Genomic DNA, 100,583 nt, shown 5'->3' on the forward strand with positions numbered 1-100,583 from the left:
TCGATGCGCGAACAACCTTACTCGAAACGGAGGGCGAGCTCGACGACGTGCCCGATGCCATTTCGCGCGAAGCAAAGCAGTGGAAAGCGGACGTGATCGTGATGGGGCTGCGCAGCCGGCATGCGCTTTCCGAAACGTTGCCGGGACGTGTGGCTTCCCGCGCGCTACGCGATCCTCCCTGCGCGGTGGTCGTCTATCCGCCGGCATGGGTCGCGGAAAAGCTCGCACGGCGTATCGGCGGCCCCATGGTGGCCACCGGCATGGAGCCGCCGCCAATCATTCTTTAGACGCATTGTCCGATTTCATCAGCGTTCACTGGAGGTCATCATGTATCAGAAGATCCTGGTTGCCGTAGACGGCAGCGACACGTCGAAGCAGGCATTGAACGAGGCGGTGCGTGTCGCGGCCATGACGCACGGCAAGGTGCATGCGGTTTATGTCGTCGACCAGGCCGCGCTCTTTCCCTACGCGGGCTACTACGATCCGGTGGCGATGATCGATGCGTTTCGCCGCGACGGACGCATTGCGCTCGATGATGCGTCGGCCCGCTTTGCCGCCGCGGGCGTCACCGGCGAAGCGGAGCTCGTCGAAACCGAATCGGTCGGCGAGGACGTCGCGCATTGTCTGCACCGGTGCGCGCAGCGGTTCGGCGCCGAGCTCGCGGTGATGGGCACGCATGGCCGGCGCGGCATGCAGCGGGCGATTCTCGGCAGCGTCGCCGAGCGCTTCGTGCGCCTCTCCGACTGCCCGGTGCTGCTCGTGCGCATGGACGACACCGATGCGAACGCGGCGGCGCAGGAGTGACATACGCAGCCATGCGGAGAGCCGACATGAAATTCCTTCATCAGTGGCGCATCTCGCTAGCGATGAGCGCCGTACTGGCCTCGATGATGGGGCTTGCCGCCGCGTTGCAGGGCATGGTGACCAGCGACGAGATGGTGTTCTATGCGGGCAGCGTCGCATTATGCGGCGGACTCGTCGTCGCTACGGTGCTGCTCGAGAGAATACGCAACCGTCGAGGCTGACGGCGAGGTGACTCGCGGTCATGACCCACAGCCTGTCGGCACCGCCTGGATCAAAACAACATGAAAGGCATCCTCAGACTCGCGTTCAAGCTGCTCGTGAACGACAACGCGACTCGACGATGCGAGTCTGTGGCTCGACGTCGTCGGCTTGAAGAATCGCGAGCGCGACTATCTCTTCGGTCGCGGCGATTCCGTCGCGATACGCAGCGCGCGCGATCATCGCGTTTCCATCCGAATGGCACGCCTCCGGTATCGCTAGCCTATATCGCAGTGACGGCCGATTTGCCGCAAACGCTGCCGTCGACGCTCGTGCGCCGGTGTCCCGACATCCTGCAGGCGGAGGCTGCATTGCATGTCGCGAGCGCCCATGCCGGCGTCGCGACGGCCGCGCTGTTCCCGAACATCACGCTGTCGGCGAGCGGCGCGGCGGCGCCCGGCTCGGACTTGAGGCGCGTTCCAATCTGACGAACCGGGGTTTCCATTCGTGAAACGGGATCGATATTCGATTCGTTAGCCACACTCTTGTGACGCAATGTCCACATTCGCGGGAAGTCATATACAAGAGATATGGCCTGCACACGTTCAAGCGAAACTATTTAACTTTTTTTGAAGCAGGGCTGAACGTCCGCGCGAAGTCTGGCAATGAGCGGGAATGTACGTCGTTATCGAATGCCATTTTAACGGTTACAGTGCGGTTGCCGAACCGGATATGGAATAGATCGGGTGGACCGCTGTTCTACCGATGGACCTCGATAATTCCTGGGCAGCCTACCTGTGACGCAATCTCATAGCATTCTCTTTCCCGCGCTGGTGCTGGCAACGTGGACCTGTATCTGGCTATGGGGCATCGGTCTCGCTGAATTCCTGTTTGCGATCGTAATCGGCATTCCGATCAGGAGAACTGCTTGCTGGACGCGAACCCGGGTAATGGTATTCGACGCGCACAAGGATGGCACGTGGATCGGACCCGACCGGTCGGGGTTGCTGCATGCCCCGATAATTTTTTATGTTTTTTCATTGGCGCTCACCATAACGCAGAGCGGAAACAGGTTTGATTATTTTATAGCCTGGTGCTATACGTTACTACGCATCGCCTGCAGCTTAAGCGAAGTGCTTTCGAATGGGCTTACAAAAAAGCAGATCTTGCTCTATTCGTCGAATGCGGCGCTGATAATTCTGTCGGCGCATGTTACTTTTTACATATCCGGCAACTAGCCGGTAATCGCCACCTCCGAGTCGCCTCGATGATCGGAAAGGGCTTTTGCGACAGTTTTCCAGGTAGCTTCGCCCATGCATAGAGAGACAGGCCACGTCTTGCCGTGGCGTATCGAAGATATCGACCTTGCCGGTATCGACCGCGAGCGCGCCACCGCGAACGAAGAGCTGTTGCTGCTGCTATGCGCGTCCTCGTTTATGGAGAGCGGTACGCATCTGTATGCCAGCGACCTGAGCGCCTACTTCGACGGCGATACGGAAGTGGTTGCGTGGCTCAACGACGAATGGAAGCCAGAGGAATTGCAGCATGGCCGGGCGTTGAAAATGTATATCGCGCACGTTTGGCCCGATTTCGACTGGGACAAGGCATTCGCAAATTTCTTCGACGAGTATTCGACGTTATGCAATGCAGAAGCGTTTGAGAAAACCCGCGCGCTCGAGATGGTCGCGCGTTGTGTGATCGAGACCAGCACCGCATCGCTGTATCGTGCGATCGGTAAATGGTCGAACGAAGCCGTGTTGAAGCAGATCGCGGGCAACATCAGTGCGGACGAGGTGCGGCATTACAAGCACTTTTTGTCGTACTTCCGGAAGTACAACGCGATCGAACGCAACGGACGGCTTGCCGTACTCGTGGCACTCGTGCGCCGCCTCGTCGAGATCAAGGGCGAAGACTCGGATGTCGCGCTGCGCCATGTGTTTGCGATGCGTTATCCGGAGCGCGGCGGCGATTCGGCACACAACAGGAAGATTGCTGTGCGCATCAACGGGCAGGTGCGCCGGAACCTGTCGGCCGAGATGTGCGTGAAAATGCTACTGAAGCCGCTTGGTTTGCCTGCCCGCATCGTGCCCGGCGTTCAGTATCCACTCGAGAAGCTGTTTCAGCATGTATTTTTCCGCGAGTATCGCTGAACTGTCGCTGAACTGTCGCGGCGGTCCCGCGCGGCGCTCCGGCGAGGCGTCATTGCGCGGCGGCGAACCGCAAGCACCGCGACACGCGAACAGATCGCGCAGCGCGTGCGGGTCACGCTATGCAGCCAGTCGAAGCCGCTCGCAGCTCAAATTGAATTGCCGGGCAATCGAGACGAGCCGGGCTTCCCATTCGGCCACGGCAAAGACGTCGTGCACATTCTGCAGACAACTGAGCAGCGCGACGGTCCGTTCGTCGAAGACGTTGATCTTCGCGCGGATCAGCGCGCGCCGCAGCGCCGCAACGCCGGCGTCCATATAGGCGGGCCGCGAAAGCGGATCCGCCGTCAGGAAGCGCACCGGTACGCCTTCGATCGTCGAGGTGTAATCGGAAGGGCGGATAAAGCTGCCGATCGGGCAGCCGCCGCAACCGCTGCGGTACGCGGCGCCGCCTCGTGGCAACAGACCGGCGCGACGCTGGCCGAGAAGATGATCGACGGCGCGATCGAAGATCGCCTGGGCGGTCAGAAACTGAATGGGTCGCATGATGTGTCTCCCGGTTTCTTCTACGCGGGCGGGTAACGTAAGTGTGGCCCGCGATTCAAGTATTGGCGAGCGCGCCGCTTGCACCAATCAGGCGATGCGGATGTCGCGGTAGGTATCGCGGAGCCGTTGTCGGGATTCGCTGACGCGCGACGACGATCGGTCGAGGCAGTCCACGCCGGGAAATCGCTCCGATCGATGCCGTGCATTGCGGTCATGCTTTCGCTTGATCTCGATCAAGGCCGGCGCGGCCGGTACGGCAAACCATTCTCCCTATGGCCGGTTCGGAAAAGCATGAGCGCCGCTCGTGCGGAGTGGAACCGGACGAACCTGTTCGAGGAGAAAACCCATGCGTGCAATCGACGTGATGACCACTTCGGTCATCTACGCAACCCCTGAGATGAACATACGCGAAGCCGCCGGCCTGCTCGCCGAACATTCGATCAGCGCGGCGCCCGTCGTCGATGTCGACGGCAATCTGGTCGGTATCGTCAGTGAGGGCGACCTGCTGCATCGTAGCGAAATCGGCACCGGCGCGCGCCGGCGCTCATGGTGGCTGCAGTTCCTTTCGTCGACTCGCGAACTGGCGCGCGAGTACGTGAAGGAGCACGCGCAGACCGTCAAGGACGTGATGACGACCGACGTGATGACGGTCTACGAGGACACGCCGTTAGGCGAGGTCGCCGAACTGCTCGAGCGGCACCGGATCAAGCGTGTCCCGGTGCTGAAAAACGGCAAGGTGACGGGCATCGTGAGCCGTGCGAATCTCGTGCGCGCGTTGGCGAGCATCGAGCCCGCCGCGGCGCCGCTCGTCACCCCGGACGATGCGAAACTGCGCGAAGCGGTGCTTGCCGCGATGGCAGGCGAGCGCTGGGGACTGGCGCGGGAAAACGTCATCGTTGCGGACGGTGTGGTGCACCTGTGGGGCTCGATCACGAGCGACGAGGAGAGCAAGGCGCTATGCATTGCCGCGCAAAGCGTACCGGGTGTGAAGGAGGTGGTCAGCCATCTCGCCTACCCGGCCCCGTTTCCCGCAATGTAACGCACGGTTTTCCGCGTGCATTGCCCATGGCATGGAGGCCGGCTTTGAACGGCGTTCACGACAACAAGCCAACATCCGCCGCGCCGCGCCGCGACAAACAACCTCAGCCGCATACCGGCGACAGCTACCGGGCGCCGCTGCGCGTGCAAAGCGGCACGGGCTGCCGCGAATGCGGCGCCGTTTACGACAACGGCCGCTGGATGTGGTGCGCCACGACGCGACGCACCAGTCAGCTCGTATGCCCGGCGTGCCGGCGGATTCTCGAGCATGCTCCCGCGGCCGAACTGTGGCTGCAGGGCGGCGGCTATCTGGATGCGCACCGCGACGAGGTTCTTGCGCTGTTGCATCATCAGGAGCAGGGCGAGCGGGAGCGTCACGCGCTCGAGCGCCTGATGCGCATCGACGAGCAGGCCGGCGGAATGAGGGTGACCACGACCGGCACGCATCTGCTGCGCCGGATCGGCGCTGCACTGCTACGCACGCACCACGGCCGGCTTTCGATCGAGTATCGCGACGGCGATGGCCTGCTGCGTGCGCGCTGGAGCCATGCGGACAGCGACGTGTGAGCACGCTCCCGCAGGCGGGCCAAGCGCGGCCTCGCCTCGTGCGGCGGCTACTTTGCTACTTCGCATCCGCAATCGATTCAGGCGGCAAGCTCGGCAAGCAACCCCAGCCGAGCGGCACGAAAACTTCGCCGCCCGCCAATTCGACCTGTTCGACGAAAGCGGCCAGGGTGGCGCCGGCCATGATGTGCAGCGGCTCGCCATCGAGGAAACTCTCGGTGCGCAGCCATGGCGCGGCGCCCTCATTGAGTTCGTACGCGCTGCGCGCATGGCCGTTGCGGCCCGATTCGGGAGGGAACAGCGGCCCGTCGAACGCGACCTTCAGTATCTGATCGGGGCTGTCCGAAAAGGGCAGTCCCGCGTGCAGATGGTACGGCACGCGGTCCCAGCGGTCGCCGCATTGCCGCTCGAGCGGCAGACGTGTGAAGAATGCCCACGGCATGCGTACGAAGCAGAGCGTGTAGACGTCGCGCACGCCCGTAAGGTCGACTTGAAGGCCCATGGTCTCCTCGCTTGCGTCGTTGGTGCGTCCGGTGTGGTGCCCGCGCTGGTGCCCGCGCTGGTGCCCGTGCTGGTGCCGTCTGGCGTCCTCAAAGACGCGCTCGAACCTCGCCTGACACGCAACGGTCAGTGTCGGCGAAGCCATTGCGCAGCCGGTTGACGCAGGTCAAGCGCGCGGCATGGCGTCGCGCTGCACGCCGGCGTTTGACTTGCATCAACGCGGGCTGCGCGCAGGTCCGTAGGCTGTGTGTGAGTTCCGATCCGCCACGCGCGATCATGTTTCGCACAGGTGTCCGCCATGCATATTTCCTTTCCACACGATGCGCCGGAGTATCGCGGGCGCGACCTCGTGGTCGCGTTTGCGGCACTCGTCGACGGCAAAGCGGTTCGGTGCGCGATCACCGCGGAGGCGCTCGAGGACCATTTCGGCGCGGCATCGCTGCGCGAACCGGATCTGATCGAAGCCTTCATCGCGCATCGCTTCGAAATCGAACAGGCCGCGGACAGAATGCTCAACGAAGTGGGGGGCAACCCGGTACTGCTGCACAGCGGATACTTCCGCTTCTACCCGCACGCGCAAAACGGCTCGCGCGACTGCGTCGACAAGGAGAGGTCGAGATGAACAGCGATACGTCGCCGTCGGCATGGGATCTGGACGAACATCGGTTCGACGCATCCGCGCCCTTGGAACAGCAAGTGCGCTTTGCGCTGCAATACGCGGTGCTCGCCCCGTCGAATCACAACGCGCAGCCGTGGCGATTCATCGTCGATGCAGACACCGTCGAACTGTGCGCCGACCGCACGCGCGCATTGCCGGTGGTCGATCCGTTCGACCGGGAACTGTTGATCGGTTGCGGCGCGGCACTGCTCAATCTGCGCGTCGCATTGAGTCATTTCGGGCTCTCCTACGCGATCACGGTGTTTCCGTCCGAACTCGATCCGGACATCGTCGCGCAGATCAAGGTGTCGCACGACGGCTATCGCGATGCGAGGCTCGCCGCGCTCTTCAGCGCCATCACGGAACGGGTGACGACACGCACGCCATTCTCGGGCGAAAACGTGGCAACCGCACTGCAGGCGAAATTGCTCGATGCGTGCGATGCGGAGGGCGCGATCGCGTGCTGCATCGATGCCCGGGCGTCGCGCCAGGCGATCGCCGAGTTGATCGAAGAGGCCGACCACATCCAGTTCGCGGATCCGCGCTTTCGGCGCGAGCTGGCCAGCTGGATCCATCCGTCGCGCACGGCGGACGGCATGCCCGCGTACGGAGCGTCGGTGGGGCGCATGCTCGATGTCGCTGCGCCGTTCGTCGCGTCCGCCTTGCGGGTATTCGACATGGGCGCGGGAGCCCCGGCGACGGACCGGCGTTTTATCGAGGGCTCGCCGCTGCTGGTCGGCATCGCCACGCGGCAGGACAATCGCGCGGAGTGGGTCGCCGCAGGTCAGGCGCTCGAGCGCATGTTGCTCGTTGCGGCATCCGAAGGGCTCACGGCGTCTTACCTCAATCAGCCGATCGAAGTCACCACGCTGCGGGAACCGCTGCGGGCGCTGCTGAAGGTCGACGCGATTCCGCAGTTGCTGCTTCGTGTCGGGCGCGGTCCGCAGGTTGGTCACTCGCCAAGGCGGCCGATGCCGGACGTCGTCGACTGAGCGGCGCGGCGGCGCGGCGCGCCGGATCCGTCGCGCTGCGGCGCCTCGTTCGAAGCGGTGCCGTTGCACGTCCATTGCCAGACCTGGGCCGCCGCGCGCTCGGCTTTTCCGGCTTGTGCGTTCAGCGCGGCAAGCGTTTGTGCGTCGCGCGCAATCGGCGAATCGAGCAGGCGCAGGCCGAGCTTCGTTTGCCGGGATGCTGCACGATGAACACCGGCGCCCGAAAATTGGCCGCTAGCTGCGCGACCAACTGCGACAGTCGCCTCGATGCCACCATGCGACGCACCGGTGAAAAAAATTCTGTCCTTCATGAATGGCGTCGCAATTGGGGTTTGTTTCCATGATGCTGGCGCGTTCGCGCATCGGGTTGACGTTGGTCAATCGTCAGAATGGATTCCCAGTACTCGGCCGCTTCGATACGCGACAGCGGAACTTCGGTGTCGAACGTCACGGCGAGCGTTCTTTCGTCCGCCGTCAGCGGTTCCGCGCTGGTACGCTGCATCTCCAGCACCGCCACGTCGGCATCGGACAGATCGTTGCGGGCCCGCGCACGGGCGCTCACGCGCGCCGCCATACACGCGTCGCTCGCGTGAAAATCGAGCAGCACGGCGCGCACGCCGAGCGCATGCGCGAGCTCCAGGAATGCAGCGCGGTGTTTCCGCTGAAGAAACGTGGCGTCGACAATGACGCTGTAGCCATTGCGCAGGATTTGCTCCGCTGTCTCGAGCAATGCGCCGTAGACGCGGTCGATTTTGTCCGACGTGTACGAGTCGGCGCGCAATGCCGCCCGCTCGGGCGGAGTGTGCGTGCCGATCCGCTTGCGCTGCGCATCGCTCGAAAGACGTATCGCGGGGTAAAGATCGGCTAGCGCGCGGCTCGCCACCGATTTCCCCGACCCTGAAAAACCATGGCATAGCAGCAGACACTGGCGCCGACCGGTCGCGGTTTCGTTGACGGCAGCGACAGCCGTGTCGAGATAGCGCTCGCTTGCGGCGAGCGACGCCGGCTCCTGCGGACCGAGCCGCGCGACGTACGCACGCACGAGCGCGCGGTACACGATGTAGAAGCGCAGCGGGACGAGCGCGCCATAGTCGCCGCTCGTTTCGAGCCAGCGATTGAGCATGCGGGCCGCGAGATCGGCCCGACCCGATGCGCGCAGATCCATCAGCACAAAGGCGAGGTCGTTGGCGATGTCGATCCAGCGCAACGCATCGTCGAATTCAATGCAATCGAACATCAGCACGGTGTCGCGCCACCGCACGATGTTGTTCAGATGCAGGTCGCCGTGGCAACTGCGCACGAAGCCCGTTGCACGGCGCGCGTCGAGCGTATCGGCTATGCACGCCAATTCGGCGGCGCACCAGCGGCGCAGCGGCTCGATGCGAGCCGCGCCGATATGCGTGGCGCAGCCGTCGAGCACGGCGTTGCATTGCGCGCGCAGCAGCGCGGCGCTGCCGAGCGCGGGCCGCGGCACGTTGCGCGACGCGTGAAGGTGGCACAGCGCGAGCCGTGCCGCCGCGCGGTCGATATCCGTGCGCTGCAGGTCGCGTTGCGCGAGCAGCCGCGAAAACAGCATGCGCTCGTCGAAGCGTCGCATTCTGACTGCGTATTCGGCGCCGACGGCACGGCTTGCGGCAGCCTGCCTCGTGCGGCGCTCGGGCGCGATACGCACGAGGCCCAGATAAAGCGGCCCCGCGAGGGTCCGGTTCAGGCGCACTTCGGCTTCGCAGCTACGCCGTCGGGCGTCCGCGTCGGTGAAATCGACAAAGCCGAATGCGACGGGTTTCTTGATCTTGTACGCAAATCGCCCGGCGAGATAGACAACCGACAGATGCGTTTCGCGGCGCTCGATGCGTCCCGCGGGGTGCAGGTAGAAGTCCGGCCGGCGCAGCATGCGGTCGAGCGCGCGCCATGCGCGCCGCGCGGCTCGCTGGCGGTTCGCCGCGTGCAGCGTGGGTGTGCCTTTGACGTTCGATCGGATCATGGCGTGGTCGCATCGACGGTTGGTTTCGCGGCGCTCGGTATTTCGCCCGTACGCGTGTCGCGATATATCAGGTAGCGCTCGCGCAGCGGCATGAATGCAGCGCGCTCGCGAGCAGCGAGATGCGCGGCGTCGATGACGACGCCGCGCGTCTGCACGGAGGCCGTCTCAGGGGCCGTCTGCGTGCCGGCCGCCGCTGTGCTGCACGAGGCTGCGGCGAGCGCCAGAGCTGCGCAAGCGGTTCCGACGGCCGCTCGCCAGCGCGCGCTCATCGTTGCGCTCCGGGGCCTGGCGGCCAACCAGTCTTCGTTTCGCCGAGCAGGCGGACGAGCAGCTGCGGCGTGCAGCCGTCGACCATCAGGAAGCGCGGCAGCGCGAGCGGCGCATCGGAGCGCCGCACGCGGCGCGCTTCGATGGTCAGGCCGGCGACGTAGCCGCCCGAGCGGGCAAGTTCGACGAGATCGTCGTCGTAAATGCCGAACGGCCACGCGATCATATCGACATGTCCGCCGACCTCGCGCTCGATCGCTTCGCGCGAGTGCGCGAACTGCCGGCTCGCGAACCGGCGGAATTCGTCCGGTGACAGGCGGCGCCGCTCGACATGAAAATCCGGATGCCACCAGCTATGCGATTGCACATCGAAGAAGCCGGTCGCCTTGAGCGTGCGCAACTGGTCCCAGGTCAGCGCGTACGGTGCGTTCGAGATCGCCGATGGATAGACGAACAGCGTGACGGGAAACCGCTCGCGCAGCACGATCGGCATCATCGCGTCGTACACCGAACGATGACCGTCGTCGACCGTCACCGCGACCGCCTTCGGCGGCAGCGTCGCCGCTCGGTCGCGTACCCATGCGACGATGTCGGCGAGCGGCACGATCCTGTAGCCGTGCTCGCGCAGGAACGCGAGATGGGCCTCGAAGGTCGCGATGCGCACGGTCATCGAATCGTCGGCCGACTGCGCAAAACGGTGGTAGACGAGGATCGCGACCACCGGCACGGCGGCGTTGCCGGCGACGGCGCCGTCCGGCAGCGCCGCGAATGCGGCCGGTGCGGCGGGCGCCAGTAACAGACAGAGCGCGCATGCGATCGCGACGACGACGCGCAGCGCAAGCTCGTACCGGACCAACGGCGAGGTGCCGCGATGGACAGCCGGGCGGCAGGCCATCAGAACGCCCGCGCGAAAGCGTCGTTGCCGTCGCTGCCCGCTTGCCGCATGGGCAGGCGCGCGATCATGCAATCGGTCGTCAGCAGCAGCGATGCGACCGAGATCGCATTTTGCAGCGCAGTGCGCGACACCTTGACGGGATCGACGATCCCGGCTTCGAACATATCGCCATAGCTGCCGTGCGCGGCGTCGTAGCCCCACGCGCCGTCCGCGGCGCCGTCCGCCTGCGCGACGAGCGTGCCGATGCTCGTGTCGCCGCTCGCCGAGATCGTGGCGATCTGCCGCATTTCCGCGGCGCTCGTGCAGGGTTTCGCCATGCGGCGCAGTTCGTCGACGACGCGTTTGCCGGCTGCTTCGAGCGCGCGCTTGAGGGCCATCGGATCGTGCCCGGCCACCACACAGCGGTTGCCTTCGATCATGATCGCCTGCGCGAGCGTGGTCGCCGTCGTGGTCCCGTCGCCCGCGACTTCGCTGGTGCGCGTCGCGACTTCGCGCAGCAGGCGCGCGCCCATCTCCGCGAGCGGGTCGGCGAGGTCGACCGCGCCCGCGACGACGACGCCCGAGTTGGCGACGAGCGGCGCCGCATCGGGCTTTTCGACGATCACGTTGCGCCCGCCCGGCCCGAGCGTGACCTTGACGGCTTCAGCGAGCGCATTGACGCCATTCAGCAGCAGCTGGCGCGCGTCCTGATGAAAGACAAGGTTTCTGGCTGACACGATGGGCTCCGTGGATGGATTCGTCGCTGACGGGCACGGCCGCGCTGCATGCCGTTATGTTTCGACCATTGAACCGGCACCGCGCGCGCACGCAGTTGATCTGCATCAACGGACCGGCCGCTCGATTCGCCCCACGCGCCCATCCGGGGGCCGCGCGCCGCTCGACGCGCGCGGGCGTTGATCGATGTCAAATCGCGCACCTCGTGTTGCGCGATGCTTCAGGGGGAGCGCGGACCGTCGCGGCATCGGCATGCGGCGCGCGGACAGTGCGGCCGCCGCGCGCCGCGCACGGGAGGGCACTGGATCATGAGTGAACTGGCAACGGCAACCGCTGCCGATTCCGTACGAGCGATTACGCGCGTCACGATGGCCGTCGATGCTTCGCCGGCATCGCAGCGGCTTGCCGCGTATGTGCGCGATCTGGTGCGTCCCGGCATGCATGTGTCGGTGGTCGGCATCGCGGAGAATCCGCGCGTGCTTACGCCGCAGCTCGCCTTCGACGACGCGATGCTCGCGACGGCACGGCAGGGCATGCGCCGCGCCGTGCGCGATGCGTTGGGACGCGCGAGCGGCATCATCAGCGCAAGCGGTGCGGACGTCGACGCGCGTCTCATCGATCAATCGCACAAGGACGGCGCCGTCGCCGATGCACTGGTTGCCGACGCACGCATGTTCCATGCGGATCTGCTCGCGGTCGGAGCCCGCCAGCATCGAGGCATGCTGCGCTGGACCGACGCCAGCGTCTCGAGACCGGTTACGCGCGACGCGCATTGCTCGATGCTGATCGTGCCCGAGCGCTTCGAGCGCAAGCACACCGTGCCGCTCGAGCGCATCGTGTTCGCGATCGACGGCAGCGCCGCATCGCTGCATGCGATGCGTTACGCGCTGCAACTGGCGCCGGCGCAAAGCCGGTTGCTCGCAGTCTATGTCGTCGATCGCGCACTGCGGTTCCCATCGATGCCGGCACTGCTGCTCGAGGATGCGTATATCGCCGAGGGCGAGCGGGCGCTCGGTCACGCGGCAACGATCTTTGCGCGTTGCCCGAACCCGTCGAAAACCGCGCTGCTGTCGACGCGAACCGTGGGCGACGACATCGCTCATGCGCTCGTGCGTGAAGCGATCCGCTTGCAGGCGGACCTGCTCGTGGTCGGCACGCACGGCCGGCGCGGACTGTCGGGCTGGGTGCTCGGCAGCGTGGCGCGGCGTGTCGCGCGCCTCTCCGACGTGCCCGTGCTGCTCGTGCGTCTCATGCCGCCGTGACACGACGCTACTGTGTCACGCGGCGGGGCGGCAGCCTTATTTCGAGGAAAAGCGCCGCGCTTGACGCAAGGGAATCCGCATCGCACGAGGGCTGTGCCGGCGCTGCCGGCACGCCCTGATCAGGCCGCCTCGCACGCGCGCAGACGGTCGCTCAACACGGTGGCGAAACGCTGCAGCGATGCAAGCGAGCCGACCACGCTTTGATATTTTTCGCGGCCGATCTGTGCATCGAGAAGCACGAGCATGTCGGCGTCGCGTGCGAGTGCGAGCAGTGCATCGGGTTCGTCGAAGACGGGCGGTTCGCCGCATGCAAGGACTGTCGGCACGGACGCAGCCGCGACGGCGAGGCCAGGAACGGCGCAAGCGCAGATGACGTTGGACATGGCGAGTCTCCTTCTGTCAGGCGTTCGATGCCGCTTTTCCTGCGCGGCACCGATGGCATCCGACATAAGCCGGATCGGTAACCAAAGTATCGTGCGCGCTCTTTCGCGATCCAATCAGGCGCCTCTGAAGTCGGTGTCATCCGCGACTGTCGACCTGCCGCGTATTCCTACAGACAGTCGGCCGCCGCACCGCCGAACACGTTTCACCACTGCGCCATCCATTGACCTGCGATCTTCACGTAGGAACGCTTGACTGCCGCCCATGCCACGCGGTGCGCGATTGCTTCGCGCCGCACGAAGACGTCTTCGCTTGATGCGAGTCAAATCGGGCACGCGCATGCGCACTACGCTAGTACACGAGAACCGGGCGGCGACGCGATCTTGCGGGCATCGCCCTTCCTTATTCCGGTAATGGCGAGGACACGCGTATGAATCCCATCAAGCCCGACAGTCAGATCAGACAGGAAGTCGAAGACGAACTGGCCGCCAACGCGGCCGTCGATGCAACCCATATCGGCGTATCCGCCTCGAATGCCATCGTCACGCTATCGGGCGAGGTCGCGAGCTACGCCGAAAAACTGGCCGCGGAAAAATCGGCGATGAGCATCTCCGGTGTCGACGCGGTCGTCGTCAAGCTCGATGTGAAGGTGCCGCAAAGCGACCGGCGAACCGACGAGGACATCGCGATCGGCGTACGCGGCGTACTCGACTGGATCGCGGGCCTCGACGAATACAGCGTCAAGGTCAAGGTGGAGAGAGGATGCGTGACGCTGGTCGGCGAACTGCAGGATGCGTATCGCAGCCGCATTGCCGAACAGCACATCTCCCATATGCGGGGCGTGGTCGGCGTGTCGAATCAGATCCGTATTCGCGGCACGGCGTCGTCGGTCGATATCGAGCAGAACATCCGCAAGGCGATCCAGCGGCACACCGAACGCGAGTTGAAGCACATCGGCATCGAGATCGAGGACGGCAAGGTGGCGGTGTCCGGGCGCGTCAGTTCGCTGGCGGAACGCGCGCTCGTGTGCGGCGCGGCACGCGGAACACGCGGCGTGACGGCAGTCGAAGACCGGCTCACGCTCGTATGAGGCAAGGCCGGCAAGCGCCGGCGCATCGCATGTATTGGAACAGCAGGAGAACACAGTGAAGACGCATGGAAGCGTAAAGCGCGACGTCGAGCAGGAGTTGCTCTGGGACAGGGGCGTCGACGCGCGGGCGATCAAGGTCAAGCTGGTCGGGGGAGCGGTCGCGCTCAATGGAACCGTCCTGAACAACGCACAAAGAAACGAGGCGCTGCGGGCTGCCCAGCGGGCCGCGCCCGACGTGGTGATTCATGACAATCTGATCGTGAAGTGTCCTGATAACGGCCAGTGTGCGGACTCGACGCTTGCCGACGAGATCCGCGCGACGCTCGAGCACTGCGAAAGGCTGCGTCATGCGGCGATCGACGTCGCCGTGGCGGACGGTCGTGTGACGCTCACGGGGCTCGTCGACTCGCCGGCGCAGCGCGATGAGGCCGCCGTGCTGCTGAGGGATATTCCGGGCATTGCCGACATCGAAAACCGGATCGCGACACGCCTGGGCGAAACGGAACGCACCGTCGCCGACAGCATCGCGACCGCGCTGCAAGGGTCCGGGTTGCACGCGGCCGAATCGATCGTCGTCGATGTGCGCGATGGCATCGTGCGCCTGACGGGCACCTGCAGTTCGACGAAGCAGAAGGAAGTCGCCTGCGAAGCCGCGTGGAAGGCAAAGGGCGTGCGCTGGGTCGTGGACCAGTTGCATATCGGCTGAAGGAAGGAGACGCATATGAACTGGCTACTGGAGTATTTCGCGCAAGCAACCCCCACGCTGAACCTGACGCTCTGGGCACTTCAGCCCGCGGTGCTCGGGCCCGATGGTCCCATCGTCAAGCCCGTGATTTCGCTGCCGTATCCGGGCATCGAACTGGCCTACCGCGCCGCCGACGAGGTCCGGCGCGGCGAGCGTATCTACGAATGGCCGGCGCGATACGAAAGCGCCGTTGCGGCCGGCGCTGCCGCGCAAGCGGGAGCGATCGCGGACCCATCCGGCTTCTTTCACGAAGTTTCGATCTACGCACCATCGGCGATCAACCGCGAACCGGTGGTCGTAATCAACCGGAATTTCTCGTTTGCCCCTGTATTCGCAGCCGACGGAACACCGGGCTTCGTCGGCGAGAGCATGCCGAGCGAGGACGCGAGGCAGCCGGCGAACCAGATGAAGCTGCCGTGGTTCTTCGCCGGCTACGTCAGCATCTGACCGGTTCGCAGGCCGCCGGTCAACGCAAGGAGCGACATATGAGCGATCAGGACGGACTCGTCGTCTGGTTCGAGGACCTGCGCCGCAACGACGTGCCGCGCGTCGGCGGCAAAAACGCTTCGCTAGGCGAAATGGTGAGCAATCTTGCCGCGTCCGGCATACGCGTTCCACCGGGCTTCGCGACGACGGCACGCGCGTACTGGGACTTCATCGACGCGAATGGTCTGCGGGACACGATCGCCGGCGTGCTCGGCGAGTTTGCCGGGAACCGGCGCTCGCTGGCGGAGACCGGCGAAGCGATCCGGCACGCGATTCTGCGCGCGCAGTGGCCGGCCGCCACCGCAGAGGCCATTTGCCGAAGCTATGAGGAACTGGCCTTGCGCGCCGGCGGAGATGACCCCGACGTCGCCGTGCGTTCGAGCGCGACCGCCGAAGACCTGCCCGACGCGAGCTTTGCCGGCCAACAGGAAACGTCGCTGGCGATCCGTGGCACGCAAGCGCTGCTCGACGCGTGCCGGCGGTGTTACGCATCGCTGTTTACCGATCGCGCGATCAGCTATCGCGAAGCGAAAGGATTCGATCACCTGAAAGTCGCACTCTCGATCGGCGTGCAGAAAATGGTGAGATCGGATCTCGGCGCATCGGGCGTCGCCTTTTCGATCGACACCGAGACGGGTTTCGACCGGATCGTGTTGATCAACGCCGCGTGGGGGCTCGGCGAAAACGTCGTGCAGGGCACGGTCGATCCCGACGAATACGAGGTGTTCAAGCCGCTGCTCGACGATCCCGCATGCGCGCCGATCATCGGCAAGAAGCGCGGCGGCAAGCTCAAAAAGATGGTGTACGCGAGCCGCGGCCCGCATCCGACGAAGAACGTGCCGACTTCGAAGGCGGAGCGCGCGGCATTCGTGCTCGCGGACGCCGACGTGCTGCTGCTGTCGCGTTGGGTCTGCGCGATCGAGCGCCACTATGGCCGGCCAATGGACATCGAGTGGGCGAAGGACGGTGTGAGCGGCCAGCTGTTCATCGTGCAGGCGCGGCCCGAAACGGTTCAGTCGCGGCGCGAGGCGACTGCGATCAGAACCTTCCGCATGCGATCCGCGGGTCGCGAACTGCTCGCGGGCGTGAGCGTGGGGCAGGCGATCGCGGTGGGACCGGTCTGCGTGATCGAAAGCCCGCGCGACATGGCGCGTTTCGTCGACGGCTCCGTGCTCGTGACCGCTGCGACCGATCCCGACTGGGTGCCGGTCATGCGGCGCGCGTCGGCGATCGTGACCGATCATGGCGGCCGGACCTCGCATGCGGCGATCGTGAGCCGCGAGCTCGGGCTTCCCGCGATCGTGGGCACCGCGCACGCGACGCGCGTGCTGCACGACGAGCAGGATGTCACCGTGTCCTGCGCGCAAGGCGAGGTCGGGCACGTATTCGAGGGAACCGCGGACTATCAGGTCGAAGAGATCGACTTCTCCGCGATTCCTCGCACGGACACCCGCATCATGCTGAACCTCGCCAACCCCGACGCAGCCTTGCGCTGGTGGCGCATGCCGGCCGACGGCGTCGGACTTGCGCGCATGGAGTTCGTCGTCAGCAACCACATCCGGATTCACCCGATGGCGCTCGCGCACTTCGACGATCTGAAAGATGCCGAGGCCGCCCGCACGATCGCGGAGATGACCGAGGGCTACCGCGACAGAACCGACTATTTCGTCGACCGTCTGTCATGCGGGCTCGGCCGCATCGCCGCCGTGTGTCATCCGCGGCCGGTGATCGTGCGCCTGAGCGACTTCAAGACCAACGAGTACGCCCATCTGATCGGCGGCGCCGCGTTCGAGCCCACGGAGGAAAATCCGATGCTCGGTTTCCGCGGCGCGTCGCGCTACTACTCGCCGCGCTACCGCGACGGATTCGCGCTCGAATGCCGCGCGCTGCGGCGGCTGCGCATCGAGATGGGCATGACCAACGTCATCGTCATGGTGCCGTTCTGCCGCACGCCCGAGGAAGCCGACCGCGTGCTCGAAGCGATGGCGGAGCATGACCTCAAACGCGGCGAGGCCGGCTTGCAGATCTATGTGATGTGCGAAATTCCTTCGAACGTCATTCTCGCCGACGAATTTGCACGGCGTTTCGATGGATTTTCGATCGGCAGCAACGACCTCACGCAACTGACCCTCGGCGTCGACCGTGACTCGGCGGAACTCGCTGCGCTGTTCGACGAGCGCAACGACGCGGTCAGGTGGATGATCCGCGAAGTCATCGAGCGTGCCCATCGCGCCGGTGCGAAAGTTGGCCTGTGCGGCGAGGCGCCGAGCGCGCACCCCGAGTACGCGCGGTTCCTCGTCGAGTGCGGCATCGACTCGATTTCGGTCAGCCCCGACAGCTTTATCGCAGTCAAACGGCACGTGGCGCAGGCGGAAGCGTCGCTGCGCAAGCCGGATGCGCCTCGCGAGGCGGTCGAGGCTGCGCTTCTTTCGGGCGAACGTCGATGAACATGCTGACCGTCACGCTGAACCCGGCCGTCGACATTTCGACGTCTGTCGAGCGGATCGCCGACACGCACAAGCTGCGCTGCGCCGCCGCGCGCCGCGACCCGGGCGGTGGCGGCATCAATGTCGCGCGTGTGCTGCACCGTCTCGGCGCCGACTGCACCGCGTTTCTGCTCGCGGGTGGAGGCAGCGGCCACACCTTGCTCGCGATGCTTGCCGACGAAGGACTGCACACGCAAGCGCTCGAGATCGCCGGCGAGACGCGCGAAAACTTCTCGGTGTTCGAGACCGCGACCGGCCGTGAATATCGCTTCGTCCTGCCCGGCCCGGCCGTTGCACCGGACGAGTGGACCACCTGCCGGCGCCGCGTGCAAGCGGGTGCCGCCGCGGCGCGCTTCATGGTGTTGAGCGGCAGTCTGCCGCCGGGATTGTCGCGCGATGCGTACGCGCAACTCGCACGCGACGCATGCGAGGTTCGTCCGGACATCCGCATTGCGGTCGATGCGTCGGGGCCGGCACTTGCCGCCGCGCTCGACAGCGGGCTCGTCGACATCGTGAAGCCAAGCCTCGCCGAATTGTGCGAGCTGACCGGAAAAGCGCTGTCCGACGCGCACGCGCAAGCGGACGCGGGCCGCGCGTTGATCGAAGCGGGCAAGGCGCGCATCGTGGCGATCACGCTCGGCAGCCAGGGTGCGCTGCTGGTCACGTCGAGGCAGACCTGCTTCATGGCCGCCGTGCCGACCGAAGTGCGCAGCGCGATCGGCGCCGGCGACAGCTTTCTGGCAGGCCTGCTTTGGGCGCTCGACCAAGGCGCGTCGGATGGCGAGGCGTTGCATTATGCCGCCGCAGCCGCGGCCGCGACGCTGCGCCAGCCGGGTACGCGGCTGTGCGATGCGCGCGACGTCGTTCGTGCGTACGCGAAGGGCGAAAGACCGCTCGTCGTGAACGGCGCGCCGGCCGGTATCGCCGACCTTTGCGCAAAGCGTTGACGTACCGCGAGCCGGGCCCGCGCGAGGTCCGTTATCGCTGCGTCGATTGCAATCGAAAGCGCCGTGTTCAGCGGTGCGAGCAGGCCCTGCCGGAAAGCCACGTCGACGACCGCGCCGCGCACCGCTGCGACCGTTCCAGCGAGCGCTTCGGGAGGCGACGGGACTTGCATAAGCTTGGGCTCGGCGAGGGCAGGTGGGCGGGCGCGACGCGCGCGAGCATGGCGCGCAGTGCCGGGTCGGGCTGCATTGCGGCGGCGGATCTCGCCGCATTGGCTTCTTCGGAAGCGATCCCTTAACAGCTTTATCGCGCTCCGCCCCGGCTCTGTTGATCACGATCAAGCGAGTACGCCGACCGGCGGGGCGCGCGTGCGCAAACCGGCTTGCGTGAAAGCCGCAAAAGCCGTGAAACAGCGCGGCGATTGCTTCAGATCAAGGCTCGACGCGGACCCGTGCATAGACTGGGTTCGAACATCCACTATGCGGGAGCATCGATCGTGAAACTTCCATGGCCAGCACTCGTGTGCGGCGGTCTCGCAGCCGCTCTAGCCGTCGGCGTCGCCACCCCGGCGAGTGCCGGATCGGGACCGGCGAGCGAAGCCGGCGCGGCGCCGATCTTTTCGGGCAAGAGCCTGACGCGCGCGAACGCGATCGTGCTCGGCGTAGACCCTGGGCAAAACAGCATCACGCTCTGGGAAGACACGGGCGAGCCGGTCGTGGTGATGGTGGACAAGTCGCTCGGCGAAGTGAAAAAGCTGCGGCTGGGCGACAAGGTCGAGATCACCTATAGCCGCGCGCTGTTGCTGCGCGCCGACAAGTCCGGCGCGGATGCGATCCGCAAGCGTGTCGATTCCGACGTGACGAGCGCCGCGTCGGCGGGCTCGTCGATGTCCATGCATCGGGTCGAAGCGGTCGCCACCATCGCGAACATCGATCGCGACAGGCGGCTTATCACGTTGCGCGGACCGAGCCGCACCGTCACGCTGCAGGCCTCGTCGGCGCGCCTGCTCGAGCGGCTCAAGGTCGGCGATAGCGTGCATGTCGATTACGTCGAAGCGACAGCGATTCATATCACGCGCGACGGCCTGCCGTTGCGATGAAGCGCGTTCGCGCGCCAACCGCAGATACAGGGATCGGCAATGCAATCCGATGCGACTACCGATCGCGAGCCCGCAGCACGGCGCGCGCGCTTTCCATACCGGCGCGTCATGATCGCGGCGTGGGATGGCCGTCTGCCTGCACGGCTCATCGACTACGCCACGGCCTGCTTCGATGCGGACGCGATCTTCCATGTCGTGGCCGTCGCGCCGCCCGACGACGACCCCGTGATGAACGCGCGCTCGCGATGCGAGGCGTCGAACATGGTGCAGGCCGCATGCGGTCTGCTGACCGCGCGCGGGCGCTGCGCGGGCGGTCAGCTGTTGACGCTCTCGCGTGCGTGGACAGGCAGCGCATGGCTGCTTGCCGATGCCGCGTCGCATTGGGGCGCGGACCTCGTGCTCACGTCGTGCGCGGGCCCGGCCCATCTCGCGCGCGCCGCGCATTGCCCGGTGCTGGTGCTGCCCGATGCGGCATCGGGCCACCATGACGCGCCTCCACACCGCTTCTTCGTTGCAAGCGACGACAGCGATGCGTCGCGCGTGTCCGTCGACGAAGTGACGCGCCTCATGCAAGCGGGCGACGCACTGCGCGTCGCGCGCGTCGTGCTCGACCCCGTCGGTGCGCCGCCCGTGGACACGCTCGACTCCGTCGTGTTGCAGGCAGCCGGGCACGGCAATCTCGCGCATTCGATCGTGGGCGCCGCGCTCGAGTGGCGCGCGGATCTGCTCGTGCTGGGCACGCATGCGGGCGAGCCGTCCGGAAAGTGGCGCTTCGCGAGCATCGCCGAGCAGGTCGCGCAACTCGGTGCTTTACCGTTGCTGATGGTGCCGGCCGGTGCGCGCCGCCAAGCGCGCAGAAGCGCCGTTGACGAGCCGCTTTGGAACCGCTGGGGAGCTGATACGCGATGAAACGCCTGATGAAAGACCGCCGCAAGGAACCGGACAAAAGCCCACTGTCTTACGGCGTCGATATGGTCACGGTGGTAGCCATACTGCTCGTGGTGTTGCTGCTCACGGTCCAGCTGAACGGGTTGAGGAAAGCGGTCCATCCGGTGGCCTATAGCGACCTCATACGACTGATCGATGCGAAGCAGGTGGACGACCTCGAAATCGGTTCGTCGCGCATTACCGGCAAGCTGAAGCTGCCGGGCGCGGCGGCGCTGCTGCCCGCATCCGACGCGGCCACGCTCGATGTGCACGGCAATGAATCGGGCTTCGAAACCGAGCGCGTGGCCGACGACCGGCTCGCGGCCCGGCTCGATGCCGCGGGCATCCGCTATAACGGCGTCCCCGACAGTACCTGGCTCGGCGCGTTGCTCTCGTGGGCCGCGCCGCTGATCGTGCTGTTCGCGTTATGGAGCTGGATTGCAAGACGCTCGTCCGGTCTGCGCGACTACTCGGGCATCGGCAAGAGCAAGCCGCGCCTCTATGTGCAGAGCGAGACGGACACCACCTTCGACGACATCGCGGGCATCGACGAAGCCAAGGCCGAACTGAGGCAGATCGTCTCCTTCCTGTGCGACCCGCAACGGTACCGGCGACTGGGCGGCAGGATTCCCAAAGGCGTGCTGATCGTCGGTGCGCCGGGCACGGGCAAGACGCTGCTCGCGAAGGCCGTGGCCGGCGAGGCGGGCGTGCCGTTTTTCTCGATCAGCGGCTCGGCGTTCGTCGAGATGTTCGTCGGCGTCGGCGCGGCGCGCGTGCGCGACCTGTTCGAGCAGGCCGAGCAGAAGGCGCCCTGCATCGTGTTTATCGACGAACTCGACGCGCTCGGCAAGGTGCGAGGCGCGGGGGCACTGGCGGGCAACGAGGAGCGCGAACAGACGCTGAACCAGTTGCTCGTCGAAATGGACGGCTTCCAGCCCAATTCCGGCGTGATCATCATGGCGGCGACGAATCGGCCCGAGATTCTCGACCCCGCACTGCTGCGTCCGGGGCGTTTCGACCGGCATATCGCGATCGACCGGCCGGACCCGACCGGCCGCAAGCAGATTCTCGCGGTCCATACGCGTCGCGTGCTGCTTGCGCCCGATGTCGAGCTTGCGGAGGTGGCGGCGCGCACGCCCGGCTTCGTCGGCGCGGATCTCGCGAACATCGTCAACGAGGCGGCCTTGCACGCCGCCGAGGAAGAAAAGCCGGCGGTCGAGATGAGCGACTTCGACGAGGCGATCGACCGCGCGATGACGGGCATGGAACGCAAAAGCCGCGTGATGAACGCGCAGGAGAAGCTGACAATCGCCTATCACGAAGCGGGCCACGCACTCGTCGCGCAAAGCCGCAAGCATTGCGATCCGGTGAAGAAAGTGTCGATCGTTCCGCGCGGCGTCGCGGCGCTCGGCTATACGCAACAGGTACCGACCGAAGACCGCTATGTCTTGCGCCGTAGCGAACTGCTCGACCGCCTCGATGCGCTGCTTGGCGGCCGGGCCGCCGAGGAAATCGCGTTCGGCGATGTTTCGACCGGCGCGAAGAACGATCTCGAACAGGCGACCATGATCGCGCGGCACATGGTGGCGCGCTATGGGATGAGCGCGCGCGCCGGGCTCGCCACGCTCGGCGATATCGACGGCGACGATCTGCAGCCGGTATTCGCGCGAGCCGGCGGCGCGCATTGCAGCGAACATACCGCGCAACTGATCGACGACGAAGTGCGCGAGCTGCTCGAAGCGGCTCACGCACGCGTCATGCAAACGCTCGTCGAACAGCGGGCGCTGCTCGAACGCATCGCGCGGCGTCTGCTCGAGCGCGAGGTGATCGACCGCAAGGAGTTGCTCGCGCTCGTCAACGGTGCTGCGCCGGTCGCGGACGAAACACGCGACGCATCGTTGGCTTCGTCGGCATCGTTGGCTTCGTCGGCTCAGCCCGGTTCCGCGCTCGTCAAGTAGCGCTCCGGCACGCGGATATGCACGCGGAAGCCGGCGCCGGGCGCGCTATGAAACTCGATGGTTCCATGCAATTGCCTGACACGCTCGCGCATCCCGAGCAGGCCGAACGATTTGCGCGCGGCCGGGGCAGCGGTGACAGCGGGCGCACCGGCTCCGTCGTCGACGATCTCGAGCTCGCATATGCGGTTCGCCCGCGTCAGGCGAACCGACACGGTTTTCGCCTGCGCATGTCGGGCCACGTTCGTCAGGGCTTCCTGAACGATACGGAAGATCGTCAGCGCGGCGAACTCGCCTATGCCGCTATCGTCCGAAACGTCGGCGCCGGCCTCGACCCCGTAACGCTTCGAGAAGTCGTCGGTGAGCCAGTCGAGCGCCGCGGACAAGCCGAGATCGTCGAGTAGCGGCGGACGCAGATTTGCCGAGATCCGCCTGAGCGCGGTGGCCATCGCATCGACCTGCGCCTGCAGTTCGCCCGTCTGCGGTAGCAGTTCGCTCGAACCGTCGACCGTCTGCAGCCGCGCTTCGAGCAACGCCACGCTCATTTTCAACGCGGTCAGCTGCTGGCCGAGATCGTCGTGCAATTCGCGCGCGATGCGCTTCTGTTCGTTTTCGCGTGCGATCTGCATCTGCGTCGACACTTCGCTTGCATGCTCGAGCGCCGCGAGGCGCATGCGCTCGGTCATGTCGCGCGTGACTTTCGCAAAGCCGAGCAAGCTGCCCGACGAATCGCGCACCGCGGTAATGACGACGTTGGCCCAGAAGCGCGAACCGTCGCGGCGCACGCGCCATCCTTCGTCTTCGATGCGACCGGTTGCGGCTGCGGTGTGCAGCTCGCGGGCGGGCTTGCCCGCGGCGATATCGTCGGAAGTATAGAAAACGGCGAAGTGCTTGCCGATGATTTCTTCGGGCGAATAGCCTTTGATTCGCTGCGCGCCAGAATTCCAGCTCGCCACCAGCCCGTTGGTGTCGAGCATGAAGATCGCATAGTCGCGCACTGCTTCGATGAGCAGCTGATAGCGGTCTTCGATTGCGATATCCGGCAGCGATGGGTTTGCGCCGGAAGGTGAATCGTGAGGGGCCATAGCCAGGCATCTCCACGCTGATTGAAGCCGCAACTCAAGGAAGGCGGCACATCAAGTGCACGGCATCGACAAAAGACTGATCTGCGTCAGGCGAATTCAGGTCGTGCCGACCGAATATCGCATACAGGCATTACGCGCAGTGCATTCGCGTTGTTTTCGGAGGAGACAGAAATGGAACTGGACTTTCGCGCTCTCGAAAGAGCCGCATTTTCGGTAGTGGTTGCATTCGCCGTCATTCTGCTCGCAATTGTCATTCAAGGAAAGTATCCCGGGCTCAGTAGTCGGTTCGATGACGGTATGGTGCCGCATACAGGCAACCTGCCGATGTGCGTCTTTTCCGCGGAGACGTTTGCGCGCGATACCTCGTTCGCGTGCACGGCCTTCGACTAGCAGAAGCGTTCGGCGGCACGCGCGTTTGGCGCGATCGGAGGCCGCTTGACTTACGTCAATGGCAACAGGTCGGGCGCCGTTACGCTTGCCTGAGCGGTGCAGTATCCGATCCGCGCCGGACCGGCGCGTTTCCCGCCCAACCCCATCGTATCGATGGATATTCAAGGAGAGCAAGCGATGAGCAACGTGACGCGATATGACCCATTCTCGATCGACCCGGTGTCCGACCTGTTCCAGGGTCTGTTCCGGCCGATGCGCGGCATTTTGAATCAGGAGGAAAGCGATCTCGCGTCGATGAAAATCGACGTGACGGAGAACGACGGCGGCTACCTCGTCAAAGCGGAATTGCCTGGCGTCGATAAAAAAGATATCGACGTGCAGATCGACGGCAATCGCGTGTCGATCAATGCGAAAGTCGAGCGTAACCAGGAACAGAAGGAAGGCGAGCGCGTGATCCGCCGCGAGCGCTATTCGGGCTCGTTCAGCCGGGCATTCTCGCTCGCGAACGAAGTGGACGAAAATACGGCGAGCGCCGAATACAAGGACGGCGTGCTGTCGCTGTCGCTGCCGAAGAAAGCCCCAGCCGACCGCAAGCGTCTGTCGATCAGCTAAAGCACGAAGAAAATCAGAAATTCTGTGCGCGCCGCCGGATCGCATGACTGCAGCGATCCGCGGCGCGCTTCTGTTTGCCGGCCCGCGGCGGCCAGCGTCCAACGTCCGGCGTCCAACGTCAATCGGCAAGCGAACTCAATGTGGTTGCGCGTTTGCCTACGGTCTGGGCGAGAATCGGCAGCTCGTCTTCGTTCAGACTCAGCGCGCCGGCGAGCAGCGCGTGATTGATCCAGCCTCGCACGACGGTGGCGAGTCCGGCCGACGCACAGTAGAGCGAGACATTCTGCGCGATCGCGCCTGCCGCGACGGCCGAAAAAATATCGCGCTGCTGCGGTGCCATCGCGAGCAGCTTCGACATGCAGACGACATAGACGAGATCGAGCGGCGCGTTGCCGACAAAGTCCTGATAGCCGGTCATATTGCGCGCGTCGACCGCGTGCTTGAGCACGAGCCGGTGCGCAGGGGCGTCGTACCGGTAGACGCCGTCTTCGAGCACGGCATAGACGTCGATTTCATTGAACGCATGCGCCGAAGGAGCAGTGCGTCCGCCCGTGGCCGGCCGGTTCACGCCGTTTGCGGCCCACAGCAGCGCGCCGAGCGTGGCCGGCAGCAGCGCCTCGTCCGAGAACTCGCGCGTGCTTGACCGCATCGACAGTGCGCTCATTAACGGCAGCCCGGCGCCGAGGTCCGGCTCGGGCAATTCGATGAAAGCCGGTGCATGGCTTCGCGGGACCACGGGGCGAGCAGCGGGCGAAGGCTCGTAAGTCAGCAGTTGCATATCTGTCATTTCAGGCTCCGGAGGATGGAGGCCAGCGCGCGATTCGGCGCGGTGCCGCTTTCCACGATAAACATCGCCGCGGCGCGCGGTTTGACTTCAGTCAAACTGGTCGCGCGGTGCGCGGCGCGACCAGTGCACGATCAGCGCGAGCGCGCCGGCCATGCCGCCCAGATGCGCGAAATGGGCGATGCCCGGCGCGCGGCCCGATAGTCCGAGGACGAGTTCGAGGACCGCGTAGCCGGTTGCGAACATCCAGGCGGGCATCGGGATCGGCGGAAACAGCAACACGACGCGCTGCTTCGGAAATAGCAGCGCGTACGCGAGCAGCACACCGAATACGCCGGCCGATGCACCGACCGTCGGGTAGGCGCGCGCCGGCGCGAGCCATGCGAGCGCCGTTTGCGTGAGGCCGCCCGCGAGCACACTGGCGCCATATAGCGCGCCGGTTTTTGCCGCGCCCAAGGTCTGCTCGATCGGGCGTCCGAACATATAGAGCCCCCACATGTTGAAGACGAGATGCGTGAGATTGGCGTGCAGCGTGCTGTACGTGACGAGCTGCCAGACATGAAATGCGGCGCCGCCGTCGGCACGCGGCGGCCACAGTGCGAACTGCTCGACGAGCCGGGAATCGCTTGCCGCTTCGAGCAGGAATACGAACGCGTTCAACGCGATCAGGGTCAAGGTCATGATGAAAGAGCGGCAGCACGCGCGAGGCGCGCGATTCCTTAAGGTACCGTCACGTTCGCGCCCGGCTTTGACCTGCGTCAGATGACGGCGCGCGGCCTGTGCAATGCTCGTCTTCATCGGAACTCCCGATCTGGAACAAGGAGCGTGCAATGAAATCGGACAGGCAACTGAAACAGGAAGTGGAAGACGAACTCGAGTGGGACCCGGCCGTCACGGCGACCGACATCGGCGTCGAAGTGAGCGGCCGCGTGGTCACCTTGTCGGGGCATCCGCTCAGTTATGCGGAAAAGCTCGCAGCGGAAAAGGCCGCGCATCGCGTCGCGGGCGTCAAGGGCGTGGTCGTGGAAATGCAGGTGCGCCTGCCGCAAAGCGACACGCGCAGCGATGCCGATATCGCGGAAGCGGTCCGCTCGATTCTGCACTGGACCGTCTGCGTGCCCGACGATGCCGTCAAGGTGCAGGTCGAACGCGGGTGGGTCACCTTGAGCGGCACGGTGGACTGGGCCTATCAGAGCCATGTGGCGCTGCGCTCGATCTCGCATATGCGCGGCGTTCTCGGCGTATCGAACCAGATCGAGGTGCGTGGCGACGTCGACGGCGGCGACGTCGCGTCGAAGATTCGCGAAGCGATGCAGCGGCACGCGCAGCGCGAAGCGAACCACATCGATATCGCGGTGCACGACGGCACCGTGACGCTTACCGGCAAGGTCGACTCGTACGCGGAACGGGCGGTCGTGCGCGGCGCCGCGTGGAGCGCGCGGGGCGTACGCGCCGTGGTCGACGAATTGCGGATCGAATGAGCTCAACGCTCGAGGAGAGTTCAGATGACTTTGACTGGCAATGCACACGAGGCCGAATGGTCGGTGGACGTCGTGACGTCCCCCGCCGAGGCCGGCGGATACCGGTGCGATATCCATGTTTCACACGAATCGGCGCATGGCGCATTCGCGCACGACTTCCAGCATAGTTCCGTCTTCGTGACCGAACGCGAGGCCCTGCTCGAGGGCCTGCGCGAAGGTATGACGTGGATCGAACTGAAGACGTCGGGCGCGCTGCACGTCTGACGTGCGCTTTTGAGGATGGTTGAGGGTACGCCGTTCCGGTTTCTCCGAACGGCGTCAGCCTGAGTTTGAGCGAAGACGGTGCCTCCCGATGCACCGTCTTCATTCGCAGCATTGCGGATCGCAACTTCCGTTCGCTAATTCCGTTCGCTAATTCCTAAAGCCCCAGATCGCCGGTCGCCAGCAGCGCGGCCGCGCAGACGGCGAGTGCAATCAGCACAGCGAGTATCGCGATTTCGTAAGGCCGGAAGAGCCGCGCATGCTGTTCGCGGCGCGCCCAGCCATAGACGATCGCACCCGGCGCGTACAGCAGCGCGCTCAGCAGCAGATACTTGAGCCCGGCCGCATACAGCAGCCAGCAGCAGTACAAAGCCGCACCCGCGGCAATCAGCGTGTCGCGGTGCCGGGCCGATGCGTCTGCCGCGCCATAGCCTTCGCCACGCCATGCGATCACGCATGCGTAGACCGCCGAAAACAGATATGGCACGAGGATCATCGACGTCGCGAGCGAGATCAGCGCGAGATACGTCGCATTCGAAAGCAGGGCGACGATGAGAAACAGCTGCACCAGCCCGTTCGTGACCCACAGCGCGCTGGCAGGCACGCCACGCGCGTTTTCGCGAGCGAGACGCTTGGGCATCACGCCTTCCAAGGCGGGCGTGAACAGCGTTTCCGCCGCGAGCAATGTCCACGCGAGCAGCGCACCGCCTACCGACACGAGCAGACCGAGATTGATCAGCACAGCGCCCCACGTGCCGACTACCTTGGCAAGGACGCCCGCCATCGACGGATTTTTCATCGCGGCGAGTTCGGGCTGCCCGACTACGCCGAGCGACAGCAGCGAGACGCCCATCAGCAGCGCCAGCACGACGACGAAGCCGAGTACGGTTGCGCGGCCGATGTCCTCGCGCGTTTTAGCGCGCGCGGAAAGCACGCTGGCGCCTTCGATGCCGATAAAAACCCAGACGGTGACGAGCATCGTGCTTTTCACCTGCTCGAGCACGCCAGGCAGTTTGGTGCTGCCCCAGAAGTCGGTGCGAAACTGCAAGCCGTGGAATGCGGCGGCGACCAGCACGATAAAGAGCAGCAGCGGGACGATCTTGGCAGCCGTCGCGAGTCCGTTCAGGATCGCCGCGCTGCGGATGCCGCGCAGGATCATCGCGTGCATGATCCATAACGCGATCGACGCACCGGCGATCGCCGCCGGCGTGTTGCCCTCGCCGAAGATCGGGAAGAAATAGCCGAGCGTGCCGAATACGATCACGAGATAGCCGACGTTGCCGATCCACGCGCTGACCCAGTAACCCCACGCGGAGTTGAAGCCGACGAATTCGCCGGCGCTTGCGCGTGCATAGGCATAAATGCCGTTGTCGAGCTGCGGCGCGCGCGTCGCGAGCCGCTGATAGCAGAGCGCGAGTAACAGCATGCCGGCGCCGGTGATGAGCCAGCCGATCAGCACCGCGCCGGCGCCCGCGCCGGCCGCCATGTTCTGCGGCAACGAGAAAATGCCGCTGCCGATCATCGATCCGATGACGACAGCGCTCAGCAGCGAAAGAGGCAGTTTGTGCGGCGGGGCTGCGCTGCCCGCCGCTTGCGCCGGCGCGCTCGATGGCGGCTGGCCGAGATGCCCTGCGGGATTGCTCATGATGAAGCTCCCAGGTTGATGGAGTCTTCATTAGGTCATGCGATCTGGCCAGCGGTCTTGATGCAGGTCATTGTCCGGGGTTGCGGCCCTCTGGCATGCATTCGAAGATGCACGAGCCTGTGCCGCGTTTTGAGGCCGCATCGCTTTCAAGCGGCGTGGCGTTCACGCGCACGATGCGGCGCGGTCCTACAGACCGTCGGTCATGACCGAACCGGGGATACGCGAAGCGGTCGGCGCACTGAGGCGCCCGGCCATATCGGGCTCGCCGCAGTGCGAGAGGATCGACGCGCGCGCGCGTTCGCGCAGACGCGCGGTCGAGGCGAAATCGGTGCCTTCGGGAGCGATCGGCGGCAGCACGGTAACGGCTATCGCGCCTCGACGCGGAATCCACTCGCCGTCGCGCATCGCGAGGCGCAAACCGCGCAAGGCAATCGGCACGACCGGGTATCCGGTCACGCATGCGCACCGGAATGCGCCGAGATGAAACGCGCGCAAGCCTGCTTCATGTGTAAACGTCCCTTCAGGAAAGAACAGCAGACGTGCGCCGGCCTTTGCGTATTCGATCAGCTGTGTTTCGTCGGCGAGGCTGCCGGCGTAGACGCCGCGCTCGACGAAACGCGCGCCGATCGCACGCAGCAGCGGACCGGCGAACGGATTGCGCGACAGTTCTCGTTTGGTCACGAAGCCGACCGGCGACGGCAATGTCGCCGCCAGCGCGACGACGTCGAGATAACTCGTATGGTTCGATACGATCACTACCTGCGAGGCACGCAGCGCGTCGGAATCGCCTTCGACCGTGACGCGCAAGCCTGCTGCGCGCAGAAACAGGCGGCACCCGCGCGCGAGGATGCGCCAGTTGCGCGCTTCGTCGCGGCGAAACGCAATGTTGGCGAACACGCCCGTCGCAATCGCCGCGCAGGCGCTCCAGCAGACGATCCCGCGTGCGACGTGCCGCACCTGGTCAATCGCGCGATGCGTCAGTGCCGCACAACCGGGGCGTATCGCGTCGGCGAACTGCCGCCAGAACGCACGCGGCGCCAGCGCGTGCGCACCGCTTTCGAAACGCTCGAGTGTCGCCGCGTGCCGGATCTTGCCGCCCGGCGTGCGCAAGATGCTGCGCGGCCGTACCAGCGCCACCTGTTCCGCCGGCGCGCCGAACAGCGTGATAGCCGCCGCATTGATGCGCGCTTTCAGATGACTGCGCGCATCGGTGTCGATGGCGGGCAGCGTCGTTTCCGCGATGATGACGACGCGCTCGGTGCCGTTGCGTTTGTCGACGCCTGCGCAGACGGCGACGCCGCCATGCACGACGCCCGGTATGCGGCCGATCGTGTCTTCGAGTTCGTAGGGAAAGTAATGGCGCCCGCTGCGAATGATCATGTCCTTCACGCGTCCCGTCACGAACAGCTCGCCGTCGGCGACGTAACCGAGGTCGCCCGTATCGAGCCATCCGTCATCGAAAAGCGCCTCGGTCTGCGGCGCATTGCGCCAGTAACCGCGCGTGGCCGACGTGCCGCGGAATTCGATCCTGCCGACGTGCCGTTGCGCAAGCTCCTTGCCATCGCTGCCGACGATGCGCAGTTCGGTTCCGTCGAGCGGAAATCCGCACCCGACCGTTTCGACGAAGTCGTCGCCATTCAATGCCGCTAACGCGAGCCCCAATTCGTGAAGCGCCGTGCGCACGATGCGGTCTACGCGCAGGCCGCGCGAGGGCGGCGGAAATGCGAGGCCAAGCGTATTTTCCGCAAGTCCGTAGACGGGCGTGATTGCATTCGGCGCGAGGCCATAGGCGGCGAATTGCGCGGCGAACGCGCGCATCGTTTGCGGATTGACGGGTTCGGCGCCGCAAAAGGCAAAGCGCAGCGACGAGAGATCGAGGCCGTACAGGTCGCGTTCGGCGAGGCGATGGGCGCAACGCTCATACGCGAAGTTCGGCGCCGCCGTGATGGTGCCGCGATGGCGGCCGATGGCGCGCAACCAGTCGGCTGGCCGCGCGAGAAAGGCGAGCGGCGACATCACGACGAGCGGGAATCCGTAATAAAGCGGCGCGAGCCACGCGCCGATCAGTCCCATGTCGTGGTACAGCGGCAGCCAGCTGACGAGCACGTCCTGTTCAGTGACGTGCATCCGCTCGCCCATCGCGCGAATGTTCGCGAGCAGGTTCCGGTGGCTCAGTATCACGCCTTTCGGTGCGCCGGTGCTGCCCGACGTGTACTGGAACAACGCAATGTCGTCGGCGTGCGCCGCAAGCGGCGCCGGCATCGGCTGTGGTGCGATCTTTTGCGGCGTCAACACGTGATGCAGCGTCGGCACCTGAATCGCGAGCAGCCGGGCGATCAGGCTGACTTCGCCCGCGGCGATCAGCGCCTTTGCGCGCGCATTCGCGAGGATCGCGATATTGCGGCGCATATGATCTTCGAGTTCGCTGCGATGGGCAGGCGGATAGAGCGGCACGGGAATCGCGTTGCAGAAGAGCAGGGCGGTAAAGCAGACAAAGTAGTCGAGCCCCGTCGGCAGCATCAGCGCCACGCTGTCGCCGGCCTCGATACCGAGCGAGCGCAAGCCGCCTGCGGCAAGCAAGGCCTGCCGGTACAGCGCGCCGATGCTGACCGGCGTTTCGCGGCCGGCTTCGTCGACGATCACGAGATGCGTACGGTCCGGATGACGCATGGCGTGCCATCGAATCACGTCGGACAACGTGGCGGCCGCGTGCGGCGTATCGAGCCGTTCGTCCGCGAGCCTTGCAGGCGACGTATGCACCGGCGTGCCTGTCGAGGGCGGCGACACCTCGGACGCGTCGGCGAGCGCGCCAAGCACATCGGCCGGCGTTCTCGCCGAAGCAAATGCGTCGACCGGCAGATGCGTGCCGAAAGCCGCTTCGATCCGGGTCAGCAGTTCCGCACGGACGAGGCTGTCGAACCCGAGATCCCGTTCGAACTGCGTATCGAGCGTCACCTGAACGGGGGAGCCGTGCCGCGCTGCCGCATCGCCATTGGCCTCGGCTGCGCGCGATTCGTCGGCGAGTGTGCGGACGATGTCGAGCAACTTTGTCCGTGCGTCCGCGGCCCGGGTCGAATGGGGCTCGTCGAGCGTGGTCATAGGTTCCTCCACCATGGCTTGCCGGCAATGGATCGGACGCGGCCATGCGATGGCTTCTGTCCACGTGGCTCGCCTGCGCCGATGCACCTATTCGACACGGTCTCCACCGGCGGCCCTTGACGTACGTCAAGCGCGCCCGGATGAGTCAGCGCGTCGTCGGCCGATTGACACACGTCAAGACCCGCGCAAAGGATCGGACCATGATGGAACGCAGCAGATGCCCGCCAGGACGCCAGAACGGCGCCGATTGCGTGAATGGCAATGTGCTACGTTGGGAGGAGCATCATGGGCATCGGCATGCAGATCGTGTATCTCGGCTTTGCCGGCTCGCGTGAACTCGAAGGTGAAGCGGGAGCGCAGCTCGTGCGCCTCGAACGCTATAGCAATCTGCTGTCGGGCTGCCATCTTGCGATCGAGGCATTGCGTCCGCGCAGCAGCCACCCGGTCTACGACGTGCGCCTCGATCTGCTGCTGCAAACATCGGGCTTCAAGCCGCTCGAGCACTGTTCCGATGAAGTTCCGCGCCTCGCGCTGCAGCGTGCGTTCGATCTGGCCGAGCGCGAACTCGCCACGCTCGCGGGGCGGGCGACAGCGCGCGCGCATTAGCAGGCGATTACATCTGGTCGTCCGCGAATACGCCGTGCTCGGGCGCCGAACCCGTGCTGTCGAGGCATTGCACATGCCACCGTCCGACGATCGGCGCGTGATGGGCGCGGCGGTACCACAGCGCGCGGCCGCTTTCTCCTTCGAATGGTCCTTGAGCGTGTGAAAGATCGAGCTTTTCGAGCACGCATAGCGCGTGTCCCGTATGTTGCCCGTCGATGCGCGTATCGGGACCCGAGATTTCGAACTCGCCCCATTCCGGCAGATCGATGACCGCGTGGCCTTCGCGCGACCATTTGCGCGCCGCCAGGTCGAGCCACAGAATGGCGTAGACCGAAGGGTCCGCGCAGTCGAAGGTGTCGAGATGTACGGTGATTCGCATGGCTCTTCCGGTGTGGAGTGTCGTCGCGCAGCGGCAACGGAGATTCAGGCGCGGCCGGCGAGTCACTGACTCATGACCCACTCGATGAGCGTATGCGCGTCTTGGGCGGACAGCGGCGGCCCGCCGCGCTCGGCGGAAACCGGCATCGGCATGTCGCCCCAATGCGCGCGGCCGCCGGCACGCAGCTTCTGTTCGAGCATACGGATCGCGTCAGGATTGTCGCGATATCGCTCGGCGATCTGATGAAACGCCGGTGCGAGAAAAGGGGCGTCCGACGTGTGGCAAAACATGCAGTGTTGCTGATCGACGAGCTCCGTGGGCTCGACGCGCTGCGCGTGCGCCGCGCCGACTGCGGCGAAGCCCGACACGGCGAGGCAGGCTGCGATCAGGCGCAAATGTATTGCTGGCATAGACGTGGGCTCCTTTTCGCCACCACTTTAAAGAAAGCCGCCATAGCGCCATTGACGCACATCAAGTGCCGATTGCAGGAGCGCGGCGTCGGCGAGCCCGCTTGCGCAGGCATGTGCTCAAACGCGCGACAGTCCTTCCAGATCGACGATGCGGATCTGCCTGCCGCGCGTATCGACGAGCCGTTCGCGCTGGAACTTCGAGAACATGCGGCTGACGGTTTCGAGTTTCATGCCGAGGTAACAGCCGATCTCTTCGCGTGTCATGCGCAGATTGAACTCGGACTGCGAATAACCGAGCGCCTTGAAACGCTTCGACAGATTCAGCAGGAATGCTGCCACGCGCTGTTCCGCGGTCATCGTGCCGAGCAGCATCATCAGCGACGATTCACGCACGATCTCGCCGCTCATCATCCGGTGCACGTGATGCTGCATGGCGCGTATTTCGCGGCAGACCGCTTCGAGCTGCATGAACGGAATCACGCAGACGACGCTGTCCTCGAGCGCGATCGCATCGCAATTGTGGCGGCTCGTGCATACGCCATCGAGACCGAGCGCTTCGCCCGCGATCTGAAAGCCCGTGACCTGTTCGCGGCCGTCGCGATGCATGACGATGGTCTTGAACGAGCCGACGCGCACCGCGTAGATGCTCTGGAACGCATCGCCGGCGCGGTATAGCGCCTCGCCGCGATGCACGGGGCGCGTCGTGCAGATCACCGCATCGAGCTGTGCGAGCTCCGCGGCGGAGAGGCCAGCAGGCATGCAGACCGAGCGCATCGAGCAGCCCGAGCAACGCACGGCGGTCCGCTTGCCGGATTCGGCGCCCGGCGACGGATCGACCTGATGAATCTGATGGAAGGCGTGGGCCGGCGCGGCATATGGCGCGGCCTGTTCGGCGAGTGCGAATGACATGATCGGCTCCTCGTTAATCAATGGCGCGCCGCCGGCGCGCTAACGAAAGGTCTCGGATGGTGTTGCACGCTGCGTCGAACTCGGCAGTCTTGTCGAAAAAGTAATGCGCACCGGCTTTGCTGCACGCGGCGCGGAACGCCGCTCCCGAATGATTCGTCAGCGCGATCGTCACAATGTCGGGCAGACTTTTCGCGAGCGCCGAAATCAGTTCGATGCCGCTGCCGGCCGAAAGCCGCAGGTCGATGACCGCGACATCGGGACGGCACGCGCGAATCGCGTCGAGCGCCGTTTCGCTGTCTTCGGCTTCGCCGACAATCTGCACGCCGGCCAGCAGTTCGAGCAGTTGCGCGATATTGCGTCGGACGCTCGCCGCATCTTCGACGAGAAACACTTTGAGGGGGGCGCGGTGCACATCGGTATCCATGCACCGCAGTATCGTCGCTGCTATCTCAAAAAAGAATCGGCGACGGTGGAAGTTCGAGTAGGGCGCTGCGGTTTTTTGTAGGCGGTTTCCTACACGGGGAGAGCGGGAACGGAACGGCCGCGTCCCGGGCGGGTCTCGCGCGTCAGGCTTCGTCCTGATCGTCGAACAGCTGATGGCGCATGGCGTAACGCACGAGCGCGGCTTCGTGCGGCATCTGCATCTTTTCGAGGATGCGCATTTTGTATGTACTGATGGTCTTCGAACTCACGCACAGCGCCTGGGCGATTTCGGTAATTGTCTGACCAGCGGCGATGCGGCGGAACACGTCGAATTCGCGATCGGACAGCCTTTGATGCGGCAATGTGTCCGCCGGCTCGTTCAGGCTTTGCGCGAACCGCTCGGCCATCGCAAGGCTCACATAGACGCCGCCCGACGCGATCTTCGTCAAGGCGCCGACGAGTTCGGCGCTGGCGCTTTCCTTTGTCAGGTAGCCGGACGCACCGGCCTTGAACGCGCGCACCGCATACTGCTGTTCCGCATGCATCGTCAGCACGAGGATGCGCAGCTCCGGTTTTTCTTCCCTGATCTGCTTGATGAGCTCGAGGCCGTTGCGGCCGGGCATCGAGAGGTCGAGCACGAGAATCTGCGCCGGCGTCTTGCGGATCAAGGCGATGGTCGTGATGCTGTCGCATGCTTCGCCGGCGACCTCGAAGCCGCTTGCGCTCTGCAGGATGTGGCGCAATCCGTCGCGCACCATCGCGTGATCGTCGGCAATCAAAACCCGGGTCATAGGAGCGTCTCTTCCTGTTGTACCGCGCGTAACGGAAAGGAAACGGTAAGGATAAAGCCCTTGTCCTTCGCTGTCTCGATAGTAACCGTTCCGTCAAGCATGCGTGCGCGCTCGCGCACGCCGATGAGGCCGAAAGTCCTGCCCAGCTCCGCTTGGTGCTGCGTGCCGGGCCAGCGGGGCGGCTCGTCCGCGCCCCGCCCGTCGTCGACGACCTGCAGCGTGCAGAGGCCCTCGTCGGTCGCGAGCCGCAAGCGGACGTTCGTCGCGTCGGCGTGACGCGCGACGTTGTTCAGTGCCTCCTGAACGATGCGGAAAATCGCGGTGGCCGCCTCGCGCGTGAAATTCGTCTGCTCTGCGTGGATATGCTGCTCGACCGGAATGCCGTACCGCTGATTGAAGTCGCGCGCGAGCCAGTCGATCGCCGGCAGCAGGCCGAGGTCGTCGAGCATGACCGGGCGCAGGTCCGCGGCGATGCGGCGCAGCGATGCGACCGTGGAATCGATGAGCTTGCGCATGCCGGCCAGCATCCGCAGCGCTTCGCCGGCCGCGGCCTGCGCGCCGGCCGGCTGGCCCGTTTGCGCGGGCGCGAGCGCCTGCTCGGCCGACGACAGATCCATTTTCAGCGCGGTCAGCTGTTGGCCGAGGTCGTCGTGGAGCTCGCGCGCTATGCGCATCTTTTCTTCCTCGCGCACCTGTTGCAGATTGGCGGACAGGTCGCGCAACTCCTCGCGCGACTGCTTGAGCGCGTTTTCGGCGTGCACGCGTTCCGTGACGTCGCGCAACACGACCGTGTAGAGCTTGCCCATGCGGTCCCGGACCTGCGAGATCGACGCCTCGAGCGGGAATTCTTCGCCGTTTGCGCGGATACCGCTGAGCACGCGCTGCCGGCCCATTTGCCGCGTCGATACGCCGGTTACGCCGAACTGCTCGACATGGCCCGCGTGCGCCGCGCGGTAGCGCGCCGGAATGAAGCGATCGAGCGTCGTGCCAATCGCTTCCATGGCCGAGACGCCGAACACGCGCTCCGCCATCGGGTTGAAGATGACGATGCGCTGCGTGTCGTCGATCGTGATGATCGCATCGGACGATGCCTGCACGATGTTCATCATGCGAGCCTCGTTGAGCACGGCGTCGCCCACGCGCGCGGGACTGCTCGCATGCAACGAAACCCAGTAGCATGCGAGCGCCGCGAGCACGGTGGCGGTAAGTCCCGCGACAAGCACGATCGCGACCGGGCCGGCCTCGCCCGCATTGGCCGTGCCCGCGTCGGCGGAAAAAGCGAGCGTCAGCATTGCGCCGCCGAATGAAACCATTCTCGTCGCTGCCAATGCGCGGCGCGTGCCCGGCGCGTCATTGTCGCCGCGCGCCGCGGCGTACACCGTCTGCGGCGGCGAGCCGATGGCAAGCGACATGTCGAGGCCGCGTTCGGAAATGCCGGCGGGCTCGAAAAGCCGGCCGGGATCGACCGATGCGATCAGGAAGCCTGAGACAGCCGCTGCGGACGCTGCGGCCGGGTCGCCGGCATGCTGCGTGCGAACGGGCAGCGCGAGTAACAGCGCGTTGCCGCGCTCGCCTTGGGCAGCGCCGGCATATGGCGCGGCGGGCGCGGCAAGCACAACCTGTCCCGATTGCGCCGCGTCGCGCAGCGCGGCATGTACGGCGGGGTCCGCATAGGGGTTGCCTGCCGGCGGGCCGTCGGCGGGCGCGGACGATGCGGGGTCGCGCGGCGCCTGCGCGTCGGCGATCGTGTCGGCGGCCACATATTCGAATGCGCGCACCGGCGTCGCCGCGCGGCCGGGATCGAGCGTGTCGGCGAATTCGCGCGACGCCTGCCGCGGGGCGCGCGGCGACGCTTCGACGACTTCGCGCGCCGTTGCGAGCCAGAGCGCGCTGGTCTGCAGTTCGTTGCGCACGGTCGTCGTGATGCGCTCGATGCGCCGCTCGAAGCGGGCCTGGGCCGACTGACGCAGTTCGTGCATCACGGCGTGCGCCACCGCGAAGGTTGCCGTCACACCGATCACGACGACGAGCGCGCAGACAATGGCCGGCTTCGCCAGGCGCCGTTCGCGTCTGACCCAGCGGCGCATTTTCATGGGCGAATTTTCCTGATTGTCCGTTGCCATCGACAACGCCTCCAATAGATGTGCCGACTCGATGGGCCAACCCGTGGGCCAACCCGTGAGTCAACCCGTGGGCCAACCCGACTGGCCCGGTCGACGCGCCGGCTCGCCGCGTCCATTGCGCACGGCAACGCGCGCGCCCGTGTATCGCGCTGCGCGGCATTGGCGCGCAGCGACGCGAAGGCAAGCGCGGCGACTGCTACGCGTGATTGTGCACGCTTGTTCGCGACGCGCCAATCGTACCGTCCCCGAGCCGGCCCGCATCCATGGCATCGCGTATTGCCCGTTTTTGCTGCCGGCCAGCCAACACGGCAAGCGTTGATCGGCATCAAGGGCGCACGCCGCGGCGCCGTCAAACTGGCCACACGGCATCGCGAGGACGAGGCCGCGACGGACAGCGGGCTCATGCCCGACGGAGGAGCCATGTACAAGAGGATATTGCTTGCGCTCGACGCCAGCCGGTGTTCGCGGCGCGCGCTCGACGAAGCCATTTCGCTCGCGCGCGTTTCGGGCGCGGTGGTCGAAGCGGTGAGCGTGGTGTCGCATGGGATGAAACTCGTCGACGTCGACTCGGGTTTCGTCGACGAGTACCAGACGGAGACCGCTTCATACAAGCAGGCGTCCGTCGCGCTCGAGGAGGCGGCAGCGCGGTTTAACCGCGAGGGCGTGACAGGAACGGTGCGCATGATCGATTCGTGCGGCGTGGAAGTCTCGAGCCTGATCGCGCTCGCGGCCGACGAGGCCGAGGCCGAGCTCATCGTGATGGGCACGCATGGCAGGCGCGGCGTGAAACGCCTGCTGCTCGGCAGTGTGGCCGAGGCCGTCGTGCGGACTGCGAACCAGCCCGTATTGCTCGTGCGCGCGCCCGCTGCGGCGACCTGACTTCAATGCGACATCAGCACCGGCACCGTCATCGATTCGAGCACAGTCCGCGTCGAGCCGCCGAGCACGCGCTCCTGCGCGCGCGAGTGGCCGTACGCGCCCATTACGAGCAGGTCCGCGTGCAGGTCGGCGACGCGATTCAACAGCGTCGCGCCGGCGCTGATGGCCGCGATGTGCGGCGTCGTCGAGAACGATGCCTGTATCTGGTGGCGTTCGAGAAAAGCGGCCACGTCGATGGGGGGGAGTCTGCCGTCGTCGCGCTGGCGGCCGACCGTTTCGATCGTTACGAAACGCGCGCGCCGGATCAGCGGCAGCGCATCCGTCAGCGCGCGGGCCGCTTCGCGGCTTCCGTCCCATGCGATCACGACGTTTTCGCCGAGCGTCTTCACCTGCCCCGCGTACGGCAGGATCAGCGCGGGCCGTCCTGACGTCATCAGCACGTCTTCGATGAAATGGCGCGCGATATAGTTCGACGGCTCATGCGGGTCCAACTGGCCGAGCACGACCAGATCGGCGTGGCGCGCACTGAGCACGGCTGCCGCGACTGCCGGGCCGGGCGGTGCGCGCCATTCGAAGCTGCACGCCGCGCGTTGCGCGGCGTCGATGAAGGCCACCTGCGCCTGCTCGCGGCGCTCGGCATATTGCGTATCGAGCGTCTCGAGCCGCACGCTGTCGCTCGGGCGGCACAGCGGCTGGAAGATCTCCCGGCATACGGTATAAAGCCCGATCAGGTGCGCGTTGTACCGGCGGGCGAGATCGAGCGCGACCGCGGTGCGTGCCGTGCAGTGCGGGCTGTCGTCGAGGTGTACGAGCAAGGTCTTGTAGCTCATGACAGTTCCTTTTCGGCGCCGTGCCGCGCCGCTTCGTTCGCGTCCGGCACGCTCGCCTGCGCTGGAATCAGCAGGACCGGGCAGGTCGCGTTGCGCAGCACGCGCTCGGCCACGCTGCCCAGCACGAGCCGCCGGAAACCGCGCCTGCCGTGCGTGCCCATCACGATCAGATCGGCGCCGCACTCGATGGCGGTGCGCTGGATGCGGTACGCGACGTCTTCGGCCGGCGCGGTCGCTTCCACGACACGCGCACGGCCCTTGACGCCGGCTTTCTCCATCCGGCCGCGCGCCACGTCGATCACGCGCTTGCCTTCCTCGCAGTACGCATCGCGCACGACGACGGGGTCGAAGCCGGGCGTATCGAATGCGATCAGCGGCACATCGATCACGTAGACGGGGTGCAGCAATGCGTGGCTTTCCTGCGCAAGCCGCAACGCGAAGCCGAGCGCGCGCATCGACGTCTCGCTGCCGTCGAGCGCAACCAGGATATTCGAATACATGAGGCTTCCTCCTCTGTGGAACGCGCGGCGCCGGCCTGGCGCGCCGCTTTTTATGTCGACATCAGCACCGGCATCGTCATCGATCGGAGGACGGTGCGCGTGACGCCGCCCATCACGGCCTCCTGCCAGCGCGCGTGTCCGTACGCGCCCATCACGAGCAGATCGCAGCCGCGATCGTGTGCGCAGGACAGCAGCGCGTCGCCGGCGCGCGCGCCGGTCGGCGCCTCGAGTTCGAGCACGTCGACCACCGCGTCATGACGCGCGAGCGTGAGCGCGATATCGGCGCCCGGGATGCGATCGCCCGGCAATTCGTCGGCCGCGCCGTGCACGGTGACCACGGTGTTCTGCTTCGCATGGGTGAGAAACGGCACGGCGTCGAAGGCGGCGCGAGCCGCTTCGCGACCGCCGTTCCAGGCGATCAGAATCCGGCTGCCGATGCTCGGGAATACGCCCGCGTACGGCACGAGCAATACAGGCCGCCCCGCGGTCATCACGAGGTGTTCGGCGAAGTGATCGTCGATGTACGACTCCGGATCGTTCGGGTCGCTCTGCCCGGCGATCGCGAGATCGGCCAGACGTGCGTACTGCGCGACCGCCCGGTTGCCGTGTTCGCTGGCGGTGAGGAAATGGCCGGTGACTTTCGCGCGCAGGCATTCCGCATAAAAAAGCCGTTGCACGGCGTCGCGCCGCTCTTCGCGCGCGCGCAGATGTTCGGAGTAGTACTCTGCCGTGCCCGCCATCACGAAGAATGCACGCGGGTCGGGCGTGAAGATCGCGTGCAACCCTGTGATCTGTGCACCGAATTGCTTCGCGATGCGCAGCGCCACGTCGAGCCGTGGCGCACTGTGTTCGCCGTTGTCCAGATGGACGAGGATGCTTCGATAGCTCATCGCGTGTGCTCCGTTGCATGGGCGCGAGGCCCGGGACCGGACTTCAGTCTAAGTGGCCCTGCAACTGTCGCGTTGACGCAGATCAACCTGAAACCCGGCATGCGAGACGCGGCGGCACCGGCTTTGATTGACCCATGTCAACGGCCCGCGCGATACGCGGATTAGAGTCGATGCACAGCGATGCGTGCACGGGGCTGCTACGTGCCCCGTCGGCGCACGCGCCCGGTTTTCGGGTGCTCACTACGGAATGGAGGCACGATGATCGACGTCTCGAAAGCGTGGTTCGACGAATGCCGTACCGGAATGGCGACGGTGTTCGAACTGGCGGCGCTCGCACAAGGCTGGCGCAACGATCTGCATGAGCTCGAAGGCAAACGGATCGCGCGCGACCGCGCGGCTGCGCGGCGCATGCAGGAAGCGTCGCGCGCCGTCGACTGGCACGGGTTTTCCGCCGACGCGCAATCCGCGTTGCGCGACTATCTGAGCGCCACTGCGCAGATCTGGCAGGACGGTATCCGGATCGCGGGCGGCAACCAGGGGGCGCTCGCGAGCGCGCTCGAACGCGCGAGCGGCAATGGCTTCGCGGCGTGGACGGGATGGTGGCGCGGCCTGCCCGCGTTCGACGCTTCCGCTCAGCCCGCGCGCGAATGGATGTCGATTTTCGAGCGGATGATGGCCAGCACGGGGGCACCCGCGGGATTCGCCGCCAACCTCGCCGAGGCAGCGCCCGACGCGCGTCAGAGGCGCGCTGCACGAGGAGAACAGCATGTCGGATAAGCGAGTGGCTTTCGTGACGGGAGGCATGGGCGGCCTTGGCTCGGCAATCAGCCAAGTCGGAGGCCAAGCGGTCTTAGGAAGACAAAACATTCTACCAACTCCTTGGCTCACAAGTCGGAGGCCAAGCGGTCTTAGGAAGACAAAACATTCTACCAACTCCTTGGCTCACAGAACGACATGGCTACGATCCGACTTGCGCGCCGGGTGATCGACGAATTGGAACATGTCGATATCCTCATCAATAACGCCGGCGTGACGCGCGATGCGACATTCGCAAAGATGTCGAAGCCCGATTGGGACCGCGTCATGCGCACCGATCTCGACGGCATCTTCAACATGACGAAGCCGTTCCTCGCGGGGATGCTCGCGCGCGGCTTCGGCCGCATCGTCAATATCGGCTCGGTGAACGGCGTTCGCGGCGCCTACGGACAGGCAAACTATTCGGCGGCCAAGGCCGGCGTTCACGGCTTTACCAAGGCGCTTGCGCTCGAAGTCGCGAAGCATGGCGTCACGGTCAATACGGTGGCGCCCGGTTATCTGGCTACGGCGATGGTCGAAGCCGTGCCGCGCGAGGTGATGGAAACCCGCATCCTGCCGCAGATTCCGGTCGGTAGGCTGGGGCGGCCCGATGAAATCGCGGCGCTGATTGCGTTTCTGTGTTCGGACGAGGCGGCATTCATCACCGGCGCCGAAATCGACATCAACGGCGGCATGCATATGCGATGAGCGAAATCACTCGAACGCAGGCAGAAGAGGTGGGCGCCGCGCCGCAATCGGAATCGCAACCGCAACCGGAACCGCAACCGCCATCGCCATCGCCATCGCCATCGCCATCGCTGCGTGGCGCGCCCGGCGCGGCGGCGCTCGATGCGCGAGGCGCCCGTGACGGCCTGCGCGAGCACCACCGGCAGCCGAAACCGTCAATGGCGAAACAGCACGACTGTGCAACCGTGCTGTCCGCGCATGGCGATCCGCTCGATCAGGCGGCGCAGGCCGCGCTTGCCGTGCTGACGGGCGGCCTTTCGCCGGCCTCGATGACGCTCGCCTTTCTCGACTGGGCCATGCACAGCGCGATTGCGCCTGGCAAATGGCTCGACCTGTCGCTGCAGTTATCCGATGCGTGGTCCGCGGCCGTGCCTGGCCACGCGCATCACGCCGCCGATGTCACCGACCCGCGATTCTCGAACGCGGGCTGGGCACACTGGCCGTATTGCCTGTTTCGCGACGGCTTCCTGCGCGCGCAGCGCTGGTGGCATGAAGCGACGACCGGCGTGCCCGGCGTCAGCCGGCATCACGAAGACATCGCGAATTTCAGCGCGCGTCAATGGCTCGACGCCTGTTCGCCGAGCAATATCGCGATGCTGAATCCGGCCGTGCTCGAAACGGCGGTACGTACCGGCGGCAGCAATTTTGCGGCCGGCGCGCGCAACTGGATCGAAGATTTCGCGGATATCGCGCGCGCCTTGCGCGGCGAGCGGGCCCCGCGCCAGTCCGCCTACCGCCCGGGCCATGAGCTCGCGATCACGCCGGGCAAGGTCGTCTGGCGCAACGCGCTTTGCGAACTGCTGCAGTACACGCCGACGTCGAAGCGCGTTGCCCGCGAGCCGATCTTCATCGTGCCGTCGTGGATCATGAAGTACTACATTCTCGATCTGCAGCCGCACAATTCGCTGATCCGTTTTCTGGTCGATGCGGGCTTTACGGTATTCACGGTGTCGTGGCGCAATCCGGATGCGCCCGACCGCGACCTCGCGCTCGACGACTATCTGACGCTCGGCATACTCGAACCGCTCGCGCAGGTGCGCGCTCGTTGCGAAGGCGAGCCCGTGCACGCGGTCGGTTATTGCCTTGGCGGCACGCTGCTCGCGATCGCCGCCGCAGCGCTCGCGCGCGATGGCGCAAGCGCTGCACTGCGGTCGATCACGTTGCTTGCCGCGCAAACCGACTTCAGCGCGCCGGGCGAACTGGGACTGTTCATCGACGCCAGCGAGCTCGCCGCGCTCGATGCGTTGATGTGGCGGCAGGGCTATCTCGACGGCTCGCAAATGGCTGCGGCGTTCCAGTTGCTCAATGCGCGCGATCTGATCTGGTCGCGCATGATGAGCGAGTATCTGCTCGGCCGCCGCTCGAAGCCAAACGACCTGATGGCGTGGAACGCCGACGCGACGCGCATGCCGTACCGGATGCACATCGAGTATCTGAACGGGCTGCTGCTCAACAACGATCTCGCGGAAGGGCGCTATTGCGTCGACGGCCGGCCGGTCGCGCTGTCCGATATCGAGACGCCGGCATTTATCGTCGGCACCGAACGCGACCACGTTTCGCCGTGGCGCTCGGTGTACAAGCTGCACCTGCTTACGCATAACGAAATGACTTTCCTGCTGACGGCCGGCGGCCATAACGCGGGCATTGTTTCGGAGCCCGGCCACGCGGGCCGCTACTACCGCTGCGCGATTCGCGAGCCGGGCGCGCCGTATCGCAGCCGGCACGACTTCTTCGAAGACACGCCGCCGGTCGACGGTTCGTGGTGGCCGCGCTGGGCCGCGTGGCTGCAGGCGCATTCGAGCGGCGCGGTCGACGCGCGCCAGATCGACGGCGCACTGGCCGATGCGCCCGGTTCCTATGTGCTGGAGCCGTGATTCGCGCCGCGCGCCGTGGCGTCTGTCGTGGCGTCTGTCGTGTCGTGATTTCCCCGCGCGGTTCGCCATGCACTTGATCGACGTCAAGTGCTCGCCTGCTGCTGCCTCGTAGATTAACGACATACGTTTATGCGACGTGCAGCAGGCAATCGATACGCCATCCACGGAGGACAAATCCATGAAAGCAGTCGTTTATCACGGGCCGGGCAAGAAGTCGCTCGACGAACGGCCGATGCCCGAGCTCGCCGGTGCGACCGACGCGATCGTCAAGGTAACGCGCACGACGATCTGCGGCACCGACCTGCATATCCTGAAGGGCGACGTGCCGAGCTGCGAGCCGGGGCGCATTCTCGGCCACGAGGGCGTCGGCATCGTGCACAGCGTCGGCCAGGCGGTATCGGGGCTCGCCGTCGGCGACCACGTGCTGATCTCGTGCATCTCGTCATGCGGCCAGTGCGAGTACTGCCGGCGCGGCATGTATTCGCATTGCACGACCGGCGGGTGGATTCTCGGCAACCGGATCGACGGCACGCAAGCCGAATACGTGCGCATTCCGCATGCGCAAACGAGCCTGTACCGCATTCCAGCCGGGCTCGACGAGGAGGCGCTCGTCATGCTGTCCGACATTTTGCCGACTGGCTTCGAGTGCGGCGTGCTCAACGGCAAGGTCGAACCCGGCAGCACCGTCGCGATCGTCGGCGCGGGCCCGATCGGACTCGCGGCGCTGCTGACCGCGCAGTTCTATTCGCCCGCGCAGATCGTCATGATCGACCAGGACCCGAACCGCCTCGAGATCGCGCAGCAATTCGGCGCGACCGCATGCGTCGATGCGCGCGGCGGCGACGCCGTCGCACAGGTCATGAAGCTGACCGGTTCGGTCGGTGTCGATTGCGCGATCGAGGCGGTCGGTGTGCCGGCGACGTTCGAACTCTGCGAAGCGCTGGTCGCGCCGGGCGGCGTAATCGCGAACATCGGCGTGCACGGCGTGAAGGCCGATCTGCATCTCGAGAAACTGTGGGACCGGAATATTTCGATCACGACGCGCCTCGTCGATACGGTCAGTACGCCGATGCTGCTGAAGACGGTGCGTGCAGGGCGGCTCGATCCACGCAAGCTGATTACGCACCGGTTCGCATTGAGCCGGGCGATGGATGCGTACGACACCTTCAGCCATGCGGCCGACTCGCACGCACTGAAGGTGCTCATCGAAGTGGACTAGGTGCGCATGCGGCCGCTCGCCGTGCAGCAAGGAGCGGCCGCATGGCGGCTACGATTGGAAGGAGAACTGGCCATGCAGGATCGTCCTCGAATACTGGTCGTCTGCTTTTCCCGAAGCGGCACGACACAGCGCCTCGCCGATATGCTCGCGGCGATATTGCCGGCCGATTGCGAGACCTTGCACGAACGCGAAGGCCCGCGCTGGCGAAGCGGCACGCGCGGCTATGCGCGCTCGATCGTCGATGTCATTGCGCACCGTCGCGCCAATCTGCGACCGACGATGCACGACCCCTCGCACTACGACATCGTCGTGGTCGGCACGCCGGTCTGGGCCAGTTGCGCATCGACGCCGGTCGCGACGTGGCTGGCCGCGCACCACAGGCAATTCCGGCACGTGGCATTTTTTTGCAGCCTCGGCGGCCGCGGCAGCGAAAAGGCATTCGAACAGATGCATGCGAGCGTCGGCTTGTCGCCGCTCGCGACTTGCGCGGTGTCCGGCGCCGATTTGCGCGCAGGTCGCGAGCATGTGCTTGTCAATGAATTCGCGCACAAGATCCGTCACCGTCTCGCGACGCTGGAGACGATTGAATGGACGATGTAGGCGGGCGGATCGTGCGCGCGGGCCTCGCGATCGCGTGCGTCGCTGCGGCGGCCGGTTGCGCGATCACCGGCTGGCAGGATCCATATGGGCACGGTCACGACGATCGCGGCTCGGCGTTCGAGAAAAGCGAAGCCGGACTTGCGATGGCGCGCGAACGCGCGTCCATCACATGTCGGGCGCCGGACGTGTGCGACGGGATCTGGCAGCGCACGCGAGCCTTTGTCGCCGAGCATTCGCCGACACGCATCCGCCGCGCCGATGCGGGCGTGATTGAAACCGAGCGGCCGCACGAGTTCGGCGTCGCCTATTTCTGGGCCGAACGCATCGCCTGCGAGGATGGGTCGACGCGTATCCGGCTCAAGGGTTTGTGCCGCGGCATGTACGACAGCGTAGGCGGCCCAGGCTGGACCTATAAGCAATGCGCGCCGCAGATCGAGGCAACCGAGACCGCGTTTGCGCAGGCCGTCGCGCCGCCGGGATAAAGCGCGTTGCGCGGCCCGGGGCCGGGGAGGCATTCGGGCTCGATGCGCAATAAACCGGCAGCCGGAACTCTGGCGCAACGTCAGCGCCCCTTTTGATCCATGTCATGGCGTCGGCGATCGAGGCTGGGAAACTGCAGCACATGATCGCGGCATTCGTGCTTCGCACGGTGTTTTCGACGCCCCGATCGAAACCTAGGAGAAATGCGATGAATACGGAAGTCGGCAAGCTCGGCGCGTGGTCCGAGGTAGGCAAGCTGCGCAAGGTCATGGTTTCTTCGCCGGGGCTGGCGCATCAGCGCCTGACGCCCGGCAACTGCGACGAACTGTTGTTCGACGACGTCATGTGGGTCAGCCAGGCCAAGCGCGATCATTTCGATTTCGTCACGAAGATGCGCGAGCGCGGCGTCGAAGTGCTCGATGTGCACAATCTGCTGACGCAGACGCTCGGCAATCCCGAAGCGCGCAACTGGATACTCGACCGCAAGATCAGCGACAACAGCGTCGGCGTCGGCCTGAGTAACGAAGTGCGTGCATGGATGAACGAACTGGAGCCGCGCCGGCTTGCCGAGTTTCTGATCGGCGGCGTATCGATCGACGACATCCCGGGCAGCGATGCGCCGGTTCTGAAGCTTTATCGCGAATATGTCGGTTACTCGAGCTTTCTGCTGTCGCCGTTGCCGAACATGATGTTTACGCGCGACACGACGTGCTGGATCTACGGCGGCGTCACGCTCAATCCGATGTATTGGCCGGCGCGCAGACAGGAGACGCTGCTCGCCGCGGCCATCTACAAATTTCATCCGGACTTCGCAGGCGCCGACTTCGATGTCTGGTGGGGCGATCCCGATATCGATCATGGCGCGGCGACGCTCGAAGGCGGCGACGTCATGCCGATCGGCAAAGGCATCGTGCTGATCGGCATGGGCGAGCGCACCTCGCGTCAGGCGATCGGACAGGTCGCGCGAGCATTGTTTGCCAAAGGGGCCGCGCAGCAGGTGCTGGTGGCCGGGCTGCCGAAATCGCGCGCGGCGATGCACCTCGACACGGTGTTCAGCTTCTGCGACCGCGATCTCGTCACGATCTTCCCCGAGGTGGTCAGGCAAATCGTCACCTTTTCGGTCAGACCCGACGAGAAAAGCGCATACGGCATAAGCGTTCACCGCGAAGACAAGCCGTTCGTGCAGGCGGTGGGCGATGCGCTCGGCCTGAAGGAACTGCGCGTCGTCGAAACGGGCGGTAACCGGTTTGCCGCGGAGCGGGAACAGTGGGACGACGGCAACAACATGGTTTGCGTCGAACCGGGCGTCGTGATCGGCTATGACCGCAATACCTTCACCAACACGTTGTTGCGCAAGGCCGGCATCGAAGTGATCACGATCACGGCCAGCGAACTGGGCCGCGGACGCGGCGGTGGCCACTGCATGACCTGCCCGGTGATGCGCGACGCGGTCGACTATTGAGCGACTGCGAAACATGGGAAACAACGGAGACGAATGATGGCTTTCAATCTGCGAAATCGAAGCCTGTTGAGCCTGATGCACCATAGCACTCGCGATCTGCGCTATCTGCTCGACCTGTCGCGCGATCTGAAGCGCGCGAAGTATGCGGGTACCGAGCAGCAACACCTGCTGCGCAAGGACATTGCGCTGATTTTCGAAAAGACGTCGACGCGCACGCGTTGTGCGTTCGAAGTGGCGGCGCACGACCAGGGCGCGCACGTTACCTATATCGATCCGGCCTCATCGCAGATCGGTCATAAGGAAAGCATGAAGGACACGGCGCGCGTACTCGGCCGCATGTACGACGCGATCGAGTATCGCGGCTTCAGTCAGGACGTCGTGGAAGAGCTGGCGCGCTATGCAGGCGTGCCCGTCTTCAACGGCCTGACCGACGAATACCATCCGACCCAGATGCTCGCCGATGTATTGACCATGAGCGAACACTCGGATAAGCCGCTTCATGACATCAGCTATGCGTATCTTGGCGATGCGCGCAACAACATGGGCAACTCGCTGCTGCTGATCGGCGCGAAGCTCGGAATGGACGTGCGCATCGGAGCGCCGCGCTCGCTCTGGCCCAACGCCGCCCATATCGAGGCTTGCGAACGCTTCGCCAGGGAAAGCGGCGCGCGCATGAAGCTGACCGAAGATCCGAAAGAAGCGGTGAGCCAGGTGGACTTCATTCATACCGATGTCTGGGTATCGATGGGCGAGCCCGTCGAAACGTGGGACGAACGCATCAAGGAACTGCTGCCGTATCAGGTGAACCGTCAACTGATCGAGGCGACCGGCAACCCGAGAACGAAGTTCATGCACTGTCTGCCCGCGTTTCACAACTGCGAAACGAAGGTCGGCCGGCAGATCGCGGAACGCTATCCGCATCTGGCCAACGGTATCGAAGTGACCGAGGACGTGTTCGAGTCCGACTTCAATATCGCGTTCGAGCAGGCGGAAAACCGGATGCATACGATCAAGGCGATTCTCGTCGCGACGCTGGCCGATCTCTGATCGACCGGACGCAACTGTTTTCGCACGAGCCGCGCCGCTGCGCGCGGCTCGCGGCTCGCGCAGTGAAAGGAGAATATCGTGCGCATTGTCATTGCTTTGGGCGGAAACGCGCTTCTGCAACGCGGTCAGCCAATGACCGAGAACCAGCAACGCGAAAACGTCAGGACGGCCGCCGCGCAGATCGCTCAGGTGGCTAAAGGAAACGAGCTTGTCATTGCGCACGGCAACGGGCCGCAGGTCGGTCTGCTGGCGCTGCAAAGCGCGGCTTACAAGGACGTCGCGCCGTATCCGCTCGACGTGCTCGGCGCGCAGACCGAGGGCATGATCGGCTATCTGATCGAGCAGGAACTCGGCAACCTGCTGCCCTTCGAGGTGCCGTTTGCGACGATTCTGACGCAGGTCGAAGTCGATCCGGCGGACCCGGCATTCAGCCATCCGACCAAGCCGATCGGGCCGGTCTATACGAAGGACGAAGCACAGAAGCTCGCTCGTGAGAAGGGCTGGAGCATCGCGCCGGACGGCGACAAATATCGCCGTGTGGTGGCCAGCCCGAAGCCGCAGCGAATCTTCGAGATAAGGCCCGTCAAATGGCTGCTCGAAAAAGGCACGATCGTGATCTGCGCCGGCGGCGGCGGCATCCCGACCTGCTACGGAGAAGACCACAAGCTGCGGGGCGTCGAGGCCGTGATCGACAAGGACTTGTGCTCCGCATTGCTTGCGCGGGAGCTCGACGCGGATCTGCTCGTCATTGCGACCGACGTCGACGCCGCCTATGTCGAGTGGGGCACGCCGTCACAAAGGGCGATTTCTTACGCACATCCCGACGAACTCGAAAAGCTAGGCTTCGCAGCGGGATCGATGGGACCGAAAATCGCGGCGGCAATCGAGTTCGCCCGCAAGACCGGAAAAGACGCGGTGATCGGCGCGTTGCCCGACATCGTCGCGATTGTCGGGCGCACGGCCGGGACGCGCATCGGCGTGCGCGAGCACGGAATACGGTTCTATGCGCCGGCGTAGCGCGTGCCGAGACCCGTACAGTACGGGGGACGTCATCCAGACCGATGGCTGACTCATGGCGATCACCTCGCACAAACGCGTACCGATACCAATAGGGAATCGTCGCATACGCACGTCAAAGAATAGGGTTTACAGCAAGCACCTCGTTGACATACGTCAATCGCTTCCGGTGAGCAACTGCCGACGGTCGTCACATCATTGGTTGAACCACAGATACTGAAGCGTCAGCGAAACAGCCTTGTAGTTGCCTCCGGCCCTCACCATGAACCCGTTCGATACGGCGAGCTTGGCCGACCAGTTGCGCGTGACCGGCACCGAAAGCGTGAGGCCATAGCGTGCGTTGTTTTGCCTGTCGTCGTTGCCGATGCCATTGACCGTAGTCGCGCCGCCGGCATAGAAGCCGACGTCGGTGGCGATCCACAACCCCGGACGGAACGTGTAGCCGCCATGAAGCTGCAGCACGGCAAGAGGCGCCTGGCTGCGTCGTCTGTCGCCGAGAAATGCGTCGTTGTCGGTGAATAGCCATACGCCCACCGATGCTTCGGCGAACCAGTTTCCGAATGGCTGCGAGACGGCGGCCTCCGGTTTGAATGCCCACCGGTTGCTGCCGACATTGATGAGGCGCCGGGGCTCGTACTGTCCCGTCGGCGCCACGACCGCGAGGCTCATGCCGAAGATCGTGTCTTGCCGGCGGCGAGCGAATTCCTCAGGTGTAAGCGCGGGGCCGCCCGACAGATCGATCGCGAGCCTGAAGCGCAGATCTCCCACGCCCGCACGATGCACCTGATTGGGCGCATCGAACACCTTCCCCGACACATCGCCACTGACGAACGGCGCAACGAGTCCGATCGATGCGGCGCGTCCGGCAAGGTCGAATACATGCACGTAGCCCGCAGAGAGCGAGTTGATGTTTGCCTTGATGTCGGTAACCGGTAACGAAGGATCCGTGAGGACCTGGCCGCTGAGCCGCGTGTAGGTAAGTCCGATGAAATTGGTCCCTATCGGCGCGGGCGAGTAGGCGCGCGGCTCCAGTTCCTGCGCCGCTGCATGCAGCGCGGCGAGCAGCAGCGATGCGCCCGCCAATGCGTTGCCGCCTCTGCGGATGCGAAGCGCTTGCAGCAGACGGCGCGATGGTCGCGCATCGAACCGCATGGAAAGAAGACGTGCAGCCCGCATGGTGAGCCCAGTGAAACGCGTTTGACTGGCCGTGATCTGTTTGCCGTCACGCTAGCGGTGAACGGCGCAGCCGGCTTGATATGCGTCAGGTTTGACGCCCGGCAAAGGTCCGTCAATCGCTTTTCTCGCGTATTTGTGTGGTGCGGCCGCGCCGGTCGTGCGCTCTGTACGGCGTCGTTAAATGATTCGCGGCAAACCGGCTCGAGCCGTCCATGATGTACCGGCTTGACATGAATCAATCGACATCGGCCCGATTAGCGATGTGATGTACGCATGTCCCCTGCAGCCCCGGGAGATGACCGATGATCATCATCGCTGCATTCATCCTGTCCGTCTTTCTGTACAGCCTGATTTCCAAGCGGCTGGAGCAGACGGTCTTCACGGCGCCCATCCTGTTCACCGCGGTCGGCGTGCTCATGTCTTTCTCGCATGAAGCGTTGCGCGAACTCGCGCTGGACCGCAAAGGTCTGCTGATGCTCGCGGAACTGGGGCTCGTGATGACGCTCTTCACCGATGCTTCGCGAGTCCGTTTGTCGATGCTGAGGGGCGAAACGAATTTGCCGGTGCGTCTGCTGAGCACGGGCATGCTGCTCACCATCGTGCTCGGCCTGCTCTGTGCGATGGGCGTGTTCAGGACCATGACCTTCTGGGAGGCCGGCATCGTTGCCGCGATCCTCGCGCCGACCGACGCCGGCCTTGGGCAGGTCATCGTCAATAGTTCGCGCGTGCCGCGACGGATTCGTCAGGCCTTGAATGTCGAAGCCGGCCTGAACGACGGTCTCGCAGTGCCTTTTCTGATGTTTTTCATTGCGCTGGCCGAGGCGCGCGAAGCAGGCAACGGCGGCTCGGTGCTGACGCGCTTCGTGATCGAACAGCTTGGTTACGGAACGCTGGTGGGGCTCGGCATCGGCCTCGCAGGCGGCTATCTGCTGGGCCTTGCGCGGCGCAAGCAGTGGATGGCCGAGCCCGTCGCCCAGCTCGGCGTCGTGGCGCTTCCGCTTGCTTGCGTGGTCGCTTCGGAGGCCACGGGCGCAAGCATGTTCATCGCGGCATTCGTCGCCGGACTCACGACGCAGATCGGCTTTAGCGAAGTCGGAAAGCATAGCGTCGAGTTCACGGAAGATTGGGGCCAACTGTTCAACTATTTCGTCTTCTTCCTGTTCGGCCTGCTTGTCACGCAAGTCTGGGCTCAATTCACTTTCGCGATCGTGCTGTATGCCGTGCTGAGTCTGACACTGGTGCGCATGCTGCCGGTGGCGGTAGCGTTGCGTGGTACGCATCTGAGCCGCTCCACGGTGTTTTTCATGGGGTGGTTCGGCCCGAGGGGGCTCGCCTCCATTGTTCTCGGGCTTGTCTATCTCGAAGGCAATACCGGTCTGCCCGGAGAACCGGTCATCAAGCTTGCCGTCATGGCGACCGTCCTGCTCAGCATTTTTGCGCACGGCCTGACGGCGCTTCCGGCGATCGGCTGGTATGCGAAGTCGACCGCATCTCTGGGAAACAACGCGCCGGAACTCGATCAGGATACGTCCGGCGCGGACCGGGCAGCCGCCGAAGGCACCTGATACCGGCTACGCGTCATGGAGGAACCGATGCTCACCACACCGCGAACGCAGCAGGCGCTATCCCGGCAAATGCTCGACGTACTGATTCGCGCCGGCCTGATTGCCGTGCTCGCTATCTTTTGTTTTCGAATCTTCGTCCCATTTCTGAACCTGATGGCGTGGGCGCTGATTCTCGCCATTACGCTCTATCCGCTGCAGGTGCGCTTGCGCAAGCGTCTGCCGAACCGGGAAGGGCTTATCGCCACGCTGATCGTCGCCGTCGCATTCTGCGTGATTCTCGTGCCGACCTTCATGCTCGGCGTCGCCGTGGCCGAATCGATCCAGCATGTCATGGCCGCGTTCAGGAGCGGTGGCATACAGATACCGCCGCCCGACGAGTCGGTCGCGCAATGGCCGCTGGTGGGCGAGCGCGTGTACGCGTTCTGGCAACAGGGTTCGACCGATCTCATGGGGCTCGCGCACAGATTCGCGCCTCAACTGAAGGAAGCCGGTCTTGTCGTGCTCGGCACGGTCACGGGGCTTGGAGCCGGGCTCGTGATTTTCTTCGTCGCGCTCGTGATCGCGGGTCTGTTCATGGCGCATGGCGAACAGTGTCACGTCAACGCCGTGCAGATCGCGTCGCGCATTTCAGGCCCGCAAAACGGCGAGAAAATCGCCGATCTATGCACGGCTACGATTCGCGCCGTGGCCCAGGGGGTGGTTGGCATCGCCTTCATCCAGATGCTGCTGATCGGTACCGGCTTCGTGGCAATGGGCATTCCCGGTGCGGGATTGCTCGCGCTCGCGGTATTGCTGATCGGCATCATGCAATTGCCCGCTACGTTGATCACGGTCCCGGTGATCGTCTTTGTGATGGTCACCGAAGGCATCAGCGTGGCGACGATCGTGTTCGCCGTTTATGTGTTCGTGGCCGGGCTCGCCGACAACGTGCTCAAGCCTTTGCTGCTCGGACGAGGCGTCGCCGTTCCAATGCCGGTCGTGCTGATCGGCGCGCTTGGGGGCATGGTGTCGGGCGGCGTGATCGGCCTGTTCATCGGTCCCGTGATGCTGGCGGTCGGGTATCAGCTGTTCTGGCGGTGGGTCAGGGACCAGTCTGCCGCTGTCTTGCCGGAGCAGAGCGTCGATGCCGTGGAAAGTCATGGCGCGGCTCGACAAGTCGAAGCGAAGTGACGCGGAGGACGTCATGGACAAAGCCGTTTCACGCAAACACGCGGGCAATGCACGCGAGAAGACTGCGCCGTACCGCACGCCTGACGAAAGGGCGGCGCAAGGCCGCGTCATTCGCGACCTCGTGCCTCGTTCATCGCAGGCCGGATGGACCGCACCGGCGGAACGCCGCGATATCGTCGACCTGCTCGACGACTCGAACGAGGGCCGTTTGCCGCAACTGGTCCCGATTCGCTTCGGGCGCATGGCAGCGAGTCCGTTCGCCTTCTATCGCGGCTCGGCTGCGATCATGGCCGCCGACCTCGCCACGACGCCGACGAGCGGAATCCGCGTGCAGGCATGCGGCGACGCTCACCTGATGAACTTCGGCGGCTTTGCGACGCCCGAGCGCAATGTGATTTTCGACATCAACGATCTCGACGAGACGCTGCCTGCGCCGTTCGAATGGGACCTGAAGCGGCTCGCCGCGAGCGCGGCGATTGCCGCGCAGCATCTGGAGTTTTCGTACGGCGATATGGTTCGCATCGTCGCGGATCTCGTGCGGCAATACCGCGAACGCATGCATGACTACGCGTCGATGCGCGCGCTCGATGTCTGGTACGACCGCATCGACATGCAGAAGTACGAGGACCGGTCGGGCGATCCGGCGCTCGTCGCAGCCGCGCGCAAGCGTTTTGCCGAGCGCATCGAAATCGAGCGCCGCAAGACCGTGCCCGACTATCTGTATCCGAAGCTCGTCACGGAAGAAGGCGGGGAACCGCATATCAAGGACGAGCTGCCGCTGATCTTCCATCCCAGCGCGGAGCTCGCGCCCGGTATCGACTCCGGTTACGCCGAAGCGATCGCTCTTTACCGCCAAAGCCTCGCCGAACATGTGCGCGTGCTGTTCGACAGGTTCCATTTCGCCGATCTCGCGATCAAGGTGGTCGGCGTCGGCAGCGTCGGAACGATGTGCGCGGTGGGGCTGTTCATGGCATCGGACAACGATCCGCTGTTTCTGCAGGTCAAGGAGGCGAGGGCGTCGGTGCTCGAGCCGTATGCGGGCGCGAGCGTCCACCCGAATCACGGTCAGCGCGTGATTGCGGGCCAGCGCATCATTCAGTCGGCCAGCGATGTGTTTCTCGGCTGGAGCCGGGCGAAGAACGGGCGTGACTTTTATGTGCGCCAGCTTCGCGACATGAAAATGTCGGTCGTCATCGAATCGCTCGATACGGGCCTGCTGCGGCAATACGCGCGCATGTGCGCGCATGCGCTCGCGCGGGCTCACGCGCGTTCGGGCGATGCGGCAACGATCGCCGGTTACATGGGCTCCGGCCAGACATTCGACGACGCGATCACCGAGTTTGCAGCCGAATACAGCACACAGAACCGGCGCGACTACCGCGAGTTCATTCAGGCGATCCGGCGCGGCCGGATCGAGGCGACGGCGGACGCATAGCGGTTACGGTGCCGCGACCATGTTGCGCAGGAGGGGACGATGGCTCAAGAGCAGATTTCCGTGGCTGACGTTGCCGATACGGCGCCTGCAAAAAACTGGCGCGCGATCGTCGCGCCGATGCAATGGCTGCCGCATTACAGATTGCAGTGGCTAACGTCCGATATCGTGGCGGGCCTGACGCTCGCGGCGTATGGCGTGCCCGTGTCGCTCGCCTATGCAACGCTGGCCGGCTTGCCGCCGCAATACGGCATTTACTGCTATCTGGCGGGCGGGCTCTGTTATGCGCTGTTCGGCTCGTCGCGCCAACTGGCGATCGGGCCGACTTCGGCGATTTCGATGCTGGTCGGCGCCACGGTCGTAGAGGTGGCCGGCGGCGATCCCGCGCGCTTCGCCTCGATTGCCGCAATGACCGCGATTCTGGTTGCGCTCATGTGTGGGCTCGCCTGGATCTTGCGGCTAAGCTCGCTCGTCAACTTCATCAGCGAAACGATACTGCTGGGCTTCAAGGCGGGCGCGGCGTTCACCATCGCACTGACCCAACTGCCGAAGCTGTTCGGCGTCAAGGGCGGCGGCGAGCAGTTCTTCGAACGCGTTGCGATTCTGGCCGGCCAGCTTCCCGATACGCATCTGATCGTGCTTGCATTCGGTCTCGGTGCGTTGGTGCTGCTGATACTCGGTGAAAAATATCTGCCGGGCCGCCCCGTTGCATTGTTTGTCGTGGCGCTGTCCATCGTGCTTCTTTCTGTGACGCCGCTTGCCGGAATGGGGTTCAAGGTGGTCGGCGCATTGCCGCCCGGTTTGCCCGATTTTCATTTTCCGGCGCTGCGCGTGCGCGACGTCGACGGCATCGTTCCGCTTGCGTTCGCGTGTTTGCTGCTGTCCTACGTGGAGAGCGTGTCGGCCGCCCGTGCCATTGCGCAAAAGAACGGCTACGAAGTGGACCCTCGCCAGGAACTGCTCGGGCTCGGCGCCGCCAATCTGGGCGTGGGCCTGTTTCAAGGCTACCCGGTGGCGGGCGGCCTGTCGCAGTCCTCGGTCAACGACAAGGCAGGCGCGAAGACACCGCTTGCACTCGTGTTCGCTTCTATAGCGATGGGCCTCTGCCTGATCTTTCTTTCGAACCTGCTCGCCAATCTGCCGAGCGTCGTGCTCGCGGCGATCGTGCTCGTGGCCGTCAAGGGGCTCGTCGATATCCGCGAGCTGCGCCACGTCTGGCGCGTGAGCCGCTACGAGTTCCTCGTATCGATCATCGCGTTTGCGGCGGTATTGATGCTCGGCATCCTCAAAGGCGTGATATTCGCGGTGCTGGTGTCGATGCTGATGCTGATCAGACGGGCCGCGCGTCCGCACGTCGCGATCCTCGGACGCATTCCGGGCACGCACCAGTACTCGGACCTCGACCGCCATCCGGAAAACGAGGAAATTCCCGGCGTGCTGATCTTCCGCGCCGAAGCGGCGCTGCTTTACTTCAACGCCGAACATGTGCGCGCGACGGTCTGGAAAAGGATCCGTTCGAGCGCGAGTCCGGTGAAGCTCGTGATTTGCGACCTGTCCAGTTGTCCGACCGTGGATATCGCAGGTGCGCGCATGCTCGCGACGCTGCGCGCCGGCCTTGCCGACGCCGGCATCGCTCTGCGCATCGTCTCGGCACATGCCTACGCGCGGGACATTCTGCGCGCCGAGGGACTCGAGCAGCAGGCCGGAGAGTTCGCGCGAAGAGCGTCCGTTGACGACGAAATCGAAACATTCGCGCGCGACATCGACGCGCAGTCCGCGATGCCGGCGGACGCGGAGCCGGGAACGTTGCCCGGCGGGGGCAAGCTGGCCTGACGCCGCCTGCTCCGATGAAGGGAGAGCTAACATGGCTGACCAACCGAAGAAGATGAACGTCGTACAGCTGACGTTCATCGTCACCGTCAACATGATGGGATCGGGCATCATCATGCTGCCCGCCAACATGGCGAAAGTGGGGGCGATCTCGCTGCTCTCATGGCTCGTCACCGCGATCGGGTCGCTCGCGATCGCATATGGCTTTGCGGAGGCGGGGCTCTTCAATCAGCGCACGGGCGGCATGGCCGCCTATGCGGAGGATGCCTACGGGCGTGACGGCTATTTCCAGGTTTTTCTGCTGTATTTCCTGTCGATCGCGATTGCGAACGTGGCCGTCGCAAGTTCGGCACTCGGCTATCTGGCCGCATTTTTCCCGATATTGACGTCGTCCCCCGCGCTCACCTGCGCCGGCGTGATCGGATTGCTGTGGTTGACCACAGTAGCCAATTTCGGAGGACCGAAGATAACGGGACGCATCGGTTCCGTGACGGTATGGGGCGTGATCCTGCCGGTCGGCTTCATCTCGGTGGCCGGCTGGTTCTGGTTTCGCGGCGACACGTTCGCGGCTGCGTGGAATCCGAATGGGCTGCGGATCTTCGATGGCATGAGTTCGAGCATCTCGCTCACGTTGTGGGCGTTCCTCGGCATGGAGTCGGCGGCGCAGAATTCGTCGGCTGTCGCCAATCCGAAACGCGACGTTCCGCTCGCATGCATGTTCGGCACGCTCGGCGCGGCCGTTGTTTATATCCTGTCCACGGCCGTGATCCAGGGCATCGTACCGAATGCCGATCTCGCCAGATCGACCGGGCCGTTCGGTCTCGCATTTGCGCACATGTTCAGCCCGGCGGTGGGCTCCATCGTCATGGCGCTGGCCGCGATGGCGTGCGTCGGTTCGCTGCTCGGATGGCAGTTCACGCTGGCGCAGACGGCCAAAGACGCGGCCGACACGCGCATGTTCCCCGCGATCTTCGGCAAGGCAAACGCGCTGGGCGCGCCGATCGCGGGCATGGTGATCATGGGCGTCGTGCAATCGCTGATGGCGTTGTCGACGATTTCCCCGAGCCTCACCGAACAGTTCGAGGCACTCGTCAATCTCGCCGTCGTGACCAACGTGCTGCCTTACATCATTTCGCTGTCGGCGCTGTTCGTCATGATGCGCAACGCCGGTGTGGGAGAGGCGAAGTACCGGCTCAACGCGGCGGTGACCGTCGTGGCGCTTGCGTATTCCATCTACGCGGTCTATGCCTCGGGCAAGGATGCGGTGCTCGGCGGCATGCTGGTCATGGCGATCGGCTATGCGGTCTACGGCTTCGTCGCCTCGCGCCTGAACGTGTCGGGTTCGAGAGCGGGCGCGATAGCCGGACCCGCGGCCGCGGCGTTGGCGATTGCGCTGTTCGTGCTGTCCGCGTTGGTGCCGCAACCTGCGCATGCGCAGGACGGCGCGTCGGGCGGCGCGTCGGGCGAGACGCTTCAGCGCATCCGGCAATCGGGCAGCATCCGCATCGGTTATCTGCGCGACGCGCGTCCGTTTGCCTACATCGACGATGCGGGGCAGGTGGCCGGCTATACGGCCGCGCTGTGCAGGCGGATTGCCGAACAGATCGGGAGCGGACCCGGAACCGCTCCAATCAAGGTGCGGTGGGTCGAGCTTGCGCCGGGCGACGAGACGCGCGCCGTGCGCGACAATGAAGTCGATCTGCTGTGCGGTGCCGCCGACACACTTGCGAACCGGAACAGCATGTCGTTTTCGATCCCGGTCTACTCGGGCGGTATCAGCGCGTTGATGCGCCGCGATGCGCCCACCGGCCTCCGCGAGGTCCTGACCGGCTCGGGCCCGTCGCATCCGACCTGGCGCGCGTCGCCCGCGCAACTGCTGTCGCGGCAGACCGTTTCGGTGGTGGCGGATTCCCCGGCCCAACGCTGGCTCGCGGGGAAACTCGGCGAACTCGAGATCTCATCGACCGTCGTCACGGTCCCCTCGATCCAGGCGGGCGTGCAGAAGGTGATCGACCGCAAGGCGAACGTGTTCTTCGCGGAGCGCTCGCTGCTGCTCGCTGCCGTCAGCAGAAGTCCGGCTGCGCGCGATCTGACTATACTGGACCGACGCTTCACGACGTTGCCGGTCGCAATCGCAATGGCGCGCTCGGCCGACGACTTGCGTCTGCAGGCAGACCAAACCCTTAGCCGTCTGTTCAGAGCGCCCGAATTTCCCGGCCTGTACGGAAGATGGTTCGGAGAGCCTGACACCGAGACGCGTAACTTCTTCCGTTTGGTGGCGCTTCCGGAATGATATGCGCGGCGGGGCGCGCGTGAGACAGACGCGCGCGCACCGATCGGTGGAGCCGGGCCTCGCTGGCCGCGACCACCCGTGCGTGACGTTTCGGCTATCATCGCGGTCGCGTTGCGAACCGCGCCTGTGTCCCGCGCCCTTCAGCTGGGGCGCGAGTCGTCGGATCGCCTGAAGCGCGAACGGGGACATCCGATATTCCCGGCATAAGCCACCGTCCCGTTCTGTTCCGATCGGGCCTGTCTTCCATTGCGTCGCCACGCTCGTTTTCTCGTACGGAAAGGTGAAATGGACAACGAAGCAGTCTGGCCGTTCAGAACCGAGGCCACGCGATACGTCGCGGCGACCTGTTTCGTGGCCGTCTCCTTCGCGTGCGCGTACTGGCTGTCGCAGCACTTCGTGTCCGCTGCCGCCACGATGTCGTTGTGCGCGATCGTCCTCAGTGCGTGGCTAGGCGGCATCGGTCCGGGTGCATGGGCGGTGGTGGTGTCGCTCGTCGCATTCGACTACGGGTTCGTGCAGCCGCTGCACTCGCTGCATGTCGATCCTACCGATTTGCCGCGCATGATGATGTTTTCGTTCACGGCGACGTTTATCGGCTGCCTCGGCGCGTTGCAGCACCGCACCGCGCGCTCGCTTCGCGAAGCACACCGGCGGCTCGCGCGGACAGTCTCGATGCTGACCTCGACGAACGCAGCACTGCAAAGGGAAAACGCCGAATATCTGCGCGTTGCCGAGCAGCTGCGGCTAAGCAGCGCGTTTCTCGCCGAAGGCCAGAAAATCAGCCGGACCGGCAGCTGGCGCTGGAATATCCGGTCCGCTACGCTCGTGTGGTCGGAGGAGCACTACCGGATTCTGGGCTACACGCCCGCCGCCACGCCACCCGACTTCGACATGATCCGGCGGCGCATTCACCCGTCGGACCGCGAGATGGTGCGCGACATCGTGCGACGGGCGGTCGAAGCGAACAGCGCGTTCGAATGCGAATACCGGATCGTGCTTCCGGACGGAACGATCCGTCACATGTTCGGCACCGGGCGCCCGCTGTCTTACGAGGACGGGCGCATCGTCGAATACATCGGCACGACGGTCGACGTCAGCGCGCGCAAGCGGACCGAAGACCTGCTGCGCAAAAGCGAAAAAGCATTCCGCACGCTCGCCGAAAATCTGCCCGACAGCGTGGTTCGCTATAACCGGTATTGCGAACGCATCTACGTGAACCCTGCCTTCGAGCGCAAGCTCCATCTGTCGGCCCGCCAGGTGCTGAATGCTCCGCTGAGGGAAACCTGGATGTGCGACATCGCTGTCGAAGATTACGAAGCGATTGTTCGCCGCGTGCTGACCTCGGGCGAACCGGACGAAGTATCGGGCATCTGGACGGTGGCGGGCGGCTCGCGCACCTACAACTCGGTGCGCATTGCGGCCGAACGCGATGCCGATGGCGAGATCGTGAGCGCGATTGCGATCAGCCGCGACGTAACCGAAGCGAAACTGGCCGAAATGCGCGTCGAGGAATCGCGGCACCTGATCCGGCAACTCGCGGGCCGCAGCGAAGCGGCGCGCGAGGAAGAACGCAAGCACCTCGCACGCGAACTGCATGACGGCCTCGCGCAGTCGCTGCTTGCGGTGCGGATGCAACTGAGTGTGCTGAGCCTCGAATTCGGCGCGGACATGCCGGCGCTGACGAAGCGCGTCAATTCGATCGTCGGCCACGTCGACGGCGCGATCAAGGTGGTGCGCAACGCGGTGACGAGCTTGCGTCCGGTTGCGCTCGACCTGGGCATACTGCCCGCACTGGAATGGCTCGTGCAGGAATTTACCGCCGAGTCGGGAATTCCGTGCAAATTCAATACCGATCTGTCCACCGTCGCGCTGCGCGAATGCGAGACGACCGCGTTGTTCCGGATCGCGCAGGAAGCGTTGCGCAACATCATGCGGCACGCGCGTGCCACGCGTGCATGCCTGCTTTTCAAGCGCGAAGCGGAAGGCTTGCTGCTCGAAATCCGCGACGACGGCATCGGTTTCGATGCGACGAAAAAGAAGCCGACCTCGTTCGGGCTGGTGGGCATCCGGGAGCGGGTCCTGATGTTTGCCGGCACTTTCGATTTGCTTACGTCGCCTGGCACGGGCACGACGTTGCGCATTCGCATTCCTGCCACTGGATCGTCAGAGGCTTCATGATCCGCATTCTGATCGCGGACGACCACGCCATCATGCGTGAAGGGATCAAACAGCTGTTCGCGCTGGAGCGGGACTTCGAAGTGGTCGGGGAAGCGGCTAACAGCGGCGACGTGCTCGCCGCGCTGCGCCGCACGTCGGCCGACCTGCTGCTGCTCGATCTGTCGATGCCCGGCATCAGCGGCGTCGACCTGATCGAGCACATCAGGGCGCACGCAGCGGCGCCGCCGATTCTCGTGCTCAGCATGCACAGCGAACTCCATTTCGTGCGTTACACGCTCAAGGCGGGCGCGGCGGGCTATCTGACGAAGGACAACCAGCCGCAAACGCTGCTCGCCGCGATTCGCAAGGTCGCGGCCGGCGGCCGCTTTATCGATCCGCAACTGGCCGAGCACATGGTGTTCGATGCAGGCGAAGCGCTGCAACGCGCGCCGCACGAACGGCTGTCGGCGCGCGAATTCGCGATCTTTCGTCTGCTGGTGCGCGGGCTCGGCGTCAATGAAATCGCAGCGGAATTCGCGATCAGCAACAAGACCGTCAGCACGCACAAAGCCCGCCTCATGCAGAAGCTGAACTGCCGCAACAACGCGCAACTCGTGCGCTACGCGGTGTCGCATCGGCTCGTCGACTAAGCGCGGCTGCGCCGCTCGTTGCGGTTCGCCCTTCGGCGCGGTTGGCCGCCATGCCCTGCAATGTGGTCATCGGTCGATACGCGTATCAGGAACGCCCTACAGCGGAATCAGGCCCGCCTGATTTTCAGGCGCGCATGCGGCGCGGATAGTTTGCCGTCTGCGGATCGGCTTGCCCGAAGCAGAGTGGCAGATTCGATCGCGCTTACAAAACCAGAACATTGCATTCGAGAAACTCGCGGGGAAAGGCGTGACAATCATCAAGAATATGGCGCTGACACTGGCAGTCGCGCTATTGGCACTTCTGTTCATTACCGGATATGGCTTGTGGCAACTGACCCGTTCCGAGGCGCGTTACGCGTATGTCGAAGCCAACACGGTACCGGCTCTCGTCGACCTCGCCGAAGCGACCGCGCAGATGTCGGAAATCCGTGCAGCCACGCTATCGCGCGCGATGACTTCGAATCCGCAGTTGCGTCTGCAAAGGGATCAGCGCATTAGCGACGCGCATCGGCGCCTCGACGAAATCCTCGCGCGCTACGCGCACGACCACGTTATCGACGACAAGGACCAGGCGTTCCTCGCAGCCGATGCCGCGAATCTCGCCGAATATCGTTCGGTTCAGGCGAAATTCATCGAACAGACTTCGCACGCGCTCGACGATAGCCAGCTCGACGCCGCGCTCGCGCCGCTGACGCCGGCCACCGCGGCTGTGGTCAAAGGCCTGAAGAACCAGACCGACTACAACATTGCACAGGCGATCGCGCTCGGCGCCAAAGGCAAGCGTGCCGCTACCGCGTCGGTCTGGACGCTCGCGCTGACCGCACTGGCCGTCTTCGCATTCACGAGCGTACTGGCCTGGCGGTTGTTCAACCGTGTCCGCAACGGGCTCTCCGGCTTGCAGCGGACGCTCGCCGCGGTCAGTCACTCGCTCGATCTGTCGTTGCGCGCGCCGGTCGAACGCCGCGATGAAATCGGCCAGACCGCCGAAGCGTTCAATCAGCTGATCGAGCGCGTCAAGACCGTGCTGCACACGGTGCAAGGTTCGAGCCATTCGGTCCGCACGGCCGCCGCACAGATTGCGGCGGGCAATGCCGATCTGTCGTCGCGTACGGAAGAGCAGGCTGCGTCGCTCGAAGAAACGGCGTCGAGCATGGAGCAACTGACCACGGCGGTACAGCACAACGCCGCCAGCTCGAAACAGGCCAGCACGCTGACCGGCGGCGCGGCGCAACTGGCGCACAAAGGGCATGAAGTGGTAGCCCAGGTCGTCGGCACGATGAGCGAAATCGACGAGAGTTCGGACCGCATCGCGCAGATCACCGGCATCATCGAGGGCATCGCGTTCCAGACCAACATTCTTGCGCTGAACGCTGCGGTCGAAGCCGCGCGCGCCGGCGAACAGGGACGTGGCTTCGCCGTCGTCGCCGGTGAAGTGCGCAGCCTCGCGCAGCGCGCGTCGAGCGCGGCGAAGGAGATCAAAGACCTGATCGCGCTTTCGGTGCAAAAGATTCACGTTGGGTCGTCGCTTGCCAATGAAGCCGGCGAAGCGATCTCGCAAGTCACGGCCGCGGTGGGCAAGGTGGCCGACGTGATCGGCGAAATCGCGCTCGCGTCGGAGGAGCAGAGCAGGGGCATCGAGCAGGTCAACCGCGCGATCATGCAGATGGACGAGGTCACGCAGCGTAACGCCGCGCTCGTCGAAGAGGCGGCGGCCGCCGCGCGTTCGCTCGAGGATCAGGGCACCGAACTCGATACGGCCGTGAACGCGTTCCGGCTCGATGCGGCAGCGCAGCCCGCGATACGGATGCTGGCCGCGTGACGCGCCCGATGTGCGAATGCATCGCGATACGCGAGGACGTCCCGATCGTGCGCGCGGCGCGAAGTGCTGGCTGACAATCCGGACCCGGTTCAAAAGCAGCTCGCGCGCCCTATGCCAAGATCGCACTCGCAGCGCATGTCAGTTGGTTCAAACATCTTTTTGCTTGCTAGCCGATTTTATTGACCTCTGTTATAACTTTCGCGCTTGCAGGCAGCGTCCATGCGAACAAAGCAGATAAACACCGAAATTGGCTATAACCCGACATTCACGGTACGCGAGACGGTCGCCAGCCGACTTGTCGACGCCCAAGGCTGTTAAAAACAAAAGCACCTTGCCATGCCGGATATCGTTGCCGTCACACCGGAAGACTTCAGGCTCTGGGCCGAACATATCGATCGCCTGTTCAGGGAGTCCGGGCGCAATGGACAACCCTTGTTCTCGCCATTCGAGGAGGCGCCCGGCGCTTCATCGCCCGAACGACAAGGCCGGTTCGAGAGCAGCCTCGTCGTGCCGGTCCGGGAGCCCGGCTGGATGCGCGCATGGTCCGTACAGGATCCGGCGCGGCGAATCGTCTGCCACCTCGATCTCTCGGGGTCGAACATTCCTTCCGAAAACCATCGAATGACGCTCGGTATCGGATGCGAGCAGGGTTTTCGACGCCGGGGAATCGGAACCGTGTTGATGCGCCTCGCGCTCGATTTTGCATCGGAGCACGGCATCGAATGGATTGATCTGTTCGTATTCGGCGAGAACGCCGCAGCCATCGCCTTGTATGAGCGGTTTGGCTTTGCCGAATCAGGCCGCAGGCGTGATCGTTTCCGGCTGATGGGGCGAATGGTGGACGATGTGATGATGACGTTGCAGATTCCGCCATCCGCCGAATCGAACGCAATCTGGGCGTGATGCGGGTCGGCAGGCGTGGCGATTCCCAAGCAGGCTTTCGGGGCTTTCGCAAACTATGAGTTCGATTCGACTCAGTCGTGTGCTTCGCGATGATGCTGCCGATCTGATTTCGGCTAATCGCGACAATCAGCGCTATCACCTCCCATGGGTTACCTCATTCACGGATCAAGCTGGCTTCGATGCCTGGTTCGCGCGCTGCCTGACTGGACCAAACATCGGTCTTGTCGCCCGGTTGCGTACCACTGGCGAAATTGTCGGTGTCGTCAATATCAATGAAATCGTGGCAGGGGCATTTCACAGCGCTTATCTGGGGTACTACGGAATGGCCGCATTCAGCCGCAGAGGGTTGATGACCGAAGCGGTGGGAAGCGCAGTCAACCATGCTTTTGGCGAGTTGGGATTGCATCGGCTCGAAGCCAATATCCAGCCGGCTAACCGCGCGTCAATAGCACTGGTACGCCGACTCGGATTTCAAAAGGAAGGCTTCTCACCACGCTATTTGCGCATCAACGGCGAATGGCAAGACCATGAACGATGGGCAGTGCTCGCCGACTCGATCGAGACTTGCGGATAGAAACCGCGCACATGCGTCGGCGCACGCACACGCAGCCAGTGCGATCAGCGTGGCTCGCCCTCGCCATGCGTCAACCAGTCGAAGCAGTTACGCCACAGCCGCGCATAGCCATTCCAGGACGAGAACTCGGGAGGCAGCCAATGCACGGACATATCGCTCGTCCAGGCCAGCGTGCGGCCGGCGCCGAATTCGCCGGCGGCCAGTAGCGGATGCCCGGTATCCGGCACCCGTGCGATCAGCGTCGCGTCGGATTTGAGCTCCACTTCGTTGTAGCCGAGCAGATGCGGCCATGCGCCATCGATGCCCCGAAGCACCGGATGATCGGTCACGGGTTCGGGCGTGAAGCCTTCCGGCACCTCCACGCGGTCGTCATAGGGCAGGCAACGCACGGGCAAAACGTCCTCGACCGGCGTGTGCCGAAAGCGCGCGCTGCCATTGATGCCCTGGAAACTCAGATACCCGCCGATCATCATGAGGCCGCCGCCCGCGGCCACGTAGTCGCGCAGCAGCTTCAACCGGTTCGGGGTGCGCTGGCTTTTGATCCACGTGTCCGGATGCAACAGCAGCGTGTTCGCGCCGATGTCGGACAGGATCACCGCATGCCATTCGCGAAGTGCCGCGAGTGTCGACGGGAACTGCGTCTGCGCGTCGTGACTCTGCATATGCGTCACGGCATAGTCGCCCTGTTCGAATAGCGCGAGAAACTGCTCCGCGCCGCTGTGATGCGTGATCGACGCAAACTGATCGAATCCCTTCGCATGTGTGGCCGTCGAGGTCCACGATTCGCCGGCCAGCAAGATCTTCTTTTTCATTCGATATCCTTTCCAATCCGTGAATGAGCGCCGCCTTCACCGGCGCATGCACGGCGTGAAAACACGCGCGCCGGGTTCGCGACGAGCATCGTATCGATCTGCTCGTCCGTCACGCCGTGGCGCCTCAGCCTCGGCACGAAGTGCTCGAGGATGTAGCCATAGCCAAACCCGCCGTAGTGCGTCAGCATCATCTTCAGAAACACGTCCTGCGACATCAGCAGCCGGTCGATATAGCCGGCATCGATCAGCGACCGGATCGCGCGCGCGTTCTCTTCGTCCGACGGCGACTGCGCGTCCTCGTCCGCATAGTAGTAGTCCATGCCGATCATGTCGTATTCGAGCCATGCGCCGCGCCGTGCAAGCGCATGCTGGTAACCGGGATCGGCGTGACTCGGATTCATGTGGCACAGCACGGTATGGTGCAGGTCCGCACCTTCTGCTTCGACAATATCGAGCACGCGGTGACCATGGCGCGCCCAGCCCGGCAGATGAATCGACAGCGGTACGCCGGTGGCGGCGCTTGCGCGCGCGGCCGCGCGCAGCGATTTTGTTTCCTCCGCGGTGAACGCTGCCGACACACCGATTTCGCCGATCACCCCGGCGATAACGTCAGGCCTTTGCTCGAGCGCGCCGACCTCGAACATCAACTGCCCGGCCAGTTCCTCGATGCTCCGTTCACGCACATAGGGCGGGTGCGAAGACTCGAGATAAAAGCCCGTCGACATTACAACGTGCAGCCCCGTGCGACGCGAAACCTCCTGTAGCGCGAGCGGGTCGCGGCCGATGCCGATGTTGGTCGGATCGACGACGGTCGTGCCGCCGCGCTCGCGAAACTTCATCAGTTCGTCGACGGCGAGGTCCACATCGACGAGCCGGCAATTGTCGCGATTCATGAGCGGGTTCATGCGCAGCGCACCAAGAATGCCGATGTGCACCTTCTGTTCGCCGATATGACGCCCCGCGCAACAGGACGGCGGCACCCATTTGTTCGATGCGTCGAGCAGGATGTGTTCGTGCATCAGCGTGACGCCCATCTCGTCGACGGGCACAGGACCGCAGACGGTCATCACATAGCCGCTGTCGACGCCGATCGGCAAAGCGGCGGTCGGTCGCGACACAGGTTGGGACTCGGTCATCGATAGCCTCGCAGCGCGCAGTCAGGTGAATCGAGTAAAGCGCTTTACACGGCAAGGTATGTCGATGTAGGCACCGATGTCAACCGGACAAAAAGATTGCGGCTGGCCTCGGCTCTCGTGTCCATTAGCATTTCATCGCATGTTTCATGGGGTTTTCGGTGCTCGGCCAATTCGCGAGTTCGGGAAAACACTAGCACGCCGGTTATTTTGAACTGCTTGACACGCGAGATATGGCTACGTTCAATCGCATCAGACGAGGTAAAGCGCTTTACAAGAATGCGGGCATGCCAGCCGCAACCCCGGATTTCCGAATTCCAACGAGGCACGTGTGACGCAACGCCGTTTCGTACCAGGTCTCAAAGATGTCGCCCGCACGGCAGGCGTCTCGATGACGACCGTCTCGCGCTATCTGAACGCCGACCTCGTGTTGCCGGCCGAGACGGCGCGGCGCATCGATGCGGCGATCCGGCAACTCGGCTATGTGCCGAACCTGCATGCGCGCAGTCTCGGGCGCGGCCGCTCCGACACCGTCGGGCTCGTGATTCCCGATATCGCGAATCCGTTCTTCGCGATGCTCGCGTCCGCGGTCGAACAGGCCGCCGAGGGGAAAGGGCTCGGCGTGCTGCTGAGCGCCACGTCGAACAGCGCGAACCGGGAACTGCAATACGTGACGCGGATGCGGCGCAATCAGGTCAGCGGCCTGCTGTTCGTCAGCGCGCATCACCACACGAGCGAACTCGCGCAGGCGCTGAACGACACGCGCGGACTCGTGCTCATCGACGAAGACATACCGGGCGTGCAGTGCGCGAAAGTGCTGTGCGACAACTATCGCGGCGGGTGGCTTGCCGGCGAGCATCTGACGGGCTACGGGCATCGGCGTATCGCCTTCATCGGCGGGCCGTCGGAGCTCGCGAGCACGCGCGAGCGCTTTGCAGGACTGCGCGATGCCGCGGCGGCCGGCGGCGCCGAGATCGCATTCGAGCTGTATGGGCCGTACTCGGCCGTGCATGGCGAAGACGCCGCGCGCGCGTTGCTGAGCGTCGGCCGGCCGCCGACGGCGGTATTCGTATCGAGCGGCGAGATCGCATTCGGGCTGCTCGATGCGCTCAATCGCGCCGGCGTGGCAGTGCCTGAGCGCCTGTCGCTGATCGTGTTCGACGATGCCGGCCCGCTGCATCTGTTCAATCCGCCCTTGACGGCCATCCGTCAACCGATCGCCGAAATGGGCACCCGCGCCGTGGATCTCGTGCTGGCCGCCTCGCAAGGCGATGCCGCGCAACCCGAAACGCGTTTGCCGGTGGAGCTCGTGAAACGCGCATCGGTGGCGCGACCGCCGTCTTCGTGATCTTCGTCGTCTTCGTCGTCTGTCTGACTGCTTGTCCAACCTTCTGGAGGAGTTCCATGAACAAGGCATTACGTATTGCGATGCTGTGTTGCGCTGTGCCGTTCGGCCTCGTTGCACGCGCACAGGCCGCCGAGCCTCCGACCTACGCGCTGATCCTGATCAATCAGCAGGCCGTGTTCTTCAACCAGATGCGCAGCGGCGCCGAAGAAGAAGCGAAAAAGCTCGGCGCGAAGCTCGTCGTCTTCAACGCGAACGACGCGTCGTCCGCGCAGGTGAACGCGATTGACGACTATGTGCAGCAGAAGGTCGACGGCATCGCAATCGATGCGATCGACGTGAACGCGGTGCGCGGCGCACTGCGCAATGCGAGCTCGGCGGGCATTCCGGTGGTCGGCGTCGATGCGGTGTTGCCGCCCGGGCCGCAGAAGGCGCAGGTCGGCGTCGACAACATCGTCGGCGCGAAGCAGATGGCCACGCATTTTCTCGATTACGTGCAAAAGAATCTGCATGGCAAGGCGCAGGTCGGCATCGTCGGCGCATTGAGCTCGGTGATCCAGAACACGCGCCAGAAAGGCTTCGTCGACGCGCTTGCCGTCAACGGCAACGTGAAGATTGCCGGCGTCGTCGACGGACAGAATACCCAGGACGTCGCCTTATCGGCCGCCGAAAACCTGCTGACCGCCAACCCCGACCTCGACGCGATCTATGCGACCGGCGAGCCGGCGATGCTCGGTGCGATCGCGGCGGTGCAGGCACAGGGGCGCGCGGACAAGGTCAAGGTGATCGGCTGGGATCTCGCGCCCGAGGTGATTCGCGGCATCGAACGCGGCGTGGTGCTCGGCGTCGTGCAGCAGGATCCGGCCGCGATGGGCCGCGCGTCGATCGACGCACTTAACGACGCGCACAAGGGCAAACCGGTGCAGGCCGTGGTGGCCACGCCGCTCACGATCGTGACGAAGGCGAACGTGGGCGCGTATCGCAGCCAGTTCGCGGCCAAGTAGCGAACACCCGAGGGCAAATAAAGTGACCATCCCTGCGGCAAAGCCGACCATGAACCCGCTCACTCCTGTGCAGCCGTTCGCTGCCGCGCACGCCGCGTCAGCGCGTGTGCCCGTGCTCGCGCTGAAGGGCATCCGCAAGAACTTCGGTTCGTTTCCAGCGCTGCGCGGCGTCGATCTCGATCTGTACCCGGGCGAATGCCTCGGTCTGATCGGCGATAACGCGGCCGGCAAATCGACGCTGACCAAGGTCATGGCGGGCACCTATCTGCCCGATGACGGCGCAATCTATATGGAAGGCGAGGAGGTACGGCTCACCGGTCCGGCCGACGCGCGCGCCCGTCACATCGAAATGGTCTATCAGGATCTGAGCCTGTGCGACACGGTCGACGTGGCCGGCAACCTGTTTCTCGGCCGCGAGATCTGCAAGGGCGGCATGCTGCAGCGCAGACGCATGCTGGCCGAAGCGCGCACGCTGCTCGAACGGCTCAAGATCCGGATTCCGAATCTGAACAACACGGTCGAACAGTTGTCCGGCGGGCAGCGCCAGTCGATCGCCATCGCGCGCGCGGCATCGTTTTCGCCGCGTGTGCTGATCATGGACGAGCCGACCTCGGCGCTTGCCGTGGCCGAAGTGGAAGCGGTGCTCGAACTGATCAACCGTGTCAAGGCGCAGGGCGTGGCCGTGGTGCTGATTACACACCGGCTGCAGGACCTGTTTCGCGTTTGCGACCGCATCGCGGTGATGTACGAAGGGACGAAGATCGCGGAGCGCCGGCTCGAAGAGACCACGCTCGAGGACCTGGTTCAGCTGATTGTCGGAGGGAGGCACGGATGAGCACCACATCGTATACCGAGCGCGAACTCGGCTCGCGCTCGCGCGACTACTTCGCGGCCCATGCCCAGGTGCTGTCGATCGCCGCATTCTTCGTAGGCTGCTGCGTGTTTTTTTCGCTCGGCAGCGCGAACTTCTTTTCCGCGAGCAACGCGCTGAACATCTTGCGGCAGCTTGCGCCGATCCTCGTGGTCGGCATCGCGATGACCTTCGTCATCACGACAGGCGGCATCGATCTGTCGGTCGGCTCGATGGCCGCGCTCACTAACGCGCTGGTGGCGATCCTGATCCAGCATGGCGTGCCGTGGCCCGTCGCGGTGCTCGCAACGCTTGCGCTCGGCGGTGCGATCGGCTGGCTGCAGGGCTGGATTTCGGCGAGTCAGGCCATTCCATCGTTCATCGTCACGCTCGCGGCCATGACGACCTTGCGTGGCATCGCGCTGTATTCGACCAAGGGCTTTTCGGTCGCGATCGATCCCGGCACGGGCTTCGACCTGATCGGCACAGGCACGCTGTTCGATATTCCCGTGCCGGCGTTGATTGCCGTCGCGGTATCGGTGGCTGGCTATGTCTATCTGAATCGCGGGCGCTACGGCAGACGCGTCATCGCGGTCGGCTCGAATGCCGAAGCGGCGCGGCGCGCCGGCATGCCGACGCTGCGGATCAAGGCCTCGGTGTTTCTGCTGACCGGGCTCGCGTCCGCGGTCGCGGGCCTGATTCTGGCCTCGCGCCTCGGTTCGGGCTCGTCGAATGCGGCGGTTGGCTTCGAGCTTGACGTGATCGCGGCCGTGGTGCTCGGCGGCACGTCGTTGATGGGGGGGCGCGCGACGATCATCGGTACGATTCTCGGCTCGCTGACGATTGCCGTTATCGGCAACGGACTGATCCTCATGCATATCTCGCCGTTTTTCACGCAGATCATCACGGGTTTGATCATTCTCGGCGCGATCTGGCTCAACACGCGTGTTTTCGGTCAACACAAGTCAGCAAAGAAATAAGGCATCCGCACAGATGGCTACACACCACTCGCAGAACAGTCATTCGGAGCGCCTGCTCGCATCCGCCACGGATGAATGGCAGGCGATGCAGGAACATCGCTTCGTCGTCGATATCGAGCGCGACCGGCTGGCCGCCGATGCCTTCGCGCGCTACCTGTCGTATGAAGGGCGCTTCGTCGAAACGGCAATGGCAATCTTCGGCTACGCGCTCGTGAAGGCCGATACGGTCGCGCACAAGCACTGGCTGATCGGCGTGCTCCATGCGCTATCGACCGAGCAGGTGCCGTATTTCGAGCGCACGCTCGCTGCGCTGGACCTGCCGCGTTCGTACGACGACGTCCCGTTGCCGACCGCCGTCAGCGCATTCGATTCGGGCATGCTCGATATCGCGCGAAACGGGACTTACGAGGAGGTCATCGTCTCGATGCTCGCGGCCGAATGGATGTACGGCACCTGGTGCACGCGTGCGAGCCACGCATCCATCAGCAATCCGTATGTGCGCGACTGGGTCGCGCTGCATGCGGAGCCGACCTTCCTCGCCCAGGTGCAATGGCTAAAAGCACAGGTCGATGGCTGGTCCGCACAACGGTTCGACTTCGAGCGCAGCAGCGCGATCTTTCGCAAGGTGCTCGCGCTCGAGATCGATTTCCACAGCGCGGCTTATGAAGCTTGATGCGCCCGACGCTACAGGTGAGAAGCGATGAATACGCAAAGCAAACCGGTCTTCAGGACCAAGCCCAACGCCATCGACACATTGTTCGGCAAGCGCAAGGCGGTACTCGGCATGATTCATTGCTTGCCGCTGCCGGGCGCGCCGCGCTACGAGGGACAACCGATCGGCGAGATCGTCGATTTCGCGGTGAGCGAAGCGAAGGTGTACGCGCAGTTCGGACTTGACGGTCTCGTCGTCGAAAACCATGGCGACATTCCGTTTTCGAAGCCCGAAGATCTGGGCCCCGAAACAGCCGCGTCGATGGCCGTCGTGGCCGATGCGGTGCGCCGCGCAGTCGGGCTGCCGGTCGGCATCAACGTGCTTGCGAATGGCGCGGTGCAGGCGCTCGCCGTCGCGAAAGCGGCCGGCGCGACCTTCGTGCGCGTCAATCAGTGGGCCAATGCGTATGTGGCGAACGAAGGCTTTATCGAAGGCCCCGCGGCGCTCGCCACGCGCTATCGCGCCCGCTTGCGCGCAGAGGACATTCAGGTGTTTGCCGACGTCCATGTCAAACATGGGGCGCATGCGATCACGGCCGACCGGTCGCTCGCGGAACTCGCACGCGACGTCGAATTCTTCGACGCCGATGCGGCCATCGTCACCGGTCAGCGCACCGGCGATTCCGCGACGATGGACGAGCTGCGCGCGATTGCGCAAGGCACGTCGTTACCGGTCGTGATCGGCTCGGGCGTCAATCCGTCGAATGTCGGCGAGCTGTTCACCGTGGCCGACGCGGTGATCGTGGCGAGCTTCCTGAAGCAGGACGGGGTCTGGTGGAACCCGGTCGATCCCGACCGCGTCGCGACATTCATGAAAGAAGCCGTGAAGGCGCGCGCATGAGCATGGCGAACCGGCTCTTCGTGGTCGGCAACGCGGTGTCCGATCTGACCTTGACAGTCGAGCGCGCGGCTCACGCGGGCGAATCGATTCTCGCCGACAGCATGCAGCGCGCACCCGGCGGCAAGGGATTGAATCAGGCCGTGGCCGCGCACCGCGCGGGCGCCGCGGTCGTGTTTCACGCGAGCGTCGGCGACGATGGCGAGGGCGCGGATATCGCGGCGCGCCTCGACGAGGAGCGCATGCATGCGCTGCGGCTCGTGCGGCACGCGCTGCCGACCGATCTTTCGGTGCTCACGGTCGCGCGCAACGGCGAAAACTCGATCATCACGACGGCGGGCTGCACGCGCGCGCTGGACGCGGCCGGGCTCGTCGCGCAGATCGCCGATATCACGGCGGCCGATACGCTGCTGATGCAGGGCAATCTGTCGCTCGAAAGCAGCCGCGCGGTGATCGATCACGCGCGCGCGTCGGGGGCTGCCGTCATCGTGAACGCGGCGCCGTGGTGTTGGCCCGATGCCTCGGCGCTTGCGGCATGCGACGGTGTGATTGCCAACGAGGGCGAGATTTGCGCGATCGCGGGCGTCGACGACCCGGAACTCGGTGCGACACGCCTGCTCGTGCAAGGGCCGCAATGGGTGATCGTCACGCTGGGCGCGCGCGGCGCGCTGATCGCGCGCGGCGACGAGCGGGTTCGCATGCCCGCCGTGTCGGTCGTGCCCGTCGATACGTCGGGCGCGGGCGACGTGTTCTGCGGCGTGCTGGCCGCGCTGCGCACGCCGCGCAACGAGGCATTGCCGTTTCTGCGCGCGATCGAATGTGCGCAGCGCGCCGCCGCGATCACGGTCGGGCGGGCCGGCACCTTTTCGGCGATACCGTCGGCCGAGGAAATGCGGCAGGTGATCCGCAACGGATAGACACCTGCACGTCTGTGCGCCCGGCTTGGACCGCCTGCGATCGAAGCCGGCAGCCCGCACGCGCCGATCTTGTCGTATCGCACCGGCCGGAACGAGACCGTCTTCCCGCGTCGCAAACGGTCTCGACGAAGCCGTTGTGCCGGAAAACGTACGACGCGCCGCGGCCTGACAAAAGCTTCATCTGTTTCATGGCGCTTCGATATGACGCGCGGACCATCCTTGTATCGTCACAACGTCGCACAAGGAGCGGATGACATGAAACCTTTCTGGATCAAGACCACGATGGCGCTTTGCGTCGTGCTGGCAAGCGGCGCCGCGTCGGCGAGCGCCAGGCTGACGACGCGCGAATGCAACGACTACCCGTTCACGCCGCTGAGCAAGCCGGTCACGCACGCCCAGCTGATGCAGGAACTCGGTGAACTCGAATCGGTGGGTTACCAGGCATCGGCCGGAGACGACAGCTACTATCCGTCGGAAATTCAGGAGGCGGAAGCGCGGCTGAGGCTGAAGTACCGCGCCGACTGTCTCGGCGAGAAGGTCAAGGTGCCGACCTCGCCGATTATCTACAGCGGCGGTGCGGACGGATTCTATTGAGATCCGGCCGGCGCGCGGGACCAGCGAATCGAAACGAACCACGGCAGCACCGGCATCACCCTCAAGGTGTTTGCTCGTGCTGCCGCGACGCTTGCAGTGCGACCGGATTGAACGGCACCGTGTCTTGCGGCTGCGGCAGATCTTGCGTCGACCATCCGCCGCCGAGCGCGCCGATCAGATCGACCGATGCCTGCAGCCGGCGCGCCTTCACCTGAACCTCGGACAGTTCGGCCGTCAATGCGGCAATCTGCGCCACGGTGACATTCAGATAATCGTCGAGACCGCTCGTATAGAGCTGCATGGCAATGTCCTGCGCCTTCAGCGACGCCGTCACCGCGTCGCTTTGCTGTTTGTACTCGGTGGCGAGTCTGTTCGTCAGCGACAGCTGATCTTCGACCTGCTGGAATGCCTTGAGCACCGTCGACCGGTACGTGTCCGCGGCCTGATGGAACGAAGACCAGCTCTGCTGCTCTTCGGCGCGGCGCAGTCCGCCCTCGAATAGCGGCAGCATCGCCGCTGCGCCGACGCTCCACAGGCTGTCGGGCAGCGAAGCGAGCCCGATACCGTTGTCCTCGAAGCCGAAATTGGCACTGAGCCGGATGTTCGGATAGAACGCCGCGCGCGCGACGCCGATCGCCGCATTGGCCGCCGCCATTTCACGCTCCGATGCCGCGATGTCGGGGCGCCGTTGCAGTAGCGCCGACGGCACGCCGACCGGGATGATCGGGATCTCGAACGATTTCAGGTCGCCGGAAGGCAGCGTGAACGTCGATGGATTCTGGCCCGCCAGCACGGCAATCGCGTGCTCGAGAACCGCGCGTTGCGCCTCGATGTCCGTGTCGGCTGCCTGAGCGGTCGCCAGCTGGTCGCGAGCGCGCTCGAAATCGAGGCCCGAACCGATCTTTCCGGTGTAGCGAAGTTTGGTGATTCTCACTGCGTCGCGGTAGTAGACGAGCGTCTTCGTATAGACCGCATGCTGTGCGTCGAGCCCACGCAGCATCATGTAGTCGCTGGCCAGCTGCATCTCGAGACTGAGCCGCGCCGTTGCGACGAGCGCTGCCGTGGCCTGCGCGCTGGCCTTGGCAAAGTTGGTCCGGTTGCGAATCTCGCCCCAGAAGTCGGGCTCCCAGCTCGCCGCCGCGCCATACCCGAGCGATGACTCTTCGAGCGGCAGCGACGGACTCGACGCGAGGCTGTGAAAGAGCGTATGTGCCGACTCCGCGTTTTGCGACGCGAACGCCTGCGCGCTCAGCTGCGGAAACAGCTGCGAACGGGCTTCGCCGACCACGTCGCGCGCCTGCGTATAAGTCTCCTGCGCGGCCTGCAGATCCGGGTTGGCTGCATCGAGTCCGGTTTCGAGCCGGTCGAGTTCGCTGTCTCCGAACATTTTCCACCACGGACCGTGCGCGAGCTGATCGTCCGGATGCGCAAGCACGAACGGACCGGTTCCCTTGTAGCTCGTCGGCAGCAGCGTCGCGTCGGGCGGCGTATAGACCGGCGCGAGGCTGCAGCCGGCAAGCGGCACGACGAGCGTCAGCAATGCGCCGAAGAGCGTGCCGGCGCCGCCGAAGGCTGGTTTGACGTGGCGCATCATTTCGCATCCTTCGCAGCGGGGTCGGCATCGGCCAGTCTCTGGCCGGCCGGTTGTGCGGGTTGCGCGGGTGGTGGAAGTTGCGCGGCCGCGACCGTTTGCCTGATGCCGGGCACGCCCTGGACGATATCGACCTTCTGCCCCTCGAGTATCCCGGCTGACGGGTTGACGATGAAGCGGTCGGCCGGCGTCAGCCCCGAAACGATCTGAACGCGCTGGCCAAGATTGAGCCCGAGCTTCACGTTCTGCAGATGCACGCGGTCGTGCGGATCCACGAGGGCCATCTGCATGCCTTGCTCGCGGAACAGCAACGCCTGTTCGGGCACGACGAGTACACTCCGGTCTGACGGCACTTTAAAGGTTACCGTCGCATAGGTGCCGGGCCATAGAAGATGATCGCGGTTATCGGCGACCAGTTCGGTCACGACCGTTCTCGTGCGCGGATCGAATGCGTTCGCGGTGGTCAGCAGCTTCGCATGGAATTTGCGCCCCGGATACTGCGGCACCGTAAAGTTCGCGTCGAGGCCCGGTTTCAGCATGCCGGCATAGTCCTGCGGCACCGATACGAAAAGACGCATCTCGTGCACGTCCGCCACCGAGAACAGTTCGTCGGCGGCGCCGCCGGAGCTGACGTCGCCGCCGGCCGCATTGACGTAGTTGCCGAGGTCCGTATCGCGCGACGTGATCACGCCGTCGAACGGCGCGACGATGCTCTTGAACTGCTCGAGCGCATGGTAGCGCTCGACGTTGTGCTGCGCCGCCATCACCATCGCATCTTTCGCGTCCGCATTGGCGACCTTGATGTCGACATCCTCCTGCGCGACCGCTTCGGTGCCGGCAAGCGCTTTCCAGCGCGTCGCCGTGACGTCGGCCAGCTTGCTGTTGGTTTTCGCGACCGCGAGATCGGCGAGCGCGCCCTGATATTGCTGGTCGACAGTCGGCGCATCGATCGTGGCGAGCAGCGAGCCTTTTTTGACGAACGCGCCATAGTCGACATACCACTTCTGCACGTAGCCCGACACCTGCGCATAGATCGGCGCCGTGTACCAGGCCTTGATATTGCCGGGCAGCCTGACGGTACGGGTGGCGGGGCCCGCTGCGGGCGCCATCACCTGAACCTGGGGCACGGATTCTTCGTCGGTGGCCGATTTCAGGTCCTCGAAACTGTCGTGCCGTTGCACGATGCCGTGGGCGACGAGGCCGCCGAGTAGCAGCGCGGCGATCGCGACAGACCATTTGGTGCGGTTCTGGCCTGGCGCCAGCACCTCGCGGGGGATGTTCATGGACGAGACTCCGTGGCGTCTATGTCGTTGCGATGCATGACCGCGAATACGCAGGGGACGAAAAGCAATGTGGCGAACGTCGCGATCAGCAGACCGCCGATCACGGCACGGCCGAGCGGTGCGTTCTGCGAATTGCTGAGCGACATCGGCAGCATGCCGATGATCATCGCGAGCGCGGTCATCAGCACGGGCCGGATGCGCGCATGGCCAGCCTCGATCGCCGCGGCCACCGCGTCGCCGTGCGCGGCAAGACGGTCGCGCGCGAAAGACACGACCAGGATCGAGTTCGCCGTTGCCGTGCCCATACACATGATCGCGCCGGTCAGCGCGGGGACGGACAGGTTCGTATGCGTCAGAAAGAGGCTCCAGACGATGCCCGCGAGTGCGCCCGGCAAGGCGGTGATGATAATGAACGGGTCGAGCCACGACTGGAAGTTGATGACGATCACGAGATACACGAGCAGTACCGATATCGCGAGACCGCCGAGCAGTTGCATATAGGCGCTCGTCATCGTCGTCGCCTGGCCGCGCAGGTGGATGCTCGCGCCATGCGGCAACTGCGACTGCATCTGCTTCACGGCCTTTTCGACATCGCCTTCGACGGCGCCGAGGTCGCGTTGCTGGTTGCTCACGTACACGTCGATGGCCGGCAGAATGTTGTAGTGCGACACCACCAGCGGCGAACCGGTTTGCGAAATCGAGCCGAGCGCGCCGAGCAACTGCGTGCTTTTGCTGCCCGGCGAGCCGTTGCCGTCATCGATCGGAATCGTCTCGAGGTCGTTCATCGACGAAAGCTGGTCTTGCGGGGTTTGCAGGTTGACGAGGTGCGAGACGCCGTTGGCCGTGTCGAGCCAGTAGGTCGGCGCCGTTTGCCCGCTGCCGGAGAGCGTGGCAAGCGCGTTGTCGGCGATGCTCGCTTCGGTCAGATTCACGCCGGAGGCGAAACTGCGGTCCGCGTCCACTTTCAGCGTCGGTTCGTCGAACAGTTGCTGAACGTGCACGTCGGCCGCGCCGGGAATCCGGCGCAGACGCGCGGCGAGCTTTTGCGCGAAGGCCATGTTCTGAAGCTGTCCGCGGCCGGCGATCTGCACGTCGATCGGCGCGGGCAAACCGAAGTTCAGGATCTTCGCGGTGATGTCGCCCGGCAGGAACGAGAACTGTGTGCCCGGGAACATCTTCGGCAACTCGCGGCGCAGCCTCGCGCGGTATGCGTCGACCGGCGATGCCTCGTCTTTCAGGCTGATCGTGATGTCGCAGTCCTGAGGCCCGATCGTGCCGTTCGAGTTGTACGCTTCGTTGGTGCTGCTGGTCGGCAAGCCGCAGTTGTCGACGAGGTTCGTCACCTGACCCGCCAGAATGCGGCGCACGCCGTGATTGACGAGGTCGGCGATTTTGCCCGTGTCTTCGAGACGCGTGCCGGCCGGCGCGCGCATATGCATATCGATCTCGTCCGACTTGATGCCCGGAAAGAAATCGCGGCCGAGAAAGGCGACGAGGCCCATCGACGCGACTGCGCACAGCACGAAGGTCAGGATGAAGCGCTTGCGGTGCAGCACCGCGAGCGTCAGCACGTCGCGATACCGCTCGCGAAACGCATTGAAGCGTTGCTCGAAGCCGCCCTGAAAGCGCATGAAAACGTTCGGCTTGCCGGCCGCATGGCTGTGCAGGTGAATATGGGCCGGCATGTGCACCTGCCCGCGCAGCAGCCACGCCGCCATGGTCGGCACGAGCGTGCGCGACAGGATGAACGACGCGAGCATCGCATAGATGATCGCTTCGGCGAGCGGGCGAAACAGGTAGCCGGAAATGCCGCCGAGCTGAAACATCGGCAGCCACACGATGCAAATACACAGTGTCGCGACGAGCGTCGGCACGACGATCTGATTCGCGGCCGCGATGATTCCAGGCTCCAGCTCTTCGCCTGTTTCGAGGTGCGCGTCGATATTTTCAATCATCACGGTCGCATCGTCGACGAGAATGCCGACCGCGAGGGCGAGCCCGCCCAATGTCATCACGTTGATCGTCTGACCGGTCAGGTGCAGCATGATCACCGAGCAAAGAATCGCGAGCGGAATCGAGGTCGCGACGATCAGCGTCGAACGCCAGCTGCCGAGAAAGAGCATCACCGTCAGGCCGGTCAGCAACGCGGCCGTGACCATCTCCTGCACGACGTCGCGCACCGAATCCTTGACGAATCCGGACGTATCGTTGAGCGCGGTGATTTTCACGCCCGCCGGCAGGGTCTTGACGATACCGGGCAGCGCCTTCTTGATGCCCGCGACGACGGACAGGGTCGACGCATCGCCGCTTTTCAGCACCTCGATCAGCACCGACTGCTCGCCCTTTACGAGCACCGCGTTGATTTGCGGAGGCGAGCCGCGGTGCACGTACGCGACGTCGCGCAGGTAGACCGTCGCACCATTGACCGTCCTGATCGGCATGTTGTTGAAAGAAGGCACCGCGACCGGCGTCGAATTCGTTTGCACCATGAAATCGAGCGTGCCGATTTTCTGGTCGCCGGCCGGCAGCACCACGTTCTGTTTGGCGAGCGCGTGGGCGACGTCGGTGGCCGACAGGCCATGTGCGAGCAGCTTCGCCTGGTTCAGGTCGATTTCGACGTTCAGCGAGCTGCCGCCGTACGGGTTCGGGATCGCCGTGCCCGGTACCGAGACGAGCGCCGGCCGGATCAGATTGGACGCCATGTCGTAGATCTGCGCGGCCGTCATGCTCGGCGCCGAGACCTGCAGAAACAGCACCGGCACCGACGATGCGCTATACGACAGCACCTGCGGCGGCGTGATGCCGGCCGGCATCTGCTTGAGCACGGTCTGCGAGACCGCGGTCACCTGTGCCTGAGCCGCTGCGATGTTGGTCCCGGGCTGAAAGAAGATCTTGACGACGCCGGTGCCATAGAGCGACTGGCTTTCGATGTGCTCGATGTTGGCGACCGTCGTGGTCAACGCGCGTTCGTAGTAGTAGACGACGCGGCCCGACATGTCCTGCGGCGACAGGCCTGTGTACGACCACACGACCGCGACCACCGGAATGCGGATCGCCGGAAAGATATCGGTCGGCGTCTTCACGATCGCCATCGCGCCGGCGAGCACGATGAGGATGCTCATCACCACGAAGGTGAGCGGACGGCGCAGGGCAACGAGGACAATGGCGTTCATGAAGAAGGACTTGGCGGCTTCGGGTTGAATCCGTGCATCGGACGTTTTTCTGAGCCTGATCCGCCGGGCGAGGGCGCAGCGGCGCACCCGCCGACGTGGCGCGTGCGGCGCGGCCAGCTGAACGGGGAACAGCGCATGCGAATGCGCTACGGTTACGGAGTCGGTTCGCGCTGTGACTGCAACGTCGCGCTTGTTGCGCCGCGGTCGAGGCCGCGGTCGAGGCATACCGCATCGCGCTCGCGCGGCGTGACACAGCGGCAGAGGGCTTGCATCGCGTGGAACAGGATCATGGCCGAATCAGATCAATTGGAAACATGGACCCATGATCGGTGTTCGGTATTAACGTGCCTTAACCATCTTGGTGAAAGATTCTTAATTTTCGTGGTCAGTGCGGGTTGCGTCGGGCGGTCGCCCGTTTTCAAGGGAGGGACGCCGTCCTTACATCATGTAATCGAGCAGGATCGAGATGCCCGCTGATTCGCGCGAGACCGGAGACGATATCGCTGACGCTGCTGCCGACCGGAAAGCAGGCTGCGACGCCGGCGGCCTGCAATAGACGCGTGCTCTCGCCATCGAGATTTCCGCCGACCACCACGGGCATGGCGGCGCCGCGTATGCGCAATTGCTCGAGCAGCTCGAGCACCAATGCGCCGTGCGCGCCGGACAGCGACGACACGCCGATCACGTCCGCCCGTGCCGCGATCGCCTGCGAGCAGACGTCGGCGGCCGGCGCGAACAGCGGGCTCGCGACGACATCGAAGCCCGCGTCGGTCAGGGCGGCGGCGACCACGCGTGCGCCACGGTCATGGCCGTCCTGGCCGAGCTTGGTCATCAACACGCGCGGCCGCCGGCCGAACGCCGCGCTCACGCGCGCGACCGCATCGCATGCGGCGCGCCATGCGGGGTCGTCCGACAGCGCATCGCGATAGACACCGGCGCCGACCTGCAGCGCCACCGTATGCCGCGGCCATACGGCTTCGAGCGCGCGCGTGCATTCGCCGACCGTCGCCCGCGCGCGCATGCAATCGATGGTCAACGCGAGCAGGTTGCCGTCGCCGTCGCGCGCCGCCCGTTCGAGCGCACGAAGCGCGGCGCCGACGCGCGCGATGTCGCGTTTCGCCTTCACGTCGGCTATCCGGAGCGCCTGGTGCCGTGCGACTTGCGCCGCATCGAGACCCGGCCCGCGCGCAGCGCCGCTCTCGTCCGGCGCATCGTCTTCCTGACGGTAGCCGTTCACGCCGACAATCGCGCGTTCGCCGCTTTCGATCTGCGCCTGCACTTCGAGCGCACATCGGTCGAGGCGCTCGCGCACCCATCCCGAGCGGATTGCGCCGACTATGCCGCCCTCGCCGTCGATCTCGTCGAGCAACGCGTGCACACGCGCGGCGATATCGGCGGTCAGCGATTCCATCATGTACGAGCCGGCCCACGGATCGATCACATCGCAAATGCCGGTTTCGTGCTGCAGCACCAGTTGCGTGTCGCGTGCGACGCGCGCGGACGCCGCGCACGGCAGCGCCAACGCTTCATCGTAGGCATTCGTGTGCAGCGACTGGGTTCCGCCGAACACCGCGGCGAGCGCTTCGACGGTGGTGCGCACGACATTGTTCAGCGGCTTTTGCGCGGTCAGCGACCAGCCCGACGTCTGGCAGTGCATGCGCAGCGCACGCGCACGGTCGGAACGCGCGCCACATTGGGCGGCAAGCGCCGACCAGACGAGCCGCGCCGCGCGCAGTTTCGCGATCTCCGCATAGAAATCGGTGCCGACGCCGAAGAAAAAGCTGATGTGCTCGCATACGTCGTCCGCGCCCATGCCGCGCTCGACGAGCGTGCGCACATACGCGCGCGCATCGGCCATCGTCAGCGCGAGTTCGAGAACCGGGTCGGCGCCCGCTTCCTGAAAGTGATAGCCCGACACCGATAGCGCATGAAAGCGCGGCGCATGACTCGCCAGATACTCGACGACGTCCGCCGCGATGCGTAACGACGGTTCGGGCGCGAAGATGCACGTATTGCGTGTGATGAACTCCTTGAGAATGTCGTTCTGAATCGTGCCGGTCAGTTGCGCCGCGGCCACGCCGCGCTCTTCGGCCGCGACGATGAATGCGGCCAGCACGGGCAGTACCGCGCCGTTCATCGTCATCGAGACCGAGGTGCGTACGAGCGCGATATCGGCGAAGAGCCGCGCCATGTCCTCGACAGTGTCGATCGCAACGCCGGTCACGCCGACATCGGCGGCCACCTGGGGATCGTCGGAGTCGTAGCCGCGCTGCGTCGGCAGATCGAACGCGACCGACAGGCCCTGCGCGCCCTCGGCAAGCGCGGTGCGAAACGCGAGGTTGGTGTCGGCCGCTTGCGCGTAGCCCGCGTACTGGCGGATCGTCCAGCGCCGACCGGTGTACATCGACGCATAGGGCCCGCGCACGAACGGCGCTTCGCCGGGCAGGCTGTCCAGATGGGCGAGACCTTCGGTGTCCGCGCGCGTGTAAAGCGGCTTGAGCGTAACGGCGCGGCGACGCCTGCGCCCGAACGATCGCTTCATCGGCGCCTCCAGTGTTTTTCGGTCATCACGTCGGCGATCTTGCGGCCATCGCTCGTGCGGCGCACTTCGCTCCAGTGCGCGATGCCGCGCTCGCCGCTGCGCTCGCCGATCACATGCACGGTCAGCGCATCGCCGAGGTCGACGTTGCCGTAGTAGTACAGCGCGCGGCTCGCGACGACCGGCGGCTCAGGGAAGCGATGGCGCTGCCACTCGGCACGATCGACGAACGACTGGAAGTTCGCGAAATACAGGAAATCCGCGCCGTTGAAGTCGCTGTTCGGGCACGGCAGGAACTCGGCGGGCGCGTAACCAGTGGCCGGCAAGTCGTCGGCAAGCGCCGCGTCGCCGGCGCGCATGCGCTTGCCGAGCTCGATCATCGGCACCGCTTCGTCGGGCACCGGGCTCAACTCGCCGCGCAGTGCCGACAGCGCGGCGCGCGCGACGCCGCGGTTGCCGCGCGCGCCGCCGCGCGTGACGAACGTCGACGACATCGATACCTGTGCAAGCGGCGCGCCGCCGCGTTGCACGCGATGCGTGCTCACATGCCGCACCGCGCCGGTCCGATGCAAGCTGCTGCCGATCTCGAACTCGTCGTTCTCGCCTAGCGAATCGAACCCAAACGCCTGCAGCCGGATCGCTGTAAATGCCGCGTACGAGCGGTGCCCGCCGTCGTCGCCGAAGTCGTGCGTCGCGCGGCCCGCATGCGCCGCGAGCGCTTCCCAATGCCGATGCCCGCACTCCTTGAGCAGCCAGTTCTCCGACAGACCTGTATACGTCAACTGCGGCATGCCGGCCCGATAGCGGTCGGGCGGCATCATGCGGCGAGGCTCGCGGACGTCGTCTGCGAAGCGGTCGCGGACGCGCGAATCGCATCGACCACGTGCTCGGCGTCGCGCGCGATGCCCGAGAAACGCCCGGAACCCCACGTATGCAGCCATGGCAAGCCGATGAAGTACAGCCCCGCTTGCGGCGTGATCCCGCGCGTGTGCGCCGGGTAGCCGCGCCCGTTGAACACCGGCGCGTCGAGCCAGCTGAAGTCCGGTGTAAAGCCGATGCACCAGATCACCGATGTGATGCCGCTCGCCGCAAGATCGAGCGACGTGCGCTCGTGCGGCGGCCGCCACACCGGCTGATACGCTGCGCCCGGCGGCGCGTCGATGCGTTGCCTGTCGATGAACGCGTCGATGCTCGCGTTGATGCGGTTGTACATGTCGTCGGCGCCGTCGAGGTTCGCGGTCAGATTCGGCGCGAATTGCAGACAGCCGTCGCGCAGATCGTCGAGCCGGCCATACAGCTCCATGCCTTCCTGCGCGAAACGCCGCAAGTCGATATCGCGGCCGCCGTCGCGGCCGGTCACATAGTGATTGGTATTGTCGCGCACGCCTTCGCGCAGCGGATGCTGTTCGACCGGCATATCGTAATAGCGCATGTCGGCGAGCCAGTCGACCACGTCGCGGCCGCGATAGAAGCGCGCGCAGCGCGGCGCCTCGCCGACCGCGAGATAGACCTTGCGGCCCGCGAGGTGCAAATCCTCCGCGATCTGCGCGCCGGACTGGCCCGAGCCGACCACCAGCACCGCGCCGTCGGGCAGGCTTTGCGGGTTGCGGTAAGCCGACGATTGCCATTGCGCGATTTCCGCCGGCAGCCGCTCGGCCATACGCGGCACGATCGGCGTGTGGTAACCGCCCGACGCCACCACCACGTGATCGGCGGTCCAGTTGCCGTTCGACGTAGCGACCGCGAAACGTCCGTCGGCCTGCCGCTTGACGCGTTTCACTTCGGTCTGCTCGAGCACCGGCGCATCGAGCTTCGCGATGAAACCGTCGAGATACGCGACGATCTCGTCCTTCTTCATGAAGCCGTGCGGATCGTCGCCGCGATACGGATGACCGGGCAGCGCGCACTGCCAGTTCGGCGTGACGAGACAGAACGTGTCCCAGCGCTGCGTGCGCCACGTGTGCGCGAGCGTCGCTTTTTCGATCACCAGATGATCGATGCCCGCTGCCTTCAGGTAGTAGCTGATCGATAGTCCAGCCTGTCCGCCGCCGATCACGATCACCGTGCGATGCGGCACGTCGCCTTCGGATGGCGACGCCAACGATACGTTCGACATGATGCTTGCCCTGTTCACGAGAGTTCGATCACTTTCACTTCGGCGGCCGGGTCGGCGGCAAAGCGGTCCGCATGCTGTTCGATCTGCGCGAGCTGGTCGAGCGCAGCCGAGCAGGCGAAGCCGTACTTTTCGCGCACGCGCTCGGAGCCGATATGCAGCGCCTCGCGGGCGCGCGACACAAAATCGGCAAGCGGATAGCGCTGGCCGGGGACGAAGAAGTCGGCGACCACCGTCGACGGCGAGTAGCAGTTGACCTCATCGCCGTCGGGCCATTGGACCCGGAAGTGCATGACTGGCATCAGGTTCTCCTCTGGATTGGAATTCAGGCCGGGGCCGGCTGCATGCAATCGCGATACAGCGCGAGATGGCGCAGCGCGCTCGCGCGCCAGCTGAAGCGTTGCAGCAGGGCGGACACCGCATCGGTGAAATCGATGCCGCGGCGATCGTCGAATGCCTGCTGCAGGGCCGCGGCAATGTTGTGTGCGTCGTGCGGCTGCGCCCAGTAGCAGACGCGTCCGTTCAGATACTCGGTGAACGGCGCGATCTGCGATACGACGACGGGCACGCCCGATGACAGCGCTTCGAGCACGACGAGGCCGAAGCCTTCGCGCAGCGAGACCATCGCGACCGCGTCGGCGCGCCGCATCAGCGCCGGAATCGCGTCGTCGTCGAGCGCGCCGGTGACGACGATCGCTTCGCCGAGGCCGATCGGCAAGCCCAGTTCGGCCGCACGCGCGGCGAAGCGACGCGTGTAGGCGTCGTGGTCGAGCAGGCTCGCCCCGCCCGCAATGACGAGCTGCGCGTTGCGCCGCGTCTTTCTGAGCATCGCAAACGCTTCGAGCAGTTGCAGCGTGTTCTTGCGTTCCTCGATACCGCCGACCGCGAGCACGACCGGGTCGCCGTGCACGCCGAGTTCGGCGGGCAGCATGACGTCGTCGAGTTCGCGCGCCGCGCGAAAACGCTGCACGTCGACGCCGTTGCTCACCGTGACGGCTTCGATGCCGAAGCGGGTTTTCATCGTCTGCGTCCACACTTCGCTCACGCAGAACACGGCGTCCGCATCGGCATAGGCGCGGCGCTGCCATTGCGCAAGACGTGGATCGCGAAAAGCGTCGAGATGGTGAACGGTGCGCACGAATCCGCGGATCGTGCCTTCGGCGCGTAGTTCGGCGAGCGCGTTGCCGCTGATGCTGTCCTGCGCGTGCAGCACGTCGAAGCCGGCCGGCGCCTGCGCGTGCAGCGTGGCTTGCAATGCGCTCTTCAATGCATCGATGCGTGTCTGCACCATCGATGCCGTATCGAGCGCGCGCGAGGCGACGTTCGCGAGCACGATGCGGCACGGCGACGGCCGGAACATCGGCGCATTGTCTTCGGTAGGGGCGAAAATCGTCACGTCGTGCCCTTCGGCGACGAGCGCGCGGCCGAGTTCGAGCGTATGCACGACGCCACCGCGCGGATTCACCGAATGCGTGAACAGGGCAATGCGCAAAGGCGTGTCGTTCATGCCGGCTCCTTGCGCGGCGCGTCGGCCGCTGGCGCGTTTGCGGCCTGGTTCGATGGCGCGCCGATAAACGGACTGTCCGCGAAATTCCACAGCAGCGCCGCGTGACCGGTCTGCGTGACGACCACTTCGTGCGAGGCGTCGACGGTGCCGATTGCCGCGCAGGCAAGACCGCGCTCGCGAAACCGCGCGAGCACCGCATCGACCTGCGGCTCGCGCACCGACAGCACGAAGCCGAAGCTCGGAAATGCGCTGAGCCAGCGCTCGAAGTCGACGCCGTCGGGGCAGGGGATCGCATCGAGATCGAGCCGCGCGCCGGTGCCCGAGCATTCGAGCAGCATCAGCGAGGTGCCCAGCACGCCGGCCATGCTGATGTCTTTCGCCGCATCGCATAGGCCGCTTTCGGCAAGCATCGGCAGCAGCTCGAGGTCGCCGCGCAAGCGTTCGGCCGGAGCGGCGACCGACGCATTCCAGAACGGGTACGGATCTTCGAAGCGGCCGCGCAGATCGACCGCCATCACGAGACGGTCGCCCGCGCGCGCGTTGAAACTCGACAGCAGCCGGCGCGCGCGCCCGACGATCGATACCGCGAGCTGCGGCTGCGCGCTGCGCGTATTGCTGTGGCCGCCGACCACCGGCACGCCATATGCGGACGAGGCGGCCGCGATACCGGCGAGCATCTCGCGCGCTCGTGCATGGCCGTCGCTCCACAGCGCATCGACGACGGCGAGCGGCCGTCCGCCCATCGCGTAGATATCGCTGACGTTGACCATCACGCTGCTATAGCCGGCGAACCACGGCATCGCTTCGACGAAATCGCTGACGAGCCCTTCGATGGCAAATAGCAGATAACCGTCGCGATCCGCGATGGCCGCGCAATCGTCGCCGACCGCAACGGCCTGCGCGAGCGCGGCGACGCCGCCAGGCATGCGCTCGGACAGCGACGCGACCACGTTCGCGATATCGGTTTTATGGCGAAAGCCGCGGCTGTCGCGCAGCCGTTGAACGAGCGCGTCGAGGCTCATGAACGCCCCCGCGCTCCGGACGTGACGAACCCGCTTTCGGGGGTGTGGCACGGCGGATACCAGGCGAGGTCCGCCTGCATCCGATGATGCAGCCGGCCGAACAGCGTCTCTTCGGCGACCGTTTGCCAATGCAGGCGCCGGAACAACGGCACGTTCTGACCTTGCACGTGCGCGAGAAACGTGTCGCAGCCGAGTGCGTGCGCGCTGCAGACGGCGAGCCGGATCAGCGTCGAACCGAGCCGTCCGTGCGAACGGAACGCCGCATGGACCGCGAGGCGCGAGCCGAGCCATTGGCGCGGCGCGGTCTCGTGAATCCGCACGGTGCCGACTACCTGCTCGGGCATGCCGGCGACGCAGCTCAGCGCGACGAGCAGCTTCGCGTGACCGTCGATTTCATCGCGGTCGTCGCCGACGAAAATGCCCTGCTCGATGCAGAACACGGCGCGCCGCAGCGCATACGCGCCGTCGCTTTCCCACGGCAGTGTCGCCCACTTGATGCGATATTCGGCCGGCGTGAATTCAAGCGGCGGCGCGGCGTCGGCCAGATCGAAAGTGTCGCAATACATGGCTCAGGCCTCGTACGATGCAAGCGACGAACACGCGCCGCATTTGCCGCAACCGGCCTTGATATCGGCGGAACGCATCTGTGCGGCGCCCAGCATCGCACCGAGCGGCGCGAGGATCGACTTCATGAATTCCGGCGTCGGTGCGGGATGATCTTCGAGCGGCGTGCCGCTGATCGGCACGAACGGCACGACGAACGGATAGACGCCGAGTGCGATCAGTTCGCGCGACATCGACAGGATCGCGTCCGCGCTGTCGCCGAGGCCCGCGAGAATATACGTGCTGACCTGGCCGCGGCCGAACACTGCCACGGCGGCTCGGAACGCTTCCATGTAGCGCGACACCGGCACGCTCGCCTTGCCGGGCATGATGCGTTCGCGAACCGCCGGCGTGACTGCTTCGAGATGCATGCCTAGCGTATCGACGCCGCTGGCCTTCATGCGCTCGAACCAGCGGTCGTCGTCGGGCGGCTCGCATTGCGCCTGGATCGGCAGGTCGACGGCCGCCTTGATCGCGAAGGCGCTTTCGCAAAGGATCCGCGCGCCGCGATCGGGCGTCGGCGGCGTGCCGGTGGTCAGCACCATATGCTTGACGCCGTCGAGCAGCACGGCGGCGCGCGCGACTTCGGCAAGCTGCTCCGGTGTCTTGCGCGCAATCGTGCGGCCTGCCGCGAGCGACTGGCCGATCGCGCAGAATTTGCAGCTTTTCTTGCGGCTTTCATAGCGAATGCAGGTTTGCAATACGGTCGTTGCGAGCACGTCGGTGCCGTGCAGCGTCGCGATATGCGAATAGGGCACGCCGTCAAGCGTTTGCAGCCGCGTGAAACGCGGCGCCTGCGCGAAGCCGACGGTGGCGATCGGAATCGTGCCGCGCATCAGCGTGCTCCGGCCCGACGCATCGGGCACGCCGGCGACGAACGGCGAATCCCACGCGGAACTCGTATGGACCGGCACCATGATCGTCACGCCGTCGACGATCACGGCCTTGTGATCCGACGGGCCCGCGCCGCCGCGGCGGCTCGCGGCACCCGCGTGCGGGTCGACCAGACGCAGGCCGGCCGATTGCAGTTCGGTGCGCAGCTCGATCATGCGCTGCTCGCCCGCATGCGTGTCAACCGGCGACAGGTTCGTGCTGGCGTTCATGCGCGCCTCCTGGAGTGGGATCGGTGGCCGCCGTCGACGGCTCGGCGGATGCGGCGACTTGCATCGGACCGGATGCAGGTCCGAAGCTGGGTTGAAGCGCGGCTCCGAAGGCCGGTCCGGATGCAGCGGCAGCCATCGGCATCGAGGTCGTCGCCGGCCGGTCGTTGATCGCGAGGCTCAGCAGTTCGGGACGCGCGTAATGGCCGACCGAATCCATCATCCGTTTGCGCTTGGTGATCAGCGTCATATCGAGGTCCGCGATCACCATGCCTTCGCCCTCGCGCAGCGGCGGCGCCAGATGCTGCCCTTCGGGCGACACGATCGCCGCATGGCAGCCGCCGCGCAACGCTTTTTGCAGCTTCGGATCGGCGCTCACCGATTCGATCTGCGCGTCGGTGAGCCAGCCCGTCGAGTTGACGACGAAGCAGCCGGATTCGAGCGCATGGTGGCGGATCGTCACGTCGATCTGCTCGGAGAAAATCGGTCCGACGAGCGAGCCGGGAAACTGGCTGCAATGGATTTCCTCGTGCTGGGTCATCAGCGCATAGCGGGCGAGGGGGTTGTAATGCTCCCAGCACGCGAGTGCGCCGACGCGCGCATATTCGGTCTGCACGACTTTCAGACCCGCCGCGTCGCCCTGGCCCCAGATCATCCGCTCGTGAAACGTCGGCGTGAGCTTGCGGCGCTTGAGCGCGAGACGGCCGTCCGTGTCGAACACGAGCTGCGTGTTGTACAGGCTGCCGTAATCGCGCTCGTTCACACCGAGCACGACGACCATGCGGTGGCGCCGCGCGCGTTCCGCGACTGCCTGCGTGACCGGGCCCGGCACCGCCACCGCGTGCTCGTAGAGGCGCATGTGATCGGCGCCCGACGCAACCGGCGGACGCACGAACGAAAAGTACGGGTAGTACGGCACGAAGGTCTCGGGAAAGACGGCGAGCTGCACGCCTTTCGCCGCGGCTTCGTCGAGCGCGTCGCACACCTTGTCGAGCGTGCCGCCGGGCCGCTCCAGGTCGGGCGCGATCTGCACCGCGGCCGCACGGATGATTCGCTGGTCGGACATGACGATCCCCGTCAGACGGTCCACGTATGGATGATCAGTGCGTCTTCCTTGCGATGCATCAGCTGGAGATCGAGCACGTCGAGCGGATTGATCGGCCGGATGCCTTCGATCAGCGACGCTTCGCCGTGGCCGTACAGCGCCTGCAAGGCGAAACGGCACGCATAGACCTTGCCGCCTTCTTCCATGAACTTCATCAGCTGCTTGTTGAAGTTCAGATGGCCGGGAAACGCTTCGTCGCCGAGTGTCGGAAAACCGCGCTGCAGACCGAGCGTGACGCCCGGGCCGTATAGCAGCACCGACGTATCGAAGCCTTTGCGCTGCAAGCGCGTGGCTTGCAGCAGGTTGACGAAGCCGATCGAGCCTTCGAATGCGACGGTATGAAACGTGACGAGCGCCTTTTCGCCGGGCTCGGCTTTGACGTCGGGAAACACTTTCTCTTCGTAGTCGACCAGATAATCGCCTTTCTGATGCAACGGTTGCGTGACGGCTGGCATGGCGCGTTCTCCAGTAAATCGCATGAGGAATCGAGTGAACCGGTCCGCATGAATGGGTTGACCGGCGCGCTTGATAACGCAACGGATATGCCAATTTCCGGCGCGGTTCATGCAATCAATTGCCGATCAATCAGCGCCGAAACGTTCGAGAGCCCCGAAAATTTCTTCGCAACGCTTGCTGGATGGGGCTTTGCGGCTGATTGCATCGATTGCGTGCGCACCGTCTCAGCGCAATGGCGATGCGCGTTGTGCGTGGGCGTGGTGCGCGATCTCCCGCAAACGTGCACTGATGCGATCAATCCGATCAGGCCGCGCGGCAGATGGAGAAATATTGTTTTCCGGTGCGGACGTCGTGTTACTTTTTAGCGAACCGTTTTTAGCGAACCGTTTTTAGCGAACCGTTTTTAGCGAACCGTTTTTAGCGAACCGTTTTTAGCGTCCCGTTAAGGAATGCATATCGTGAACAGTCTCACGCATCATTGGCTCAAGCGGCTGACTGAAAGCCGTAAGCCTGCCTATCTCGTGATTCCGGATCTGATCGAGGAAGACCTCGCGAGCGGACGTCTGCGTCCGCGCGACCGCCTGCCCGGATTGCGCGATCTGGCCTGCGCACTGCAACTGAACTACACGACGATTGCGCGCGCCTATGCGGAGGCGCGCAAGCGCGGGTTGCTCGATGCGCGAGCGGGCAGCGGCACATTCGTGCGAGGGCGCACGCAGACCTTGCCGCTTGCGGGCGGCAGCAGCGTCGAGATGTCGATGAACATGCCGCCTGAGCCGCCCGAACTGGTCGCGCGTCTGCGCGATTCGGCATCGCGGCTTTTTGCGCAGGCGGACCCGTACCGGCTGTTGCGCTATCAGGATTTCGGCGGCGCGCCCGATGACCGCGCGGCGGGCCGCACGTGGCTCAAGGACCGGCTGCCCGATTGCACGGAAGACACGGTGCTCGTTTGCCCCGGCATTCATAGCGCGCTGGTTGCGCTCGTCTCGCAACTCGCGCGGCCCGGCGAAACGATCTGCCTCGATACGCTTGCCTATCCGGGCATCAAGGCGATCGCTTCGCAACTGGGCGTACGCCTGCAGCCGTTGCCGCGCGACGACGAGGGCCCGTTGCCGCACGCGTTCGAAGCGCTATGCAAGAGCGAGAAGCCTGGCGCGTTCTATTGCAACCCGACCTTGCAGAATCCGAGCACATTGACGCTGTCGACGCAGAGGCGCGAAGCGCTCGCCGATGTCGCCTTGCGCTACAGCGTGCCGATCGTCGAAGACGACGCGTACGGCTGGCTGCCGGCACGCAAGCCGATCGCACTGGCAACGCTTGCACCTGATCTGACCTACTACGTGACCGGATTCTCGAAGACGCTCGGGGCGGGGCTGCGTGTCGCTTATCTTCGCGCGCCGAATGCGCGGCAGGCACAGCGCGTGTCGGGTGCATTACGCGCAACCACCGTGATGCCCAGTCCCTTCACGGTGATGCTCGCGACGCAGTGGGTCAACGACGGCACCGCGCACGAAATGCTATCGGCGATCCGCGGCGAAGCGAATGCGCGTCAAGGCATCGCGGCGGAAGAACTGGACCAGTGGCGGTACGATGCGCAGACCGACGGCTTTCATCTGTGGCTCGAGATTCCATCGTGCTGCAACTGGAGCGCGCCGGAGCTTGCGCTGCAACTGCGCAACCAGGGCGTCGGCACGGTGGCGGGCGCGGCGTTTTCGACCGACGGCAATCCGCCCAATGCGATTCGCGTGTGTCTCGGCGGCCCTCAGGATCGCGACGACTGCCGCGAGGCGCTGAAACGCGTCGCCGAAACGCTCAGGGATCCACATCATCTGCATATGCCGATGATGTGATCTGACTGAGAATCCGCAACCCCGCCCAGACCCGACTGCCGACGCAATACAAAACTCGCACTGGCGTTTTAACGTCGGTGGGAAGAAGCACGTCATCGACTGCCGTTGGCCACGCCGCGCACGTCGCACGTCGCTCCGCGTGTAACCACATAACATGTGTTTTACGAGGTATCGAGCCGCCGGTACTGTAAAAGCACGGCGCGATTCGCGACAGCGAACGACGGGCAATTCTGGAACGTTTGGCGACGGAGTGTGCGCAAAATACCGCAAGGACATCAATTATATCCGGAATTGATACGGCGGCTTCACATTCGCCCGCCTGTTCGCAACGTCCTGCGAGGCCTACCATGCGCTGACGATACTGACGGAGCGAGCAGAAAATGTCGAGCACAGCCAGCGTGTTTCCGTATGGACAAAGACGATGTCACTGAAACGGAATATCGAAACGTACATTCGCGCCAAGGACGGAAATCGGCCGCATCTGCTCATCGACGCCTTCGCAGAAAACGCGGAACTGTCCATGCTCGTCAAAACGCCGGACATTGCGTTTCCTTCGAGCGTGCATGGCCGGGACGCGATCGGGTCGGTGCTCGTGCGCGAGTTTGCCGCCCGATACGAAAACGTCTACACGTTCTGCGTCAGTGATACGCCTTCGGACACGGAAGCGTTCGTATGCGACTGGCTCGTCTGCATGACAGAAAAAGCAGGCGGTGCGGCGCGATTGGGATTCGGCCAGTACGAGTGGCGTAGTGCCGCGGGCCTCGTGGTCAGGCTGGGTATTTCGATCGAAGAGATGCGCGTGCTGGATAAGGACATCGCAGCGCCAATCCTCGCGTGGGCGCAAACGAGGCCGTATCCGTGGTGCACGCTGACGCAGTTGACCGCCGACATGCCGCCGGTCGCTGCGTTGCAGCGTGTCGCTCGCCTGCTCGCAGAACGCACGCGCCCGACCTGAGCCCTGGTTCGACAGGAGACCCCGATGAACGATACGCGCGTGAAACCCTCTACGGCGCTCGCCATGGCGCAGGCGTTCGCGCAGGGGAGCGCCGATCCGGTTGCCGTGACGGCCGCGGCGCTCGAGCAGGCGCGCAGCAGACGCACGACTTTCATTTCGGTAGTCGCCGCGGATCGGGCATTGAAACAGGCGGAAGAAGCGGCCGAACGCTGGCGCCGGAAAATGCCGCTCAGCGTGCTCGATGGCGTGCCGATTGCGTGGAAAGACCTCTTCGATCTTGCCGGGCTCGCCACCACGGCGGGTTCTGCGACGCGGGCCGCAAACGCGCCGGCAGCGTCGAATGCAGCGCTCGTCGCGCGGGCCGAACAGGCCGGCATGATCTCCGTGGGCAAGACAAACCTCAGCGAATTCGCCTATTCGGGACTGGGCTTGAATCCGCATTTCGGTACGCCGACCAACCCCGATATCGATCATGGCCTGCGCGTCCCGGGCGGGTCTTCGTCGGGCGCGGCAATCTCCGTTGCAACAGGAGTCGTGCCGATTTCCGTCGGGACCGATACGGCCGGCTCGATCCGGATTCCCTCGGCATTCAACGGCCTTACCGGTTACAGAGCCAGCATCGGCCGTTATTCACGTGCGGGAATGGTTGGCCTTTCCGCCACGCTCGACACCATCGGCCCGATCGCCAACACGGTGTCCGATTGCGTCGCGTTCGACGCCGCAGTGCAAGGCGTGCCTTTTCGCAACGCAAACCGTGGTCTGCGCAACGAGCGATTCGTCATCGACCCTTCGCTATTCGAACGATATGCGGTGTCCGATGCAGTCGCGTCGCGCTTCAGTGCTTTTATCGAACGCTTGCGGGAAAGTGGCGCACGCGTCGACGAGCGTGCTTTCGCGGCGCTCGCCGAAGTTCATCGGGTCGTTGCAGCGAAGGGATGGATCGGTGCAATCGAGGCGTTCGAAACGCATCGAGCCTTGCTTGATTCGGAGGCCGCGGCCACGCTCGATGCCCGTGTTCGCGATCGCCTTGAGCTTGCCCGGCATGTTCCATCGTCAAGGCGCGACGAACTGCTGGCGCTAAGAGAGCGGCTACAAGCGATGTTTGCGCGCGAGTTGCAGGAGGCGACCTTGATCGTGCCGACGGTCAGCCATACGCCGCCGCTGCTCGCGCCGCTCGAGGCAGACCCGGAGCTGTTCGCGGCGGTCAATATGAAAACACTGGCGATGACGATGCCCGCAAGCTTTCTCGATGCGCCGGTCGTCGCCATGCCGTCGGGCGCCGACAGCCATTGCTTGCCGACCGGCGTCCAGCTGATCCGTCGCTCGAACGACGATGACACGTTGTTGAGCATCGCACAGCAGGTAGAGCGGCACATGCAAGCTTCCTGAACTGAGGAGAGAGTGGAGATGCCCAAGGAAATTCTCGTTGCGTTCGGTGTCGATGTCGACGCGGTAGCCGGCTGGCTCGGGTCATACGGCGGAGATGATTCTCCGAACGACATATCCCGTGGTCTTTTCGCGGGTGAAATTGGCTCGATGCGTCTGCTCGACCTGTTCGAGCGAAGAAAGATCAAAACCACGTGGTTCGTTCCCGGGCATTCGATCGATACGTTCCCCACGCAGATGCAGGCGGTCGCGGCGGCGGGCCATGAGATCGGCATTCACGGCTACAGCCATGAGAATCCGATCGCGATGACGCCCGAGCAGGAAGAGGCGGTGCTCGACCGGAGCATCGCGCTGGTTACGTCCCTGACGGGCCGGCCGCCGGCCGGCTACGTCGCGCCATGGTGGGAGCTGAGCCCCATCACCCACGAGCTTCTGCTCAGGAAGGGCGTCAAATACGATCACAGCCTGATGCACAAGGATTTCGAACCGTACTTCGTGCGGGTTGGCGATTCGTGGACGAAGATCGACTATACGAAGCACCCCGATGCATGGATGAAGCCACTCGTGCGCGGTAGCGAAACCAGCCTGGTCGAGATTCCGGCCAGCTGGTATCTCGACGATCTGCCGCCAATGATGTTCATCAAAAAGGCGCCCAACAGCCACGGTTTCGTCAACCCGCGCGATATCGAATCGCTGTGGCGCGACCAGTTCGACTGGGTCTACCGGGAGATGGATTACGCGGTTTTTCCGATGACTATCCATCCGGACGTATCAGGCCGTCCGCAGGTTCTGCTGATGCTCGAGCGGCTCATCGACTACTTCGCGGAGCATGACGGCGTGCGGTTCGTGACGTTCGAACAGATCGCGGACGATTTCCTGCGCAGGACGCCGCGCAAACCGGGCTGAAAGCGGGTTCGATATCACTCGATGGTGGAAGGAGCTGGTGATGGATCAGACTACGAACGCGCATGCCGCGCATGAAGACGGCATTGCTTCCGCGCTCGCGAACTTTGCGATCGGCATGACGCTCGACGATGTCCCCGACGAGGTGCGGCAGCGCGCGAAATACCTGATGCTCGATGCGCTCGGGCTTGCCTATGCCACGAAGCGCTATCCGTTCACGAAGGTCACGCTCGCCGCCATGCTATCGCTCGGGAGCGGATCTTCGACAGTGATCGGACATGGGCGAATCCTGCAGGCGAGAGACGCCATGGTCATGAACGGGCTGCTCGTGCACGGACTCGACTTCGACGATACCCATATGGGCGGCGTGATTCACGCAACGGCGAGCCTGTTCCCGTGCACGCTCGGCACGGCCGAACTGCAAGGCGCTAGCGGCGCGCAAGTGCTTGCTGCCTACATCGCCGGAGTGGAAGTCGGTGCGCGCCTCACGTCGGCAGGCAAGGGCGGGTTCCACGAGGTCGGCTTCAATCCCACCGGCGTGATCGGCACGTTCGCGAGCGCCGTCGCGGCTTCGCGCCTCGCGGGCCTGACCGCGCAGCAAGCCTGGATGGCACAGGGCATCGCGCTATCGATGGCCAGCGGCAGCCAGGCGTTCCTGCAGGGCGGGGCCTGGTCGAAGCGCATACAGCCGGGCTGGGCGGCCGCGGCGGGAATGACTGCCGCCACGCTTGCGAAGCACGGCTTCATCGGTCCGAAGGCGCCTTATGAGGGGAGGTTCGGTCTGTTCACGAGCTATCTCGGAGAGACGCGAGCCGCGGCGGACCTCGCACTGGCGACGAGCGAACTCGGACAGACGTGGCAAACCATGGAAGTGGCCGTCAAACCTATCCCTGCCTGCGTGTTCGCCCATGCGGCGATCGATGCCGCCATCATTCTGCACGGACAATGGCAGCGCGAGCGCGATGAACGCGGCGCGGCCGCCATCGAGGCGGTAAAGCGCGTGCGCGTCAAGGTGCCGCGCGAGGTCGTGAAGACCGTCTGCGAGCCCGTGGAGGCAAAACGGCGGCCTGCCAATGCGTATGAGGCCCAGTTCAGCATCCCCTATGTGGTGGCGACGGGTCTGCTGAAAGGGGCATTTACGCTTCGGGAACTGGACGACGACGCAGTAGCCGACCCGCAAGTTCTCGCGCTCGCGACGAAGGTCGACTATGAGGTCGACCCCGATACGACGTTCCCGCGTCATCACACGGGCGAGGTCATCGTCGAGTTTGCCGACGGGCGCCGTCTCGCGCATCGCGAAAGCGTCAACCGCGGCAGTGCCGATCGACCGCTCGGCAACGATGAAGTTGCCGAAAAGTACCGGTCGAACGTGAGCGGCGTTCTTTCCCCGGCACAGGCGAGTCGGATTCAGGACGCGGTTCTCGCGATCGATCGGCAACCGCTCGGCGATCTGCTCAAGCTTCTTGCCGAACCGGTTTGACACGGAAGAACGCGTTGCCGCTCTCGCCACGCGCGATACTTCTTTCATACCCCTCGCGCAACTGCACCATGTTTGTGCCTGCGTTGCCGCGATAGACAACGCTACGGCGCATGGGGTCCATCTCACACTGATCGAGTATCGCGCGCCGGACGCAATCGGGGTAGCCGCGCCGCTGCGCCCTCATTCCACATTCGACCTGGCTGAACATAGGTAACGAACATCGCTTGCACGCGAATCGCTTCGCGCCTCGGGCGCTGCGAGCGTACGTACGTTTATGCGTGCGTGCACGGAATAGAGTTTATGCGACGACTGTTCTCTGAAACAGCAGGGCATTGTCCCCAGGAAAATCTCATTGCAGGAAACGCCGCGAATGAAGTCGTCGAAACCTTATAACGCTAAGAATAACTTATTGATGTCGCACAGCGTTATGTCGACTTCACTTGCAGTTTGAGAGGTCGCGCGCGACCCAGGTAGGGGTGTCAAAGATGAAGCTGGTTTGCGCATGGATCCCGGCAGCGTCGCTCGATGCGTTGCGCGATGTGCTGGTGGCGACAGGCGTCAAGGGCATGACGGTAAGCGCCGCGGCAGGCCGGCCAGACGAAGCGGTCGGATGCATGGTTGAAACGGTGATCGACGATGCGCTACTCAACGCCGTCGTGGAGACCATTCTTGCCGTATGTGGCGAGGACACGCCCGGTAACGTTCCTATGCGAATTTCAGACGTTCTTTATGGTGTGCGGATTCGCAATGCCGAACGCGTGACAGAACGATGACAAGCGAAGGATCAACAGGAGATATCGCAGATGCAGTCTACGAAGGTCCATGAAATTTACCGGCCGTCTTTGACGGTGCCGGCAACGATCGGAGCTGTTTCGACGCCGTGTTTTCCGGTCGCGGGCGTCGCGCTGGCGGGGCGCTTATGAACAGGCCACAGATGAGAACCGTACAGAAAAGCGCCGCTGCCGAAGTGGCCGAAGCGACCACTTCGGCGCCGGAAGACGTTCAGGAGGAAACGCTCTACCGGTTTTTCCTCGAGCCGGGACAGACGGATCTGACCGTCAGGAACATCGCGGAGCGGCTTCAGGCCGCCGGCATTCTTGCGGATGATCCACGCGCAAAAGACGTGTTCGCGCGCCTGAACGCGGCGGGAGGTGCGCGCGCGACACTATCCGTCGACGAATTCCGTATGCTGTTCGCGATCAACCCGAGTCTGTTTCGCCGCGTCGTGGAAGATTCGCTGGCCATACCGGATTGGAACCCGTTCTGCCGATCGATTGGCGATATCTTCCATGAAGCAGGGCGGGCGAAAGGCGGCAAGGTGGCAGCCTACATTCCCGAACTCGCGCGCGTTCCGGCAGATAAGTTCGGCCTGAGCATTTGCAGCGTCGACGGACAGCGAGCGCACTATGGCGACGCCGAAGAGCCGTTCAGCATTCAGTCGATCTCGAAGACCGTCAGTTACTGCCTCGCGTGCGAGGAAGTCGGCGCGCACGCGCTTCATCAGCGCATCGGCCGCGAGCCTAGCGGACATTCGTTCAATGCGATTACGCTCGATGCCCAGCGGCGCCCGCACAATCCGATGATCAATGCCGGCGCGATCGCCAGCTGTTCGTTGATCAAAAGCGATCAGTCGGCGTCGACGCGTTTTGCGCATGTGTTCGACGTATGGAAGCAGCTGACGGCCGACCGCCATGTCTCGTTCAACAATACGGTGTTTCTGTCCGAGCGCGATTCGGCGGACCGCAACTTCGCGCTCGCGTATTTCCTGCGGGAAAACGCCGCCCTGCCGGCCGGCACGAGTATCACCGCAACGCTCGATTTCTATTTTCAGTGCTGCTCGGTGGAATTGACCTGCGACTCGATGGCGGTCGCGGCTGCCACGCTTGCAAACGGCGGCGTCAACCCGTTGACGGGCGAGCGGGTGTTTTCGACGGACACGGTGAAGAACTGTCTTTCGCTGATGCATTCGTGCGGCATGTACGACTTCTCCGGCGAGTTCGCGTTCCTGATCGGCGTGCCCGCGAAATCAGGCGTCGGCGGCGGGATCATGGTGGTCATACCGAAGGTGCTCGGGCTGTGCGTCTGGTCGCCTCCGCTCGACGAGCACGGCAATAGCGTACGGGGCATCGAGTTCTGCACGCTGCTCACGTCGAAATTCTCGTTTCACAATTTCGACATCGTGAGCGGCGCCAGCGGCGAAAAGATCGACCCGACACGCCGCAAGGCGGCGACCGCGAACGCGCGCATCGTCGACCTGTGCTGGGCCGCGGCCAAAGGCGATACGAAGGAAATCCAGCGGCTCGTGGCGTCCGGCATCGACATCAACGGCGCGGATTACGACGGACGGACGGCGCTGCACATCGCGGCGTCCGAAGGTCAGGCAGTCGCGGTCCAGTACATATTGCAGAACGGCGGCAACCGTGACGCAAAGGACCGTTGGGGCAACACTCCGTTAAAGGATGCGCGGCGCAGCGGTAATGCCGGCATCGCGGAGCTTTTCAATGATTGAAGGATGGTTATGAACAAAAGTAAAAGCGCGGCGGTCATGCAGTTGATCAGTGAAGAAAAGGTCAAGTTTGTCGACTTCCGTTTCACCGACACGCGCGGCAAGGAACAGCACGTCTCGGTGCCGGTGTCGGCATTCGACGACGACAAGTTCGAAAGTGGCCATGCGTTCGACGGTTCCTCGATTGCCGGCTGGAAGGGCATCGAAGCATCGGACATGCTGCTCGTGCCGGATCC

The 100,583-nt window shown here is 64.6% G+C and carries 98 protein-coding genes and 2 pseudogenes (1 of these 100 only partly in view); 61 read left to right on the plus strand and 39 right to left on the minus strand.

What is annotated here, in order from left to right; all coding sequences use genetic code 11:
* The 6 genes and pseudogenes from QYH69_RS06070 to QYH69_RS06095 form a co-directional block, all read left to right on the plus strand.
* On the plus strand, positions 1–287 hold the final stretch of the coding sequence (locus QYH69_RS06070; RefSeq protein WP_308830985.1) for a universal stress protein. Its footprint begins 718 nt before the window's first position; 287 of the gene's 1,005 nt are visible here — the last part of the coding sequence; its start codon lies beyond the left edge, outside the window; it ends in the stop codon at positions 285–287.
* A gap of 40 nt (positions 288–327) precedes the next feature.
* Positions 328–804: a universal stress protein gene (locus QYH69_RS06075; RefSeq protein WP_308830986.1), complete on the plus strand. Its 477-nt coding sequence runs from the start codon at positions 328–330 to the stop codon at positions 802–804.
* A gap of 26 nt (positions 805–830) precedes the next feature.
* Complete coding sequence (locus QYH69_RS06080) at positions 831–1,025, plus strand: hypothetical protein (RefSeq protein WP_308830987.1); 195 nt, start codon at positions 831–833, stop codon at positions 1,023–1,025.
* A 243-nt stretch (positions 1,026–1,268) separates the two neighbouring features.
* Positions 1,269–1,448, plus strand: a pseudogene (locus tag QYH69_RS06085) (RND transporter); the annotation flags it as partial.
* Positions 1,449–1,799: 351 nt separating this feature from the next.
* Complete coding sequence (locus QYH69_RS06090; protein ID WP_308830988.1) at positions 1,800–2,240, plus strand: hypothetical protein; 441 nt, start codon at positions 1,800–1,802, stop codon at positions 2,238–2,240.
* Positions 2,241–2,315: 75 nt separating this feature from the next.
* Positions 2,316–3,152, plus strand: a complete 837-nt coding sequence (locus tag QYH69_RS06095) for a ferritin-like domain-containing protein (RefSeq protein WP_308830989.1) — start codon at positions 2,316–2,318, stop codon at positions 3,150–3,152.
* Between the two features lie 117 nt (positions 3,153–3,269).
* On the opposite strand, the gene QYH69_RS06100 is transcribed toward QYH69_RS06095, so the two are convergent.
* On the minus strand, positions 3,270–3,695 hold the full coding sequence (locus QYH69_RS06100; protein ID WP_308830990.1) for a hypothetical protein: 426 nt from the start codon (positions 3,693–3,695) through the stop codon (positions 3,270–3,272).
* A gap of 346 nt (positions 3,696–4,041) precedes the next feature.
* Here QYH69_RS06100 and QYH69_RS06105 point away from each other — a divergent pair, with 346 nt between their 5' ends.
* Positions 4,042–4,734, plus strand: a complete 693-nt coding sequence (locus QYH69_RS06105) for a CBS domain-containing protein (protein ID WP_308830991.1) — start codon at positions 4,042–4,044, stop codon at positions 4,732–4,734.
* Positions 4,735–4,778: 44 nt separating this feature from the next.
* Entirely contained in the window at positions 4,779–5,300 is a 522-nt protein-coding gene (locus tag QYH69_RS06110) for a BCAM0308 family protein (RefSeq protein ID WP_308830992.1), read from the plus strand.
* 55 nt (positions 5,301–5,355) lie between these two features.
* On the opposite strand, the gene QYH69_RS06115 is transcribed toward QYH69_RS06110, so the two are convergent.
* Entirely contained in the window at positions 5,356–5,799 is a 444-nt protein-coding gene (locus tag QYH69_RS06115; RefSeq protein WP_308830993.1) for a hypothetical protein, read from the minus strand.
* A 297-nt stretch (positions 5,800–6,096) separates the two neighbouring features.
* On the opposite strand from QYH69_RS06115, the gene QYH69_RS06120 reads away from it, so the two are divergent.
* Both QYH69_RS06120 and QYH69_RS06125 read left to right on the plus strand, forming a co-directional pair.
* Positions 6,097–6,420, plus strand: coding sequence for a DUF1488 domain-containing protein (locus tag QYH69_RS06120; RefSeq protein WP_374992355.1), 324 nt, complete (start codon positions 6,097–6,099; stop codon positions 6,418–6,420).
* Positions 6,417–7,448 (plus strand): Acg family FMN-binding oxidoreductase, encoded by a 1,032-nt coding sequence (locus tag QYH69_RS06125; protein ID WP_308830995.1) that lies wholly within the window; start codon positions 6,417–6,419, stop codon positions 7,446–7,448. Before QYH69_RS06120 ends, QYH69_RS06125 begins: the two co-directional genes overlap by 4 nt.
* On the opposite strand, the gene QYH69_RS06130 is transcribed toward QYH69_RS06125, so the two are convergent.
* Genes QYH69_RS06130 through QYH69_RS06150 form a run of 5 tightly spaced genes read right to left on the minus strand, consistent with a single transcriptional unit; the run spans position 7,409 to position 11,310 of the window.
* Complete coding sequence (locus QYH69_RS06130; RefSeq protein ID WP_308830996.1) at positions 7,409–7,759, minus strand: hypothetical protein; 351 nt, start codon at positions 7,757–7,759, stop codon at positions 7,409–7,411. The genes QYH69_RS06125 and QYH69_RS06130 overlap by 40 nt on opposite strands.
* On the minus strand, positions 7,756–9,432 hold the full coding sequence (locus tag QYH69_RS06135) for an AAA family ATPase (RefSeq protein WP_308830997.1): 1,677 nt from the start codon (positions 9,430–9,432) through the stop codon (positions 7,756–7,758). Before QYH69_RS06135 ends, QYH69_RS06130 begins: the two co-directional genes overlap by 4 nt.
* On the minus strand, positions 9,429–9,701 hold the full coding sequence (locus tag QYH69_RS06140) for a hypothetical protein (protein WP_308830998.1): 273 nt from the start codon (positions 9,699–9,701) through the stop codon (positions 9,429–9,431). Before QYH69_RS06140 ends, QYH69_RS06135 begins: the two co-directional genes overlap by 4 nt.
* Positions 9,698–10,594 carry a polysaccharide deacetylase family protein gene (locus QYH69_RS06145; RefSeq protein WP_308830999.1) on the minus strand — a complete coding sequence of 299 codons (897 nt, stop codon included), beginning with the start codon at positions 10,592–10,594 and terminating at the stop codon, positions 9,698–9,700. The genes QYH69_RS06140 and QYH69_RS06145 overlap by 4 nt, the downstream gene beginning before the upstream one ends.
* Positions 10,594–11,310, minus strand: a complete 717-nt coding sequence (locus QYH69_RS06150) for a TCP-1/cpn60 chaperonin family protein (protein ID WP_374992356.1) — start codon at positions 11,308–11,310, stop codon at positions 10,594–10,596. Before QYH69_RS06150 ends, QYH69_RS06145 begins: the two co-directional genes overlap by 1 nt.
* Before the next feature lie 306 nt (positions 11,311–11,616).
* Here QYH69_RS06150 and QYH69_RS06155 point away from each other — a divergent pair, with 306 nt between their 5' ends.
* Positions 11,617–12,570, plus strand: a complete 954-nt coding sequence (locus tag QYH69_RS06155) for a universal stress protein (protein WP_308831000.1) — start codon at positions 11,617–11,619, stop codon at positions 12,568–12,570.
* Positions 12,571–12,689: 119 nt separating this feature from the next.
* On the opposite strand, the gene QYH69_RS06160 is transcribed toward QYH69_RS06155, so the two are convergent.
* Both QYH69_RS06160 and QYH69_RS06165 read right to left on the minus strand, forming a co-directional pair.
* Positions 12,690–12,953, minus strand: a complete 264-nt coding sequence (locus tag QYH69_RS06160; RefSeq protein ID WP_308831001.1) for a hypothetical protein — start codon at positions 12,951–12,953, stop codon at positions 12,690–12,692.
* A 203-nt stretch (positions 12,954–13,156) separates the two neighbouring features.
* The gene (locus QYH69_RS06165; RefSeq protein ID WP_308831002.1) at positions 13,157–13,249 is read right to left on the minus strand and encodes a ChaB family protein; all 93 of its coding nucleotides are present in this window, start codon (positions 13,247–13,249) and stop codon (positions 13,157–13,159) included.
* A 141-nt stretch (positions 13,250–13,390) separates the two neighbouring features.
* Here QYH69_RS06165 and QYH69_RS06170 point away from each other — a divergent pair, with 141 nt between their 5' ends.
* From QYH69_RS06170 to ftsH, 8 genes are all read left to right on the plus strand, one after another.
* Positions 13,391–14,041 (plus strand): BON domain-containing protein, encoded by a 651-nt coding sequence (locus QYH69_RS06170; RefSeq protein WP_308831081.1) that lies wholly within the window; start codon positions 13,391–13,393, stop codon positions 14,039–14,041.
* 55 nt (positions 14,042–14,096) lie between these two features.
* On the plus strand, positions 14,097–14,747 hold the full coding sequence (locus QYH69_RS06175; protein ID WP_308831003.1) for a BON domain-containing protein: 651 nt from the start codon (positions 14,097–14,099) through the stop codon (positions 14,745–14,747).
* Between the two features lie 15 nt (positions 14,748–14,762).
* The gene (locus tag QYH69_RS06180) at positions 14,763–15,233 is read left to right on the plus strand and encodes a hypothetical protein (protein WP_308831004.1); all 471 of its coding nucleotides are present in this window, start codon (positions 14,763–14,765) and stop codon (positions 15,231–15,233) included.
* Between the two features lie 38 nt (positions 15,234–15,271).
* The gene (gene ppsA / locus QYH69_RS06185; protein ID WP_308831005.1) at positions 15,272–17,719 is read left to right on the plus strand and encodes a phosphoenolpyruvate synthase; all 2,448 of its coding nucleotides are present in this window, start codon (positions 15,272–15,274) and stop codon (positions 17,717–17,719) included.
* The gene (locus QYH69_RS06190) at positions 17,716–18,705 is read left to right on the plus strand and encodes a 1-phosphofructokinase family hexose kinase (protein WP_308831006.1); all 990 of its coding nucleotides are present in this window, start codon (positions 17,716–17,718) and stop codon (positions 18,703–18,705) included. Before ppsA ends, QYH69_RS06190 begins: the two co-directional genes overlap by 4 nt.
* 494 nt (positions 18,706–19,199) lie before the next feature.
* A complete protein-coding gene (locus QYH69_RS06195) occupies positions 19,200–19,802 on the plus strand; it encodes a hypothetical protein (protein WP_308831007.1) in 603 nt (200 codons plus the stop codon).
* A 39-nt stretch (positions 19,803–19,841) separates the two neighbouring features.
* Positions 19,842–20,711, plus strand: a complete 870-nt coding sequence (locus tag QYH69_RS06200; protein WP_308831008.1) for a universal stress protein — start codon at positions 19,842–19,844, stop codon at positions 20,709–20,711.
* A 62-nt stretch (positions 20,712–20,773) separates the two neighbouring features.
* The gene (gene ftsH, locus QYH69_RS06205) at positions 20,774–22,687 is read left to right on the plus strand and encodes an ATP-dependent zinc metalloprotease FtsH (protein WP_308831082.1); all 1,914 of its coding nucleotides are present in this window, start codon (positions 20,774–20,776) and stop codon (positions 22,685–22,687) included.
* On the opposite strand, the gene QYH69_RS06210 is transcribed toward ftsH, so the two are convergent.
* Entirely contained in the window at positions 22,660–23,769 is a 1,110-nt protein-coding gene (locus QYH69_RS06210; protein WP_308831009.1) for a PAS domain-containing sensor histidine kinase, read from the minus strand. The genes ftsH and QYH69_RS06210 overlap by 28 nt on opposite strands.
* Positions 23,770–23,790: 21 nt before the next feature.
* Here QYH69_RS06210 and QYH69_RS06215 point away from each other — a divergent pair, with 21 nt between their 5' ends.
* Positions 23,791–24,159 carry a hypothetical protein gene (locus tag QYH69_RS06215; RefSeq protein WP_308831010.1) on the plus strand — a complete coding sequence of 123 codons (369 nt, stop codon included), beginning with the start codon at positions 23,791–23,793 and terminating at the stop codon, positions 24,157–24,159.
* Positions 24,160–24,336: 177 nt separating this feature from the next.
* Positions 24,337–24,771: an Hsp20/alpha crystallin family protein gene (locus QYH69_RS06220; RefSeq protein WP_308831011.1), complete on the plus strand. Its 435-nt coding sequence runs from the start codon at positions 24,337–24,339 to the stop codon at positions 24,769–24,771.
* 118 nt (positions 24,772–24,889) lie between these two features.
* Here the strand turns inward: QYH69_RS06220 and QYH69_RS06225 are convergent, their stop codons facing one another.
* Positions 24,890–25,558 carry a SagB/ThcOx family dehydrogenase gene (locus QYH69_RS06225; protein WP_308831012.1) on the minus strand — a complete coding sequence of 223 codons (669 nt, stop codon included), beginning with the start codon at positions 25,556–25,558 and terminating at the stop codon, positions 24,890–24,892.
* Between the two features lie 87 nt (positions 25,559–25,645).
* Positions 25,646–26,236 (minus strand): rhomboid family intramembrane serine protease, encoded by a 591-nt coding sequence (locus QYH69_RS06230; protein WP_308831083.1) that lies wholly within the window; start codon positions 26,234–26,236, stop codon positions 25,646–25,648.
* 149 nt (positions 26,237–26,385) lie between these two features.
* Between QYH69_RS06230 and QYH69_RS06235 the strand changes: the two genes are divergently transcribed.
* Positions 26,386–27,036 carry a BON domain-containing protein gene (locus QYH69_RS06235; RefSeq protein WP_308831013.1) on the plus strand — a complete coding sequence of 217 codons (651 nt, stop codon included), beginning with the start codon at positions 26,386–26,388 and terminating at the stop codon, positions 27,034–27,036.
* 24 nt (positions 27,037–27,060) lie between these two features.
* Positions 27,061–27,300 carry a UDP-glucose 4-epimerase gene (locus QYH69_RS06240; RefSeq protein WP_308831014.1) on the plus strand — a complete coding sequence of 80 codons (240 nt, stop codon included), beginning with the start codon at positions 27,061–27,063 and terminating at the stop codon, positions 27,298–27,300.
* A gap of 154 nt (positions 27,301–27,454) precedes the next feature.
* Here QYH69_RS06240 and arcD read toward each other — a convergent pair whose 3' ends face one another.
* A complete protein-coding gene (gene arcD / locus QYH69_RS06245) occupies positions 27,455–28,942 on the minus strand; it encodes an arginine-ornithine antiporter (RefSeq protein ID WP_308831015.1) in 1,488 nt (495 codons plus the stop codon).
* Between the two features lie 186 nt (positions 28,943–29,128).
* A complete protein-coding gene (locus tag QYH69_RS06250) occupies positions 29,129–32,041 on the minus strand; it encodes an AMP-binding protein (RefSeq protein WP_308831016.1) in 2,913 nt (970 codons plus the stop codon).
* Between the two features lie 285 nt (positions 32,042–32,326).
* On the opposite strand from QYH69_RS06250, the gene QYH69_RS06255 reads away from it, so the two are divergent.
* Positions 32,327–32,647: a hypothetical protein gene (locus tag QYH69_RS06255; protein ID WP_308831017.1), complete on the plus strand. Its 321-nt coding sequence runs from the start codon at positions 32,327–32,329 to the stop codon at positions 32,645–32,647.
* Between the two features lie 7 nt (positions 32,648–32,654).
* Here the strand turns inward: QYH69_RS06255 and QYH69_RS06260 are convergent, their stop codons facing one another.
* The 6 genes from QYH69_RS06260 to QYH69_RS06285 form a co-directional block, all read right to left on the minus strand.
* Positions 32,655–33,026, minus strand: a complete 372-nt coding sequence (locus tag QYH69_RS06260) for a DUF3564 domain-containing protein (RefSeq protein ID WP_308831018.1) — start codon at positions 33,024–33,026, stop codon at positions 32,655–32,657.
* Between the two features lie 62 nt (positions 33,027–33,088).
* The gene (locus QYH69_RS06265; RefSeq protein ID WP_308831019.1) at positions 33,089–33,436 is read right to left on the minus strand and encodes a c-type cytochrome; all 348 of its coding nucleotides are present in this window, start codon (positions 33,434–33,436) and stop codon (positions 33,089–33,091) included.
* 117 nt (positions 33,437–33,553) lie between these two features.
* On the minus strand, positions 33,554–34,345 hold the full coding sequence (fnr, locus tag QYH69_RS06270; protein WP_308831020.1) for a fumarate/nitrate reduction transcriptional regulator Fnr: 792 nt from the start codon (positions 34,343–34,345) through the stop codon (positions 33,554–33,556).
* A 13-nt stretch (positions 34,346–34,358) separates the two neighbouring features.
* Complete coding sequence (locus QYH69_RS06275; protein WP_308831021.1) at positions 34,359–34,769, minus strand: response regulator; 411 nt, start codon at positions 34,767–34,769, stop codon at positions 34,359–34,361.
* A gap of 142 nt (positions 34,770–34,911) precedes the next feature.
* Complete coding sequence (locus QYH69_RS06280; RefSeq protein ID WP_308831022.1) at positions 34,912–35,559, minus strand: response regulator transcription factor; 648 nt, start codon at positions 35,557–35,559, stop codon at positions 34,912–34,914.
* The gene (locus tag QYH69_RS06285) at positions 35,556–37,652 is read right to left on the minus strand and encodes a PAS domain-containing sensor histidine kinase (protein WP_308831023.1); all 2,097 of its coding nucleotides are present in this window, start codon (positions 37,650–37,652) and stop codon (positions 35,556–35,558) included. Before QYH69_RS06285 ends, QYH69_RS06280 begins: the two co-directional genes overlap by 4 nt.
* Before the next feature lie 450 nt (positions 37,653–38,102).
* Between QYH69_RS06285 and QYH69_RS06290 the strand changes: the two genes are divergently transcribed.
* Positions 38,103–38,561, plus strand: a complete 459-nt coding sequence (locus tag QYH69_RS06290; RefSeq protein WP_308831024.1) for a universal stress protein — start codon at positions 38,103–38,105, stop codon at positions 38,559–38,561.
* Positions 38,562–38,563: 2 nt separating this feature from the next.
* Here QYH69_RS06290 and QYH69_RS06295 read toward each other — a convergent pair whose 3' ends face one another.
* The 3 genes from QYH69_RS06295 to QYH69_RS06305 are packed head-to-tail and all read right to left on the minus strand — an operon-like array spanning position 38,564 to position 40,781.
* Positions 38,564–39,391, minus strand: a complete 828-nt coding sequence (locus QYH69_RS06295) for a universal stress protein (RefSeq protein WP_308831025.1) — start codon at positions 39,389–39,391, stop codon at positions 38,564–38,566.
* On the minus strand, positions 39,388–39,891 hold the full coding sequence (locus QYH69_RS06300) for a universal stress protein (RefSeq protein WP_308831026.1): 504 nt from the start codon (positions 39,889–39,891) through the stop codon (positions 39,388–39,390). The genes QYH69_RS06295 and QYH69_RS06300 overlap by 4 nt, the downstream gene beginning before the upstream one ends.
* A gap of 50 nt (positions 39,892–39,941) precedes the next feature.
* The gene (locus QYH69_RS06305; RefSeq protein WP_308831027.1) at positions 39,942–40,781 is read right to left on the minus strand and encodes a universal stress protein; all 840 of its coding nucleotides are present in this window, start codon (positions 40,779–40,781) and stop codon (positions 39,942–39,944) included.
* Between the two features lie 258 nt (positions 40,782–41,039).
* Between QYH69_RS06305 and QYH69_RS06310 the strand changes: the two genes are divergently transcribed.
* The 9 genes and pseudogenes from QYH69_RS06310 (at position 41,040) to arcC (ending at position 50,022) form a co-directional block, all read left to right on the plus strand.
* Entirely contained in the window at positions 41,040–41,558 is a 519-nt protein-coding gene (locus QYH69_RS06310; protein WP_308831028.1) for a hypothetical protein, read from the plus strand.
* A gap of 225 nt (positions 41,559–41,783) precedes the next feature.
* A pseudogene (locus QYH69_RS06315) lies at positions 41,784–42,284 on the plus strand (SDR family oxidoreductase); the annotation flags it as partial.
* A gap of 197 nt (positions 42,285–42,481) precedes the next feature.
* On the plus strand, positions 42,482–44,197 hold the full coding sequence (locus QYH69_RS06320; RefSeq protein ID WP_308831084.1) for an alpha/beta fold hydrolase: 1,716 nt from the start codon (positions 42,482–42,484) through the stop codon (positions 44,195–44,197).
* Positions 44,198–44,375: 178 nt separating this feature from the next.
* Positions 44,376–45,416 (plus strand): zinc-dependent alcohol dehydrogenase family protein, encoded by a 1,041-nt coding sequence (locus QYH69_RS06325; protein ID WP_308831029.1) that lies wholly within the window; start codon positions 44,376–44,378, stop codon positions 45,414–45,416.
* Positions 45,417–45,488: 72 nt separating this feature from the next.
* Complete coding sequence (locus QYH69_RS06330; RefSeq protein ID WP_308831030.1) at positions 45,489–46,016, plus strand: flavodoxin; 528 nt, start codon at positions 45,489–45,491, stop codon at positions 46,014–46,016.
* On the plus strand, positions 46,004–46,498 hold the full coding sequence (locus QYH69_RS06335) for a hypothetical protein (protein WP_308831031.1): 495 nt from the start codon (positions 46,004–46,006) through the stop codon (positions 46,496–46,498). Before QYH69_RS06330 ends, QYH69_RS06335 begins: the two co-directional genes overlap by 13 nt.
* 206 nt (positions 46,499–46,704) lie before the next feature.
* Positions 46,705–47,958: an arginine deiminase gene (gene arcA, locus QYH69_RS06340; RefSeq protein ID WP_308831085.1), complete on the plus strand. Its 1,254-nt coding sequence runs from the start codon at positions 46,705–46,707 to the stop codon at positions 47,956–47,958.
* Between the two features lie 36 nt (positions 47,959–47,994).
* Positions 47,995–49,005 carry an ornithine carbamoyltransferase gene (locus QYH69_RS06345; RefSeq protein ID WP_075161482.1) on the plus strand — a complete coding sequence of 337 codons (1,011 nt, stop codon included), beginning with the start codon at positions 47,995–47,997 and terminating at the stop codon, positions 49,003–49,005.
* A gap of 78 nt (positions 49,006–49,083) precedes the next feature.
* Positions 49,084–50,022: a carbamate kinase gene (gene arcC, locus QYH69_RS06350; RefSeq protein ID WP_374992357.1), complete on the plus strand. Its 939-nt coding sequence runs from the start codon at positions 49,084–49,086 to the stop codon at positions 50,020–50,022.
* A 195-nt stretch (positions 50,023–50,217) separates the two neighbouring features.
* Here arcC and QYH69_RS06355 read toward each other — a convergent pair whose 3' ends face one another.
* Complete coding sequence (locus QYH69_RS06355; RefSeq protein WP_308831088.1) at positions 50,218–51,075, minus strand: transporter; 858 nt, start codon at positions 51,073–51,075, stop codon at positions 50,218–50,220.
* 425 nt (positions 51,076–51,500) lie between these two features.
* Here QYH69_RS06355 and QYH69_RS06360 point away from each other — a divergent pair, with 425 nt between their 5' ends.
* The 10 genes from QYH69_RS06360 (at position 51,501) to QYH69_RS06405 (ending at position 65,591) form a co-directional block, all read left to right on the plus strand.
* Positions 51,501–52,763 carry a cation:proton antiporter gene (locus QYH69_RS06360; protein ID WP_308831032.1) on the plus strand — a complete coding sequence of 421 codons (1,263 nt, stop codon included), beginning with the start codon at positions 51,501–51,503 and terminating at the stop codon, positions 52,761–52,763.
* 27 nt (positions 52,764–52,790) lie between these two features.
* Positions 52,791–53,933, plus strand: a complete 1,143-nt coding sequence (locus tag QYH69_RS06365; RefSeq protein WP_308831033.1) for an AI-2E family transporter — start codon at positions 52,791–52,793, stop codon at positions 53,931–53,933.
* A gap of 13 nt (positions 53,934–53,946) precedes the next feature.
* Entirely contained in the window at positions 53,947–55,368 is a 1,422-nt protein-coding gene (locus QYH69_RS06370) for a DUF2252 domain-containing protein (RefSeq protein WP_308831034.1), read from the plus strand.
* A 39-nt stretch (positions 55,369–55,407) separates the two neighbouring features.
* Positions 55,408–57,198 (plus strand): SulP family inorganic anion transporter, encoded by a 1,791-nt coding sequence (locus QYH69_RS06375; RefSeq protein ID WP_308831035.1) that lies wholly within the window; start codon positions 55,408–55,410, stop codon positions 57,196–57,198.
* 31 nt (positions 57,199–57,229) lie between these two features.
* On the plus strand, positions 57,230–59,488 hold the full coding sequence (gene potE, locus QYH69_RS06380; RefSeq protein WP_308831036.1) for a putrescine-ornithine antiporter: 2,259 nt from the start codon (positions 57,230–57,232) through the stop codon (positions 59,486–59,488).
* Positions 59,489–59,773: 285 nt separating this feature from the next.
* Positions 59,774–61,666, plus strand: a complete 1,893-nt coding sequence (locus tag QYH69_RS06385; RefSeq protein WP_308831037.1) for a PAS domain-containing protein — start codon at positions 59,774–59,776, stop codon at positions 61,664–61,666.
* A complete protein-coding gene (locus QYH69_RS06390) occupies positions 61,663–62,295 on the plus strand; it encodes a response regulator transcription factor (protein ID WP_308831038.1) in 633 nt (210 codons plus the stop codon). Before QYH69_RS06385 ends, QYH69_RS06390 begins: the two co-directional genes overlap by 4 nt.
* A 247-nt stretch (positions 62,296–62,542) precedes the next feature.
* Positions 62,543–64,114, plus strand: coding sequence for a methyl-accepting chemotaxis protein (locus QYH69_RS06395; protein WP_308831039.1), 1,572 nt, complete (start codon positions 62,543–62,545; stop codon positions 64,112–64,114).
* A 336-nt stretch (positions 64,115–64,450) separates the two neighbouring features.
* Positions 64,451–65,017, plus strand: coding sequence for a GNAT family N-acetyltransferase (locus QYH69_RS06400; RefSeq protein WP_308831040.1), 567 nt, complete (start codon positions 64,451–64,453; stop codon positions 65,015–65,017).
* Between the two features lie 55 nt (positions 65,018–65,072).
* On the plus strand, positions 65,073–65,591 hold the full coding sequence (locus tag QYH69_RS06405) for a GNAT family protein (protein WP_308831041.1): 519 nt from the start codon (positions 65,073–65,075) through the stop codon (positions 65,589–65,591).
* Between the two features lie 44 nt (positions 65,592–65,635).
* Here QYH69_RS06405 and QYH69_RS06410 read toward each other — a convergent pair whose 3' ends face one another.
* Together QYH69_RS06410 and QYH69_RS06415 are read right to left on the minus strand one after the other, a co-directional pair.
* Positions 65,636–66,403 carry a glutamine amidotransferase gene (locus tag QYH69_RS06410; RefSeq protein WP_308831042.1) on the minus strand — a complete coding sequence of 256 codons (768 nt, stop codon included), beginning with the start codon at positions 66,401–66,403 and terminating at the stop codon, positions 65,636–65,638.
* A complete protein-coding gene (locus QYH69_RS06415) occupies positions 66,400–67,539 on the minus strand; it encodes a phosphotriesterase-related protein (protein WP_308831043.1) in 1,140 nt (379 codons plus the stop codon). The genes QYH69_RS06410 and QYH69_RS06415 overlap by 4 nt, the downstream gene beginning before the upstream one ends.
* A 328-nt stretch (positions 67,540–67,867) precedes the next feature.
* Between QYH69_RS06415 and QYH69_RS06420 the strand changes: the two genes are divergently transcribed.
* From QYH69_RS06420 to QYH69_RS06455, 8 genes are all read left to right on the plus strand, one after another.
* The gene (locus QYH69_RS06420; protein ID WP_374992358.1) at positions 67,868–68,884 is read left to right on the plus strand and encodes a LacI family DNA-binding transcriptional regulator; all 1,017 of its coding nucleotides are present in this window, start codon (positions 67,868–67,870) and stop codon (positions 68,882–68,884) included.
* Between the two features lie 56 nt (positions 68,885–68,940).
* The gene (locus QYH69_RS06425) at positions 68,941–69,885 is read left to right on the plus strand and encodes a substrate-binding domain-containing protein (RefSeq protein WP_308831045.1); all 945 of its coding nucleotides are present in this window, start codon (positions 68,941–68,943) and stop codon (positions 69,883–69,885) included.
* 49 nt (positions 69,886–69,934) lie between these two features.
* Positions 69,935–70,720, plus strand: a complete 786-nt coding sequence (locus tag QYH69_RS06430) for an ATP-binding cassette domain-containing protein (protein ID WP_308831046.1) — start codon at positions 69,935–69,937, stop codon at positions 70,718–70,720.
* Positions 70,717–71,715, plus strand: coding sequence for an ABC transporter permease (locus QYH69_RS06435; protein WP_308831047.1), 999 nt, complete (start codon positions 70,717–70,719; stop codon positions 71,713–71,715). Before QYH69_RS06430 ends, QYH69_RS06435 begins: the two co-directional genes overlap by 4 nt.
* Before the next feature lie 13 nt (positions 71,716–71,728).
* Entirely contained in the window at positions 71,729–72,388 is a 660-nt protein-coding gene (locus tag QYH69_RS06440; protein WP_308831048.1) for a TenA family protein, read from the plus strand.
* Between the two features lie 27 nt (positions 72,389–72,415).
* A complete protein-coding gene (locus QYH69_RS06445; RefSeq protein ID WP_308831049.1) occupies positions 72,416–73,267 on the plus strand; it encodes a BtpA/SgcQ family protein in 852 nt (283 codons plus the stop codon).
* Positions 73,264–74,181, plus strand: a complete 918-nt coding sequence (locus QYH69_RS06450) for a PfkB family carbohydrate kinase (protein WP_308831050.1) — start codon at positions 73,264–73,266, stop codon at positions 74,179–74,181. Before QYH69_RS06445 ends, QYH69_RS06450 begins: the two co-directional genes overlap by 4 nt.
* 255 nt (positions 74,182–74,436) lie before the next feature.
* Positions 74,437–74,775, plus strand: coding sequence for a DUF4148 domain-containing protein (locus tag QYH69_RS06455; protein WP_308831051.1), 339 nt, complete (start codon positions 74,437–74,439; stop codon positions 74,773–74,775).
* A gap of 61 nt (positions 74,776–74,836) precedes the next feature.
* Here the strand turns inward: QYH69_RS06455 and QYH69_RS06460 are convergent, their stop codons facing one another.
* The 13 genes from QYH69_RS06460 to QYH69_RS06520 all read right to left on the minus strand — a co-directional run bounded on the left by QYH69_RS06460 (position 74,837) and on the right by QYH69_RS06520 (position 91,266).
* Positions 74,837–76,369, minus strand: a complete 1,533-nt coding sequence (locus tag QYH69_RS06460) for an efflux transporter outer membrane subunit (protein ID WP_308831052.1) — start codon at positions 76,367–76,369, stop codon at positions 74,837–74,839.
* A complete protein-coding gene (locus QYH69_RS06465) occupies positions 76,366–77,649 on the minus strand; it encodes an efflux RND transporter periplasmic adaptor subunit (RefSeq protein WP_308831053.1) in 1,284 nt (427 codons plus the stop codon). Before QYH69_RS06465 ends, QYH69_RS06460 begins: the two co-directional genes overlap by 4 nt.
* Positions 77,646–80,822 carry an efflux RND transporter permease subunit gene (locus QYH69_RS06470; protein WP_308831054.1) on the minus strand — a complete coding sequence of 1,059 codons (3,177 nt, stop codon included), beginning with the start codon at positions 80,820–80,822 and terminating at the stop codon, positions 77,646–77,648. The genes QYH69_RS06465 and QYH69_RS06470 overlap by 4 nt, the downstream gene beginning before the upstream one ends.
* Before the next feature lie 418 nt (positions 80,823–81,240).
* Positions 81,241–83,364: a methylmalonyl-CoA mutase gene (scpA, locus tag QYH69_RS06475; protein ID WP_308831055.1), complete on the minus strand. Its 2,124-nt coding sequence runs from the start codon at positions 83,362–83,364 to the stop codon at positions 81,241–81,243.
* Positions 83,361–84,182, minus strand: coding sequence for a Pnap_2097 family protein (locus QYH69_RS06480; protein WP_374992359.1), 822 nt, complete (start codon positions 84,180–84,182; stop codon positions 83,361–83,363). The genes scpA and QYH69_RS06480 overlap by 4 nt, the downstream gene beginning before the upstream one ends.
* Complete coding sequence (locus QYH69_RS06485; RefSeq protein WP_308831056.1) at positions 84,179–85,477, minus strand: MSMEG_0569 family flavin-dependent oxidoreductase; 1,299 nt, start codon at positions 85,475–85,477, stop codon at positions 84,179–84,181. The genes QYH69_RS06480 and QYH69_RS06485 overlap by 4 nt, the downstream gene beginning before the upstream one ends.
* A gap of 14 nt (positions 85,478–85,491) precedes the next feature.
* Positions 85,492–85,776, minus strand: a complete 285-nt coding sequence (locus QYH69_RS06490; RefSeq protein WP_308831057.1) for an MSMEG_0570 family nitrogen starvation response protein — start codon at positions 85,774–85,776, stop codon at positions 85,492–85,494.
* A gap of 23 nt (positions 85,777–85,799) precedes the next feature.
* A complete protein-coding gene (locus QYH69_RS06495; protein ID WP_308831058.1) occupies positions 85,800–86,981 on the minus strand; it encodes an MSMEG_0565 family glycosyltransferase in 1,182 nt (393 codons plus the stop codon).
* Positions 86,978–88,003 carry a sll0787 family AIR synthase-like protein gene (locus QYH69_RS06500; RefSeq protein WP_308831059.1) on the minus strand — a complete coding sequence of 342 codons (1,026 nt, stop codon included), beginning with the start codon at positions 88,001–88,003 and terminating at the stop codon, positions 86,978–86,980. The genes QYH69_RS06495 and QYH69_RS06500 overlap by 4 nt, the downstream gene beginning before the upstream one ends.
* Positions 88,000–88,569, minus strand: a complete 570-nt coding sequence (locus QYH69_RS06505; RefSeq protein WP_308831060.1) for an MSMEG_0567/Sll0786 family nitrogen starvation N-acetyltransferase — start codon at positions 88,567–88,569, stop codon at positions 88,000–88,002. Before QYH69_RS06505 ends, QYH69_RS06500 begins: the two co-directional genes overlap by 4 nt.
* 3 nt (positions 88,570–88,572) lie before the next feature.
* Positions 88,573–89,709: an MSMEG_0568 family radical SAM protein gene (locus QYH69_RS06510; RefSeq protein ID WP_308831061.1), complete on the minus strand. Its 1,137-nt coding sequence runs from the start codon at positions 89,707–89,709 to the stop codon at positions 88,573–88,575.
* A complete protein-coding gene (locus tag QYH69_RS06515) occupies positions 89,678–90,772 on the minus strand; it encodes a Nit6803 family nitrilase (protein ID WP_308831062.1) in 1,095 nt (364 codons plus the stop codon). The genes QYH69_RS06510 and QYH69_RS06515 overlap by 32 nt, the downstream gene beginning before the upstream one ends.
* 11 nt (positions 90,773–90,783) lie before the next feature.
* A complete protein-coding gene (locus tag QYH69_RS06520) occupies positions 90,784–91,266 on the minus strand; it encodes an MSMEG_0572/Sll0783 family nitrogen starvation response protein (protein ID WP_075160505.1) in 483 nt (160 codons plus the stop codon).
* 48 nt (positions 91,267–91,314) lie between these two features.
* Between QYH69_RS06520 and QYH69_RS06525 the strand changes: the two genes are divergently transcribed.
* The 9 genes from QYH69_RS06525 to QYH69_RS06565 all read left to right on the plus strand — a co-directional run.
* On the plus strand, positions 91,315–91,632 hold the full coding sequence (locus QYH69_RS06525; protein ID WP_308831063.1) for a hypothetical protein: 318 nt from the start codon (positions 91,315–91,317) through the stop codon (positions 91,630–91,632).
* A 93-nt stretch (positions 91,633–91,725) separates the two neighbouring features.
* The gene (locus QYH69_RS06530; protein WP_308831064.1) at positions 91,726–93,117 is read left to right on the plus strand and encodes a PLP-dependent aminotransferase family protein; all 1,392 of its coding nucleotides are present in this window, start codon (positions 91,726–91,728) and stop codon (positions 93,115–93,117) included.
* A gap of 421 nt (positions 93,118–93,538) precedes the next feature.
* Positions 93,539–94,072 (plus strand): hypothetical protein, encoded by a 534-nt coding sequence (locus QYH69_RS06535; RefSeq protein ID WP_308831065.1) that lies wholly within the window; start codon positions 93,539–93,541, stop codon positions 94,070–94,072.
* A gap of 24 nt (positions 94,073–94,096) precedes the next feature.
* Complete coding sequence (locus QYH69_RS06540) at positions 94,097–95,461, plus strand: amidase family protein (RefSeq protein ID WP_308831066.1); 1,365 nt, start codon at positions 94,097–94,099, stop codon at positions 95,459–95,461.
* Between the two features lie 18 nt (positions 95,462–95,479).
* Complete coding sequence (locus QYH69_RS06545) at positions 95,480–96,364, plus strand: polysaccharide deacetylase (RefSeq protein WP_308831067.1); 885 nt, start codon at positions 95,480–95,482, stop codon at positions 96,362–96,364.
* A gap of 40 nt (positions 96,365–96,404) precedes the next feature.
* On the plus strand, positions 96,405–97,841 hold the full coding sequence (locus QYH69_RS06550) for an MmgE/PrpD family protein (protein WP_308831068.1): 1,437 nt from the start codon (positions 96,405–96,407) through the stop codon (positions 97,839–97,841).
* A 530-nt stretch (positions 97,842–98,371) separates the two neighbouring features.
* A complete protein-coding gene (locus QYH69_RS06555) occupies positions 98,372–98,614 on the plus strand; it encodes a hypothetical protein (RefSeq protein ID WP_308831069.1) in 243 nt (80 codons plus the stop codon).
* Positions 98,615–98,775: 161 nt separating this feature from the next.
* Complete coding sequence (gene glsA, locus QYH69_RS06560) at positions 98,776–100,350, plus strand: glutaminase A (protein WP_308831070.1); 1,575 nt, start codon at positions 98,776–98,778, stop codon at positions 100,348–100,350.
* A gap of 9 nt (positions 100,351–100,359) precedes the next feature.
* The coding region (locus tag QYH69_RS06565; protein ID WP_308831071.1) for a glutamine synthetase at positions 100,360–100,583 on the plus strand (224 nt) is incomplete at its 3' end.

It is taken from the genome of Paraburkholderia sp. SARCC-3016 (assembly GCF_031119615.1).
Classification (GTDB): Bacteria; Pseudomonadota; Gammaproteobacteria; order Burkholderiales; family Burkholderiaceae; genus Paraburkholderia.

Bases quoted from the DNA above. Each gene is read 5' to 3' on its own strand.
- QYH69_RS06075 (WP_308830986.1), top strand. From the start codon at position 328: ATGTATCAGAAGATCCTGGTTGCCGTAGACGGCAGCGACACGTCGAAG.
- QYH69_RS06080 (WP_308830987.1), top strand. From the start codon at position 831: ATGAAATTCCTTCATCAGTGGCGCATCTCGCTAGCGATGAGCGCCGTA.
- QYH69_RS06095 (WP_308830989.1), top strand. From the start codon at position 2,316: ATGCATAGAGAGACAGGCCACGTCTTGCCGTGGCGTATCGAAGATATC.
- QYH69_RS06100 (WP_308830990.1), bottom strand. From the start codon at position 3,695: ATGCGACCCATTCAGTTTCTGACCGCCCAGGCGATCTTCGATCGCGCC.
- QYH69_RS06105 (WP_308830991.1), top strand. From the start codon at position 4,042: ATGCGTGCAATCGACGTGATGACCACTTCGGTCATCTACGCAACCCCT.
- QYH69_RS06115 (WP_308830993.1), bottom strand. From the start codon at position 5,799: ATGGGCCTTCAAGTCGACCTTACGGGCGTGCGCGACGTCTACACGCTC.
- QYH69_RS06120 (WP_374992355.1), top strand. From the start codon at position 6,097: ATGCATATTTCCTTTCCACACGATGCGCCGGAGTATCGCGGGCGCGAC.
- QYH69_RS06125 (WP_308830995.1), top strand. From the start codon at position 6,417: ATGAACAGCGATACGTCGCCGTCGGCATGGGATCTGGACGAACATCGG.
- QYH69_RS06130 (WP_308830996.1), bottom strand. From the start codon at position 7,759: ATGAAGGACAGAATTTTTTTCACCGGTGCGTCGCATGGTGGCATCGAG.
- QYH69_RS06135 (WP_308830997.1), bottom strand. From the start codon at position 9,432: ATGATCCGATCGAACGTCAAAGGCACACCCACGCTGCACGCGGCGAAC.
- QYH69_RS06140 (WP_308830998.1), bottom strand. From the start codon at position 9,701: ATGAGCGCGCGCTGGCGAGCGGCCGTCGGAACCGCTTGCGCAGCTCTG.
- QYH69_RS06145 (WP_308830999.1), bottom strand. From the start codon at position 10,594: ATGGCCTGCCGCCCGGCTGTCCATCGCGGCACCTCGCCGTTGGTCCGG.
- QYH69_RS06155 (WP_308831000.1), top strand. From the start codon at position 11,617: ATGAGTGAACTGGCAACGGCAACCGCTGCCGATTCCGTACGAGCGATT.
- QYH69_RS06160 (WP_308831001.1), bottom strand. From the start codon at position 12,953: ATGTCCAACGTCATCTGCGCTTGCGCCGTTCCTGGCCTCGCCGTCGCG.
- QYH69_RS06180 (WP_308831004.1), top strand. From the start codon at position 14,763: ATGAACTGGCTACTGGAGTATTTCGCGCAAGCAACCCCCACGCTGAAC.
- ppsA (WP_308831005.1), top strand. From the start codon at position 15,272: ATGAGCGATCAGGACGGACTCGTCGTCTGGTTCGAGGACCTGCGCCGC.
- QYH69_RS06190 (WP_308831006.1), top strand. From the start codon at position 17,716: ATGAACATGCTGACCGTCACGCTGAACCCGGCCGTCGACATTTCGACG.
- QYH69_RS06200 (WP_308831008.1), top strand. From the start codon at position 19,842: ATGCAATCCGATGCGACTACCGATCGCGAGCCCGCAGCACGGCGCGCG.
- ftsH (WP_308831082.1), top strand. From the start codon at position 20,774: ATGGTCACGGTGGTAGCCATACTGCTCGTGGTGTTGCTGCTCACGGTC.
- QYH69_RS06210 (WP_308831009.1), bottom strand. From the start codon at position 23,769: ATGGCCCCTCACGATTCACCTTCCGGCGCAAACCCATCGCTGCCGGAT.
- QYH69_RS06220 (WP_308831011.1), top strand. From the start codon at position 24,337: ATGAGCAACGTGACGCGATATGACCCATTCTCGATCGACCCGGTGTCC.
- QYH69_RS06225 (WP_308831012.1), bottom strand. From the start codon at position 25,558: ATGACAGATATGCAACTGCTGACTTACGAGCCTTCGCCCGCTGCTCGC.
- QYH69_RS06230 (WP_308831083.1), bottom strand. From the start codon at position 26,236: ATGACCTTGACCCTGATCGCGTTGAACGCGTTCGTATTCCTGCTCGAA.
- QYH69_RS06235 (WP_308831013.1), top strand. From the start codon at position 26,386: ATGAAATCGGACAGGCAACTGAAACAGGAAGTGGAAGACGAACTCGAG.
- QYH69_RS06240 (WP_308831014.1), top strand. From the start codon at position 27,061: ATGACTTTGACTGGCAATGCACACGAGGCCGAATGGTCGGTGGACGTC.
- arcD (WP_308831015.1), bottom strand. From the start codon at position 28,942: ATGAGCAATCCCGCAGGGCATCTCGGCCAGCCGCCATCGAGCGCGCCG.
- QYH69_RS06250 (WP_308831016.1), bottom strand. From the start codon at position 32,041: ATGACCACGCTCGACGAGCCCCATTCGACCCGGGCCGCGGACGCACGG.
- QYH69_RS06255 (WP_308831017.1), top strand. From the start codon at position 32,327: ATGGGCATCGGCATGCAGATCGTGTATCTCGGCTTTGCCGGCTCGCGT.
- QYH69_RS06260 (WP_308831018.1), bottom strand. From the start codon at position 33,026: ATGCGAATCACCGTACATCTCGACACCTTCGACTGCGCGGACCCTTCG.
- QYH69_RS06265 (WP_308831019.1), bottom strand. From the start codon at position 33,436: ATGCCAGCAATACATTTGCGCCTGATCGCAGCCTGCCTCGCCGTGTCG.
- fnr (WP_308831020.1), bottom strand. From the start codon at position 34,345: ATGTCATTCGCACTCGCCGAACAGGCCGCGCCATATGCCGCGCCGGCC.
- QYH69_RS06275 (WP_308831021.1), bottom strand. From the start codon at position 34,769: ATGGATACCGATGTGCACCGCGCCCCCCTCAAAGTGTTTCTCGTCGAA.
- QYH69_RS06280 (WP_308831022.1), bottom strand. From the start codon at position 35,559: ATGACCCGGGTTTTGATTGCCGACGATCACGCGATGGTGCGCGACGGA.
- QYH69_RS06285 (WP_308831023.1), bottom strand. From the start codon at position 37,652: ATGAAAATGCGCCGCTGGGTCAGACGCGAACGGCGCCTGGCGAAGCCG.
- QYH69_RS06290 (WP_308831024.1), top strand. From the start codon at position 38,103: ATGTACAAGAGGATATTGCTTGCGCTCGACGCCAGCCGGTGTTCGCGG.
- QYH69_RS06295 (WP_308831025.1), bottom strand. From the start codon at position 39,391: ATGAGCTACAAGACCTTGCTCGTACACCTCGACGACAGCCCGCACTGC.
- QYH69_RS06300 (WP_308831026.1), bottom strand. From the start codon at position 39,891: ATGTATTCGAATATCCTGGTTGCGCTCGACGGCAGCGAGACGTCGATG.
- QYH69_RS06305 (WP_308831027.1), bottom strand. From the start codon at position 40,781: ATGAGCTATCGAAGCATCCTCGTCCATCTGGACAACGGCGAACACAGT.
- QYH69_RS06310 (WP_308831028.1), top strand. From the start codon at position 41,040: ATGATCGACGTCTCGAAAGCGTGGTTCGACGAATGCCGTACCGGAATG.
- QYH69_RS06320 (WP_308831084.1), top strand. From the start codon at position 42,482: ATGGCGAAACAGCACGACTGTGCAACCGTGCTGTCCGCGCATGGCGAT.
- QYH69_RS06325 (WP_308831029.1), top strand. From the start codon at position 44,376: ATGAAAGCAGTCGTTTATCACGGGCCGGGCAAGAAGTCGCTCGACGAA.
- QYH69_RS06330 (WP_308831030.1), top strand. From the start codon at position 45,489: ATGCAGGATCGTCCTCGAATACTGGTCGTCTGCTTTTCCCGAAGCGGC.
- QYH69_RS06335 (WP_308831031.1), top strand. From the start codon at position 46,004: ATGGACGATGTAGGCGGGCGGATCGTGCGCGCGGGCCTCGCGATCGCG.
- arcA (WP_308831085.1), top strand. From the start codon at position 46,705: ATGAATACGGAAGTCGGCAAGCTCGGCGCGTGGTCCGAGGTAGGCAAG.
- QYH69_RS06345 (WP_075161482.1), top strand. From the start codon at position 47,995: ATGGCTTTCAATCTGCGAAATCGAAGCCTGTTGAGCCTGATGCACCAT.
- QYH69_RS06360 (WP_308831032.1), top strand. From the start codon at position 51,501: ATGATCATCATCGCTGCATTCATCCTGTCCGTCTTTCTGTACAGCCTG.
- QYH69_RS06365 (WP_308831033.1), top strand. From the start codon at position 52,791: ATGCTCACCACACCGCGAACGCAGCAGGCGCTATCCCGGCAAATGCTC.
- QYH69_RS06370 (WP_308831034.1), top strand. From the start codon at position 53,947: ATGGACAAAGCCGTTTCACGCAAACACGCGGGCAATGCACGCGAGAAG.
- QYH69_RS06375 (WP_308831035.1), top strand. From the start codon at position 55,408: ATGGCTCAAGAGCAGATTTCCGTGGCTGACGTTGCCGATACGGCGCCT.
- potE (WP_308831036.1), top strand. From the start codon at position 57,230: ATGGCTGACCAACCGAAGAAGATGAACGTCGTACAGCTGACGTTCATC.
- QYH69_RS06385 (WP_308831037.1), top strand. From the start codon at position 59,774: ATGGACAACGAAGCAGTCTGGCCGTTCAGAACCGAGGCCACGCGATAC.
- QYH69_RS06390 (WP_308831038.1), top strand. From the start codon at position 61,663: ATGATCCGCATTCTGATCGCGGACGACCACGCCATCATGCGTGAAGGG.
- QYH69_RS06400 (WP_308831040.1), top strand. From the start codon at position 64,451: ATGCCGGATATCGTTGCCGTCACACCGGAAGACTTCAGGCTCTGGGCC.
- QYH69_RS06405 (WP_308831041.1), top strand. From the start codon at position 65,073: ATGAGTTCGATTCGACTCAGTCGTGTGCTTCGCGATGATGCTGCCGAT.
- QYH69_RS06410 (WP_308831042.1), bottom strand. From the start codon at position 66,403: ATGAAAAAGAAGATCTTGCTGGCCGGCGAATCGTGGACCTCGACGGCC.
- QYH69_RS06415 (WP_308831043.1), bottom strand. From the start codon at position 67,539: ATGACCGAGTCCCAACCTGTGTCGCGACCGACCGCCGCTTTGCCGATC.
- QYH69_RS06425 (WP_308831045.1), top strand. From the start codon at position 68,941: ATGAACAAGGCATTACGTATTGCGATGCTGTGTTGCGCTGTGCCGTTC.
- QYH69_RS06430 (WP_308831046.1), top strand. From the start codon at position 69,935: ATGAACCCGCTCACTCCTGTGCAGCCGTTCGCTGCCGCGCACGCCGCG.
- QYH69_RS06435 (WP_308831047.1), top strand. From the start codon at position 70,717: ATGAGCACCACATCGTATACCGAGCGCGAACTCGGCTCGCGCTCGCGC.
- QYH69_RS06440 (WP_308831048.1), top strand. From the start codon at position 71,729: ATGGCTACACACCACTCGCAGAACAGTCATTCGGAGCGCCTGCTCGCA.
- QYH69_RS06445 (WP_308831049.1), top strand. From the start codon at position 72,416: ATGAATACGCAAAGCAAACCGGTCTTCAGGACCAAGCCCAACGCCATC.
- QYH69_RS06450 (WP_308831050.1), top strand. From the start codon at position 73,264: ATGAGCATGGCGAACCGGCTCTTCGTGGTCGGCAACGCGGTGTCCGAT.
- QYH69_RS06455 (WP_308831051.1), top strand. From the start codon at position 74,437: ATGAAACCTTTCTGGATCAAGACCACGATGGCGCTTTGCGTCGTGCTG.
- QYH69_RS06460 (WP_308831052.1), bottom strand. From the start codon at position 76,369: ATGATGCGCCACGTCAAACCAGCCTTCGGCGGCGCCGGCACGCTCTTC.
- QYH69_RS06465 (WP_308831053.1), bottom strand. From the start codon at position 77,649: ATGAACATCCCCCGCGAGGTGCTGGCGCCAGGCCAGAACCGCACCAAA.
- QYH69_RS06470 (WP_308831054.1), bottom strand. From the start codon at position 80,822: ATGAACGCCATTGTCCTCGTTGCCCTGCGCCGTCCGCTCACCTTCGTG.
- scpA (WP_308831055.1), bottom strand. From the start codon at position 83,364: ATGAAGCGATCGTTCGGGCGCAGGCGTCGCCGCGCCGTTACGCTCAAG.
- QYH69_RS06480 (WP_374992359.1), bottom strand. From the start codon at position 84,182: ATGATGCCGCCCGACCGCTATCGGGCCGGCATGCCGCAGTTGACGTAT.
- QYH69_RS06485 (WP_308831056.1), bottom strand. From the start codon at position 85,477: ATGTCGAACGTATCGTTGGCGTCGCCATCCGAAGGCGACGTGCCGCAT.
- QYH69_RS06490 (WP_308831057.1), bottom strand. From the start codon at position 85,776: ATGCCAGTCATGCACTTCCGGGTCCAATGGCCCGACGGCGATGAGGTC.
- QYH69_RS06495 (WP_308831058.1), bottom strand. From the start codon at position 86,981: ATGAACGACACGCCTTTGCGCATTGCCCTGTTCACGCATTCGGTGAAT.
- QYH69_RS06500 (WP_308831059.1), bottom strand. From the start codon at position 88,003: ATGAGCCTCGACGCGCTCGTTCAACGGCTGCGCGACAGCCGCGGCTTT.
- QYH69_RS06505 (WP_308831060.1), bottom strand. From the start codon at position 88,569: ATGTATTGCGACACTTTCGATCTGGCCGACGCCGCGCCGCCGCTTGAA.
- QYH69_RS06510 (WP_308831061.1), bottom strand. From the start codon at position 89,709: ATGAACGCCAGCACGAACCTGTCGCCGGTTGACACGCATGCGGGCGAG.
- QYH69_RS06515 (WP_308831062.1), bottom strand. From the start codon at position 90,772: ATGTCCGACCAGCGAATCATCCGTGCGGCCGCGGTGCAGATCGCGCCC.
- QYH69_RS06520 (WP_075160505.1), bottom strand. From the start codon at position 91,266: ATGCCAGCCGTCACGCAACCGTTGCATCAGAAAGGCGATTATCTGGTC.
- QYH69_RS06525 (WP_308831063.1), top strand. From the start codon at position 91,315: ATGAATGGGTTGACCGGCGCGCTTGATAACGCAACGGATATGCCAATT.
- QYH69_RS06535 (WP_308831065.1), top strand. From the start codon at position 93,539: ATGTCACTGAAACGGAATATCGAAACGTACATTCGCGCCAAGGACGGA.
- QYH69_RS06540 (WP_308831066.1), top strand. From the start codon at position 94,097: ATGAACGATACGCGCGTGAAACCCTCTACGGCGCTCGCCATGGCGCAG.
- QYH69_RS06545 (WP_308831067.1), top strand. From the start codon at position 95,480: ATGCCCAAGGAAATTCTCGTTGCGTTCGGTGTCGATGTCGACGCGGTA.
- QYH69_RS06550 (WP_308831068.1), top strand. From the start codon at position 96,405: ATGGATCAGACTACGAACGCGCATGCCGCGCATGAAGACGGCATTGCT.
- glsA (WP_308831070.1), top strand. From the start codon at position 98,776: ATGAGAACCGTACAGAAAAGCGCCGCTGCCGAAGTGGCCGAAGCGACC.